We start from the raw sequence: 115,343 nt of genomic DNA, 5'->3' as shown, positions 1-115,343 counted from the left end.
CTGTGTGAGAAACGCCGTTACCGATGTGCATGGTGATGATATTGCAATCTTTCGCAGGTTTTCCAAGCAGAGACGCCGCACGTTTTGAAACGTAAAGGTGGCTTGTTCCGTGGAAACCGTATCTGCGCACACCGTATTTTTCATACCATTCATAGGGCACGGGATATGTGTATGCATAGTCCGGCATTGTCTGATGAAATGCCGTATCGAATATCGCAACGTGGGGAACGTTGGGCATAACCTTCTGCGCGGCGCGGATACCCGCAAGGTTGGGCGGGTTGTGCAGCGGCGCAAGATGCGCAACATCTTCTATTGTTTTAAGAACTTCTTCGTTGATAAGTACACTTCTGGCAAAAACCTCGCCTCCGTGGACAACCCTGTGTCCGACGGCAGATATCTGCTCCATGCTGTCAATGACGGCAGATGCGCCTCTTGAGAGTGTTTTGATAATAAGACCTATTGCCGCGGAGTGGTCGTGGCACTCATATTCCTCACGCAGCGTCTCCTTTCCCGGAACCTCGTGCACGATGAAAGAATCGCCGATACCTATTCTTTCAACCAGACCCTTTGCAATGACCTGCTTGTTGGTCCAGCTGTAAAGCTGGTATTTAACCGATGAACTGCCGCAGTTAAGAGCGAGAATATCCATCTAAATAAACCCCCTAGTCAGCCTGAACGGCGGTTATAGCCGCCACATTGACGATATCCATGTATTTGCATCCTCTGGAGAGGTCGTTAACCGGTTTCGCAAGTCCCTGAATGACAGGCCCTATCGCTTCTGCGCCTGCAATCCTTTCTACAAGTTTATACCCAATATTTCCCGCGTCAAGTGTGGGGAACACAAGAACATTCGCAGAGCCTGCAACTTCGCTTCCGGGGGCTTTCTTCGCTCCGACAGCCGCAAGAAGCGCAGCGTCCGCCTGAAGTTCTCCGTCTATTTTAAGAGAGGGTGCGAGAGTTTTCGCTATCTTCGTCGCCTCGATAACTTTTTCCGTTTCGGGGCTTTGTGCGCTTCCCTTTGTGGAAAAAGACAGCATAGCCACCTTAGGCTCAACCTCAAGGAAAGACCTGCAACTGTCCGCCGTGGCAACGGCTATCTCCGCAAGGGTCTGCGCATCCGGGTTCGGAATAACCGCACAGTCTGCAAAAAGAACCGCCCCGTCCTTTCCGAACTCGGTCTTTGGTGTCACCATAATAAAACAGCTTGATACGGTTTTCATTCCCTTTTTCGTACCGATAACGCGTATAGCAGCGCGGAGCACGTCGCCTGTGGTGTGGCAGGCTCCTGTAACGGCGCCGTGGGCAATGCCTTTCTGAACAAGCATGGAACCGAAATAGTTTACGTCTTTCATACTTGCCTGAGCCTCTTCGAGGGTCATCCCTTTGGCTTTTCTGCTTTCATAGTATGTATTTACAAAATCAACATAATATTCACTGGTTTCGGGGTCGATTATTTTGCAGCGCACTTCATAACCTTTTGACTGAAAAAGACCTTTAACAGCATCCTCTTTTCCGAGAACTATAACGTTTGCAAGACCGTTTTCCGCAATGGCGTTCGCCGCATCTATGGTACGTTCATCCCAGCCTTCTGGTAGGACGATGGTTTTGTTTCTCGCCTTCGCAATATCCCAGAATTTCTGCATCAGTGACATAAAGACCTCCGATAGACCAAAATGATACTACGTTTTACATTACATTATAAAAAACTTCAATGCAAAATTTTAAGCTGACTATACGGTCTCCAGATAGATTTTTTCCGATAGATTTTTGCCGATAATAATCTGGAATTATTAGTTAAATTCTGGAAATATTTACTGAAATAAGGTTATTGCCAAATATCTTACATATGCTTATCCGTATGTAAAAACATAATATATCCGCAAACGCGGAAAATATAAATACTGTTTGTCTTTTGCCTACTTGTTCTAAACGCATTCTCAGAACCGTTTTCGGTGCACAAAAAAAAAGCAACACACCGTTGCATATATTAAAATTTCGATTTACACTGAGAAATGGTTAAAAATTACTCACCCAATATTTTTGAACACGAAACCAGTATTAAAGCAGATATTTCCACCGTTTTTGAATGGCACGAAAGGGAGGGAGCGCTGTTCCGGCTTAGTCCGCCATGGGAGAATGTATCACTCATAAGGCGCGACGACGGCATTCAGGTCGGCGCAAAGTGCGACATCAGACTCAAAACCGGACCCGTTTCAATGGTATGGAAAGCAGAGCACATCGGTTACGAAAAAAATTCATTCTTTAAAGACAGACAGAACAATGGACCCTTTTCCAAATGGGAACATTCGCATTATTTCACTGAATCAGACGGCATAACAACAGTTAAAGACCACGTTGAATACAGACTGCCCCTGCATCCTTTCTCAACGGCTGTGGCAGGGAACTTTGTGCGGACAAAACTTGAAAAAATGTTTCGCTACAGAGAAGACGTATGCAGAAACGACATAGAATTTTACAAGGAGTACAGCCCCGCCCCTAAAACCGTTGTGGTGTCAGGCTCGTCCGGTGTTGTCGGCTCGGCGCTGATTCCCTTTCTTCAGACCCAGGGACACAGAGTCATACGCCTTCTGAGGGATAAGTCCAAACTCTGCATAGGCGACGTATGCTGGAACCCCAACGCTGGCATAATAGAGGATAAGTTCGAAAACGCCGATGCGGTTATCCATCTCACAGGAGAACCCATAGGCGAGGGCAAATGGACGGACGAAAAGAAGCGCGAGATAATCGACAGCCGCGTGCGCAGCACTGCTCTGCTTGCAAACACTCTGGCGAAAATGAAAAACCCGCCGAAAACTTTTATCTGCGCCTCAGCAATCGGTTATTACGGTGCACACGGAGACGAGATAATCACTGAAGACGAAAAGGCTGGCGGTCACGACTTTATAGCGAAAGTATGCAAAAAATGGGAAGAGGCTGCAAAACCTGCTCTGGACAAAGGCATCCGCGTCATTTTTCTGCGCATCGGCGTGGTGCTCACACCTGCTGGCGGCGCACTGCAAAGAATGTCCCTGCCTTTTTCCCTTGGTCTTGGTCCTGTCTTCGGAAGCGGAAAGCAATACCTGAGCTGGGTTGCCATGGACGACGTACTGTACAGTGTAGGACATCTTCTGGAACACAAGGAGATAAGCGGTGCCGTGAATCTTACCTCTCCGAAAGCAGTCACATCTGAAGAATTTTCCGATACACTTGCCGATTATATGCGAAAACCTAGATTTATTAATATTCCGCCCTATGTTATCATGAAGATGTACGGGCAGATGGGCAAAGAAGTTCTTTTGTCCGGAGCAAACGTTTACCCCGAAAAACTCATTAAGAGCGGATTCCGGTTCAGGTATCCGGATCTTATCCAGGCTTTCGGGCATCTTCTGGGAGGGTAGGCATCATGAGCGTCTCTTTGAAAATGCTGTTTCTTGTGACAATGACCGTGGCGCTGAGTTTCGGCTTTATGCACCATGTCGTGGGCGGCTATGACTTTGAGAGGCTCCATATCTTCCTTTTCAACCTCTGTTCCGGAGGCACGATAATCCTCTATTTTACAATGCAGAGGAACGAAATGCCTAAACGGCTTATATTGTTTTATGTTCTGGCGTTTGCGTTCGCGGTTTTTGCTTTTTTCAAGCTGTATGTGCCGTGCATTATAATAGCTCTGGCGCTCTGCTTCATAACCGAGTCCGTACGGATAAAAAAATTCGGCTTTTTTCCGTGGCAGTTTTTCACGACAAAGGACTCAGTGTCAGTAAAATTCCACAACGCAGCGCTGCTTTGCCTGTCCATAGGACTTCTGATTTCAGTCCTTGCGATACTCAACCATGAATATTATCACTGGCTGGACTTCGAAAAACTGTCGCTGAACACCTTTTTTCTTGGTTTTTCATTCCCCAGTTCGCTGATAACGCTCAGCGTGCTCTTCGCCGCCATGCGAAAATACGGAACTGCACGGATTATCTTTTTCAAAACAGCGCTGTTCTGGACAATCACCGTCGGCGTCATTATATTCTTCCTGTTCATCCTGTTCGAGGCGGTGTGGCTTGAGCTTTCGATTTCGCTCACCCTGTTCGTCGCAGTTTCCGCCGTGCTTCTCCTATATATAAAGACAGGATACATGGAGCAGCAGAAGGCGTTTCTGACATCGGGTATAGTTTTTCTGGTTATGACCGCCGTTTCCGGTGTCTTCTACATCCTTATATATGCAATGGGCGAGCCTTCCGAACAGATGCGGCAGCTCACAATACTTTATCACAGAACACTGTCCCTTTACGGATGGAACATAAGCGGTCTCGCGGTGATATGCCGCCATAATGACTTCCCCATAATGCTGCACTCCGGCAAAGTGATCGCGCTCCACTGGCTCATTGTTGCGCTTCTTGCACCCATAGGGTTCTATATTCCGTGGGTTGCTCTGGTGGCTGTAGGAGCTTACGCGGTGTTCCTGTATGCAATGTTCTTCTCAAAACCGACAGGAGTGAACCCGGCAGGCATATAAAATTCTTGCCAATTTGTCCTGACGGTAATATTATCCTGTCTTGTTTTATAAAGGAGAGAACAAGTGTCTATCGGAATCTTTGACTCAGGCGTGGGCGGACTCACGGTTTACAAAACTATCAGCGAATATTTCCCGAAACTGGATATGTACTACCTCGGCGATACGGCACGCGTGCCTTACGGCAACAAATCGCCTGAAACAGTTATCAGCTACAGTCTTGAGTGCGCAGGATTCCTCGTTAAGAACTTCAGGATAGACACCATCGTAATTGCATGTAACACGGCATCGTCATACGCAATTGACGCCATCAAAAAGCAGTTCGGAGTGAACGTTATCGGCGTTGTTGAACCGGGCGCAAAAAGCGCTGTTGCTGTGACTCATAACAACAGAATAGGCGTTATAGGCACCCGCGCAACCGTGCGCAGCGAATCGTATGTCAAAGCGCTGAAAGCCCTTAAACCCGATGTTCAGGTCTACCAGACAGCATGTCCTCTTTTCGTTCCGATTGTTGAGGAAATGCTCATCGAAACAGACGTGGCAAAGCAGGTTGTACAGATGTATCTGTCCGAGCTGGCAGGCTCCGGCATCGACACCCTCATCCTCGGCTGCACCCACTATCCCCTCCTTAAAGGGCGCATACTGGAAAAATTTCCCCATTTCAACATTGTCGATTCATCGCAGGCGGTTCTTGAGTGCATCAAAGAGCTGAAAATCCCAACAGAGCAGTCGGGAATACGCGAGATTTACCTCACAGACGAATCACCCGCTTTCGAAACACTGAAAAATGTGTTGGCGGGCGGACTACAGTCTAAAAAAGTAGCCCTTTAATCTATTGGCAGTTAACCTGATTTTATACAGGATAAATTTTTCTTGTCTCTTTTGGAAAAAAATTATTGACTAATTATCTTTTTCCTCTTATATACACTTTATCGAATATATGAATTTCCAAGGAGGCAAACATGGAAAACACTGTAGTATCAATTCCCAGAATAGGGGAACAGGCACCCGAATTCAAAGCTGTGACAACACAGGGCGAGATAAATTTTCCCGCAGACTATAACGGTAGCTGGGTCATACTTTTCAGCCACCCCGCGGATTTCACACCCGTATGCACATCCGAGTTCATGACATTTGCAAAGATGGAAAAGGACTTCGCCGCATACAACTGTAAGCTGGTGGGTCTCTCCGTTGACGGGCTTTACAGCCACATAGCATGGCTGCGCAACATCAAGGAGAAGATTGACTTCAAAGGCATGAAAGGCATGGAGGTCAAGTTCCCCCTTATCGAAGACATAACAATGGAAGTGGCAAAGAAATACGGCATGATTCAGGAGGGCGAAAGCAACACAAAAGCTGTCAGGGCGGTATTCGTAATCGACCCCAAAGGCGTGATACGCACCGTGCTTTACTATCCGCTGAGCACCGGACGCAACTTTGACGAGCTTCTGAGAATCGTTGTTGCTCTTCAGACAGCGGACGCTTTCACATGTGCCACACCTGCCGACTGGAGACCCGGCGACGAAGTTATCGTTCCGCCCGCAGGCTCATGCGGCGTTGCAAAAGACAGGGTCGAAGGCAAAGAGGAAAACGTTAAGTGCTACGACTGGTACTTCTGTACAAAACCTGTCAGCGCACAGGAAATAGATTCCAAACTTAAAAAGTAACGAAACATGGGGGCTGAAATGCCCCCTCCTGTTTTTCCTTTTTTACTCTAATTAACTTCTCATGACTTTTATTCTTTTATCCGATTATTATTCACATGGCATGAATGAGGTTAAAAAATGGGTAAAACGTCTGATGAGTTTTTTCAATCTAAAACAACTAGCAGTAGCATTAAAACTAAAATAGTCACTGATTATTATTCATCTTGGATTGAAAAAATGATGAATTCAGCTAAATCATCTCCAAATAAAAATTTTCATGAGACTCATTTTGGGTATATTGATTTGTATGCTGGTGCAGGTGCATATAAAGATGGCTCACATGGAACTGCAATGTCAATTATGTCAAAGATTGTACAATCTGAGCAGCAACGAAACTGCGTTGAAGCAATATTCAATGATAGTCATAAGGCATCAATTGAGTCATTGTCTGGTTGCGTTGGCAATATTTGTTCAAATCTTAATTTTAGGTATCCACCACAATTTACTAATCAAAAAGTTGACGTCACTCTAGTTAACAATATATTCAAAAGATGTAATTTTCCAACCTTGCTTTTTTTGGATCCTTTTGGTTATAAGGGGCTAAGTTTAGAATCTATAAGAACCGGAATAGAGGAGTTTGGTTCTGACTGTTTTATTTTTTTTAATTATGTCGGCGTAATTAGAGCATTGAGACTAAAAAATTCTGATTCAAATTTAGCTCCTCTTTTTGGAGACAGCTACATAAGCATCAAACAACAAGAACAATGTTTATCTCAACACCAAAAGCAAAATCTTATTGTAGAATCTTTTAAAAAGGAATTAACAAAACTTTTTCCAAAAACTTATGTATCACATTTTAGATTTTTAAGTAAAAAAGCAAATTGCACACAACACTACCTATTTCATATAACCAAAAGCGAAGTAGGTTATTTATTATTCAAAGATATTATAAGAAAAATCAATTCAGATTCAAATGGATTCCCTATATATGAATATAATCCGAGAGCGAACAATAACGCTGTCGATAATTATATTACCAATAGGAAAGAGGATTTGGCTTGTGATTTGCTAAGTGATTTCAAAGGGGAAAAAATTACCTTTAATAAGCTCTTTAAACAACACCATATAAAAACGAACTATTGCAGAACAAATTACTGCGATACAATTAAATATATGGTAAAAAACAAGCGAATAAATTTATCTGAAATAAAATCAGATGGCACTCCAAGAGGAAAAGCATTTTGTGAAGATGCTGTCGTGATTTTGTTTCCTTAGGAACAAAATGAGTAATATTTCAAGAATTGAATGGACTGAATCTTCATGGAACCCAATTACAGGATGCACAAAAATAAGCTCAGGGTGCAATAACTGCTACGCAGAAAAAATGGCAAATAGACTCAAAATGATGGGAAGCAAAAATTATATGAATGGCTTTAAACTCACCTGTCATAATCATGTACTAAATGCACCATTGCTCTGGAAAAAGCCACGAATGATTTTTGTGTGTTCCATGAGTGATTTATTCCACAATGATGTCCCCGATAATTTTATCATTAATATTTTTGATGTTATAAAAAACGCATATTGGCATACATTTCAAATACTAACTAAACGAAGCGAAAGATTCGCAATATTTACCAATAAATACGGCTTTCCATCAAACGCTTGGGCTGGTGTCACTGTTGAAAATTCTGAAGTGATGTTTAGAGCGGAACATTTAAGACAAATTCCTGCAAAAATTAGATTTATATCAGCAGAACCATTGATTAGTTCGATTAAAAATATAAATCTCAAAGATATAAATTGGGTTGTTGCCGGTGGAGAGTCTGGAGCTAATGCAAGACCGTTATTGATTGATTGGGCTAGAGAAATCCGTGACAAATGTGTGGATGAAAATGTTTCATTTTTTTTCAAACAATGGGGAGGAACAAACAAAAAAATTTCAGGTCGTACTCTTGATGGTAAAATATGGAATGAAATGCCAAAATATACAACAAATATAAAGTCATTTATAAAATAGGCTTACAGGTAGCTCTTAGCTATCCCACCCAGCCTGATTATCGATTTCTCAAACTTGCTGTCCCAAGGAAATCCGCAGTTTATCCGCATACAGTTATTGTATTTCTGCTGAGATGAGAAAATCCCGCCAGGCGAAAAAGATATCTTCTCTTTAAGCGCTCTGGGGTACATGTCCAGCGTGTCCACCTTGTCCGGCATCTCCACCCAAAGAACGAATCCGCCCTGCGGGCGTGTCACCCGCGTTCCTTCGGGGAAGTGGCGGAGAATCTGATATGTATATGTCTCAACCTGCGCCTTGAAACTGTTATTCATTTTGCGCAGGTGTCTGGGAAATTTGCCCGATGCGAGGAAGTGCGCAACGGTAAGCTGCGGCACAGTGTTCGTCGCCATGCTGGACGCTATCTTCTGGCGCAGTATCTCGTCGAAATATTTGCCCGGTTCGATCCAGCCCACGCGATAACCCGGCGCGAGACTCTTTGAAAAGGATGAAACGTGTATCACGTTGCCGTTTTTGTCGTATTTTTTCAGGTTGCTGAGCCGCCTGCCGGAAAAGTTGAAATCGCCGTTGATATCGTCCTCAATAACGGGGATATCCTTTTTGTTGCAAAGCTCCACAAGCTCTTTACGCGCGTCTTCGGGGTAGGTGTGCCCCATGGGATTGCCATAGTTAGGCTGAACCAGAACCGCTTTAACGTCGAATCTGTTCAGCGCTTCACGGAAATCCTTCATAAGTATGCCGTCCTGCGGGCTGGTCGGAAGCTCCAGAGCATAAACCTTAGCTGTTTCAAGCAGGTGCATGAATCCGAAATAGCTGGGCGATTCCATCAGAACAAGGTCTCCGGGACGCGTCACGGCGCGCATCGCCATGGTTATGCCTTCGGAAGCGCCGTTTGTAATGATTATATTGTCGCTGCTTATGGAATTGCCGTTCATATTCATGTAATAGGCGAGCTGCTGGCGGAAAAATTTATGTCCCTGAACGTCGCCGTATTCCACCCGCGTTTCGCTGTCGGTGGATAACAGTTTTTTCATTATACTGTTCAGTTCCCTGTGGGGTAACAGTTCAGTTGCAGGCATGGCGCATCCCAACGGAATTATCTCCGGATTGGTGACCGCGTACAATATCTCCTGTATCAGGTTGCTGTTTTTAACCTGCATGGGCTGGTCGCTGGGCTTGGTCACCCGCACCGTCTCGCGGGGGACAATGGTGCCGCCGGAAACGTAGAACCCCGACTGGGGGCGGGCTTCCAGCATACCTACGCTCTCAAGTTCCATGTATGCCTGCATCACTGTCGAAAGGCTTACACTCTGTTCCTCACTCATCTTCCGCAGCGACGGAACCTTGTCGCCGGGACGCAGAACCTCGTTCTCCATCATGGTTACGATAACGTCCATAACCTGTCTGTACCGGAATTCCTGCTTAACTTTTGCCATACAGTCCTCAACTGTTATGTAAACATTTCTTTTTTTCTGTATCTGTTATGGTAACTGTTATTGCTGTATTTTACAATCAGAAAGTGGGCAGCAGAAGAGGCTTTTGAAATTCAGAAGGCTGGCTTTCAAAAAGACCGATGGTAATTAACGATTTTTTAGAATATAAGAATCACCATAGGGCGAACACTTAATTCCGAAACATGAGGTGGCATCATGACAAGCAGACAGGAGCTAAGATTAAAACGGTTTCAGACCAAAGGTTTTGAAGACGCAAAATCAATCAGCATCTATTGCAGCGAGGGTTCATTATGGATAACTGCAGGAAACGCACTGGGCGACCGTGTGCTTTACGCAGGCAAGGAACTCCACATCATCGCATCCGACAAGGTTGTCGTTGAAGCTCTCGCAGACAGCGTGTCTTTTGTCACAGTCATGGCGGATATGCCACATCCCCATACAATGACGGCGGACAACAACTAGAATACGATTAAGTGGGGCGCACCGCGCCTTTACACATACATCCTCCTTATCTCTTCAAGCGTAGGAAAGGGGCGGCAGAAATGTCGCCCTTTTTCAATTATACACTCTCAAACGACTTCCATGTCGTTTGTTCGCAACGCTTCTCTCGACTCGACACCAAAGGCGTCTCGTCTCAAGCCGCGAAGCACATCCATGTGCTTTTGACATTTTCATGCTAAAATATGTCATGTACGACGAACTGAAAAGCCTGATTAAAAATTCGAAGACCTGCCTTTTTCTGACAGGGGCGGGGATGAGCGCCGACAGCGGTATCCCGACATTCAGAGACCGCGACGGCTACTGGAAGAATTTTCCGGTGTTCAAAGACAAGGGACTTCTCCCGCAGGAGCTTGCATCCCCCGCGTCCTTCCGCAAACAGCCGCAGCATAGCTGGGCGTTTTACGAATGGCGCAGGCGCAATGCCCGCAAAAATATTCCGCACTCCGGCTATCATGTCATAAACCTTATGGCGGCGGAGATTTTTGAAGACAGTTTCGTCCACACCACCAATACCGACGGGTACCATATCATCTCCGGTATGTCGGCGGACAGAGTGACCGAAATACACGGCAGCATGTGGCGGCTGCAATGTATAAACGGCTCCTCATGCCGGTACGGTGTGCGGAACAACACCGACGTTCCGCTGCTTGAAATGGACGAAAACACCATGTCCGCACTGACAATGCCCTGCTGCCCTTTATGCGGAGACATTCTTCGTCCCAACATACTGATGTTCGGCGACTGGGAATATATTGAAAACGATATACAACTTAACCATTTTGATGATTTTCTCAGCAGACACAAACGCATCGACCTCGTTTTCCTCATAGGTTCCAGCAGCCAGATACCTACAAACGATTACATAGCAAAACGGATGCAGCAGTACGGTTCAAAAATCATAACCGTCAATCCGGATCCTTCTTCTGCAATGGTGTGCACACCGGACCTTTTCATAAAAGAGCGCTCGCTCCCCGCTTTTCAAGCCATCGCAAAAATCCTTAACTTACTCTGACAAAACATACTAAAAAAGGCTTGACAGCAACAGACTCAACTCATATTCTATGCTTTAGCACTCCTTGCCAATGAGTGCTAACAAAACGGTGTGAGCAATGAATTTCCTGAACGACAGAGAAGAAGCCGTACTTAAAACAATCATTGAGGAGTTTGTGCAGAGCAATGAACCTGTCGGCTCAAGGCACATCTCAAAGACAGGTCCGCTGAAGCTCGGTCCCGCCTCCATACGCAACATAATGAGCGATCTGGAGGAAAAAGGGTACATTCTTCAGCCCCATACATCTGCGGGCAGAATACCTTCGGACGAGGGTTACAGATATTATATAGACAAGCTGGTCACTTTCAGCCTTTCCGACAAAGCTGTTATGGAACAGCTTAAAAACGATTGCAGCGCTGAAAACATAAACGGCATGTTCAAAAAGGTCAGCGACAACCTCAGCCGCCTGACCCGCTCCGTCGGGTTTGTAATCTCGCCCAAGCTCAACACCATGCTACTTAAACATATTGAATTTATAAGGCTCAACAGCACTACTGTGCTGGCTGTCATAGTCGCCAGAACGGGCATAGTGCACAATGTCATGATAGACATTGCGCCGAACGTAACCGACAGCGACCTGACCCAGATAAGCAACTACCTTAACACACACTTCATGGACAAAAGCCTTATGGAGGTCAAAACAGCCGTTCTGGACGAGATGCGCAAAGACAAAAACCGCATGGACTCCTTATACCGCAATATCATGAACGTTACAGAACGGGTATTCAATAAGGGTGATTTCGGTCAGGACATAATCGTAAGCGGCACGACAGGCATACTTGACCTGCCGGAATTCAGTGACGTATCCAGACTAAAAGGACTTTTCCAGACATTTGAAGAGAAAAAATTCATCTTCGACATACTTGATAAATGCCAGAACGCTACAGGGGTAAACATCTTCATCGGGTCCGAGATCGGGCGCTCAGAGGTGAGCGAACTGGGACTTGTTACCAAGACCTATTCCAGAGGCGGCAACGTTATCGGAATGCTGGGGATCATCGGACCCAAGAGGATGCGCTACACGGATGTTGTTTCCGTTGTGGACTGCTCCGCCGAACTCGTTTCGGGCATTATGGGCAAATTTTTAGAGAAATAAACAAGAGGAAATAGATAATGGAAGAGATGGAAAACAAAGAGCAGCAGGAAGAGACGCCGAAAGACGAACTGACCCTTCTGCGTGAGCAGAATGAAAGACTCGCCGAGTCTCTGGCGGCGGCGAAAGACAGCGAACTGCGTTCCCTTGCCGAAATGGACAACGTACGCAAAAGGCTCACAAAGGAGTTCGACGACAAACTGAAATACTCCAACCTGAACCTGATATCCGCCCTGTTCCCGGTTATGGACAACTTCGAGATGGCGCTCAGTCACATCTCCGGTGAAAATCCGGTGGAGGCTCTTAAAGAGGGCGTTCAGCTCACGCTGAAACAGATGAGTGAGACCCTTGAAAAATACGGACTGAAAGAGATAGAGCTTAACATCGGCGACGACTTCAATCCCCAGTTCCACGAGGCGCTGATGGTTGACTGCAATGAAGAATATGACGACAACAAAGTACTGATGGTACTTCAGAAAGGATACACCCTCCACGGAAGAGTGGTTCGCCCCTCAAAAGTGAAGGTCAACAAAAGGAATAAGTAATAAGATATACAATCTCAGGAGGACACAATGGCAACATCCAAAAAGGTTATCGGTATTGACCTTGGAACCACAAACTCATGCGTAAGCATTATGGAGGGCGGACAGCCTAAAGTTATCGCAAACTCCGAAGGCGCGCTTACCACCCCTTCAGTTGTGGCGTTCACAGATTCTGACAGACTGGTCGGTATGCTGGCGAAAAGACAGGCGATAACCAACCCCGAAAACACAATTTTCTCTATCAAACGTCTCATCGGACGCAAATCTGACGCGCCCGAAGTGGCAAAAGCAAAGAAAGTTCTTCCCTACAAAATTGTAGGCTCCGACAACAACGACGCATGGGTCGAAGTTAAAGGCAAAAAATACGCTCCTCAGGAAGTTTCGGCTATGATACTTCAGAAGCTGAAATCCACTGCTGAGGACTACCTCGGCGAAACAGTCACAGACGCTGTTATCACCGTTCCCGCATACTTCAACGACGCACAGCGTCAGGCTACGAAAGATGCGGGCAGAATCGCCGGTCTCAACGTGCTCCGTATCATCAACGAGCCCACAGCGGCTGCTCTTGCATACGGTCTGGACAAAAAACATGATGAAAAGATCGCCGTATACGACCTTGGCGGCGGTACTTTCGATATCTCCATCCTTGAGCTTGGCGACGGCGTTTTCGAAGTTAAATCAACCAACGGCGACACGTTCCTCGGCGGTGACGACTTCGATATGCGCGTAGTCGAGTGGCTGGTGGCTGAATTCCAGAAATCAAACGGTATCGACCTGCGCAACGACAAAATGGCTCTCCAGCGTCTGAAAGAGGCTGCTGAAAAAGCCAAACACGAACTTTCAACAGCTGGCGAAACAGAAATAAACCTTCCGTTCATCACTGCTGACGCTACAGGTCCCAAACACCTTGTGGTAAAACTTTCCAGAGCAAAATTCGAGTCTCTGGTTATGGATCTCGTGGTAAACTCCCTTGAGCCTTGCAAAAAAGCCCTGCAGGATGCAGGTCTCTCCGCAAGCCAGATTGACGAGGTTATCCTCGTCGGCGGTATGACCCGTATGCCCCTTGTTCAGCAGAAGGTTAAAGAATTTTTCGGCAAAGAACCCCACAAAGGTATCAACCCCGATGAAGTTGTTGCAGTGGGCGCGGCTATTCAGGGTGCGGTTCTTGCGGGCGACGTTAAAGACGTTCTTCTGCTCGACGTAACGCCTCTGTCACTGGGAATTGAGACTCTGGGCGGCGTTATGACCAAGATCATCCCCAGAAACACAACTATACCCGCACGTCAGAGCCAGACATTCACGACTGCTGCTGACAGCCAGACATCAGTTACCATCAGCGTGCTTCAGGGCGAACGTGAAATGGCAAACGACAACAAACACATCGGACGTTTCGACCTCGTGGGCATCCCCGCGGCACCCCGCGGCGTTCCGCAGATCGAAGTTACGTTCGACATAGATGCAAACGGTATCCTCCACGTTTCCGCGAAAGATCAGGGAACAGGCAAGGAACAGTCCATCCGCATCACTCCTTCAAGCGGTCTGTCCGATGAAGAGATAAACAAAATGGTCAAAGACGCAGAGCTTAACGCCGACGCAGACAAGAAGAAAAAAGAGCTTGTCGAAGCGAGAAATCAGGCTGATACCCTTGTATACTCAACTGAAAAATCACTGTCCGAACACGGTGACAAGGTTGATGCGCAGACAAAAGAAGCTATTGAAAAAGCTCTTGCCGACCTGAAAGAGAAATCAGCAGGTGAAGACCCAGCCGCAATCAACGCCGCAATCGAGGAGCTGACAAAGGCTGCTCATAAACTTGCGGAAGAAATTTATAAAGCGGCTCAGGCACAGCAGCAGGAACCTCAGTCTCCCGACGGCACAGAGGGAACACAGCAAAAGTCTGCCGACGACGTGGTTGACGCCGAGTTTGAAGAAGTTAAAGACGAAAAGAAATAATTATCAAAAAAGGGCTGGTAATATTTATCAGCCCTTTCTTTATTTCCCAACCTCATTTATAAAGGGATGGGCGGCGATTTATAATATAAATCTCCCCTAACCCCTCTTTGTTAAAGAGGGGAACAAGACTTGGAGCGGCATCTTGGCTAAAGATTACTACGAAACTCTGGGCGTCAACAAAAACGCCACAGAAACCGAACTGAAAAAAGCATATAGAAAACTCGCCATGCAGTATCACCCCGACAGAAATCAGGGGAACAAAGAGGCGGAAGAGAAATTCAGAGAAATCAACGAGGCATATTCCGTTCTGTCCGACGGCACGAAGCGTGCGCAGTATGATCAGTACGGAAGAGTCTTTGACGATAAAAACAACGGATTCGGCGGCGGCGGCGGTTTCGGCGGCGACACCATCTTCGAGGAGTTCTTCGGGGACGTCTTCGGCGATTTCTTTGGTACGGCGGGCAGCACAAGACGCAAACGCAGACCCCAGAAGGGCACAAACATACAGATGGGCATCGAGATAACTTTTGAAGAGGCGGCGTTCGGCTGCGAAAAGGAACTCAACGTACCCAAAACAGAGAACTGCTCCCGCTGCGACGGCACAGGCGCAGAACCCGGAGCTGTTGAAACATGCCCCACATGCCACGGCTCAGGCACCATACAGCGCAGACAGGGACTTTTTGCCATCAGCACACCCTGCGGCACATGCGGCGGTACCGGACAGATTATCAAGGAACTCTGCAAAGAGTGCCGCGGCGAAGGCACAAAGCGCGTCACAACTAAGCTCAACGTAAAGGTTCCCGCAGGAATAGAGGACGGCATGACAATGCGCCTCTCCGGAAAGGGAAACTCAGGCAGTAACGGAGGTCCCGCTGGCGACCTTTTCATAGAGGTTTCAGTTATCCCCCACAAACTGTTCAAACGCGAAGGCAGAGAAATATATATGGAACTGCCCATATCCTTCGTTGATGCTATACTCGGTAAATCTATAGAGATACCCACGCTGAACGGAAATGAAAAAATAACCATAAAGGCGGGTTCTCAGCCCGGCGATAAAATAGTTCTGAAAGGCAAGGGGCTTCCCGACGTTCAGGGTATCGGCATAGGCAACATGAACATCGAGCTTAAAGTGCTTCTGCCCACACAGCTTACGAAAGACCAGAAAGAGCTTCTGGAACAGTTTGACCTGACGGTTACCGAAGAGACATACCACTCCCAGAAGTCACTCTGGGACAGGATGAAAGAGTTTTTTAAAGGCTAACACCTATATCTGGGCGGCTTTCATGCCGCCTTTTTTAACGCCTTCATCGCCGGACATTTATTATCTACAAAACTGACCAGCAAAGCCGCGCAGATACCCAGCGCAACCTCCACAAACCTGTCGAAACCTATCCTCCATGCCACCTCGCTGTGGTGCATCAGAAGGATTATCGCAAAGGTCACACCGCCGAGCCTGTATGCGCTCATGGTGAGTTTCAGCCCGTAGCATATCATCCCCATGATGAATATCCCCAGCCCGAAATTCAGCGTATTCACATCGGGAAATACAAAATTAAAAGCTCCTGCGAATAATGCACCTATCACTGTGCCGATGAGTCTCTGTTTGGATGTGTCCCACGACTGCCCCAAAGTGGACTGCATCACAATTATTGCCGATATGGGCGCCCAGTAAAATTCCGACAGACTCAGCAGCTTTGCCGTAGAAAGGGATATCATGGCTGCCATTGCTGTCCAGAAGGAGTGCTTAACCCACATGTTGTTCAATAAACTTCTGATCATATCCCTCACCTTTTATGTAATATTTATGATAACCGATACGGAAAATTATTCAATAACCTATACTTTTTAAGTTTTATCTGGATTAATTCCCGTAAATTACCTATATATGAAGTTTGAACTCATAAGGAGAGCCGAATTATGTCCGAAAAGATGTGGTCAGGGCGCTTTACGCTGCCCACTGACAGGTTTGTGGAAGAATTTAACGCATCCATCCACTTTGACAAAAGATTTTATAAATATGACATCAAAGGAAGCCTTGCACATGCCCGTATGCTCGGAAAACAGGGGATAATCTCCGATACCGACGTTAAGGACATCGAACGGGGACTGGCACAGGTTCTGGAAGAAATCGAGACCGGAAAGTTTCTGTTCCGCACAGAGGATGAAGATATCCACATGGCTGTGGAAAAACGTCTTACGGAGATAATCGGTGATGCCGGAAAACGTCTGCACACAGGCAGAAGCCGCAACGATCAGGTTGCTGTGGACTTCCGCATGTACCTGAAAGCGGAAATAGCTGAAACCATGGCGCTTGTCGAGAACCTTCTTGAGACCATAATCGCCAAAGCTGAAAAGAACATTGACGTATACATGCCAGGTTTCACGCACCTGCAAACCGCCCAGCCAATCCTTTTTGCGCAATACATCATGGCATATTTCCAGATGCTCAGAAGGGACTACGGCAGGTTCGCCGACTGTCTTGAGCGCATGGACTTTTCCCCACTCGGTTCCGGTGCGCTTGCGGGAACAACTTTCCCCATAGACAGACACTTCACAGCGAACGAGCTTGGTTTCCAGGCACCCACAGAAAACACTCTGGATTCAGTCAGCGACAGGGATTTTGCAATTGAATTTCTCTCTGCCTGCGCAATCTGCCAGATGCATCTTTCAAGATTTTCCGAAGAACTGATAATCTACTCTACATCGGAGTTCGCCTTCATAGAGCTTTCCGACGACTTCTGCACAGGCTCCAGCATCATGCCGCAGAAAAAAAACCCCGACATGCCGGAGCTTATCCGCGGAAAAACCGGAAGGGTTTACGGCAGCCTTATAAGTATGCTCACAACCATGAAGGGACTGCCCCTCGCATACAATAAGGACATGCAGGAGGACAAGGAACCTGTATTCGACGCTGTGGACACCATAAAGGCGTCTCTTAAAATCTTCGCCCCCATGGTGGAAAAAATGAAACTCCTCACTCCTAAAATGGAACAGGCGGCAACAGCAGGCTATTCCACAGCCACCGACTACGCAGACTACCTTGTGCGAAAGGGTGTTCCGTTCAGACAGTCCCATCATATCGTCGGCTCAACCGTTGCGTATGCTATTGAAAAGGGCGTGGACATAAGCGAACTGACAATTGATGAATTCAAAAGATTTTCAGACGTGATAGAATCGGATATATACGCTTCAATAACACTTGAGGCATCAGTTAACGCAAGAAAAGCATATGGCGGCACTGCAAAATCCGCCGTTGAAACCCAGATTAACAACGGGAAAAACTTCTTAAATGAAATACGTTAACCTTATCATCGCACTTTTTATCCTGCTTGCAGGATGCGGTAAAAAAACAGACCCCATTCCGAAAAGCGTCCTTGCGGATATGGCTCCGCCGTCAGCAGTTTTTGTCTCAGTTGCAGACGAGGGCGTGCGCATTGAAAATCAGGAATCAGACCTGCTCTTCATAGAAAAGGGAACATCCGAAGGGGAGGAGTGCTCTGTGTTCTCGCCTCTTAAACTCATTGACCCTAAATCGGTCTTTATTGATGAAAATGTAAAAACCGGCGAAAAATATTTCTACAGGCTCCGTAAAAAGTCCATTAAATACGGTGTGCTCTCCGAACCGTATCTGGCAAAAGTGATATACGCAAAACCCATGAAGGTTGCTTCCGCCGAATATCACAAAGAGGGTGAAATTTATCGCGTCAACATTGAGACCGAAGATAAATTTACCCGTTTCGACGTCTATTCAGGCGGAAAAACCATTGCCCAGACAGGAGGAAAGACAATAACTTTTCCCGTCGTGGCAGTTGTTGACAACAAATTTTTCCTTATCCTCTCTGACTATGACGGAAACAGAGGTACACCCTATACCATTGAGTTACCTGTAAACAGGGTGCTCACTCCCCCGGCACCTGTGACGGCTGTGACAGTGCTTAACATCGGACCTGACGTGCGCATAGCATGGTCTGATTCGGAAAATGCCGGCACATATAACGTTAAAGCGTGCGAAAATGTTTCATGTGAAACGTTTACAACGCAGAACACATCAGTTATCTATCCCAGAAAGATAAAAAGCTGTCTGGACATAACAGTTACCGCCGTGAATGCAGACGGCGAGTCCAAACCGACAAAGATACGCTACTGCAAACCGGAAGAGGAATAATGTTTACCATAGGAATAATAGGACGCCCCAACGTGGGCAAATCCACACTTTTCAACAGACTGGCAGGAAAGAAAATCGCCATCGTTGACGACATGCCGGGTGTTACCCGCGACAGAATAGAATTTGTCACCGACTGGAACGGACACAGGTTCAACATTGTTGACACTGCAGGATTCGACCTCAAGGAAGAACTGCTGAAAAAAGAGATGCAGGCACAGTTCATGAACAACCTGCGCGAGGCTGACTACTTCATCCTTATGACCGACGGACAGGAGGGCGTGCACCCTCTGGATGAAATTGTGATCGACCTGCTCCGCCAGACGGGCAAGCCTTATCAGGTTGTCGTCAATAAAGTTGACAGCGATGCAAAGGAAACGCTTACTTATGATTTTTACCGTCTCGGCGTGGAAGATATCATAGGTATCAGCGCAACCCACGGGCGAAACGTTGACGAGTTGCTCGACAGGATAGTTGAGCAGATACCCGAAGACAGCGACAAAACCGACCCTTACGAAGGCAGGATTAAGCTCATCGTCACAGGACGACCCAACGTGGGCAAATCCAGCATGATAAACAAATGGCTTGGACAGGACAGGCTCATCGTTACCCCCATCCCCGGAACAACACGCGACGCTGTGGATACCTTCTTTGAGTACGAAGACCAGAAATACGTCCTCATAGACACTGCCGGTATCCGCAAAAAGAAGATAATGTTCAAGGACAAGATAGAGAAATACGGATATCACCGATGGGAAGACGCCGTTTCCCGCGCAGATATCGCCGTTTGTATCATAGACAGCAATGAAGGGCTTACCGACAGGGACGTAAAGGTCATAGCAGACAACTGGGAAGCGGGCAGACCCGTTATACTGGTTGCGAACAAGTGGGATCTTATTGAAAACAAAGACGAAAAGGCTAAGGACTTTCACAAGGATATAGACCATCATCTTCAGTTTCTCAACAAACCTTCGCTGATTTATACCTCTACGCTAACAGGAAAAAATATCTTCAAGGTATTCGAAGCCGCAAAAGAGCTTTATAAGGAATACAGCAAACGTATTTCCACTCATAAACTTCAGGAAGTTCTTGAAGAAGCGGTTCAGCGCCACCAGCCCCCCGTAACACGCAACAGAAGGGTGAAATTCTACTTCATCACTCAGGTTTCCACCTGTCCTCCTGAGTTTGTGGTCTTCGTAAACTACCCTGATGCTGTGCATTTTTCATATCAGCGCTTCATTGTTAACATCATCCGCGCTCACCACGGATTTGACGGAGTGCCCATCAAAATACACTTCCGCCAACGGGGCGAATCCAGAAATACACCCATTTCCGAATATTAAAGTTAACGTATCTTCATTTTGTTCTGGTAATCTCCGATAACTTGTATTAATAAGGAAAACCGCAAAATCCGAAAACAACGGGTTTTGCGGTTTACATTATCAGAAACCAGCTCTTTTTGCGTCGCAACTTAAAGAGTCGTCGGGTGGGAGACCACCTAATAAAAACCGAAGGTGTTATATGCGTTACGATCTGGCCAAAAGCGGAAACGGCCTGACCTATGAAATCCGCAATATTGTCAACGTTGCTAAACTGCTTGAGCAGCACGGCGTCGAGATCTGTTATGAAAACATCGGCGACCCAGTGGCAAAAGGCGAGATTATCCCCGACTGGATGAAAGAAACCATCGCGGATCTCGTTAAAAGCAACAACATGACCTTTGCCTACTGCCCCACAAAAGGCGACTATGACGTTCGCGAGTTTCTCGCGGAGCGCACAAACGCCAGAGGCGGCGTGCAGATTACAAAAGACGATATCATTTTTTTCAACGGACTTGGCGACGCAATAGCACGAGCGTATAGCTCAATCAGGGTTGATGCAAGGGTGATGCTGCCTGAGCCGACCTACTCAACACACCTTCTGGCGGAAGTTTTACACGCATCATTTCCGCCTAACACATACAGAATGAACCCCTATAACAACTGGGCACCGGATCTTAACGAGCTTGAGAAAAAAGTTGAGAGCCACAAGTCCATAGTTGGTATTCTGGTCATTAATCCGGACAACCCCACAGGCTACGTCCACACGGAAGACGACCTGCGGAGAATCGTGAATATGGCGAAAGAACACGACCTTATGCTCATTTTTGACGAAATTTACCTCAACATGGTTTACAACGGCAAAAAGACCATCGCTCTTTCAGACATAATCGGCGACGTTCCCGGTATAGCCATGAAGGGTATATCAAAAGAGTTCCCCTGGCCTGGCGCACGCTGCGGCTGGATGGAAGTTTACAACGCTGACAAGGACGAAGCCTTCTCCAGATTCGTAAACGCCATTCTGAACCAGAAAATGGCTGAAGTATGCTCAACAACGCTTCCGCAAATGTCAATTCCTCACATAATGAACCATGCCATGTACACGACTTACCTGAATGAAAGGCTCAAACACTATGAAAAACTGTCCAACATAGCATACAATATGCTAAAAGACTGTCCCTACATAGTTGTGAACCGTTCAAACGGCGCGTTCTACATGTCTGTGGTCTTCAATGAAGCGGTGCTGAACAAGAACCAGAAACTGCATATCCCAATAAAAGAGGTAAGGGATATCGTTGACAAGATGTGCGAGGACAAGATGAGCCACGACAAACGCTTCGTTTATTATCTGCTCGGGGCAACAGGTATCTGTGTGGTTCCGCTGACATCTTTCTTTACATCAATACCCGGTTTCCGTATGACACTGCTTGAAAAGAACGTTGAAAAGTTTGAGCAGACTGTTAAGACCATCAAAGAAAAGATAGTTGAATACGTGGAATCAGGAAGCTGCTAACAATTAAGGGAGCCTTTCGGCTCCCTTTTTTATTCTGATACGATGTTTCTTCCTTTTGCCTTCGCACGGAAGAGGGCATCGTCGGCAGATTTTAAAAACTCATCCGCATCCTCTCCGCTGAACTGAACCACGCCGAAACTGCACGTTACCTCTCCGACGTTTTCAAACTCATGTCCGGAGATACTGACTCTCAGCTTTTCCGCCAGCTTCAAAGCACCTTCCATCCCCACTTCCGGGGTCATGATCAGGAATTCCTCGCCTCCGTAACGCGCGAATATGTCAGTGGTCCTTATATTTGCCCCTACAAGCGACGAAAGCTCTTTAAGCAAGCCATCACCCGCCTGTTGTCCGAATTTGTCGTTTATATCGCCAAATCTGTCGATATCGAACATTATCAGCCCAAGTTTTATGCCGTACCGTCTGCTGCGTGTTATCTCCCTGTCCAGTTCCTCGCTGAATTTCTGCCTGTTAAAGATATCAGTGAGCGGGTCCTTCATTGCAAGGTTGTGGAAAAACCGTTTTTGTGACTCCATCATGGTAACGTCTATGAATGAGATAGCGAATCCGTCCTCCTCTTCGATTCTTGTCACCCTTGCGATATAAGTTTTGGCGTCACTTTTCAGCATATCCCTGCGCATCAGACTGACTACCGTCTCAAACCCTCCGAGACCTCGAACTTTTTTAAGCCATGAAGGGAAGGGGACAGGAGAATCGTTTCTTCTGTTCTCCACAACGTCCACATTTGTCATGCCGTTTGTGTGAACAACTGAACTGAAACCGAAAAACTCCAGCAGAGAAGCATTCATATATGTTACAGTTTCTCCATATCCCGCCATGTACATTTCTCTCGATGTGTCAAGAATCCTTGTAAGCAGATTTCTGCTTCGTGCCGCCGCCTGCTGTCTGTGTATTCTTTCCGCAGCCAGACCAATATGCTTCTTCATCTGGCGCAGGTTTACCGGTTTCATCAGATAACATTCAACGTTTGCATCCAGCGAGCCCAGCAGTATCTTTTCATCTTTGTGCCCGCTTATCATCAGCACTGGTGTGTCCGGACTTATCTCTTTGATACGTTTTGTCAGTTCTATTCCATCGGAAAAGGGCAGAACTGATTCTGTTATTACAAGGTCCGGGCGGAAAGCCTGAAAATATTCAAACGCTTCTTCGGCAGTGGGCAGAACTTTAAGACTTTTAAGAGAATTTTCAAACGTGAACCTTACTGCTTCTGCCGTCTCTGAATTATCCTCAACATAAAGCACTGACAGTTCTCGGATAAGATGCGATTTAACGTTCATTGGACAGACCTCGGAAGACCTTCTAAAATAAAATTATACCACTTATTACACAGATAGCAAATTCAATTACTGCTTTTTTGAGATAAGCTGTTCAATACGCTTTATGAGTTCTTTTACAAGGAGGGGTTTAAGAAGAACCACATGTTCGCTTTCGTCGAAATTATCGCGTTTGTGGGTCTCGCCCACATAACCTGTGGTAAATATCATCTTCACATCAGGGTTTATTGCGCTCATACGAGCATAAGCCTCTATACCGTCCATAACAGGCATGACTATATCGCTTATTACAAGATCTATGCTGTTGTGCTGTTTACTGTATATTTCAACAGCTTCTTTTCCGTTTGGCGCCTCAATGACCTTGTACCCGTAAGCGTCCAGTGCATTCATCAGGCTTTCGCGAACCATCTTTTCGTCCTCAATGAGCAGTATAACGGCACTCTTGGTTGATTTAACCTCAATCTCCTCTTTGAGTTCGTCCGGTTTTTTCTCAGTGACAGGCAGTTTGATTATAAACTCAGTCCCGATGCCCGGTTCGCTCTGGCACTCTATCATTCCGTGGTGTCTGTTTATAATATCGCTGACTATATAAAGCCCAAGACCGGTACCTTTTCCCTCTTCTTTTGTGGTGTAAAAGGGTTCGAAGATTTTTTTCAGCTTCTTTTCATCTATGCCGCTGCCGTTATCTTTAACGCTTATGACTGCATATTCCTTAAATCCGCCATCTTTGCTGCTTATCATAAGCCTGTCCGTTGTGATGGTGAGTATGCCGTCTTTTGCGACAGCATCCCTTGCGTTTGTTGCAAGGTTTATTATCACCTGTTCAAGCTGAACCGGATCACCTACGATGTTTATTTCTTCAGGGCTGAGCTCTTTCCTTATTTCCAGTTTGTTGCCTATAACCATCGACAGAAAACCGCTGACCGTATCCACAAGATCGTTGAGATTCAAAACTCTTTCAGACTGCATCTGCTTGCGGGAAAAGGTGAGCAGGTTCTGTGTGAGACTTTTCGCCCTGATGGTAAGCTCGACGATTTTATCAACGTACATATAAAAGCTGCTTTCAGGATCCATCTTGCGCTTCATTATGGATGCAAAGCCGCCTATTGCAGTGAGCATATTCGTAAAATCATGGGCTATGCCGCTTGTCAGTTCGCCCACAGTCTCCATCTTTTGTGCGTGCATTAGCTGGCTTTTGATTCGAAGGCGCTCTGTGATGTCCTCTTCAACGATAACGATATTCTGCAGATCTCCCTTTTCGTTGAGAACAGGGGAGACCGAGCCGAGAACTATGAACTCTTCTCCGTCTTTACTCAGCCGATTATATTCCCCGACCCAGCTCTGACCGCCGGAGCAGTTTTCCAGCGCTCTTCTGAAATCAGCCATTTTATCGTTCTTAACTATCGTATCAAGGATATCCCCGCCTATTGCTTCGCTTCTGGACTTCCCTGTGAAAGCGCAGTATGCCTTGTTTACATAGAATATCTTATAGTCTTCGTCCGTGATTATTACAGACGATGCGCTTGCATCTATAGCCTTATTAAGAATCATAGCCTGCTGTTTTGCTGATTCTTTTTCAGTTATATCATGGATTATGCCGAGAATAGCTGTTTTCCCGTCTGTTTTAACAGACTGAAATACCGCCTCAGCAGGGTATACGGTACCGTCTCCGCGTTTCATACGGGTATAAAAGGTTTTCCGCGTGCGAACCTTGTCCCATCCGCTCATGAAGCCGACAGGCATAACCTCGGTCATTATGTCGTTCATAGACATGCACTTCAGTTTTTCCTCTGAATATCTGAGGTTCTGCATCGCCTTGCGGTTTGCAAATTTTATTCGGAAATCAGATCCGTTAAGAACGTATATCTCGTCCTCCGCGGAATTGATTATATTCTGAAGTTCCTTTATCTCCTGCTTTGCTTTCTTACCCGCTGCAATTTCTCTGTAGCTTTTTACTTCACGTTTTATGACAGGGCAGAGCCTTATAAGGTTATCGGTTGTAACATAGTCCGCAGCTCCGCTGCTGATATATTTTGCAGCCTGTTCCTGTTTATCTTTGTTTGTTACAAGAATCAGCGGCAGATCGTGATCAATGGATTTTAATATGGAAAGAGCCTGTGAAATATACGTTTCGCCAAGCCCTGTATCGGCAAGTGATATAAGAGTTTTACCTGAAAGGAGTTTTTCTGAAAATGTGCTGAGGTCGCTTGTGACTTCAAATGTATGGTCGCAGCATACACTTCCAAGGTATGTCTGAATTTCCGTGCAAAGCTGTTTATCGGCAGAAAGAAAGATAATGCCTGTCGGGTTTTCCATCTTTTAACTTAACCGGTTCCGGCTCTTTCGAGCCGGGTTACTGAAACTGTTTGCTACTCTTCGTCTGTAAGCTCTCTGTATCCGAATTTTTTCGAGAGAACCTTAGCAGCTTCAAGCACCATAGGGGCAACACTGTCCCTTACGGAGTCCATAGGCATCCTTTCCGCGGGTGCGGAAACGCTGATGCCGGCAATTATATTGCCCATGAAGTCTTTGATAGGCGCACCTACGCAGCGCACGCCAAGTTCATATTCTTCATTATCTACAGCATACCCGTTTCTTTTTATCTCGTCCAGTTCGTCTTTCAACTGGTCAAAATTCTTTATAGTGTTCGGAGTTATCTTTTTAAATTCGCCGGAATAGAGTTTTTCGAGTTCCATCGGGTCATAAAAAGCAAGCTGAGCTTTCCCTGTTGCCGTCGCATATGCAGGTCCGACATTACCGATCCTCGGCAGAACCCTGACAGCCTGTTCTGTTTCAACTACGTTCAGATAAACCACGTTCCCTTCGCGCAGAACGCTTATATATGCAGATTCGTTCGTATCGTTTTTAAGCTGCTGAAGAACCTGGATAGATATCTCAATGAGGTTCAGCTTGTTTATATATGCCTGTGAAATCTGGAAAGTTTTAACTCCCAGACGAAAGTTGCCGGTATATCTGTTGTGTTCGACATATCCGAGCATTTCCAGAGTTGCGAGGAGCTTATTCACATTGCTTCTGGTGAGATTGAGCGTTGATACTATGTCTGTTATACTCAGCTCATTGTCACTGTCACCAAGAAGTTCCAGTATATCAATGGCATTGCTCACCGCCTGCACAGCATATTCAGATTTTTCCCTTTTCATCCCTGTCTCCGTATGCTTTCTGCATAACATTGTACTATTTTACGACTATTAGTTATCTTTGCAAATAAATACGCCTTCGTCAACACAATCTTTTAACGTATAAGGTAATGTTTATATCAGGAAATTATTAGTATAGTCGTAGCTCTCCATCATTATTCTGTTAAACTCGTCAAAACTGATCTGGAGCATACCGAAGCAGTCAACTATTTCGCATACGTCGTCGCTTTCATAGCACATAACTGTTTTAAGCAGAAGTCCAAGATCTCCTGTCTGTTTTGTAACCGCCTGTTTTATTTCTTCGTCAACATTAAATTCCTTTACAATTTCATCAATTTCTCTGTGGAAAATAACGTCCAGCAGCGACATAAGCCCGACAAGGTATGCGCTGTCAGCTTTTTTTCTGATATTAGGGCTTACCTGACAGAGTCTTTCCATAGTCTTCGCCCTTATCTGGGCTGTTATCAGAACCGGATTATGCTGACTGTCGTTGTTCGGCCCAGCGTAAAGAATAAGGTAAAGCCACTTAGAAAGGTTTGACCTGCCGAGCATAGCCATCGCATGTTTTATAGAGGTTACTGTCCCGCGTGTAAAAAATGCTGACGAATTCATAAATTTTAGCAGGTTAAGATAAAGATCAGGGTAGTTCTTTATCACTTTTTCTATCTCGCTTGCCTCCGCATCACTTCGCAGCATATTAATAAGCTGCACTGTTGCCGCCTTCGACGGATCGACTGCTTTCTGGGATATAACAACAGGTTTAGCGAAATAGTACCCTTGAAAGAGGTTAAAACCGATTCTCCTGCATTTTTCATACTCTTCGTGGGTCTCAACCTTCTCTGCCAGTGTTTTGCCTTTAAGTCCCTTCAGTCTGGTCATGTTGGCAGCCAGCTTCTCTTTGTCGGAAAGCATATAGTCTATCTTCAGATAGTCCGCCAGTGGGAAAAGCTCTTCAAAGGTATTCATGTATTGAGGCGTGAATTCGATATCGTCCAGCGCAAACCTGTAGCCTTTGCCGATGTAATATTTTATCTTTTCCATCAGCTTACGGCTCATTACCGTGCTTTCAAGCACCTCAATCACAAAACTTTCCTTGGGGAGCAGGTCTATTGCACCGTCAAGGATCATGCTCTCCTCGGCGTTTATGAACCCCTTCTTCCCGCCGAGCAGCTTTTCCAGTCCGAAATTCTGCATTGCATTTATGAGAACCCGCGCGGTTGCAGCCGCGTTGTCGGTTACAGAAGCACCTGTTTTCCCCTGACTTCTGTAAAGTATCTCATACGCAAAGATGTGCCCCTTCTCATCGAGAATAGGCTGTCTTCCTATATAAAAATCACTCATCTTGTCTCCTCTCATTGTGTATATGTGAAAATCTTTTTTCTTACCATCATTAAGTTAAATATATTGTTGTGAGTTTTCACTCTAATATTGTACTATATTACCACTTTTGGGAGGTATTTTATGACATCAGACGTCTTTTTTTCTTCAATTGATAGTAAAAAACATAAAAGCCCTTTACTTAAAATTGCAAAATTACTAAACAGATGCAATCCACAGTCTATTTTTACCAGTGGTGATCTTATTGCTGTTAAAACGCATTTCGGAGAATTAGGAAATACTGCGTTCATTCGTCCTGTTTTTTTGCGCCCTGTTCTGGAACTGCTGAATAAACTTGGCGCAAAACCTTTCCTTACAGATACCAACACTCTTTATGTCGGTATGCGCACTAATTCTGTTGACCACCTGCACAACGCGACCATGAACGGTTTTAATTATTCCACCCTTCAGGTACCCGTTATTATTGCCGACGGTCTGAGGGGTGACAACTCTGTTTCCGTTCCTGTTGAAGGAGAGCTTCTTTCCTGCGTAAAACTTGCCGCTGAAATAGCTTCTGCCGACGGGATGCTGGTTGTTTCTCACTTTAAAGGACATGAGGTCACAGGTTTTGGCGGAGCGATAAAAAACATTTCTATGGGGTGTTCCTGCAGACAGGGAAAACTTGACATGCACTCCGATTCAAGACCTTTTGTTAATCAGGATCATTGTACTGCCTGCGGGCGCTGTCTTCTTTTCTGCGCTTCAAAGGCTATAGATCTTAACCCTAAAGCGTCTATCACTGATAAATGCACAGGTTGCGCCATGTGCATCAGCGTTTGTCCTCACAATGCAATCCAGATTAACTGGAATGCTTCTTCATCATCAACTCAGAAAAAAATGGCAGAATACGCTGCAGGTGTTTTCAATGCACTGGACAGAAAGCTGATTTTTCTCAGTATTATACTTTCAGTTTCACCTGCCTGCGACTGCTATCCGGGTAATGACAGACCTGTGGTCTCTGATATAGGCTTTGCTGCGTCAACTGATCCGGTGGCTCTTGATAAAGCATGCCATGATCTTGTCATTAAGGCTTATGGTGGAAAAGATCCGTTTAAGGAGAGGTATCCTGATGTTAATTCTGCTGTTCAGCTTGCCCATGCCGAGAAGCTCGGCATAGGCACAGCCGACTACAGACTTATTGAAGTTGATTAATCTATTTTAGTGAGCTTGCCGCCCGCTGTTATGCGGTAAGCTCCACCCATTCTTTTTATTCCGTCGGAAGTCTCTTTTATATTTGAGATATAGCTTCCGCTGCCGCCTACTTTACGTTTTTCCATGAACTGAATAAAGTCGTGTCCGATATAATCGCTCATAACAGGGGCTTTATTAAAGTCCTTCGTAAAAATAGCTGCAAACTCTTCCGCTTCCGGCTTTTCTGTAAGAACAATATCACTCACAATATATGTGTTTCTTGAAAATTCACCGTATTCGCCAGTCAGATATTTTTTACTTACCGTGTCCACGGCGTTGACTATAATTGTTTTATCCGGTCTTGGAGAGTAATATTTCATAAAAGGAAGAATCTTAATTACCTGCTCCTGAGTCCCGCCGATAACATAGTTAAGCGGGTGCCCGCCGGCTTTCCCTTTAAACTCTTTCAGTTTTCCCTGATAGTCTTTTTCCTGAATGTTAAACAGAAAGAACTGCGCACGGTCTTTCAGCCTGTCGGCAATCTCTGACGCGGTGTCTCTGTATCCTTCACTGTATCCGAGCACTATTATTTTAGCACCCATATCAACCGCCATATCGGCAGCTTTCATCATATTTTCTTTTCTTGCGGAGGAGAAATCATAGGTTGTGTTTCCTGCGGTTATGGTTGCTGCTCCGGCATCAATTACATAATCATAAAAATTGCGATCGCCCTTAAAATCCAGTTCAATGTTCGTTTTCTGTCTGCTGATGGTGTAAAGCATGGCTTCTATTATCTCAGGATTCTGAAAGCTGTTCACAACATTAACGACTATTTTACCTCTTGTAAGAACAGGCTGTTTAGGCTGTTCCTTAACAGGTTCCGGTTTTATCTGAGGAGCTGGTTCGCCTGATTTCAGAGGTTCAGGTTCCTTTTCATCGGATACCCTCGGAGCCATTGCAGTTTCCGGAACAACAGCAGGAACTGCAAAAACTGACTGAGGCAGGGGAGATTCAACCTGAGGCATTTCAGTTTTCGGAGCTTCTTTCACCACTGGTTTCAGGTCGAATACCGTTTCAGGTTTTTTCCCGGGCTTGCGGTCCATACATTCTTTTACATTTTTATCGTCTATCGGCAGTTTTTCCTGTGTACAGTACAATCTGTATGCTTTTTCCGCTTTATCGTCCATATCCTGCTTTGCAAGGTATTCTTTCTCTTTTGCGGCAATGTCGCTTTCTTTACTTTTCTGAGCGGCGTCAAGCAGCCAGAGATGTGCGTTGATTTTCATAAATCGGTCAAAATAGCTGTCGTCCATGTTTTCCTGCAGCAGCTTATATCCTTTTTCAAGTTCACCCTGTCTGACATAATGGCGCCCAAGAATTACCCCTGCATTTTTTGCGGCACCTTTATCCTGACTGATAGAAAGCTCTTTCAGTTTCCACACGTCAGTTGCGTTAAGGTCTTTAATGGCATAGTATTCACGATTGAAAATGATAAGCTCATCCGCTGCAAATGCGCTAAGCGAGCCTGCTGTAATCATCAGTATGGTGAATAACAGTATACGTCCTCTGAATCGGCTCATCATATCTGACATTTTCCCACTCCAAGTGTTTTTTTATTATAATGTTTTTGGCAGAGTAAAGTTCGTTTTCGGCGTTTTCGCCTTTGTAAAGCACCCAAACGCTTTTTCTTTCTGCCAGTTTATCTGTGTATTTCAGTATCTCAGCGGTTTTTGCTACTCCTCTGGAGAGTATTGTCGCAAATTTCCTGTCTTTAATATTTTCGGCACGGGAAGTGATTACTTCTACGTTGTCAAGTCCGAGTTCTTTTGCCGCATCCTCAACAAACTTACATTTTTTCGCGATGCTGTCCACCAGTGTAAATTTTACTTGAGGAAACATTATCGCAAGGATTATCCCGGGAAATCCACCCCCGGTCCCAATGTCGCAAACAGGGGATTTCAGGAGACGCTTTCTCTCTGTAAAAATCAGAAAACTGTCGAGAACATGTTTTCTGTAAAAATCTTCTCTGTCCTTTATAGCTGTGACATTAAGTACCGCATTGACATGTATTTCATAGAATTGTTCAATTTTAGCAAGCTGTTCATGAGTGAACGGAAAATATTTTTCTATCATTTTTTACCCGTAATATAAACGTGCAGGAGTGAAACCGCGGCAGGTGTCATACCCTGTATGCGCCCTGCCTGACCCAGCGTTTCCGGGCGTATTGCTTTGAGCTTATCTTTATATTCCTTACGGAGTCCCTGAATGTTGTCTATATCGAGATCTTCCGGTATCCGTATCTTTTCTATTTTGTCAAATTTGTCTATCTCTTCGAGCTGCTTGTCGAGATAACCCTCATATTTTACAGCTATTTCAACCTGTTCTGCAACTCTCGCATTTTCAGTGCCGCCGTAAAGGATTTTAAGTTTTTCATAATCCATTTCCGGACGTCTCAGAAGTTCTTTGGCTGTAACCCCTGAACGTATCTGAAATCCGAACTGTTCAAGTATGCTGTTGGTCTCTTTATTCGGATTGACATTTATCCTGGTTATTCTTTCAAGTTCCTGCTCAAACTCTGCCTTCTCAGTATTAAATCTTTCATACCGCGTTTTGCTGATAAGTCCAAGCTCGTATCCTTTCCCTAACAGCCTGAACTCAGCGTTATCCTCACGCAGCCACAGACGGTATTCCGCTCTGGAACTGAACATCCTGTAGGGTTCGTCCACTCCTTTGTTCACAAGGTCATCACACATCACCCCAATATAGCTTTCGTTCCTCTGTAAAATCATGGGATCTTTTTTGTCTAGTGCCAGTACAGCGTTAATTCCTGCTACCAGCCCCTGCGCTGCTGCTTCTTCGTATCCGCTGGTACCATTGAGCTGACCTGCAAAATATAGACCGCTGATAAGTTTTGTCTCAAGAGTCGGTTTAAGCGCTGTAGGCTGCACAAAGTCATATTCTATGGCATATGCAGGGCGAACGAACTCAACCTTTTCAAGTCCTTCAACGCTCCTGTACATTGCAATCTGTACGTCTATTGGGAGCGAAGATGAAAATCCGTTTGCATACCATTCCTTAGAACGAAGACCTTCGGGTTCAAGAAAAATCTGATGCCTTGTCTTTTCAGGAAATTTTTTGACTTTGTCCTCAATAGACGGGCAATACCTTGGACCCACACCTTGAATCACACCGGCATACAGAGGAGAACGGTGCATATTCGCACGGATAATTTCATGCGTTTGCTCATTTGTATACGTTATATAGCAGGGTACCTGCGGAAGTTTTATCTCTTTGGTTTCAAAAGAAAAGGGCAGTGGTGGATTGTCGCCTCCCTGCGCTTCCAGTCTGGAAAAATCGATTGTTGAAAAATCCAGCCTTGCAGGAGTTCCGGTTTTCAGTCTTTTTGTTTCAAAGCCAAGTCTATGGAGAGAATATACAAGTTCAACTGAAGCAAACTCATTCATTCTTCCGGCTTCATAGTGCTTATCACCTATATGAATAAGTCCTTTAAGGAATGTTCCTGTAGTCAGAATCACTTTTTCTGACCTGTAAAGCATACCGGTGTCGCTTATTACACCGTTTACTTTGCCGTTTTCAGCAGATACTTCATGAACAAGACCCTGTTTAAGATCAAGCATTGGTTCCTGCATAATGACTTCAAGCATACGCTGACGGTAAAGTTCTTTATCCGCCTGTGCGCGGCTGCTGCGCACTGCAGGACCTTTTTTCATATTAAGTATACGGAATTGGATACCTGTCTCGTCTGTATTCTTTGCCATCTCTCCGCCGAGGGCATCAATATCCTTAACTATATTCCCTTTTGCCAAGCCGCCAATGGCAGGATTACAGCTCATCTGTGCCAGAGATTCCACTGAAATTGTAAACAGAAGAGTCTTTGCTCCCATTCTGGCAGAGCTAAGGGCTGCTTCGCACCCTGCGTGTCCTGCTCCGACAATAATCACGTCGTACTTTTTGTCATAAACTAACATTATCCACCACAAGAAGCCGATGTTTCACGTGAAACAATCAACTTATCCACATTATTTTCCAATACAAAAATTATTGAAGATATTGGAAAGAATATCCTCAGTGTATGAAAGCCCCGTTATCTCCGAAAGGAGACGAAGGGAACTGTTCAATTCATATTCAAATATATCAAAATCTATCTCTGACTCATCAGACAGCTTTTCCACAGTGCCTAGAATTTTAAGAAAATATCCCCGCTGTCGTGCAGTAACCATGACTGCTTTACCGTATCGGTCTGAATCAGAAATACTGACGAGTTCACCACACTTTTTCAAAAGCTCTGCCATTCCTGAGCCATCCTTAACGGAAACAAGACAGTCATATTCAACATCACTGAGAAGAAGAGGGCAGTCAGACTTATTGACAACCACAAGCCTTTTCATACTGCTGGTGCTTTCAAGAACACTTTTGTCCTCATCATCCAGTTGTGTAGAACCATCCAGAAGAACAATCACAAGGTCGGCATCTTTTATGACCTCACCGGTGCGCTCTATACCGGCTCTTTCAACGGCATCAAACGTAGTACGCAATCCTGCTGTATCAACAAGGCTTACAGGTACGCCGTTCAGCACGAAACTGGACTCTATATAGTCCCTTGTGGTGCCTGCAACGTCTGAAACAATCGCACGTTCCTCTTTGAGAAGGTAATTCATCAACGATGATTTCCCCGTATTGGGTTTTCCCGCGATTGCGATACGGTAACCGTCACGCATTATTCTGTGGCTGTCATATGAAGCCAGAATAGCAGACAGTTCAGCCTTTAAAAGCTCAAGATTCTCAAAAACTATCCGTGCGTGGGCATCTTCGATATCCTCTTCAGGGAAGTCGATATGTGCCTCAACTATGGTCAGCGCATTTATAAACAGGTCTTTTATGTACTCTATCTCTTTGCGCAGACTGCCTTTTAGCTGTTTATAGGAATAATCAATGCCTTGTAAGGTTTTTGAGGAGATAAGCTCCGCAACGGATTCCGCCTGAGTAAGATCCATTTTTCCGTTCAGAAAAGCCCTTTTTGTAAACTCTCCGGGTTCCGCTGTGACAAAGCCCAGCTTTTCAAAATCCTTAAAAGCGGATGAAACAATAATTGGGTTCCCGTGAAAGGATATTTCAATAATATCCTCTCCGGTGTAAGAGTTTGGAGCCTTGAAATAGACAGCGAGAACATCGTCCGTAACACTGCCGCCGTATTTCAGGTTATAAACATGACGGGGCTGGATGCTTTTCACATCCGCCCCGTTTAAAAGTTTAAAGACCTCAACGGCTCTGTCCCCCGAAATCCGCACGACTATGATTGCCGAAGATATCAGCGGGCTTATCGCCGCATAAATGGTATCCATATTATTAAAGTGTAGCCTCAAATGCTTTCATAGTATTAGCAAGCAGCATTGCGATGGTCATAGGTCCCACGCCGCCGGGCACGGGAGTGATGTAGCTTGCTTTTTTCGCCACCTCTTCATATGCAACGTCGCCCACAAGTTTGTCGTTTACCCTGTTAATGCCTACGTCGATAACCACTGCGCCATCTTTAACAAAATCTGCCGTGACAAATTCAGGTTTGCCTATCGCCGCAACGATGATATCGGCCTGACGGCAGATACCTGCTATATCTTTCGTTTTGGAGTGGCACACTGTAACGGTGCAGTTAGCCTTGATAAGCAGTGATGTCATAGGTTTGCCCACGATGTTGCTTCTGCCTATCACGACGGCGTTCTTACCGCTAGTCTCTATCCCGTATTCTTCGAAGAACTTCATACATCCGTAAGGAGTACAGGGAAACAGTGTCTCCTCGCCTATGTTCATCAGCCCCACGTTAAAGGGGTGGAAGCCGTCTACATCCTTTTCGGGTTTGATGGCGTAGAGTATTTTTTTCTCGTCTATCTGCTTTGGCAGAGGGAGCTGAACGAGAATACCGTTGATGGTATCGTCGTTGTTATACTCGTTTACAACTGCCAGAAGCTCCTCAGTCGTGGTTTCAGCGGGCATTCTGTTGACTATGGATTTATACCCTGCCTCTTCACACGCTTTGTTTTTCATCCTTACATAGACCTGACTTGCAGGGTCTTCACCAACGAGAACTACGGCAAGACCGGGAACTCTGCCCGTTTTTGCCTTATAGCCGTCAACCTTCTGTTTCAGCTCCGCTCTCACCTTCGCTGCCAGTATCTTCCCGTCCATCACTGTTGCCATTGTCCTGTCCCTCCTTAACAACCGCAAAAGATATGATCTCGTTATCCTCTTCTATATCCATAAGTTTAACACCCATTGTGTCGCGCCCCATAGTGGATATATCAGAGACGTCTATTCTGATTGTTTTGCCCGATTTCGTTATCAGCATGACCTCGTCGCCGGGGCGAACCTGTTTTGCACCGCATACGAAGCCTGTTTTCGAGCTTACTCTGCAAAGTTTAACACCCTTGCCGCCCCTTGTCTGCACTCTGTACTCGGAACGGTCGGTAAGTTTTCCGTATCCGCCCGCCGTTACAGAGAGAATATAGGGATCGCCTGTGAGAACTTCCATAGAAACCACGAAGTCTCTTATTTCAAGTGTAATACCACGGACGCCGGTTGCGCTTCTTCCCATGGGGCGTACATCTTTGGATGAGAACTGGATGTTTTTACCGTCCCTAGTTGTGAAGATAACATGATCTTCGTCTGTTGTAAGATCTGCCGCGATGATCTCGTCGCCTTCGCGCATTTTGATCGCCACAATACCGCTTCTGCCGCTTGAGAACTCTTCAAGGCTGGTCTTTTTCGCAACGCCCTCTTTGGTGGCGAAGAACAGAAACTTATTCTCTATGTCTGTGGGCATAGGCAGAACGCTTGCAATCTTTTCGTCTGCTTCAAGTGTCAGAAGGTTAGAGATATGTCTTCCCTTCGCCTCTTTAAGAGCTTCGGGGAGGTTGTATACCTTGAGATAATGCACCTTGCCTGTGTTAGTGAAGAACATAAGACGGGTGTGGTTGCTTGTGACGATGATGCGTTCGATGAAGTCTTCATCTTTGCTTCCGGCACCTGTTTTACCCTTTCCGCCGCGTTTCTGCGATGTAAATGCGCTGAGCAGAGTGGATTTGATATAACCCTGATGAGTCATAGTCACAACCTTCTCTGTATTAGGGATGAGGTCTTCGTCTTCGAAATCCTGTACGTCGGCAGTGATTTCTGTGCGTCTTTCATCACCGTATTTCGCTTTTACTTCTTCAAGTTCAGTTTTGATAACAGACATCATAACGTGTCTGTTGCCGAGTATGCTTCTGTAATATTCTATATCTTTCAGAGTGTTGTGATACTCTTCCTGAAGTTTTTCAATTTCGAGTCCGGTCAGTTTCTGCAGTCTCATCTCAAGAATGGACTGTGCCTGAATCTCGCTGAAGCCGAATTTTTCGCACAGGTTGCGTTTAGCTTCAGGCGTATCTTTTGAAGACTTGATGGTCTTGATAACTTCGTCAATGTTTTCAACCGCTTTTATCAGACCTTCCAAGATATGCAGTCTGTCTTCAGCTTTTCTGAGCAGGAATTTTGTTCTTCGGGTAACCACAGTGACTCTGTGAGCAATAAACTCCTGAAGGATGCGCATAAGAGAGAGTGTGTGAGGTTTGCCGTCAACCAGAGCAACCATGTTAAAACCGAAAGAGGTCTGCATCTGAGTGAACTTATAAAGTCTGTTAAGAACCACGTCGGCGTTTTCGCCTTTGCGCAGTTCAATAACAACCCTTATGCCGTCCTTATCAGATTCATCGCGAAGATCCGTGATTCCGGTTATCTTTTTATCATGAACAAGTTCAGCAATTTTTTCAATCATTGACGCCTTGTTCACCTGATAGGGTATCTCACGGACTATAATAACGGGTTTGCCTGATTTGGTCTCTTCAATAACAACTCTTGAGCGAATAGTGATAGAACCGCGTCCTGTTCTGTAGGCATTAAGGATATCCTTTTTGCCCATGATAAGACCGTATGTGGGGAAGTCAGGACCTTTAACTATGCCGAGGATATCTTCCTCAGTATAATTTTCGTTGTCTATCATGAAGTTGAGTGCAGTAATAACCTCTGTAATATTATGCGGAGGAATATTTGTCGCCATACCGACAGCGATACCGCTTGTGCCGTTTATAAGCAGAGTTGGTACGCGTGTGGGAAGCACGGCAGGTTCATCAAGTGAACCGTCGTAGTTCGGTGTGAAATCGACTGTATCTTTATCGAGGTCGGAAAGAAGTTCGTCTGCAATCTTAGAAAGTCGAACCTCTGTATATCTCATAGCAGCGGCGCTGTCGCCGTCTACTGAACCGAAGTTACCCTGACCGTCAACCAGCGGATAACGAAGCGAGAAGTTCTGTGCCATACGGACGAGTGTATCGTATACGGCACTGTCACCGTGTGGGTGGTACTTACCGATAACGTCACCGACAATACGTGCTGACTTTTTATAAGGTTTATTATATTCAACACCCATTTCGCTCATTGAGTAAAGCACACGGCGGTGGACGGGTTTAAGACCGTCGCGCACGTCGGGGAGTGCTCTGCCCACGATAACGCTCATGGCGTAATCAAGGTAGCTGTTCTTTACGGATTCCTCTACGGTTATTCCGACAATTCGTTTTTTATCTTCCATTAATACACCTAGACATCCAGATTTCTAACGTTAAGAGCGTTGTTTTCAATAAATTCGCGGCGCGGCGCAACAACGTCACCCATAAGCAGAGTGAAAAGTTCGCTCGCAACTTCCGCATCCTCGATGCGCACCTGATAAAGGGTACGTCTTTCAGGATCTACAGTGGTTTCCCAGAGCTGTTCGGGGTTCATCTCACCAAGACCCTTATATCGCTGAATATTAAGTCCCTTCTTGCCGCGTGCCTCAATGAATCCTACGAACTCGGTAAGAGTCTCGAAATTCATTATCTCTTCGCCAACTTTAATTTTATAAGGTGCGTCACCTATCTCTTTCAGGAAATTACCAAGCCTGCGCAGCTCTCTGAACTCCGGAGTGGAGAGCAGATCAGTGTTTATCGCAAGTGTGTTGGAATTGCTTTCAAGAGTTATGTTGTACCTGCCGAACTCAGGGTTAAATCCGATATCAGTTTTAACGTAAGATTTCAGGCATCCGCCGTTTTCAAGAGCTGCGAACATATCTCTCACGAAGGTCTCTTCCTCAAGTCTAGTAAAATCAAGTCCTTCATAGGTTGCAAGAGCCTTTACAAGTCTTCTGCCGAAACCTTTTTTCTCATATTTTGTTACCATACGGTTCACTTTTATAAGGTTTATCAGAAGCTCTTTATATCTGTTGCGGTTTACACCGTGGATCTCAACGTCTTCCAGACCAAGGTCGAGCAGATAGTCCTCCATCTCGTCTTCATTCTGTATGTATCTCTCAGACTTACCCTTTTTAACTTTATAAAGAGGAGGTGCAGCAAGATAAAGATATCCGCGCTCAATTATCATACGCATATGACGGAAGAAGAATGTCATAAGCAGTGTGGAAATGTGCGCACCGTCGACGTCGGCATCGGTCATGATTATGATCTTGTGATAACGGAGCTTTTCGATATTGAAATCCTTATCACCGATGCTGGTTCCCAGCGCAGTGATGAGAGTTCTTATCTCAGCACTTGAAAGCAGTTTATCAAATCTCGCCTTTTCAACGTTAAGTATCTTACCTTTCAGTGGCAGAATAGCCTGAGTACGTCTGTCGCGGCACTGTTTCGCAGAACCTCCAGCAGAATCACCCTCGACAATGAATAGTTCAGAGTTTGCAGGATCCTTCTCCTGACAGTCGGCAAGTTTTCCGGGTAGAGTGGATACTTCAAGAACGTTCTTACGTCTGGTAAGTTCCTTCGCCTTGCGTGCTGCCTCTCTCGCTCTGTACGCCTGTAAAGCCTTATCGAGTATTTTTTTAACGATGGTTGGATTTTCTTCAAAGAAATCCTGAAGGAACCTGCTCATTACAGATTCAACAGCGTTTCTTGCGGAGCTTGATCCTAATTTTGTCTTGGTCTGACCTTCGAAAACAGGTTCATTAAGCCTTACGGAAATAATTGCAGACATACCCTCGCGGACATCATCGCCTGTGAGAGTCAGCTTCTCTTTTATAAGGTTATACTTGTTGACAAAGTTGTTGAAAACTTTTGTATAAGCTGCCTTAAAGCCTGCCTCATGGGTGCCTCCCTCCTCTGTGTGGATATTGTTGACATATGAGTAGAGGGTCTCGACATAGCTGTCGTTGTAAAGTATCGCAAACTCAACCTGAATCCTGTCATCTGTCATTTCAGAATAGTATATCGGTTCGTCGAGGATAAGAGATTTTGTCTTATTCAGGAATTTGATATAGCTGACTATACCGCCTTCCGCATGATACTCATCTGCATGATCGAAACGCTCGTCGCTTACCTTTATGCGCAGTCCGCTGTTAAGGAAAGCAAGCTCTCTGAGCCTTCTGGAAAGGGTTTCATAAGAAAAATCAAGAGTTTCGAAAATCTGAGCGTCCGGCTTAAATGTAATCTTTGTGCCATTCTTCTGAGTGTCGCCTATACGCTTAAACTCCGTAACAGGCTTGCCTCGTTCATATTTCTGGTAGTACACGCCGCCTTCTCTGCGGACGGTGACCTCAAGAAATTCACTGAGTGCGTTAACAACGGAAACACCGACGCCGTGGAGACCGCCGGATGCAAAATAAGAACCGCTGTCAAACTTACCGCCTGCGTGCAGAACGGTCATAACTACCTCAACAGTGGGTTTGCCGGCAGTGGGGTGCATACCGACAGGGATACCCCTTCCGTCATCTTCAACTGTAACAGAGCCGTCTATGTGGATAATTACGTTGATGTTGTTGCAGTATCCGGCGGAAGCCTCGTCGATTGAGTTGTCAACAACCTCGTAAACAAGGTGGTGCAGACCCCTGGAGCCGACTGACCCGATGTACATTCCGGGGCGTTGGCGAACCGCCTCAAGCCCTTCGAGCACCCGGATACTGTCTTCGCTGTAATTATTGGGAGTGTTCGTCATTTTTCACCTGTATCCTTATTGAATGTAAGTCAGAAAAGTAGTGATTTTTTACCCCGGTAACAAAAATCTGAGAGCTGGACGAAAACATCTCAAACACTTTCCTGATGCGGTTTTCGTCAAGTCCCGCTTCGAAGTCGTCCAGAAAGGTTATTATACCATTTCTGCCATTTTCTTCAAGCACTTTAAGCCCTGCAGCAAGGGTTAGAAGAACAAAGGTTTTCTTTTGACCGAATGATGAAAACCTGTCATATATTCTGCCTTCGGAAAGACAGTACAGTTTATCGCGGGATGCGCCGTAGACAACCCTTCTGTCCTCCAACTCCTTAGAAAGTATTTCAGTACGGAAACTGTTGGTTCTTATATCGAGCATAAAACCGTCGTTATCTTTAAGAAGGGAATAAAAGCCTCTGAGATGATTATTTATCTTCTCAACGGCTCCTTGCCTTGCCTGAGTGATCTTTTTTGAAACTGAGACTATTTTTTCGTTCAGAGCATCGATATATACTCTGTCAAGATGCTCCTTTTTTAGCTCAACGTATTTCATAGAATTTAGATGCTTTAATTCAGTGAGCCTGTCAAAGTGAGAAATATCAAGCTGAAAGGCTGTTCTGTCTATGAATCTGCGCCTGTCCTCCTGATCGTCTGATACAATCTGTCTGTATTCAGGTGAATAACAGATAACTGGGTGTTGCAAGAGGTATGCAGTTTTATTTGATATCTTTCCATTTTCATCGCGAAGGTCTGCTTTTGTATCGTATCGGTATCTGAAAGTTTTTTCATATCCGTCGTCTTCGCATTTTGCTGATATCTCACAGAAGGGCATATGAAAGCTGATTGCGCGGTTTACCGGCTGGGGTCTGAAACTTTTTAAGTTGAATAAAACATAAAGGGCTTCAAGAACAGAAGTTTTGCCGCTGCCGTTGTCGCCCTGAATGTAGTTATATTTTTTAAAGTCATAAACTGAATCACTGTGGTTTCTGAAATTAACGAGTCTGACCCGTCGTGTATACATCAGAACCTGTTGATGGAAATAGGAACCACAAGATATTTATATTCTCCTGTATCAGGAAGCAGGACTGCAGGGTTTCTATCCGCAATCATTTTCAGGATAAAATAATCTGTATCGATGTTATTTATCATTTCGACCATATGCTTTGAGTTGAAAATTATATCAATGGGATTTCCTTTGTATTCATAGTCTTCAACCGTTTCGTTGCCTGCGCCGTATTCAGTTTCAAGGCTGTAAAGAGTGAGGCTGTCTTCTTTGAAAGACAGAACCACACCGTGAGTTATTTCGCTGGTGATGGCTGAAACACGTTTAATAACATCGAGAAATTCGGAACGTTTGAGTCTTGCCTCTAAAGGAAATTCATTGGAGAACAGTTTTGTAATACTCTTAATGTATTTTTCTATCAGCTTGGAATAAATCTGTATCGTTCCTATTTTGAAGATAATCTGCTTTCTGTCTGTGTCAATTTCGACATATTCATCGTGTTCAAGTATTTTAATAAGTTCTATAACAGTTTTTCTGGGTATATTGATGATGAATTCATTAGCGTATTCATCGTCAAAAGTGATGCTGCTGGTTGCTATTCTCTGGAAGTCCGCTGCAGATACTTCCAGCTTGTTTCCGTAAACTGCAAGATGAGCACCTGTATATTCAATTTTTGAAGCGTCTGTAGAGATGCAGAAGCTGGTTTTCTTTATAAGGTCCAGAAGAAGAGCGCTTTTGATTTTGAGGCTGTACTCAGGAGTTATTTCAGCCATTGTCGGGAAAATTTCATGGCTTATAGTTGAGAGCTTGAAATTTGATCTTCCGGCACTGATATTGATTTTTGAGCCGTCGAAAAAGAAATCTATAACAGAACCGTCTGGAATCTCTTTTACGATATCAAGAAGTTTTTTGCCGGATACAGTAGCTATGCCGGTGGTTTCGACGCTTACGTCAAGTTTTCCGGAGAAACCGACCTGCATATCTGTTGCGCGCAGTGTAACTCCGTCCGCTTCTGCTTCTATATATATGTTTTGCAGAATAGTATTGAGGTTTTTGGGGCTTGTAAAGTTGTTAGCATATTGGATGAAAGGATATATTTCATCTTTAACCGCCTTAAAACGCATACTCATTCCTCTTATTCTTATATTTTTTTATTTAGTCGTAGTAATAATAAGCTATTTGGAAATTGTTGACAAGCGATTTACGCCAAATTTGTCAAGGATTTTTGCTTGTACAGAAATGTTGAAAACATGACAGTGACTTTCAACCGGATAAACATTAAAAGAAAAGGCGTAATTTTCATAAATAAACAATGTGGATTAAATTAAAACTTGTAAACACGGATAAACAATTTATAATCTGCTAAGATACAATCAAAGGGGAGAGTTTCCATGGATAATTCCGCTTCGGGAGCGTCATTCCATGCGCAGATAGAATTTGTGTTTATGCACAATGCAAGAACGCGCAAGATACCGCTCATGTTTATAATGAAGAACAAGGAAAGATTCAGAGGCAGAGTGATGGATTTCGATCCATACCATATCCTTCTGGACGATGCTGAAATTAAGATTCTGCTTTCGAAAAACGACATTGCAACAGTTGCCGCTGCAAAGACGGTTGTTGATATCGACTTTATATCTAAAATCTATTACAGCGCGCATCAGGGCAGACACCCAAAACACACGCGTCCGCCTATGCAGGATATCTTTCTGAACGAAGTTCGTAAATCCCGCTCTCCGATAGTCAGCTTTCTGATTAACGGAGTTAAAATACGCGGAAGCCTTATCGGTTTCGATAACTACACTCTGCTGACATCATTTGAAGGTCGCCAGCAGCTCGTATATAAAAACACGATTTCTACCATATACCCCATATATCAGACAGGGGAAATTATTAAATATGACGGCGAGAGATAATGGAAAATCTGAAAATTCTTGTTGTTGATGACGAAGAACACACCAGACTCGGTTATGCCGAGATACTTAAAATGGGCGGTTATGAGGTTGATATGGCTGTGGACGGTCTGGACGGACTGTTTAAGGCTGAGAAAGGCGGCTATGATCTAATTGTGACTGACTTGCGTATGCCCAAGCTCAACGGGCTTGAGTTTATGGAAAAGATGCAGGAAAGGGGGATCGTTGCGAAAGTGATAGTGATAACGGCTTTCGGTTCGTATAAATCCTTCAAGGACTCCGAAAATCTTGGAGCCTGCATATATCTGAACAAACCTGTTCGCGCCGCTGACCTCGATGCGGCTATCAGTGAGCTTTTCAGGAAATAATCTTCTGCTCGCACTCTTTCTGCATATCAATAAACGCGGCATCCTCGTCAAGGTTAATAACTTCGTGGGTGCCGAATCTTTTTGAGAAATATACCTGTATATCTTTCTCCTGAAAGAATTGTACAGCATATATTGACGGATCACCTGAGAACGTTTTTATACGTTTTTCATACTTCTTCGGAACCGCGGACAACGACTGCAGGTCGTCTGCAAGTGTGGCGCTGTCTGTCAGTGTATAAAAAACTATGTTGTCTATGGTGCTGAAGCGTTTTTCCGCATAGCCTATCACAGATCTTATAAAAAGGCGGAATCGGTTTAGACTGTTAAGTGCGTTCTGGTCAATATAAAGGTCGCATCCCTGCTTGCGGTATATGTTGAAACGCTTGAGTCCGTCATGTTTGCCGAGCTTAACAGTAATCTCAAGGGGCATCAGATCCATAACATCCGAACGTTCCCTAAGTTGGAGACGTTTGTCTGCGAGACCGGTTTTCATGAATATTACCGCAGTGTGGAAAAAAACTGTAAAAGATATTGAATCCGGCTGATGAAAATTATCTTTAATAGTTGTTTCAAGAAGATCGTCGCTTAGACCTATCACAGGGTTTTTGCCGTTAAACTCGCTCATTGAGAGCAGCCCGTCGTACCCTGTGTTAGTGGATTCCAATTCAAAAAGGTTGCCTTCGTCCATGAAATAAGCCTTCTCCATGGAATCAAGCGGGATAAGCAGGCGCTTACCGGGTGTTTGGTTTACAAACCGCATGAAACGCACCATATCCCTGTGGTTCTGTATTGGCTGGAGTACCTCTATGAGAAAAGTCCCAATATGGATTGACGTGTATATGACAAGATTGAAGAGCTCTTTGCCTTCAAAATAACAATCGTCCAGCATTATGATTACGCGCTCAACATCTTTTATGTTTATGTTGTTGTAAATGAAATCTGAAACAAGCTGTTTTTCAAGGAGTGTTTCAAGCCGCTCATTTGACTTTATCATCCCTTTTGAAGCTATATTTCCAATTCCGGCACTGTAATGATAATACTGTATGCCGTCAGGAAGCTGGATAAGCAGCAGTCCGTCGTTGGAATACGAATCATCCTGAACAAGATTTCCGTTTATATGGGAAATTATCTTTATAGTATCCTCCTGCCTGGAGGACTGTTCAGGAGCTTCTTCGGCAACGGGAGCTGCAACTTTTTCGGGTTGTGGTGTGAAAGCAAATGTTTCATGTGAAACACGTTCTTCAGGAACATATTCGTCGAGCGGTTCATCAATTAAATCGTCAACTATAAGCTCCGGCTCATAGTTTTCAGGAACTTTTACAGGCTCCGTGGCAGAGGTTTCGCTCTGGCTCACAAAAAGATCTGAATTGAGGAAAGGCTTGAATTCGTTCTCCTCAACCTCACCTGATTTTTTAACAATTTTCATGCTGATTATGCCGGGATTAACGTTTTCGCGTTTAGTGGGTTCCTGAGTGTCTACAGTTATGGCTGATTTGATTGAGTATTGACATGCGAGACGGATGCCGGCGTCCAGACTTGTTTCAGCAAGAACAAGACGTTCTTTTTTTGTAGGTTTATTGACATCGGGACCGGTTATCTTTACTTTGCATTTTCCGCACTGGCTGCTGCCGTCACAGAGCATCCTTTCGATAAGGTCGTGTTCGCGCAGAACCTTATAAAGATTTGAGCCGTGCTTTACCTCAAGAACTATGTTTTTATTGGCTATTGTCACTTTATACTTGCTGGTAAAAAACATATAAACCCCCGGATGTATAAACTAAATCGGAAGAAAAGCAGAGTCCTGAACACTCAAACTCTAATTTTATCAGAAATATGCTGATAAATCCTGAGATCAAACTCAGTAATTATAGCGGTCAGATGGTCGAAAATATCTGCCTGCACGTCCTCATAGAAACTCCAGTCAGTATCACATACGAAAGCGTAAATTTCAATGGGGAGTCCGTCGGGCGAGGGCGCCATCTGGCGCACGATAAGGGTCATTTCCTTGTGGATATTCCTATTGGTTTCCAGATAGCGCTTAACATAGGCTCTGAAAGTACCGATATTGGTAAGCCTTCGTCTGTTAATATCAGTTCCCGTGGGATCTATGTCATCCTGCAGTTTATTTGCCAGATAGTCCTTAATAATTTCGAAAGAACTGAGACGTTCTATATCATCAGATTTCAGGAACCTGATGCTGGACTGGTCTATAACGATTGTGCGTTTTATTCGCCGTCCGCCGGATTCCTGCATTCCGCGCCAGTTTTTAAATGAGTTATCTATAAGTTTGCTTGTCGGGACCGTTACGATGGTTTTATCAAAGTTTTCCACTTTTATGGTGTAAAGAGCAATATCTGTTACAACACCATCAACGCCGAAAGCAGGCATTTCTATCCAGTCGCCTTTGTGCACGGAATCGTTGAACATTATCTGAACACCTGCAATGAAAGACATTATCGTATCTTTGAAAATTAACATAAGAACGGCGGTCATTGCACCAAGACCGCTCAGTATACCCAGAGGAGATTTACCGAGGATCATGCAGACAGTGATGATTATGCCAAGGAAACCCACAACCACCTGAATCATCTGAACGTATCCTTTGATGGGTCTGCGGGCTGAAATATCAAACGTATTATATATTTTTATAAGTACAGAGAGCAGCCTGACTATGAAAATAGTTATGTTTGCAGCAATATACGCTGAAAAAATCTGAGTAACGTGTTTGGGGAGGCTGATTATGTCGGAAGAGTAGATAATTACCAGTGCAGGTGCTATAAAAGCGAGCTGTGAGAAAACGTTGGATTCAAGAAGAATGTCATCATAATTATTTTCGGTTTTCTCAAATAGTTTATGCAGATAGCGAACCATCACCTTTTTGATAATAAAATAGCTTAGAAAGGCTATTGCGCCCACGGCGAAATATTCTGATGATTCAACAAAGAAATCCATGAGACTTTTAATATACGGATTCATTAAATAATCACCTCAAAATTACCCATATCCGCAGTAAACTCTTTGGAAGGGTTCATTACATGCAGATCCTGTTTACTGAATTTGAACCACCGTACCGTGCCGTTATCAACATGGATATCGTCCATGTATTCCGAAATATCTTTTTCAGTTTTAACTGATACGGTGAAATTTTTCTGAACCTGTTTGATGACGATAAGTGTTTCCCCAAGTTCTGTAAAGTTTGTGGAAACGTAGACAGTGTTTGAGCCGTCGGCGCCGCGTTTCAGCTTAAAAAGAGTATCCCCGACATTTTCGTCCTTTGTTTTAAGAAACGACATAACCCCGTCTGCAATCACAAGGTTGGTGAGCTGCATCTTTGTTATACCGTCTTTGGCCTGACTGTCCCCGGTGAGCAGTGCACGGAATTTCTCGTCTCCTGCGATATCCTGATCGTTCAGCAGCTTGTTTTCAAAGGTGAGTCCGCTGTTTTTCAGAGCATCTTTCAGTGTCTGAGGAGTCATTTCCTCCATGCCGGTCCGTGTAAACTTACCGAACGCCTGCATAAACTTTTCAATATCAAAGCCTGAAACCTGCTGTTTAACGTACTGCGGATTAAGATTTTCCACCGGCAGTTTTGAGAAAGTCAGAAGGATGGAATCAGTCTGAATCTTCGCTTCTGCTATGAGTGTTTTGAAAAGCTGAGGGTCGAGCTTAACTTCGAAAAGAGTATCCTTTATGCTTACAAGGGTTTTTCCGTTATCAGTCATTTTAACAATATGAATTTCAACAGGCTCTCCGTCTGACGCAGGGAGCGAGTTCAGCGGAATTTTAAGAGCTGTTGCAGTGTTGTTGTCTAAAACTGCAACTGCCGGTCGTATATTTGTCTGTGTGGGAGAGTTCTGAACCTGTTTCTGGGAGTCTGTTTGCGGAAGAACAATTTCTGTCTTTTGAGAGAGGACGCGCACGTCTTTGACAACAGCGGTACCTATCTGCTGTCTGACCTCCTGGGTCTGCTGAGAGTTTTGGGGCGGTGCCTGCGGTACTGTCTTTGGCAGAGTCAGGTCTGTGAGTTCCGGTTTAACGGCAGACTGCTGATTCTGTGTTTGCTGAGAGATTGGCTGCTGCTTTGTGAAAGTATCCTGAGGCTGTGCCGCTGAGGGCTGTGTAAAAACTGTCGCAGCCTTTTCCGGCAGAGGCGGAAAAAATCTTAACTGTGCAGTGCCGTTAGGCGCTTTTGTGACAACCGCCTGAAAGTTTTTGGATGAAGGTTCGAAATCCAGCTCGGCAGACACAATCTTTCCCTTCACAGACAGAAGAAATCCGCCCGCGCGAAGTCGTTTCAGCACCTCAACGTTCGTTTCCTCACCCTCTTTAAGGGTGACCTCCTGTCCCTGTGTGTCCTGCTGCTGCAGTGGGACAGTCTGTTTAACTATTTCCATATCAGGCTATATCCAGTTTTCTGACTATCTGTACCTCTGTTGTGGATATTCCGAGTCTTGATGCGATCTCAGTATCCGGCAGACCGGAGCGGATCAGCTCTGCGATCTTGTCCCGCATTGTCAGCGGCTCCTGAGAGTAAATAGATTCCGCTGCGGCAGAGGGTTTCTGCTGCATGGCGTAATACTGTTTCAGTACCGGTTTTTCTTCCGGAACCTTTATTGTTTCAAGCCGCTTTAATTTATCTTCGGCAAGAGTTGAGATATCTTCAAGAAGTTCTTCTTTTTTTGCGATGGCGTCTTCAAGTTTGTCGGCTATTCTCTCTGATTCTATAACAAGCTCTCGCAGTTCCTCCATAAAAGGATAGAGATCTTTAGGGCTTACGTCGGCAAGGCTCTTCTGTATGTTGTGTATCTTTGTGAAAGCTATGAGCAGCATTATAAACAGGACACATATAAGAAAAAATGCCAGACTTATCAATGTAGCTTCAGACATTAGCTCTTATCCTTTTAAGTTTTTCACGCTCTTTTTCGAAAACAAAATGTACGATTGAATCTCTGGACGTTTCGTCAAGATGAGCAAAATCGGAGATGACAATAACACCTGCCGGAGCGTTTATCACCTCTTTGGCTCTGCAAAGAGCTGCGAAGATGAAGTTGCTTGTATATTTTGGCGTTGATTGTATGAAAAAACAGTCTCCGGGTACAGCTTTGTCCGTTGTGAAAATAAGTCCGGCGCCGCTCATGGCAAGCAGTCTGCATTCATAAAGCCCGTCAATACTGCTGTCGAGTTTATGCGCGAGCAGTTCGTCCAGCTTGCCGTCAATCTGCAAAAGCAGCTTAAAGATATACTGATTGGTAACGGATTCCTCCGAAAGCAGATTTTTAACCTGAGCAGTGAGGCTGTTACGGAAACGCCTGTTTATGTTGTCCGTCTTCTGTTTATAGTCCGCAAGTTCGCTTTCGTGAACGTGGCGGAATTCCACTGTCTCATAGGTATCTATGATGTGAAACTGTTCGGATTCATCCCTTTTAACATCAGATATGGGAGAAAGAGCAAGGCTTCCGTCAGAAAATTCTTTAACGGCGCACACTGCATAATGGAGCAAGTCTTTGTCGTACCACTCCAGACGGAGATAGAGAGCGTTTAGGGCGTCCTCTTCGGCAAGTCCTGCGGGGCGCACTACAAAAGATGCCGGATTTTCACTCCGGCATTGGATAACCTGAACTTTCTCAGAACTTATAACAATCAATTTACATAGTTGCATTCTTACGCTTCCAGATCAATAATATGTCCCGTATCTTTAACAAGGCGCCGCGCAATCTGCTTTTGGCGTTCATGATTTTTGCGCTGCTCCTGTTCCTGTTTTCTTCTTTCCTCGTCACCGATGGTTTTGCCTTCCGCTTTGTCGGTTTGGTTAACGGACTCGGCTTTGTGCTTAAATTCATTCTGCTGTTCATGGGTCACAACCATAGCCTTGTTGTCAGCGTTGCGCTGCTGCACATCCTGAATCTTTTCAGCTATGACTGTGTGTTGGATCTCAATGGGACCTATCCCATGATTTTACCCTCAGATCTTTTTGTAAATTATACCGCCGCCGAAGTTCTCCATTCTGAATGATTCGGAAATCTTGTTCAGTGTTTCCGAGTGACCCAGATATAATGTTCCGGGCATTCCGAGAGATTTATGAAACAGCTCTATAACCTTTTGCTTCGCAGGGATATCGAAATATATCAGTACGTTTCTGCAAAAGATTATGTCCAGTCTTCCTACCTTGACGCTCATCATGGGGTTAAGCAGGTTGCCCTGAAAAAACTTAACCTTGTTCATAATATTCGGATCCAGCTTGAAGGCGAAACCGTCTTTTGAAAAGTATTTATCCTGTATCATAGGCGGAACGCCTCTGAAGGATATCGTTCTGTAAAGACCCTGCTGGGCAATGTTCAGCACTTCCGTGTTGATATCAGTCGCCAGAATTTCTATGTTTGCCTTTGCAAAAAGACCCGCCTCGTTCAGAAGGATGGCAAGAGAATAGGGTTCCTCGCCGGAGGAGCAGGCGGCAGACCAGATGCGCACGCTTCTTTTGCCGGAGTTTAAAAGTTCCGGAATTATTGTTTTTATCATGTGGTCCATCTGCGCTCTTTCCCGCAGGAAATATGTTTCGTTGATGGTCACCTGATTGAGCAGAACCTCCATCTCCTCACGTTTCTTGGCATCGTATTTAAGGTAATAGATGTAGTCCTTAAAACTGGTGAAGTTGAGTTCCTGTAGCCTCTTGGACAGTCTGTTTTCAAGAAGATACTTCTTGCTGTCCGCAAACGAGATTGCGGCATTCTTATAGATGATGTCTTTCAGTTCCACAAACTCGTCGTCTTTGATTTTTATGGTTGCAGCAGTTATCATATTTCTTCCAGTACAGCCTGTATCTTGTCTTTAACATACTTGCTGTCGTCAACAGCCAGCCTTGATGTGAGCATAGCCCTGAATCCTTCCGGACGGAGCTGTTCAAGAATTTCCAGAGCTTTGTAGCGCACAATCCAGCTTGAGTCGTTTGCGAAAAGGTTGAGTGCTGCTTCCTTTGCGTTCTCCCTGTTGTCGTGGAGAAGTGAGGAGAGCACTTCCTTGCGGATATCCTCGTTTCCGTTGTCCAGAATACTCATATAGAAATCGCTGAAATCACCGGGAATCTTACCCAGCGCCTCGACAATGGCGAGCTTTACGTTTTCCTCAACCTTGTCGTAGCTGTTCATGAGCCTGTCGGCTTCGGAAGCGGAACATATATCTCCGCACGCTTTAACAGCAAAATAGCCGACCCATGCGTCTGTATCGGTGATTCGCGAAATTATATCTTCAAGTTTGTCCTTGGCTCTTATTTTTGCAAGTCCGCCGGCAGAAGCCTCGCGTATTTTTATGGATTTGCTGTCCAGCCCCTTTATGAGGATGTCGGATACTCCGCTTTTGTTGAAGGATGAAACGGCGCGGATGAGCACTGCCTTAACATCGTCATCCTGTTCATTGTCCAGGGCTTCTTTAAGCAGCCCGAAACAGTTGTCGTCGTTTATCAGCGTCATAGCCTGAATAGCGGCTATGCGGATGACCTTGCTGTGGCTGGAGAGCAGCCTGCCGAGTCTCTCGGCGTCAGATTCGTCGCTGAGCAGCGAAATTGAAGCCGCAGCAGCCTCAGCAACCTCTTCGTTTCCGGTTTCAAGTACCTGATAAATCTTCTGTTTGCTTCCTGAATCCCCAAACCAGCCGAGAACAAGAACCGAAGCCTTGACGATAAGCGGGATATCGCTGTCCAACTCCTGTTTGATGCGTTCCTCTGCGCTGTAGTCGTGAGCCTTTCCCATTGTAAGGATAGCGTAAAATTTGAGTTCGGGTTCGGGCATTTCCAGTATTTCAAGGAGCTTTGCGCGGAATTCATCGGAATACGAACCGGCTATAAAGTCCGAAACTCTGTCTGCATAATCAGGCTGAAAGAATTTTTCCATCAGCTCATCGGGTGTGTATGAGGAGAAGTCCTCTTCTATGGTGAAATAAGACGTAAGGTTCGCCATTTCCATGACCTGATAAACGTTATCGCAAACGTTTGAAATGATGAACTCTGCACCGATTTTGACAGAGTTCTTTTTCATGGCTATGAGCGCCGCGAGTGCCTTACTCTGGATGTAGTAGCAGTTTTTCAGATCAAGACTGATACGCCTGAGATCTTTAAGGTTCACGATTTCGCGCGCGGCATCTTCAAGGTCTTTGAAAGGGGCATCCTGTTCCACCATTATCTTGAGGAAATCACCGTATCGGGTGAATTTATAAGACATATATTACCCCAGTGCTTGAGCTTGCGTATCGTATATCTTGAAAACTTTGTCCAGACCTGTGAAGGTGAACATTTCGCGGATATCAGCTGACATTTCGCAGAGTTTCAGCTCTTTTTTAAGTTTGTTAACGCTTTTCAGCAGGTCGATTATCTCTCTGAGACCGGAGCTGTTCATATATACAACGCCTTTGAAAGAGATTACTACTGATGAAGCGGAGTTATAGAGGTCCAGTATGCCTTTTTTCAGCTCGCTTCCCGTCTGTGCGTTCACTTCGCCTTTAACAAAAACAACTTTTTTTCCGCCGTTATCCTGTACATCAAACATCTAAGATCCTCCTAAAGTTTTTTAAAAGCCAGTATCGTGATATCATCTTCAAAGGGGTGACCCTGTGTAAATGCTCTGACATCCTCCATGATGTTGTCGATCATCTCGCTTACAGGGAGCGCCGAAAACATCATGATTTTTGAAATAAGCTGGTCATAGCCGTACTGTTCGCGGTTTCTGTTCATAGCTTCGTTCAGACCGTCTGTGTACATGAAAACTATGTCTCCGCTGTCCAGCGTCAGTGTGCCCTCTTCATATTCTACCATATCAAACGCTCCGAGGAACATTCCGTGGGCAGAAACTTTTTTAACCAGCATTTCAGACTTGTCATACAGCAGCAAAGGGTTGTGTCCCGCGCTTGCAAAATTGCAAACGCCTTTAGCAGAATCAAGAACAAGATAGAACATTGTGACAAAATCGTTGGTATGGATGTTGTCGCAGAGGATCTCGTTCACCATGGCAACAGCCTCCGACGAGGAGATGATGTCATATGTGTAGGAACGCATTATGGCGCGTGTTATCGCCATGATAACGGATGCGGGGATGCCGTGACCGGAAACGTCCGCCACGCCCAGACCCCAGTAGCCGTTGCTCATCTCGATACAGTCGTAATAATCGCCGCCTGCATGTTCCGCAGGGGTATAAAAAGCGCCGAAATCATATCCGGGTATTTCGGGCAGCTTTTCCGGAAGCAGACTCGCCTGAATCTGCCCCACCTGCATAAGCTCTTCATCTATTATCTTATGGGCTGTTTTAAGTTTATCGTTCATCCGCAGCAGGTCTTCGTTCAGAAGCGCCATCTGCCGCTGTTTCTCCTGCAGAACGCTCTGCTGGGTCTTTATCTCTTCAATAAGTTTCAGTTCTTTTGTTGTGTCCCTTAATGATTCGACAATGTATTTGTCGAAGTGGTTCATGGTTACGGTCAGTTTCTTACCGCCTGCCTCACGGAATGACCGGACGTTTTTCGGATCCAGCAGGGGGCAGTCTTTGCATTGTTCTGTATAGCCGTAAACTTCGTAGCACTTTATGGTGGACATGCTTACATGGAAAAGTCCGCATATTTCCTGAAGCGCCGTGTTGGACATGTTGATGGAGAGGTCTGGATTAACAACCATAACGCCGTCGTTCAGAGAGTTTATGGTTTTAAGAATGAAGCGGTGCTCCTTCTCTGTTTCCTTTCTTTTAAGGTTAAGGATAACGTTGGACGCCTTCAGCTCTTTTGAATGGCGTGTCAGCTTGTCTATCAGCTTTTTTGTGCTGGTGATATCCGTCAGTATCTCCGCATAGGTGCCGTTGGGCAGAGTGATGAACTTTGCCGAAAGGAGTTTGCGGAATCCTCTGTGTGTTATGGTATCGTGTTCGATATCAATCGGAATCCTGTTTTCACGCAGCTTTTGGAGCTGGCAGTCTTTGCAGGGTTCCATTTTGTTGAAAAGAACCATATGGCATTTCTTGCCGTTCATCTTCTCCGGCGGCTTGCCTGTGAGGTTTTTCACCTGCGGGCTGCAATACTGTATCTGATATTTGTCGTTTACGACAAACACCACTTCGCTGATGTAGTTTAATATCTCTTTGATGTATTCCATTTTGCCCTACGGTGCGTTCTTTTCGAGCTAAGTAATTTAAAATTATGTAATTTTAAATTATAATCTTTAAAAAATCAAACTATTTGCATTTATATAAACATACCTTTCGGGTATATTTTACTTTTTTAACATCATAATGCCGAAAAACGCCGCCATGAAAACTATAATACCTATGGAGGTGTAAAGCAGTCTGTAGCTGAGGCTTTCCGCCTTGCTCATCTGTTCGTTGTAAAACTCCTCCAGTTTCGCGTCGATCTCTTTAAGGACGCCAAGCTCCCTTTCTATCCTCTCGCGGGAGTTGTTAAGTTCATCTTCGGATTCCATCTCTATGAGCGCACCGATATAGATTATCAGGCTCTCCTGTACGTTATAAATGGTCTGAGCGAGGTATTCAAATCTGTCTGTGAACTTATAGAAGAGTGTTTTGCGAAGCTCCGGAAGCAGCTTTGCCTGAACACGTTTAAATCTGTCCTTCAGCTCCGGACTCATGTTATTAATATCGTCGATGCGATCTATATCGTTAAGAATCTGTCGTGACATCACCACGTAATGGTCGCACATATCGGAAAGGGTACTGGTGTTCACGAATACCTTTTTGCCTTTCGGCGGGTTTTGTTTCAGATAGTTGCGTATCTGGAAAAAACCTGAAGCTATTTTTACGGTTTTCCGTCTCTTAACAGCTTTTGTGGGCACACGCTTCATATCAAGCGCTTCAAGGGTCTCTATAATGTCAGCGGGTGTGAAGATGTAGTGGTTTTTTCCGTCAAGTATATCCCTTGTGTCGTCGTCGAGGTTTGAATTTGTGAAGAAAAAGAGTTTTGTAAGTCCCTCTTCGTTCATGGTTCTAAGAACGTCTGAGGATACGAATCTGTCAATTTCCTCACCGTTTCTGGCTATCTCAATCCAGACCATTGCTGATTCTTCGCTTTTAGACGACCGCCAGAGCTCTATTCTGCGTTTACTCTCCTCGTCCTTGATACTTCTGTGGACTGTGAAGGTAAAATCATGCATGACTTCTGTAACATATTCATAAAACTTGTTAAGTTTTATGTTAAAGAAGTCCTGATAGGTTATTTTCTGTTCGCCGTTATCTTCGCTCATATATCACTGCGCGCCTGTTTAACGGCTGTCCTTGTGGTCTGTTGGGTGCGACGGGATATGCCGGACCCATTCCCATCATTTTTATTGTTGATCCTGGCAGTCCGTTTTGGAGTATTTTTGCTTTAACAAAGGCGGCTCTTTTATTGGAAAGCTCTATGTTGTCTTTGTATTCTACGTTGGGTATAACTCTCACATCGTCTGTGTGACCGATGATGACATATTTTTTATTTTTGTTCAGAGATCTGATGGTATTGATGTTGTCCTGTGTCAGTTTAGTATTGAACTTGCCAAGGTCGAAATAGATTATGCCGACCTCTTTCAGGTCTTTGTCCCTGATCCCGTTGGAGTCGCATTCTTTACCGTTCTTTTCAAAAACAGCCACAACATAGGTGTCTTTTTTGATGTTTTTAAGTGAATAGCTGTCGGAAACATCCACCTGTTCACCGTTTACCACCAGTTTGACAAGGGTCTGGCAGGGACCGGGTTTAAGTTTGAAATCCACGTCGGAACCGTCTTTGACAGACAGTTTGCCTATGGGCTGAATGTCGCCTTCGCCCAGTTTCGTAACATTTACTTCGTGGTCGGAAGGCGCCGTCTGTGCGGCATCCGTTCCTCTTGATGTATTTATGTTGGGGTTATAGGGTGCCCCCGGAGCGGATTCTTCAATGGAGAGTATCTGCCATCCGTTGAGAGCTACGTTCTCTCTGGCTTCCTCTTCAGATTCCGCCCATACACGCATTTGTGTCGTCATGTTCGAATCCGGGCGGGAAATAATAACGCGGTAAAATTTGCGTTCGTTTGCGAAACTATCTCCACCAGATAAAACGACGGAAATCAGAATTAGGCTTAGAATGCTTCGGAGAAAGGTCACGGTAATTGTTTTCATCAAGTTTAAATTGTTTTGCTGCTGCTTCAAAATCGTCACCTTTTACGACGTCAACGACGGTCAGTTCGTAAATAATATCTTTTCCGCCGTAATAGTGCAAAAATGCGGTGGGTTGGAGTTTCGAGGCGGTCTGGAAACGCCGTGTTTCCGTGACCACCTCGTAAATATAAATTTTAGCCGTTGCTGTACGGCAAAATATTAATACTAAACTAAGAGTTAGAAGAGTTCGCCATAAGCTCATCGATCTTATCCATCAGCATCTGCATGTTCAGAGGCTTCAGGAGGAAAGCGTCGATGCCTGCCGCCGAAATCTTTTTGCGCTCGGAAATCTCCGACCTGCCTGATGCTGCGATAATGGGCTTGTCGTAGCCTTTTTCTCTGAGGCTGCGGGCTACCTCGTAACCGTCCATATCGGGCATCATGATGTCCGTAATGACGATATCGGGGTCAACCTTGTCTATGACTTTTATGGCGTCCTTACCGCTTGTAACCTCTTTGGTCTCCATCCAGCCGGTGGATGTGAGCAGCCTGCTGATTATCTTGCGGTCGGTGGCGGAATCGTCGATTATCATAACTGTTATCTTGTTGTTGCTCTTTCTGCCGGAGTCGGCTTTCTTCTTTTGTCTGAACCTTCTGGGCATTTTGGAGGCTATCTCCATTACGCCTGCAACGTCTATGATGAGCCTTACGCGGCCGTCACCCATGATTGTGGCACCTGCGATGCCTTCATTTCCACTGAGGTATTCGCCGAGAGATTTGATAACAATCTCTTCCTGTCCGACAAGTTTGTTTACTATGAAACCGAGACGCTTTTCAGCTATACCGACGACGACGACGTATATATCCTCGTCATAGGATTCCTGAAACTCGTAAATCTCGTTCAGACGGATAAGGCTGAGTACGGAATCGCGGAGTTTAAGAACTTCGCGTCCTTCAAAGCTGTGTATCTGTTTTTCGTTTATACGCACAGTCTCTATAACGGAAACAAGCGGGATTGCGAGTACTTCGCCGGACACTTCCACAAGGAGTGCCTGAATGATGGCGAGTGTAAGGGGCAGCTTCATCTTGAAGCGTGTACCGTGTCCGATCTCTGATTCTATATTTATGATACCGTTCAGTTTTTCAATGTTTGTCTTAACAACGTCCATGCCGACGCCGCGTCCTGAAACGTCGGTTATCTGAGCCGCAGTTGAGAAGCCGGGGCGGAAGATAAGACCGTATGCGGTCTCGTTATCCATGTTTTTTGCCTCTTCCTGAGAAATGACGTTCTTTTCAACAGCTTTCTTTTTAAGCATGTCGGGGTCGAGACCCTTACCGTCGTCTTTAATCTCAACGACGATGTGGTTGCCTTCGTGATAAGCGGAGAGGTTAACGATACCTTTGTCGGGTTTGCCTTTTTTGCGTCTTTCCGCTGGAATTTCGACACCGTGGTCAACAGCGTTTCTTATCATGTGCATAAGCGGGTCGCCGATCTCTTCCACAACGGATTTATCAAGTTCGGTTTCTTCACCTGTTATGACAAGGTCTATATCTTTCTGCATGTCGCGGCAGAGGTCGCGAACCATGCGGGGGAATTTGTTGAAAACTTTGCCGATGGGAACCATTCTTGTTTTCATCACCGCAAGCTGAAGCTCTGTGGAGATGAGACCTATCTGTGATGTGGTCTCCATAAGCTGTTCGACCAGATATTCACCTTCGAATTTCTTTTCAAGCTCGCCGGAAATCTGACCGATACGGTTACGGCTGAGAACAAGCTCTCCAACAAGGTTCATGAGCGAGTCGAGGCGGGATACGTCCACGCGTATGGTCTGCTCAACGGCAACAGCGGCTTTTTTCACCTGCTCGACGCTCTCTTTTTTTGCGTTGGACGAAGCGGATGCGCCGCCGCCGCCCATTCCGAGTCTGCCTTCGTTGGCAAGTTTGAGTTTCGCAACTATTTCGTCTGTCACTGCGGTATTGGTGCCGTTTTTGATATCCGAAAGAATTGTCTTTGTAACGTCAACGAATTCAAGCAGAACGTCCATTATTTCGGGTGTTACCTGCATTTCGTTCTTTCTCAGCTTGTTGAGAATCTCTTCGGCATGGTGGGTAACGCTGCTCATTTTGTCGAAGCCGAGGAATGAGGAGGCGCCCTTCATGGTATGCGCTGCCCTGAATATTTTATTCAGAAGATCAAAGTCGTTTTTTCTGTTTTCAAGCTCGATAAGATCCTGATCGAGACTTTCGATTATTTCGTCGGTTTCAAGAATAAAGTCCTGTACAAGGTCCTGCATTTCGTTGTTCATTGCGTCCTCCGGACCTTACTGACCGAACTCTTTAAGGAGTTCGTCAACAAGATTCTGGTCTTTTAAAAGGTCTTTTTTGTCTTTTATCTTGTCAAGCATCTGAACGTCTATCCTGTTCTCTTTGATTCCGAACATAAGAACAAGGTGAGCCAGTCTTTCCTGAAGATCATAGATTATTTTAACAAGTTTATCTATTTTTTGCTTGGTGATATCCTGAAATTCCAGAGATGCTATGATATCAAAACAGGTGTCCTGTCCGCCGAGGGCTTTGTCGCGGAGTCTGTCGATGATTCCGCCTGCCTGCCCGTATTGTCCGGCAGCGACCTGATTTTTTATTGTTTGTATGTTTTCCCTGATGTCGTCTGTGATGAAATTTATCTTGTCAACGCATGTGAGAACGTTTTCAGAGGCGGTTTTTGAGTCTGCGATGATTGCTTTCAGAGTGTCTTCGAAACCGGGAAGGTCTTCATAGCTGTCTTCCACTGTATCGTACACGGCTTTCAGCTTGTTTATGGCTTCGCTGAAATACTGTGCGATATGATAAAGCTCGTTTTCAGCGTTAACGTCAACGCCTGCAACGTCATAATTTCCTTCGTTGATGTTTCTGGCTATGTCCAGAAGTTCGTTTATGTCTTTATAATCAGACATATCACAGTCCCAGAAGTTTGTTAACCTTCTCCTGAAGCGTATCCGGTGTAAACGGTTTAACAACATAGTTGTTAACTCCGCTGCGCAGCGCAGTAAGGATATCTTCTTTGGCGGCCTCAGTGGTCACCATAAGGATGGGGGTCTCTTTGTATTCGTCCTTAGCTCTGAGTGTTTTAACGAATGTGAGACCGTCCATTTCAGGCATGTTCCAGTCGGTGATTATCAAATCAACTTCATTTTTTGCCAGAACATCAAGACCTTCCACACCGTTACCTGCTTCCAGAACGTTTGTGAAACCAAGTTTGGTGAGGGTATTCTTGATGATTCTTCGCATCGTTGAAGAATCGTCAACTGTTATAATCACATGGTCATAAGCCATTATCGGGTCCTCCACCTGTTTATATACAATATATTATTTCCAAAACAGTTGTGACTGTCAATCTTTTAATTTTTTAATCCTTTCGGCACGGCTGACAATTTCCTTTATACGGAAACCGAAATAGCCGTCCACAATAACAACCTCGCCTCTGGCGATGACCTTATTGTTAATCACGAGTTCAACCGGTTCGTCTGCGGATTCGTCCAGTTCAATGATATTTCCCGATCCCATTGTGAGAATATCCTTTAAAAACATATTTGTCGAACCCATTTTTACACTTACAGGAACGTCAATATCAAGAAGCAGATCAAGGTTGCCCGGAGTGTGTCCGTGTCCGCCCCCGCCGATGTCGGGTATATGCATCCCCGCTTCATCGTCGGGAAACTTGAAAGCGGCTCCGAAATCCGGTTCCTCGCTGAGCGCAGCACCGGCAGAACTGCCGCCGCCGAACTCGTTCAAAAGCGTTATATCGGTATAAAAGCGGAAAGTGGTCTTAACTGAACCTATGCCCAGGGAAGCGTCCACTATCATATATTCATCCGCCTGAAAAAGCGCAGGCGCATCATTAATCATTACATCGTCTATTCTGAAGGAAACCTTAATTCCGGTCTTATCTTTAACAGGTTCTCCACATGCCGCCATAAGCTGAGATGCGTACTCTTTTATTGCATCCTTGTCGTCCGGTTCAAGCTGTTCCTTGCCGGGTTCATCCATCATCATCATGAGATTTGTCATGTATGTTATGTCAGCAGTGTTGAACATAAGACCTGCTTCCGCTCCGGAGTTTTCTTCCGTAATAAGGATAAGGGTCTGTTCCTCATAGCCGGAAGTAAGCTCATCGGGTCCTGCGGAGCTGACCTGTGCAAAGGAGAGGCTTACGTCTTTATCAATGGACATGCTGGAGATGGTGCTTTTGAACACATCCTGAAGGACATTTGTCAGGGGTGTATGTCTGCTGTCACTCAGCGGTGTTTTCATCGTTGTTCTCCGTTAAAAATTCGGTAATTTTCACAGCTTTCTTAACTCCGAGCGTGCCCACGGTGCCGAGGAATTTCTTTTTGTTGTTGAGGAATATCTCGGAAGGTCTGTCGCTTTTCACCTTGAACATGACAAGATCGCCCTTTGAAAGCTCAAGTATCTCCTCAATGCTGAGTTTGCTGTGCCCCATATAAACGTTTGTGAACACTTCAGTTTCGTTGAGGATGCTTAAAATCTCCTGTTCGTTGTCGCCGACGGCTCCCTTTTTGGCGCCGATGAGCCAGTCTGTTGAACTTATCTTGCCAAGAACCGGTTCAAGGACTATAGCCGGGATACAAAGGTTCATCATGCCAAGAACCTCGCCGAACTTTACCTCGAAAACAACAAGAATCACGACCTCGTTCTGGGAAACTATCTGTATGATATGGGGGCTGTTTTCCGACAGCTCCTTTTTCATGCGTATGTTTGGTATTATCTGGCGCCACACTTCCTCAAGGTCTTTGAGAATAAGGCTCAGAATACCGTCCATGATATGCTGCTCAAGGGTGGTGAGCTCCCGCGTGTTGAAAAGGGGCTTGCCCATACCTCCGAGGAGTTTGTCAACTATGGGGAAAACCAGTGAGGGGTTTATCTCAAGGACTGTGTTCCCCTCCATGGGTATCATGCTTATGATGTTAAAACTTGTGGGGTCGGGCAGTGACATGAGGAACTCGCCGTATGTCATCTGGTCAACGGACGTAAGGGTAATGTCCGTGATGGTTCTCAGATAATTCGACAGTGTGGACGAGAAGTTTCTCGCAAACTTGTCGTGGAGGTTGCGTATGGAGCGAAGCTGTTCCTTGCTGACACGGTCGGGTCTGCGAAAATCGTAGACGGAAATCTTCTTGGGGACGAAATCCAATTGTTCGACAGTATCATCCGACATCTCGTCATCTGTCGAGACAGTGGACAGCAGGGCATCAATCTCCTCCTGACTAAGAATATCCGCCATTTATCACCCGTTATTTGCAGTATGCAACGATTCGCTGGTATATCTCGTCCAGAGGAACGACTTCGTCGTGTATGTTCGCCTCAACAACAGCTCTGGGCATACCGTACACAACGCAGGACGCTTCATTCTGGGCAATCACGTTTCCGCCTTTCAGCTTGAGAAGCTGGAGACCTTTCATCCCGTCGGAGCCCATGCCCGTCATGATAACGCCGAGGGCATCTCGTCCGATGCTTTCAGCCACGGAGGCGGCTGTAACGTCAACGCTGGGGATGTGCAGCGAGTTCGAAGGTTCGGGGCTGAGTTCCGTATAATAGTGGGGACCCACTTTTTTCAGTTTCATGTGTATGCCGCCCTTTGCGATGTAGACGGTGTTGGGCTCAAGCTGTTCTTTGCCCTGCGCTTCGACAACGTGCACCTTGCTGAGAGAATCGAGTCTCTGTGCGAGGGATTTTGTGAAATTCGGAGGCATATGCTGAACCACCAGCACCGGAACGCCGAGGTCTGCGGGCAGCATGGGTATAACTTTCTGGAGTGACTGGGGACCGCCTGTGGAGGTGCCTATTATCACCAGTTTCTTTTTCGATGTTATCTTGGGAGCAGCTTTGGTTATCATGGGAGCCGCGGGAGCCGTCATGCCGGACGGAGCCATCGGCTTTCTCATGGTTCTTGCGAAGAAAGCCTTGCGTCTTCCGAAGTTTTTCACTTTTTCGCGCAGGTCGTCCTCAATTTTGAGCACGCCGAAACTGGCGAAGGATTTATCTTTCGGGATGAAATCCACGGCGCCGAGATCCAGTGCCTTGAGCGTAGCCTCAGCTCCCTCTGTGGTGAGCGAGCTGACCATGATGACGGGCAGCGGGTTTTCCGCCATTATTTTTTCCAGAGCCGTCAGTCCGTCCATTCTGGGCATCTCTATGTCCAGTGTGACAACGTCCGGTTTCAGTGTCTTTACCTTGTCAATAGCTTCAATGCCGTTGCTGGCTGTGCCAATGACCTGGATATCCGGATCTTTGGCAAGCATACCTTCAATTGCCTTACGCATGAAGGCGGAATCATCAACAACAAGCACGGTTATCTTATTCATAAAACTCCCTCAGTCTCTTCTGGAGCTTCGCCGCGGCAGCGGAGTGTATCTGTGAAACTCTGGATTCGGTTATGCCCAGAACCTCGGCGATCTCCTTCATAGTAAGCTCTTCGTAATAATAGAGCGAAACGACGTATTTCTCTTTTTCTCCCAGCGCGTCTATTTCCTCTGCGAGTTTTTCCACAAGCATGTTCCTCACGGTTTCATCTTCGGGGGTGAGCCCGTTGAACTTGATGAAATCCACAAGAGTGGTTTCTCCGTCGGGACCTATGGTCTCGTCAAGGCTGAGCACCTTATCGTTTTCCATAAGCTCCTGAAGCCTGTGCACCTCTGTTTCGGTGAAATCGCTGTTGCTGACAATCTCTTCGACACTGGGCTTAACTCCCTCCTTGCGGTAGTGTGTTTCCATGTGTCTTTCAAGCTGTTTCAGCCTTGTGCGGACGTTGCGCGGGAGAAAGTCCAGGTTGCGCAGAGTGTCCAGTATGGCGCCTTTGATACGTCTTTCGCCGTATGTATAGAAATTTACGTTTCTGTCTTTGTCAAACCTTTCCAGAGACTCTATAAGTCCCAGACAGGCGGAGGAGTAGAGGTCGTCCACATCCACGCTGTCGGGCAGAGTGGTGCTGATGCGCAGAACCCATGACTTGATCTTCGGCATGAACTCCGTAATGATCTGGTCTTTCTCTTCCCTGCTGAATTTGTTGCCGGATGCAGACTCGTATGGCGTCACATTATTTTCCTGAAGTTAATTAAAATACGGTCTATCATAAAAAACAGACTTTTCGCGATCATATAAATCGCAAAGAACATTATAATGTCCCTGATCATATAAGTCAATTTTACATCAAAAATTATGAATTTCACCACAAATGAGATCATGAACACCGTTGAAGACAACAGGAGCGCCATTTCCCTGTAAGAAAGATTCATACCGTCCTCCTGCGAAACTGGTTCACTTGAAGACTCCCCTCAGCTTTTCATAAAGATTCTGTTTTTTCTGCTCATTCTCAAGCTGCCCCGTTATCTTTTTTGCGATGGGCAGAAGGTCTTTAACATATGGCGACGTCGGAGCGAGTATACAGACGGGTTTTTGGCTTTTAACGGATTTTATCAGCGTTTTGTCCTCGCGCAGATAGCCCAGAAGCGAAAGCTCAACGTTAAGGAATTTCTGAGCAACGTTTTTCATGCTTTCAAAAATACCCTTAACACCCGCAACGTCGTCCACCCTGTTGAGCACAAAGTGAATCTCCTGAATGCCGTACTGGAAATGCACGACCTTCATAAAAGCGTATGCGTCGGTTATCGCGGTAGGTTCCGGCACTGTGAGCACAATAACCATATCCGCGACGGAAGTGAACCGTATCACGTTTTCCGAGATTCCCGCGCCCGTGTCGAACAGTATGAAATCATACTGTCCGTCCAGCAGAACGAAGATGTCCAGCAGCTTTTCATGCTCCTGTTCAGACAGATTTGAAAGCTCAACGAAGCCGCTTGAGGCTGGGATGACATCAACGCCGTAAACGTTGCGTTTTATGATGTCATTAAGGGTTGCCTCCCCCGTCAGATATTTTCTGATAGAGGCGGAAACGCTGATGTTGAGCAGAATGTCAACGTTGGCAAGTCCTAGGTCTGCGTCGAAGACGAGGACTTTTTTGCCTAGCTGTGCCAGCAGACATGCGAGGTTAACGGCAAAATTTGTCTTGCCGACACCGCCTTTACCGCTGGAAATAGAAAGGTAAGTCGCCTTTCTGTTCTGCTCCCATGCTTTCTTTCGCAGGCTGTGTGCCTGATCCGTCATTTATCGCTCCATAGGGACGGTATCTCTCTGAGCACCTGAGTAGCAATTTTTCTGCCATCAGGTAACTCCATATCGTCCGGTACATTTTGTCCTTTTGATAAAAGCATAACAGGTGTTTTTTTCTTTATCGGCAGATTTATCAGCGGACCGAAAAATTTTGTTTCGTCCAGCTTTGTGAAGATCATGTATTCCGGCATGAGCTTAGAATATCTGTCATATGTATCGGCAAGCTCCGCATGGTTGCAGCTCATTGAGAGCACCAGAGCCACTTTTATGAGGGGGCTGACTTCAAGAAATTTTCTCAGGTCGCCTATCTGTTCGTTGTCGAACTGGCTTCGCCCCATGGAGTCTATGAACACGTACTCATAATCTTTGAGTTCGTAAATCGTTTTTTCAAGCTCCGCAGGGGAAGATGCAACGCGCAGTGGTATGCTGACAATCTCGGCATAATTTTTAAGCTGTTCCACCGCACCTATGCGGAAATTGTCGATGGTTATCAGTGCAACGGATTTTTTGAGCTGAAGACTCAGGTTCGCCGCTATTTTCGCTATCGTTGTGGTCTTGCCAACTCCTGTTGGACCAACAAGCGCCAGCACCTTCTGTTTTATCATGGAGAAGTAGTCCTTTTCCATGGGTATCAGGTCGCCGAGAAGCTGCACGGAAAGGTTTTTCACCTGATTCCGGGTCAGTCCCGTCGCCGCACGTTTCTCTATTTTTTTCAGAAACTTGTATGCGATGTCATCATCAACGCCGTTTTTGAGGAGGATATTGTAAAACTCAAGCACAGGCTGGGACAGATCCACCACAAAGCTGTCCTTCATGCCGGACTTTATTTCCATCATCTGACGCTTGATTTCCGCTATATCGCTGACAAGCCCTTCAAACTTGTTGAGTCCGAGGGTGTTTATTATTTCCGTTATCTTGTCCGATTCTGATTTCTCCGGCACGGACGGCTTGAACTGCTGGGGCTTATAAGTATTTGCGTATGGGTTTGCAGCGGCGGGGGCGGTTGTTTTAACGCCTGTTTTTTTTGCGTTTATTACCCGCTCGTCGTCTTCAATTCCGACAGTCACCTCTATGATAGGGCGCGAAAATAGACCGAAGCTGTTGTTCTTAACCACCTTGCGGGTGGAGAGAATCATAGCTTCCGGACCAAGCTCCTCCTTTATGAGCTTCATGGCCTCCTTCATATCGAAGACTTCGTACTTCTTGATTCTCATATATTAATCTCCAGCATACCGAGGCTTTCAATCCTTACGCTGTCGCTTATCTCATTATGGGACATAATATTGATGTTGTGAACGAATTTTTCAACAAATCTCCGCATTGGCAGCCTGATAGGCGGCGAAACAATAAGCACAGGCGGCAGGCTCTTTGCGATGCACTGGTCGCTCTTTTGTATTATAGCAGAGAGAATCTTCTGTGCAACGGAAGGGTCTATGACTATTTCCTGTCCGTCGTCCCCTTTCTGTATGTTTGTCGCTATGAACTGTTCCACCTTTGATGGGAGGGTGAAAACATAAAGTTTTCCGTCCGCGGCGAGGAAACTTTCGGTTATCTGGCGTTTTAATACGGCGCGCACCCGTTCCGTCAGGAAATCGGGGTGTTTGTTCTGCATACCGTAGGTTGCCAGTATCTCCAGAATCGTCTGTAGGTTTCTTATGGAGACGCGCTCTTTCAGCAGAGCCTGCAGAACCCGGTTTACAGTGCCGAGGTCGAGTATCGCCGGAATAACGTCGTCCACCAGCTTGGGATATTTCTCCTTGAGCTTGTCCAGAAGCTCCTGAGTCTCCTGTCTGCCCAGAAGTTCGTGGGCGTTGGATTTGATTATCTCCGTGAGGTGCGTCGCAATTACGGTTGACGGGTCAACTATGGTGCAGCCTTCAATCTCCGCCATTTCTTTGACAGCCTCGTCAACCCATTTGGCCTCAAGTCCGTATGCCGGTTCCTTTGTGGGTATTCCGTCGAAATTGGCGACTGTGCCTTCGGGGTTCATTATAAGGAACTTATCAGGAAATATTGAGCCTGTATTTATCCTTACGCCTTTCAGCATAACGGCATATCCGTTTGCGTCAAGCTGTAAATTGTCGCGTATGCGCACAGGAGGCACTATGAAGCCCATTTCAAGTGCGAGCTGACGACGGATAGCCTTTATGCGGTTGAGCAGTGTTCCGCCCTGGTTGGCATCAACGAGAGGGATGAGTGCAAAACCTATCTCCAGTTCGAGTATGTCCATCTCCAGCAGGCTTTTCACCTCGTCCTCTTCCGGAACGGGTGCTTTCGCTTTTTCCGTTTCCGCCTTTTCCAGTTCTTTTTCCTTCTCTTTCCCTGAGGTTTTGGTCAGCCTTGAAAGATATATGAACAGAGCACCCAGAAGGATGAACGAAAGTTTAGGCATACCTGGGATTATGGCGAAGAACAGAAGTATGCCGCCTGTTATGCCCATAACCTTGGTGCTGTTGAAAAGCTGACCGACAAGCTGACTTGAAAGGTCGCCTCCGGAACCTGCACGGGAAACAATAAGACCCGCCGCGGTGGATATAATCAGTGAGGGTATCTGCGAGACAAGACCGTCGCCGATGGTCAGGATGGTGTATCTCTGCGCTGCTTCAAGAACCTCCATTCCGCCCTGAACAACGCCTATCACCAGACCGCCCAGAATGTTGATAACTGTGATGATGAGACCCGCTACGGCGTCTCCGCGAACGAACTTACTGGCACCATCCATAGAACCGTAGTAGTCCGCCTCCCTCTGTATGTCGATACGCTTCTGTCTTGCCTCATCCTCGTTTATCATCCCGGCGTTAAGGTCGGCATCGATTGACATCTGCTTGCCGGGCATTGCATCCAGTGTGAATCTGGCTGCAACTTCCGCGATACGGGTTGAACCTTTGGTGATAACCATAAAGTTGATGATAATGAGGATAAGGAACACTATAATACCGACGGCATAGTTACCGCCGACAACAAACTGTCCGAAAGCACGTATAACTTCACCCGCAGCATCCTCTCCCTCGTAGCCGTGGAGAAGGATAACTCTGGTGGTCGCAACGTTCAGAGAGAGTCTGAACAGTGTGACGATCAGAAGCACTGTGGGAAATGTGGAAAATTTCAGCGGCTGGTCGGAGTGTATCGCCACCATAAGTATGATGATAGAGAACGCAACGCTGGCGGTGAGCAACAGGTCGAGCAGAATAGCAGGTACCGGCAGTACCATCACGGCGATAATAGCCATGAAAAAGACTGAGAATGAAATCTCCTTCTGCTTTAGTATGTTCAAGTATTCTTTGGCGTCAGCCATCTATCACCTTTTTTGCCGTTTATATGCGTCGCTCTACGTCGTCATATTCCGTTCGCTCGCAACACATACAGAGTACGTATGCTTTTGCTCGTCTCACGAAATTTTCCTTGTATAGCTTGCATCTAAACAGCAAATTTATAAGATAAGGTCGTCTGCTATTTCTTCTTAAATTTATCCACAAGTGCAAGAATTTCCGCCACGGCTTTGTACAGATTTTCAGGTATTTCATCCCCTATGTCAACCGTTTTGAAGAGAGAGCGGGCGATGGGCGGATCCTCGTGCACGAGGATGCCGTTTTCCTTTGCAACTTCTCGTATTCTGAGCGCCATAAGTCTTTGACCTTTTGCAAGGCATACCGGTGCTCTGTCCTGTCCGATGTTGTAACGCAGGGCAACGGCATAGTGGGTGGGGTTTGTTACGACAACGTCAGCCTTCGGCACATCCTCCATCATCCTCTGACGCGCCAGTTCTCTCTGTGCCTTGCGTATACGCCCTTTTATCTGCGGATCTCCCTCCATCTGCTTGTGCTCATCCTTGACCTCCTGCTTGGTCATTTTCAGATCCTGCTTGTGCTGATAACGCACGTAGGCATAATCTATAAGCGCCATAACCAGAGCCAGAAGGCTTATTTTCCATACAAGCTCATACATGAGCGAACCGAAATATTCGATAATATCCTGAATATCCGCATCGGCAAGGGTGACTATCGTTTCAATTTTGCCCTTAACTATGAAATATGCAAACCAGCCTACCACGAAAATCTTAAAAACAGATTTGATAAGCTCAACGAGACTTCTTTTTGAAAAGAATCGTCCGAAACCGGTGAAAGGGTTTATCCTGTCCAGTTTAAGTTCCAGAGCCTTGGGCGTGAACACGAAGCCCACCTGCATTATGTTGGCTGCAACGGATATGAACAGCAGCAGTCCCATAAAGGGTGCGACAATGAGTCCCGCCTCTTTGGTGCAGAAAACCAGAAGCCCCATAAGACTGTCTACGGAAATGTTGTGGTCCTCAATAGTAAGCAGTTCACGCATGAGTCTGCCGAATCCCCGCATGAAATACGGTGCATAAAAGTGCAGAAACACGGCGCTGGAAAGGAGTATGAGAGCGGTGGAAAGCTCGCGGCTCTTGGGTATGTTTCCTTCTTTGGCGGCGTCTGAAAGCCGCTTCCCCGTTGGGTCTTCGGTTTTGCTTTCGTCGGCCATATCAGAAATACCTTATGAGGTTTGCAACCTCTTCAAAATATCTGTGCAGGAGCTTTTCAAAGACTATGTAAAAATAGCTCATCCCTATGGCGAGAACCGTCATGCCGACGGAAATCTGTATGGGAAATCCTACAATCATGAGGTTTAGCTGCGGTACCATACGTCCCATGATCCCCAGCACAAGCTGGAGTATAAGAAGCGTTATGAAGACAGGCGCGGTTATTTTAAGCGCCGTTATGAAAATGGTGGAGAACATCTTCGTTATATAAAGAAAAGAGTCCGGATTGATGGCGTGTATGCCGACCGGTATCGTGTCAAAGGATGCCCGTATCGCCTGAATAAGCAGAAGGTGCCCGCCTACTGCTATGAAGATAAGTATCATAGCAATGTTCATGAATTGGGAAATGATGGATATTGAGATGTTCGCCTGCGGGTCGAAAACGTTGACCACACCAAAGCCCATCTGCGTACCTATTATCTGTCCGCCGAGCTGTACCCCTATGAACAGCATCTGGGAGAGCATCCCTATGCACGCGCCGAGGATAACTTCTCTGCCTATCATAAGGATGAGCATGGGTCCCGAAGGGTCGGGCATGTCCAGCTTTTTTACGGAAGTATATATTATCATGGCAAAAACCAGTGAGAAAAGCATACGGATATGCGGTTTGATGACGTTGCTGCCGAAAACCGGAGCGGTGAACATTATCGCCGCCGTGCGTATCATAACCATAAGAAACGTGACAAAAAGGGATGTGTCGTATAAAAAGTCGAACATGACACATTCTATTGCCAGTCACAGAGAATTACAACGGATTTCAGGAAAAAACACTTTCATTTGTGCCGCCGTTATGTAAAATTATAGATGGGAAAGATTTTATCGAGGTTTTTAATTGTCCAGAATAAGTTTTGAAGACGGATGCAGGATGCTTGCCGATGCCGATTTTTTCGAGCTGGCGACCCTTGCGGACGAAACAAGAAAACGGATGCACCCCGAAGGCGTAGTTGCGTATGTTATAGACCGCAACATAAACTATACGAACATCTGCACCTGCAAATGTTCGTTCTGTGCCTTTTATAAAGATATAAAGGACGAGGGCGGATATGTCATAAGCCATGAACTGCTCAGATCCAAAATAGACGAGACAAAGGCGCTGGGCGGTACACAGATACTTTTACAGGGCGGTCTGCATCCCGAACTGGGCATAGGTTTCTATGAGGATATGATGCGCTTCATAAAGGAACAGGGGGTCTGGATACACGGACTTTCTGCACCGGAGATAAGCCACATCGCAAAACTTGAAGGAATTTCCGTTGAGGACACCATAAAAAGACTGGTCGCCGCCGGGCTGGATTCCATTCCCGGAGCGGGTGCGGAGCTGCTGGTGGATTCAGAAAGGCAGCTGGTAAGCCCTAATAAGATATCTTCCGATAAATGGCTTGGGGTGATGGAAACGGCGCACGGACTCGGTTTGAAGACCACGGCAACAATGATGTTCAAAAAAACGGATAAAGTTGAGCATATCATCGAACATTTTGATAAGATAAGGAGTGTACAGGACAGAACGGGGGGCTTTACGGCTTTTATCCCGTGGCCTTATCAGCCTGCGAACACTGAACTGGGGGGCGAGAACGTCTCCGCTGTGGAATATCTGAGGCTGCTTGCGATGGCGCGTATCTATCTGGACAACGTGCCGAACATTCAGGTATCGTGGGTCACTCAGGGTCCCAAAATCGGACAGACTGCGCTTCGTTTCGGCGGAAACGACTTTGGCAGCCTTATGATAGAGGAGAATGTGGTGGCTGCGTGCGGCGTGGGTTTCCGCATGAGCATCGAAGAGATAAACAACAATATCCGCAAAGCGGGATTCATCCCCGCCCAGCGGGATATGCAATATAACATTCTGAGGTATTTCGACTGAAAAGAGAGTTTCTGGAGGTTCTCGTTGAGATCTCCGAAAAAATGAACAGCATGTTCGAACTGCACAACCTCCTTCCAGCTATCATAAACATAGCGAAGGAATATCTGGGGGTAAAGCGTATCTCCCTGATGCTCATAGAAGATGAGTATCTGAAGATGTACGCCCACGCAGGATTTGAGGTGGATCACTCGTCGGTACACATCCGGCTCGGCGACGGAATAGCCGGAAAGGTTGCCAAGACCGGAATAGAGGTGATGTCAAACAAAACAGATACCGAAAACGACGTTCTCGGTTATCAGACATCTTCTTTTATGTCCGTTCCGCTGAAAAAGGGTGACAAAATCCTCGGCGTGCTCAATCTTACAGATAAAGAGGACGATTTTTTCACCGAAGACGATGTGAAAATTGCACGTTATATCGCCTCTCAGTGTGCACTGGGGGTTGACAGATTTAACATGTACAGCGACATGCGAAAAAGTGAAAATCTCAGGGTGATAGGAACGCTTAATTCCGCCATTGCCCACGATATAAAGAATCTGCTGAATATTGTTCAGTCTTATCTGGAACTTATGGCTCTGGAAAAAGATATCAAACCGGAGATGCAGGAATATATTGATGCAATCCACTCCGAGGTTAAGCGGATTCACGGGCTTACAATGGATATTCTGGATTTCTCCAGACAGAGGGTTTCGATATCAATAGAAACCTTCCGCATATCCGAGCTGTTTGATGAAATCAGAAAACATGCTAATATAATGACCAGAGATACTGACATTCATGTAGATGTCAAGGTTTTGGACGATATTATAATGAAGGTGGACAGGGGCAAGATTTTCAGGGTGATTTTCAATCTTGTCTCGAACGCCATAGATGCTCTGCCCGGTACGGGTACTGTGAGACTCACCGCCGGAAAAGATGGAGACATTTGTGTCATCAAAGTGAGAGATACCGGAAAAGGGATATGTAGCGAAAATATAAAAAAGCTGTTTCTGCCCTTTTTCACCTCCGGCAAAACCAAAGGAACCGGACTGGGGCTTGCCATTGTTAAGATGATAGTTGAAGCTCACTGCGGTACAATCGATGTGGATTCGGAAGAAGGGGTGTACACCGAATTTACCGTGAGGATACCATTTAATTATGAATCTTTTAAAGAATTACACAGGCAGGGATGAAAAAGAACTCGTAAGGCTCATGTCTGAAAGATACGGTCTTGAGGGTGCTGATTTTATTACTTCGCGGGATGAGCACGGAAGGATAATCGTAAAGGTTGTCAGTGATAAGGTTGTGTCTCCTGCCCTGGATGTCAGGGTCACGCCGGATGGTTTGCGCGCATATCTTGACGTTTATCCCGGAATAAACACCGAAAGCAAGGTGACAACCGACGACATCATGGTGCTGTTCCAGCACGAAAAAATTACAGTAAATATCAACCGCGAGGCGATAAACAATGTGGTCAGACTCGCCGGAGAGGGCGGCATATCCGAAAAGGTTCTCATTGCCGAGGGTGTTGAGCCCATTTCAGGCAAGAATTCGCAGGTTGTTTTGAATTTTGAACCCATAAAAAACACCCCAAGGATACTTAAAAACGGCAGGGTGGACTATAAAAATGTTGATAACATAAGGGTTGTTAACGAAGGCGACCTGCTTTTGACCAAAAAGCCGGCCACTGCCGGGGTCAGAGGTCTGACTGTTCGTAACGAGGAGATTCCCGCAGAGGCGGGCGTTGACACGGAAATTTACGCCGGTGAAGGCGTGCGTGTGGAAAACAACAAAACCGAATTTTACTCTATGACCGACGGATGCGTGACTTTCACACGCAACACGCTGGAAGTCAGCCCCGTATACACCGTCAGAGGGGATGTTGACTACGGCACAGGAAATATAGTATTTAACGGCAGCGTATATATAAAGAATGACGTGCTGGCAAATTTCTCCGTTAAGGCGGAGAAAGATATCTATGTCGAAGGGGTCGTTCAGGATGCGGAGCTTATAAGCGGCAGCAATATCATTGTTAAGCTGGGTATCCGCGGAGAGGGCAGAAGCGTTATAAAAGCGAAGGGAGATGTTTTCTTCGGATATGCCGAAAACGCCCACATTGAGGCGCGCGGAAATATCGAGGTGCTGAAATACGCATACAACTGCCGTCTGCGGTCAGGTGGAAGGATAGAGGCTGTCAAAGACCCCGGCATAGTGGCGGGAGGCGAAGTTACGGCTTTCGAAGAAATCCGCATACTTCAGGCGGGAACAGTTGGCAATTCAAAATTTACCATGAGCGTCGGCACAAAGTTTTATTTTGAAAGAGAACTGGAAGAACTTAAAACAAATAAAGATAAATATGTTGAAAACAAAGCGAAAATAGATGAGTTTCTCGGAGGGGTTAACCTTAAAAAGAAAGAGGTGCTTGAAAATCCTAAAGTACGGCAGCTCATCGCGCTTAGAAAGCAGTTGGACGGAAAGATAGCGCTGGCGGATGCCGCCATGAAAAAGCTGATAAGGGAAGCTCATCACCCCAGACCTAAACTGAAGGTGCTTGGTGAACTTTACGGCGGACTTGACGTTCAGGTATACAGAGAACGTGTATCAATCAGGGAGAACCAGAGGAACATGGTCTACTACTTCGATGATAAATATCAGAAGATAACGGCGATTTCACTGGAAGACAAAGACTGGAATGATGAATGACCATATAATTATCAAAGGTGCAAGGCAGCATAATCTAAAGAATATCAATCTGAATATTCCGAAAAACAGGCTGGTGGTTATAACGGGTGTTTCCGGTTCCGGAAAATCCACTCTCGCCTTTGACACTCTATACGCAGAGGGTCAGAGACGCTATGTGGAATCTCTTTCCGCATACGCCCGCCAGTTTCTGGAACTTATGGAAAAACCGGATGTGGATTCAATTGATTTCCTGTCGCCCGCAATCAGTATCGAACAGAAATCCATCAGCCGCAACCCGCGCTCAACTGTCGGCACCATAACGGAAATTTACGACTACATGCGTCTGCTCTGGGCAAGGGCGGGCAAGGTGCACTGCTATAGCTGCGGACGTGAGGTTGCAAGCTATTCCGTACAGCAGATAGTGGACAGGATAATGGCTCTCGGCGAGGACGCGAAGGCGGAGCTTATGGCACCCGTTGTCCGTGGGAAAAAGGGCGAATACAAAAAACTCTTCGAAAAACTGCTGAAAGACGGTTATGTCCGCGCATACGTTGACGGTGAGATGAAAAGGCTGGAAGAGCCTATCGAACTGGACAGGAACGTTAAGCACAGCATCTCCGTTGTCATAGACAGGCTCAAAATAAAAGAGGGCATAAAGCGCAGGCTCACGGACTCTGTGGAGACGGCGCTCCGTCTTGGCGAAGGGCTCTGCGAAGTTGCCGAAGAAGACGGCGTGACCCTTTATTCACAGAATTTCACCTGTCCCGACTGCGACATAAGCATCGAAGAAGTGGAACCGAGAAGTTTCTCGTTCAACAACCCTTTCGGTGCCTGCCCCGAATGTGAGGGACTGGGGGAAATGCAGGTTTTCGATACCGACGCCATAGTTCCCGACCCGAAACTCAGTGTCCGCGAAGGCGCTCTGAAACCATGGGAACAGTTCGATAACTTCCATTATTACAATACGCTTGTGGCGCTTTCCGAACAGTTCGGGATAGATATGAACAAGCCTTTCGGCACACTCGACAGGAAACATCAGGATATCCTTCTGAACGGTATGGAGGAGCCTGTCAAACTGTACACCTTTAAGGGTGATAAAAAAATTCCCTATGAAAAACGTTTTACAGGGGTATTCGGCTATCTTAAAGAGAAGCTGTATACCGGAACCATGGCAGACAAGGAATTCGCCAAGCAGTTCATGTCGGCACAGGAGTGTCCTTCCTGTCACGGCAGCAGGCTTAAAAAAACAAGCCTTGCGGTTCGAATCGGCGGGTTGAACATTGCCGAAGTCTCCGCAATGAACGTTAAAGAGGCTCTGGATTTCTTCTCCGTTCTTGAGTTTGACGGCTTTATAAAAGAAGTTGCGGATAAGATAATCACGGAGATAAAACGCAGACTGGCGTTTCTTAACGATGTCGGTCTGAACTATATAACCATTGAGCGAAAGTCAGCCACCCTTTCCGGCGGAGAGGCGCAGCGTATCAGGCTCGCAACCCAGATAGGTTCGGGGCTTACGGGGGTGCTTTACGTCCTTGACGAACCGAGCATCGGTCTGCACCAGCGAGATAACGATATGCTTATAGAAACCCTGAAAAACCTGCGCGACATAGGCAACTCGGTTATCGTCGTCGAGCATGACGAAGACACTATAAACGCCAGCGATTTCGTTATAGATATGGGACCCGGTGCCGGAAGAAAGGGCGGCGAGGTGGTTTTTATCGGTCATCCCGAACTGCTGAGGCACAGCGAGACATCGCTGACTGGCATGTATATGTCCGGACGCAGAGTCATAGAGGTTCCGGCTGTGCGCAAAAAGTCCGACGGAAGATATATAGAGCTTAAAAACGCCACAGAACACAACCTCCGGGACGTCAGCGTTAAGATCCCGCTGGGACTTATGGTCTGTGTTACGGGTGTTTCCGGTTCAGGCAAATCAACGCTGATAATGGATACTCTTCAGGCGGCACTGAAAAAAAGCCTGCTCGGAACGAACATGAAGACCGGAGCTTTCGGCAGCATCACAGGCACTGAGCATCTTGATAAGGTTATAGATATAGACCAGTCTCCCATAGGCAGAACACCGAGATCGAACCCGTCCACGTATACAAGTCTTTTTTCCGATATCCGCGAGCTGTTTGCCATGACTCCGGACGCGAAACTGCGCGGATATAAAATAGGGCGTTTCAGCTTCAACGTTAAATCGGGACGCTGCGAAACCTGTCAGGGCGAGGGATACATCAAAATAGAGATGCACTTTCTGCCGGATATGTACGTAAAATGCGATTCCTGCCACGGAGCTAGATACAACCGCGATACGCTGGATATAAAGTATAAAGGCAAGAGTATTGCCGACGTTCTGGACATGACCGTCAATCAGGCATTTGAGTTTTTCGAAAATATTCCGAAGTTATGTAATAAACTTTCGGTTTTAAAAGACGTCGGTCTGGGCTATATTAAACTCGGACAGCCCGCGACCACCCTTTCAGGGGGCGAGGCGCAGCGGGTTAAGCTCTCTAAGGAGCTTATGAAAAAACCGACCGGTAAAACTGTCTATATTTTCGACGAACCCACCACAGGGCTTCATTTCGACGATATAAACAAACTTATCGGTATTTTCAGAAGGCTTACGGAGAGCGGCAACACTGTTATAATTATTGAGCATAACCTCGACGTCATAAAATGTGCCGACCATATAATCGACCTCGGTCCCGAAGGCGGGGTAGGCGGGGGCGAGATCATCTTCGAGGGGACACCGGAAGACTGTGTCAAATGTAAACAGTCCTACACGGGCAAATATCTGAAGGGAAAACTGTTGTAAATGAAAAAACTGTTAATTGCGCTTCTGCTTGCTGTGACATGCCTCTCCCTTTTTGCGGGCGACATCGATGAATATAACTCTGCGAAAAGAGATTTTGACTATATTGAGCACTCCGACAAAGTTACAAGGCGTTCCTATCTCATTGTAGCCGATAAGTTTTATAAGCTGTACGCATCTGCGCCAAAGGCGGAACTGGGTGATGATTCGCTGAATTACGCAGCCCAGACCTATTACCGCAGCTATACAAGATTCGGTTCAAGGGACGACCTGCTCAAGGCTCTGCGATATTTCAGGATACTTTCAGGCAACTACGACACCCCGCTGGCATCAAAAGCGTATCTTCAATCAGCAAAAATTTACGAACAGCAGAAAGATTATCCTTCGTCACAATATATGCTGCGCAAACTGGTTGCGAAATTCCCTAAATCCGAAGATGCGGCAGAGGCGAGATCGAAGCTGGGCGAGATAGACAGCCTGTTCGCATCCAGAACTCCTTCCGACAAACCCAAGAGACCGGAGCTTAAACCCAAAGCACCTGTAAGAACGGAAACTGTTGCCTATCAGCCTAAAGCAGAAGAGGACACGGCGGATAAGGCGCAGGCATCAAACAGGCAGACCAGCTTCGGAGACCCAAATTCATCTGTTAAATCCATCGACGGCAGAATTGCCATAAAACGTATAAGATATTTCACAACGCCCGATTATACCCGCGTCGTTATGGATCTTTCGGGAAAGATAGACTACGACCAGCACTGGCTGAAAGCTGACCCGTCCATACAGAAACCTCCGCGGCTTTTCATAGACCTTAATAACGTTGTGGTATCTCCGGAGATACCGCAGGACATAGAGATAAAAGACGGTCTTCTGCGCTCGCTCCGCTGGGCATACAACAGACCAGGCGTTGCAAGGGTTGTTCTGGACAGCGACAACGTTCAGGACTTCACAGTTTTTGCCATGCCTGATCCTGACAGACTTGTTATCGATGTGAGCAACGCAGTCGGCAGCCCGAAACATCAGCAGGAACCCAAAGCCCCTGTTAAAACGGAGGTGGCTTCATCGTCCCCTGTTCCTTCAATCAAGGGAACAGGCAGTTCCGCGACACTTGCCAGCGTTTTCGGGCTTAAAATCAGAAGTATCGTTATCGACCCCGGACACGGAGGGAAAGACCCCGGCGCCAGTTATTACGGGGTTAAAGAGAAAGATGTCGTCCTTGACATAGGAAAAGAGCTTTATGCTCTTATCAAAGAGTCTTATCCGAATATTGACGTATACATGACGAGAAACACCGACGTTTTCATCCCCCTTGAAGAGAGAACGGCTTTCGCCAACAGGAAAAAGGCGGATCTCTTCGTTTCAGTCCACATCAACGCTGCACCGAACAAAACCGCGAGAGGCGTTGAAACCTACGTTCTGAACGTAACAAACGACAAGAGGGCGCTTGCTGTTGCCGCTCTGGAAAACCAGACGACACAGAAGTCCATGTCGGATCTTCAGGGTATCCTGAAAGATCTGATGATGAACTCCAAACTGGAGGAATCGCTCCAGCTTGCGTCTTTCGTTCAGAAAAATCTTCATACCGGTCTTTATACCGACAGCCGATATAACCTCGGCGTCAAGCAGGCTCCGTTCTATGTTCTTGTGGGTGCGATGATGCCCTCGATACTGGTTGAATGCGGTTTCGTTTCGAACCAGGATGAGGCTGACAATCTTACCAAAGACAGCTACAGAAAAGAGATTGCAAAAGGTATATATCAGGGTATAACCTCTTACATTAAACAATTTAACGGTAATTAAAGATTACTTTTTTAATCGGAGACGTTATGAATCTTATGGTGCTTATCCTTGCGGCGGGCAAAGGGACGCGCATGAAGTCCGATACGCCGAAGGTACTATTCAAAGCAGCCGGAAAGCCCATGGTAGACTATGTTGTTGATGCTGCTTCCGGGCTTGGAGCGGAGCGTATCAACGTTGTCATCGGCAACGGGGCGGAACTTGTTCAGAAACACCTTGCCGGAAAGGCTGAATTTTCAGTTCAGACAGCACAGCGGGGAACCGGCGACGCGGTGATGGCGGCGGCGGACAGCATAAGCGGTTTTAACGGAAAGGTACTCATCCTCTGCGGTGATATGCCCCTTGTTAAACCGGAAACACTGAAAAACTTCATTGAAGCGGCGGAAAAACATCCTATATCGTTCATGTCCGTTAAGGTGAAAAATCCTTTCGGATACGGAAGGGTTATCCGCGGAATCGACGGTTCTGTAATAAAGATTGTTGAGGAAAAGGACGCGACGGAAGACGAAAAACGCGAGGACGAAATAAATACCGGCATCTATCTCTGCGACAGCAAAGAGCTTATGGCGAGGCTTGAGGGGATGGACTGCAACAACGCTCAGGGAGAATACTACCTGACGGATATTGTTAAAAAGGGTTCATACGCGCACCTTTGCAAGGACGAGACCGAGTTTCTGGGGGTGAACAACCGCGTTCAGCTTGCGGAAGCATCCCGCGTTCTCTGGGACAGGCTGGCGGAAAAGCATATGATGAACGGCGTTTCCCTGCTCGACCCCAAAACCTTCTACTGTGACGGTACGGTGGAGATAGACAACGACGTCGTTATCTATCCCAACGTTTTCCTTGAGGGGGACACAAAAATAGGCAGGGGCAGCGTGATATATTCCGGAACACGCATTAAGGACAGTGTTATCGCCGAAAACTGTGAGATCAAAGAGAACTGCCTCATAACTGAAAGCCACGTCGGCGCGGAAAGCCATATCGGACCCATGGCGCATCTCCGCCCCGGAAGCGTGCTTGAAGGTGATAATAAGGTGGGTAACTTTGTAGAGCTTAAAAAAGCTAAGATGGGTATCGGTTCCAAGTCGAGCCATCTTACGTATCTCGGTGACGCAGAGATAGGAAAAGACGTTAATATCGGCTGCGGAACCATCACATGCAACTATGACGGATACAGTAAATATAAAACTATAATTGAGGACGGGGTTTTCGTGGGGAGCGACGTTCAGCTCGTGGCTCCTGTTAAGGTGGGCAAGGGCGCGCTCATAGCCGCAGGCTCCACTATCACAAAAGACGTTCCCGCCGACGCGCTGGGCATCACCCGCGCGAAACAGCAGAACATGGAGGGCTGGGTCTCTGCATGGAAAAAGAAAAAAGGGGTTGAATGATATGTGCGGAATTGTCGGATATATAGGCGAACAGACAGCATCACATATACTTGTCGAAGGTCTCACAAAGCTGGAATACAGAGGATACGACTCCGCAGGGCTTGCCCTGATGGAAGCAGAAGGCATTGAGATCGAGCGCAGTGTCGGCAAGCTGATAAACCTGAAAAATCAGATAGCTGAAAAACGTTTTACGGCTAAACTCGGCATAGGTCACACCCGCTGGGCTACACACGGCAAACCCTCTTTTGAGAACGCCCATCCCCACAGGTCAAACGAGCTTACTGTTGTCCACAACGGTATCATTGAAAACTATCTGGAACTAAAAAAGTTTCTGTTGGATAAAGGATATTCATTCGCATCCGAAACCGATACGGAGGTGGTTGCCCACCTGATTCATGACAACTATGAAGGCAATTTGCTGAAAAGTGTTCAGAAAACACTGAAACAGGTGCACGGCTCTTACGGTCTCGCTATAATCAGCGAGAAGGAACCTGACAAAATAATCATCGCAAGGAAGGACAGCCCACTTGTAATAGGCGTTGGCGACGGTGAGATGTTCGCCGCAAGCGATATCCCTGCCGTGCTGTCACATACCCGCCGCTTCATATTCATGGAGGACGGAGATGTTGCCTGTCTGAAAAAGGACGGATACCGGATTTACGACAGTAACGACAACCCTGTAACAAGAGAGATAAAGGTTATTGACTGGAACCCTGTGATGGCAGAGAAGGCCGGATACAGCCACTTTATGCAGAAAGAGATACACGAACAGCCCAGAGCCATCATAGACACCATACGGGGTAAGTTCAGCCTTGAAAGCGGAACCATCGGAAACGAACTGCTTGAGGGGATACAGGACAGGATAAACAGCTTCAACCGAATAGTGATAGTTGCGTGCGGAACAAGCTGGCACGCAGGTCTTATCGGCAAGTTCTATATAGAGAAGTTCGCGAAGATACCAGTCGAGGTGGATATAGCTTCAGAGTTCCGCTACAGGGATCTCGTGATTGACGACAAGACACTCTTCGTCGCCATAACCCAGTCCGGAGAAACAGCGGATACACTTTCCGCCATGCGCATAGCAAAGAAAATGGGGGCTGCTGTGGCGGCGGTTTGCAACGTGGTGGGTTCAACCGTTTCCCGCGAGGCGGACAGCACTGTTTACACCCATGCGGGACCGGAAATAGGCGTAGCATCGACAAAAGCGTTCACAACTCAGGTGGCGAGCCTCTTTCTGTTCGCGCTCCAGCTTGCACAGACCAAAAAGACGCTTACGCCGGAGCAGATAAGACATTATCTTCAGGAGCTTGTGAGAGTTCCCGAAACCATAGAAAAGGTGCTGAAACAGGAAGACTATATTCTGTCTCTTGCCAAAAAGTTTAAGGATGCCAAAGATTTTCTCTATCTGGGCAGAAACGTTAACTATCCCATAGCCCTTGAGGGTGCTCTGAAACTCAAAGAGATATCCTATATCCACGCGGAAGGTTATCCGGCGGGCGAGATGAAACACGGTCCCATAGCACTGATAGACGAAAATCTTCCTGTGTTTATGATATGCCCTCAGTCAGCAGTTTACGAAAAGATAGCGTCTAACGTTCAGGAGGTTAAATCCAGAGATGGAATCGTTATCGCCGTTGTGACAGAGGGCGATACGGGACTTGATAAGCTGGCTGACCACAAGATAGAGATACCCGCTATTGCGGATGAACTCTCCGTTTTCCCAGCGGTTGTCGTTACACAGATATTCTCGTATTATGTGGCGAGTCTTCTGGGACTTGACGTTGACCAGCCGCGGAACCTCGCGAAATCGGTTACAGTAGAATAGTTTACGGGGCGGCTCTGTGCCGCCTTCTTTTTAATAATAAAAGGAGACAGTGTTGATAACGGAACTGACCTTTCTTGTGTTTCTTATACTTCTGAACGCATTTTTTGCGGCATCGGAAATAGCGCTCATTTCTCTGAACGACAACAAACTGAGGATTCAGGCTGAGAGCGGGGACAAAAAAGCGATATTGATACAGTCGCTTCTGAAAGAACCGGGCAGGTTCCTTGCAACCATACAGATAGGCATCACCCTGGCGGGGTTTCTTGCCAGTGCCTATGCTTCGGAAACTTTTGCTGACAGGTCGGCGCGTTACTTTGCAAGCACGTTTCCGGCTATACCCGAACAATGGCTGAAAACCATTTCAATGGTATTTATTACACTTATTCTTTCCTATTTCACACTTGTTCTTGGCGAACTGGTGCCTAAGCGCCTTGCCATGAAAAAGGCGGAATATATAGCCAGGCTGACTGCGAAACCTCTGCATGTACTTTATGTCAGCACGGCTCCTTTTGTAAAACTACTCTCTCTTTCGACGAATTTTTTTGTACGTCTTGCGGGGGTTAACCCAGAAGAGGAGGACGAAAACGTCACTGAAGAGGAGATTAGAATGATGGTGGACGTCGGCGAGGAGCGCGGAACCATCCACGAAAGCGAAAAACAGATGATCAACAACATCTTCGATTTCAACAACAAGAACGTGGCAGATATCATGACGCACCGCATAAAAATATGCGCACTGCCATTGGACGCCGGATTCGAAGAGACCATAAAGGTTCTGAAAACCGAGCAGTACTCACGTATCCCCATATATAAAGAGAACATAGACAACATTGTCGGTATTTTGCAGTCTAAGGACGTACTCAGCTTCCTTGCGGATAACCCGACAGGTGCAGGATTCACGCTGTCAGAGATGATGCGTGAGCCTATGTTTGTGCCGGAGACGAAACGGCTGGATCTTCTTTTCACCGATATGCAGGCAAACAAACGTCAGATGGCAGTCGCAATAGACGAATACGGAGGCACAGCTGGTATTGTTACGGTGGAAGATCTTCTCGAAGAGATAGTGGGTAGCATAGTTGACGAATATGATGAGGAAGAGCTTGAGATAACCGAGAGCGGGGGAAACATATTCGTTGTGGACGGCACTCTTAATCTGTTCCGTCTGCGTGACTTCTTTCTGGCTGAATTTCCTGTGGACGAGTTTGACACAGTGGGCGGCTTTGTCACAGGGCTTCTGGACAGGATACCCGTTACGGGTGACACCGCGGAGTGGAACAATTTTGTATTCACAGCGGAAGAGGTGCAGGATAAACGTATTACAAAGGTACGCGTGCAGGTTAAGACAGAGGACGAAGAGGACATCGTTTAAAATAGTATTCCGGTTCGCGGGGTCTCTTTGCGCAGGACGCTGGTCTCTATGTTGAAGTTTTTACGGCAGTATTTCGCATAGTTTTCAAGGAGCTCGTAGTCGTTGTTCTCCTCGCTGACATGTGCGAGAAAGACCTTACCGAGCCCTGTATCGCAAATGGTGCTGAGAAGTTTCACCGCATCCTTGTTTGACAGATGCCCCTTTTGTGACGCTATCCTTTTTTTCAGATATGCGGGATATTTGCCCGCTTCCAGCAGTTTCGGTTCATAATTCGATTCCAGAACCAGCACGTCTGTGCAGCACAGAAATTTTTCCACTTCTTTCGATACAATTCCAAGGTCTGTTGCGAAGGTGACAACCTTTTCTCCGAGGTTTATGCGATAGCCGAAAGGCTCGTTGCTGTCGTGGTTTATGTCGAATGGAATAACCGAAACCCCGTCTATGTCATATTCGCAGCCGCCGTCGAGAACGTAAATGTGGGATGTGGTTCCGACCGTGCCGTAAAGTGCGGACGCCGTGCCTTCGCTTGCGAATATTTTAGGTGAAAATCTGTTTATGAAAGGCTTCAGACCGCTCACATGGTCGTGGTGCTCGTGGGTTATGAAGAGCTGTATCTCTTTACCCTGAAAACGGGTTATGTCGATTGCTGATAGGATGCTCTTCATGGTGACGCCGCAGTCTACGAATACAACTCTGTCGTCAAGTTCAAGGAAATAGCAGTTGCCGGAACTGCCGGAAGATACGCAGTTAAAAGTCATACCGCTGCCGCTCTGTTGAATCTGCGGTAGAACTGTATAAAATAGAGGGATATTGCCCCATAGGCGTATACGGGTTCGCCTGAGTTGAGAAAACCGAACCAGAGAAAAAAGATGAGCAGATGAATCATTGTTCTTGTCCACTGAACAGACTCTCTGAACTGCCGGAAAAAGAACATTATGATGAGAGTAACGCATATGGCGGCAATACCTATGTCGCCCTCTGTGCCGGACGCGCCGTAAACCATCAGAACAGCCATCATGCCTATGCCGGTTATAATCAGAAAAGCAGTTGAAAAAGAGGTTTCAGAGGTGAAGAGATGCGCTTTAACAGCGCTTTTTGCGTATATTTTCGATGCGACGGATGCGGCTGTCACAAGAAGCATAAGGGTTAGATCGGCATCCTGCATCAACGCCGCGCCGACAGGTACCCAGAAAGGGATTGCGGCGAATGCAACGCAAACTGTGAGCGTCAGATTTGAATAGAACGACAGGAAACCTGCAAGCGTCATTCCTTGTCCGCCTTTTCCTTCATGGCTGCAAGTACATTCAGCGCCATGAGGGGGGTGATGCTGTTAAGGTCGAGTTTTCTAAGCTCATCCACAACAGGGTGGTCGTCGAACACCAGCATAGTCTGCACAACTCCGCCCGTATCCTTCCCGCTCCTGGGGGTATTCACTATACCATGAGGAGAAAGCTCATTCTTTTCAAGGTTTTTTAATATTTCGTAAGACCGCTTGACCACTTTTTTGGGCAGTCCCGCAAGCTCCGCAACGTGTATTCCGTAGCTCTTGTCTGCGGTGCCCTCTATAACCTTGCGCATGAAGATAAGCTCGCCCTTGTGCTCAAGTACCTGAGTTGCAAGGTTCTTAACGCCTGCATTGGTCATGGCTATGTCTGTCATTTCGTGGTAATGGGTTGCAAAGAGAGTTTTTGCTTTTACTTTGTCGGCGATGTATTCGGCTATTGACCACGCTATTGAAACGCCGTCGAAGGTAGATGTACCCCTGCCTATCTCGTCAAGGATAAGCAGTGACTTTTCAGTGGCATTATTGAGAATGTTGGAAGTTTCCACCATCTCCACCATGAAAGTCGATTCTCCACCGGCGAGGTTGTCGCTTGCGCCCACACGGGTGAATATCCTGTCCACAAGTCCTATCTCCGCTGAGGCTGCCGGAACGAAGGAACCTGTATGCGCCATCATCGTAATGAGCGCGCACATTCGCAGATAGGTTGATTTACCCGCCATGTTGGGACCTGTGATGATGGAAAGTCGGCTGTCCGCCGTGTTCATCTCTACATCGTTGGGAACGTAGCCGTTTCTGATGTTCCGCTCGACAACTGGGTGTCTGCCGTCTTTTATGATTATGGCGTCGCTGTCAGTGACGTGCGGTTTGACGTAGTTGTTTTTCACAGCGGCTTTTGCAAACGACAGGAGTACGTCCAGTTCCGCCGCAACGGATGCCGAATTTCTGATGCGCTGTGCGTTTTCCGCTATTTTCAGTCTGATTTCAGTGAAAATCTCATATTCCAGTGCAAAAAGTCTGGAATCGGCATTGAGAATCTTGTCTTCCAGCTCTTTAAGCTCTGGGATTATGTATCTTTCACCGTTTACTATTGTCTGCTTACGGACGTAGTGGTATGGCACCTTGTCCAGAGCACCCTTTGAAACTTCGATGTAATATCCGAAAACTTTGTTGTATTTCACCCTGAGGGTGCTGATACCTGTGGCGCTTTTTTCCCGCGCCTCAATTTTCATGAGGATGTTTTTGCTGTTGTCCTTTATGTCGCGCAGCTCGTCCACTTCGGCGTTATATCCGGCGCGGATTAATCCTCCATCCATAAGAGTCATGGGCGGATTGTCGTCTATGGCGCCGTCGATAAGTCCTGTAAGGTCGTCCAGAGCGTCAAATCCCGCAGCCATTTCGGCTATGAGCGGATTGTCGCAGCTTTCCAGCATGTATTTTATGATGGGGAAGGTCTTGGTTGAGTTTTTAAGCCATACGAGATCTTTCGCATTGCATCTGTTGGCACCTATTCTGGTGGCGATACGTTCAACGTCGTAAACTTCGGAGAGCTGGTTTCTAAGCCCGTCCGCAGTGTCCTGTCTGTTGATGAAAAATTCAGTTATCTCCTGCCGTCTGCGGATATTTTCCACATTGCGCAGCGGGTTCAGCAGCCATTTTTTCAGAAGCCGCGACCCCATAGTGGTCTGTGTATGGTTCAGAACGGAGAAAAGGGTGTTCTCCTCGCCGCCGTCCCTGCTGTTTTTCACCAGTTCAAGAGTGGAGGAAGCCACGCTGTCCAGATAAACCCTTTCGTCGTCAGTTACCAGGCGGGGTTTGAGAAGTTTAACGTCAAGCATTACACGCTGCAGGTGCCGGATAGCCATGTATACGGGACAGGCGAACAAATTATCGTCTATTCCAAGAGATTTCAGTGCCGCAACGCTGTAATATTCAGCCACTTCGCGCTGGGCGAGGCTTTCAGAAAAAGTGCCGAAAAAGCTGAAATCTGCTTCGTCGGTGACTTTGAAATTGCGCACGGTCTCTTTGGGGCTGTATCTGGCTATTATGTCCTTTACGGTTTCTTCGGTAGCGGGTTCGAGGTATATCTCGCCGGTGGATGAGTCCGCGAATGCCAGGCGGTAGTTTTTGTCGGATTTGTATATACAGGCAAAGAAGTTATTGTCAGATGCAGGGAGAGCCGCTTCATCAACAACGGTACCCGGGGTCATAACCTTCGTTACGCCGCGTTTCACAATACCTTTCGCCTGCGCAGGATCTTCGAGCTGGTCGCATATGGCGACGTTAAGTCCTGCTTTCAGGAGTTTCACAAGGTATGCCTGATAGCTGTGGTGGGGTACGCCGCACATGGGCATACCGTTCTCTTTGTCCTTTTCCCGCGAGGTGAGGGCAATTCCGAGGATTTTTGATGCGGTGACGGCGTCTTCGCCGAACATCTCATAAAAATCCCCCATGCGGAAGAACAGAAGGGAACCCTGATGCTTCTCTTTCATTTCATAAAACTGCTGCATCATGGGAGTGATCTTTTCCGGTTTGCTCACAGAAAGACCCCGCTTACATAGGTTTTAAGGTTTCAAACGAGTGACATGCCTTGCAAGTGTCGGAGTAGTCCTTCGCTGTGGAGCCGCACGCGGTGCATTTATAAAAATCCGCGTGTTCCAGCACCAGAGCCAGCATAGCGTTATGCTCAATGGAGAGCGACGCGCGGGCTATAATGTTGGTGGGACCGAAGTTTTTCACATATCTGTCGATGAACGCCTCCGCCTTGTCCTTGTTGCCTGTGGAAAGATATCGGGAGATTACATACGTATAGTTGAACGGATTGTCGGAACCCGCGTTTATGCGTTTAAGACAGTGGCGGACAAGCCATTCGAACTTGCCTTCGTCAAAGAAGATGGTCTGAAACTTCATCATGTCGTGATGGGTTGCTGTCAGCCCGTCCTGAATGAAGCTCTCTATCTCTTCAACGGCCTTTGCGCCTCTGCCCTCCAGCAGATGCTGGTCGATGAGCGCCATGCGGAGAACCCTTGATTTGGGTATGTATTTAAGTGCCTGAGCAAAACACTTGGTGTAGCCTTCCTGTTTGTCTGTGACGACACAGCGGTAGTAACAGTATCCTATTTCGTTGTCCAGGTTCATGCCTGTCATGCGGGCAAGGGATTTATATGTGTTCGCGGCTTCGTCAAACTGTCCTGTTTCGCGGAGCGCCTTCGCTTTAAGCATGATACCGTCGGGGTCGGAGGTCATTTCAAGCTGTTTTGCTGCCTGTTTAAAGTTGCCTGCGGCAAACATTATCTTGCCAAGTTCAACGTTAAGAGTACGCTTTGTGTGGCTGTCAACGTCGTCGCTTCTGAGTATGGTCTCAATAACATACGCAGCCTTGTCGTATTGTCCGAGCTTTTTGAAGACAAGTCCGGCTGTGTAGTACGCCTCGATGCGTTCTTTGTTATCCATAGCCGCGTTTTTAAGGAAAGACGCTGCTTTTTCATAGTTGCCCTCTGTGAGAGCGGAAAGTCCTTTTAAAAAATCGGTGCTGTATTTCATGCAGTCCTCTGATTAGTCCATTTTGTCCATAAAGGGGATGTTGCGCAGGCGTTCAAGCTCGTCATCCTGCTTTTTAACCTGCTTTTTCAGACTGCTTATCTGGTGCGACATTTTAAATCTGTCGAGATAATACATCAGCGTGGCAAGCACGATGCCGAAGAGCATAGAGCCGAGAATGACTATGAACAGCGGCATTTTAAGCGTCGGCTGACCGAAGAAATATTTAACCTCAACGTTGTCAACGTTCATAATTGCAAAAACGATTATAACCAGTGTAACGGCTATTTTAATAAGTCCTGCTATGGCTCTCATGCTTTTGTCTCCTCGTCGAATACTTTTTTCAGTTTGTCGTAGGTATCGAAGATATGTTCGCCGATGACCCTTGTTTCGCCAAGAACGGGCATAAAGTTCGTATCGCCGACCCATCTCGGAAGCACGTGCAGGTGGATGTGCTGGCTTATGCCTGCTCCTGCGGCTCTGCCGAGGTTGAATCCCGTGTTAAATCCTTCGGGGTTGAACACTTTCTTGAACACTTTTATGGTCAGCCTGGTAAGCTGCATCAGCTCAAGCATCTCTTCATCTGTGAGTTCGGTGAAATCCGACGTGTGTTTGTAGGGTATCACCATGCAATGACCGTTATTGTATGGGTACAGGTTCATTATAATGAACGCTGTCTTTCCCCGGTAAAGGATAAGATTATCCCGGTCGTTCTGTTGTTTCGGCTTTGAGCAGAAGATACATCCTTCGTCCTTTCCGCCCAGTTTGCTGATATATGACATGCGCCACGGCGCCCAGAGCTTTTTGATACCTGTCTGCATAATATCTCCGTGCCATGGGTTTGAATAAAACCCTATCTGTATCTTATATCAGGTTGAGGTCTGTTTATCAATACCGAGGATAGGTGGAAATTACATCTCCGGTTCTCTGTTTGTGGGGAGAACAACCGAAAATACGGTTCCTCTTCCCTGTTCCGATTCAAAATTTACCTTTCCTTTGTATCTGTCGGTCAGTTCCTTGACAATGTAAAGCCCTATGCCTGTACCGTTCTGCTTTGTGGTATAAAATTCGTTGAAGATCATGTCTTTCATTCCGGCAGGAATCCCCGCTCCGTTGTCTCTGACAGAGATAACCGTTTCGTTGTTTCTGCGGTACGCCGTAAGTGTTATGACGGGGCTGTCGTTGTTTTCCACAGCTTCCGACGCGTTGCGGAGAATGTTCAGGAATATCTGCTCAAGATGCACGGGGTTTGCGTATATGTATCCGAGATTTTTTGCCACGTCTGTGCGGAAGGGTATCTCCGTCCATTTGAAAAGAGTTCTGTCGGCATAGTGGCAAAGGTCGTCAACAAACTTGTTCATATTTATTATGCTGTTGTGACGTTCATCATCGATACGGGAGAAATTCAGTGTGTTGTCTATTATATCTTTTATACGCTCCGCATCGGAGGCTATGCGGTTTGTCAGTTCCTGCTGTTCCCTGCAGCGCATGGAAAGTATGTCAGATGTAAGCATTATGGAGTTAAGAGGGTTCTTTATCTCGTGGCTGACAGCGGCGGCAAGAGTTCCGATGGTCATGAGCCTGTCGTTGTGGAGCATACTTTTATGGATGCCGGAAACCGTGCGGAACGATTTGCGCAGGGAGTATACCATATAATTGAACAGGCGTGACATCCTCCCGAACTCGTCTTCGGAATCAGCGTCGAGCCGCACCTCAAGGTTGTTGTTGGCGACCTCCTGCATTGCATGTTCAATCCTCTTTACAGGGCTGATTACCATCAGGTTTATAAGCACTGTCAGCACGACGAAAAGCACGATGTTTGAGATGATCAGAATCGCCTTGATGTTCGTTGCGTCACGCTCAAGTATCTCCGTGAGATAGGTCAGGTTGATGTTAATGTTAAGGTGGCCCAGTATCTCCCCTTCCTCCTGAAGATGGCAGAGATGGCACTCCGGCGCGTTAGGTATCGGGGTATAATAGGACATCACCCGCGTTCCGTTTATAACCGTTTCTTTGAAGCCTTCATTTGTGTGATTTTTAACTATTGTGTCTATATACGATTTGTCATATTTGTGCACCAGTTCCGGCAGCGACTCGGTGAGCTTCCATTTGTTGTTGAAAATATGTACGCCCATTATGTTGTTGTCTTTTTCAAGGTGCTGCACAAGGCGGTTTATGGACTGCCTGTCTCCGTTCAGCATAAAGTTGTACATGGAGTTATAAATAAGCGAAGGAATACTTTCGATATAGTTTTTTGTTATCTGAAAGGTCTGCTGCTTAACGTTTTCACTCATTTTGTGGGCAACAACGTAGCTGAAGCTCATCATAATCAGAAATATGATTGATGTTATCTTTATCTGCAGGCTCAAAAAACGTCTGAAAGCAGGTTTTATGTTCATACGGACATTTTGACAAAATAGGCTGATTAAGGCAAATATATTTTTCGACCTCCTATTAATGGGAGTCACATTTTATTAATTATTGTCTTATAATTTATACCACACAAAAAAGGTGCCTTTTATGAATACCGATATGACCAAATCAACTTTAAACATCGTATGTGAAATGAAACTTGCGCTCAAAAAGGATATGGCTGCCGCCATTGCGTCCGGTCTTATGCTTTTTGCGGCGTTTATGTATTTCCAGCCGGTGAGCAGGCTTTATCAGATGACAGAAAATGAGAGCTATGTCGTTGACATCGCCACCGGTTTTCTGTTTTCTTTTTTTGCCGTTGTTTCTTACTTCACGGTTAAAAGGCTTATGGAGATGCGCCGTTTTTTCAAAGACGCAATGGATATGTCCCGAATGGATTTTCTTACCGAAGTGTACAACAGACGCGCTCTTATTGAACTGCTAGAGATGGAGTTCAACAAGAATATGCGTTTTCCAGACGGGATATTCTGTCTGCTGCTTTTCGATATAGACAACTTTAAAGGCATTAACGATGGATATGGTCATACGACAGGGGACACTGTGCTTCGCGAAACCGCTAAAACAGTGACTGCCACAATCCGTAAGACTGATGTATGCGGACGTTTCGGCGGAGACGAGTTCGGTGTTATCCTGCCTTATACCGATTTGAAACGCGGTGTTCTGGTCGCGGAAAAAATACGCGAGAACGTAGCCCGCATGATGTTCGGTCCGGTGCGCAGCAGGTTCAGCGTTACTCTCAGCATAGGTGCTGTTATGATGCCTGCGGATGCCGGTATTGACAGCGTTGAAAAACTGGTGGAGCAGGCGGATAAATATCTGTATCTCGCCAAGCAGAAGGGAAGAAACAGGGTGGCAAGCCCTTTGGACTAAAAAGGGAGCCTTGCAGCTCCCTATTTGTATTTGCTTATCAGTCTTTCAAGCATGGCGATAAAGTTCCTCACCATGGATTCCATCTCCGGAAGATAATGTTCCGCCTCGTGCTTTTTGCCGGATTTTATCAGATCCATTATCCTGTGCGCCATGGAGTGCACATCCTTATGCGGTCCTTCCATTGCCGTGTAATCATGGTCTCCTCTGAAAATCTCCATTCCCTTGCCATAGTAAAACTGACCGAAGGTGCAGGTCGTATGCGTAGGCAGGTTTATGTTGCACTGGTTTTTGGAGTAGCAGTCGAAAAGCCCTTTCATAAGGTTGATATGGGCAATCTTCGCCGCCGCGAAATAGTATGCCCTGCTGGTGAGAGAATAGCTGGAGTATTTGTCGGATATACTCTTTATGCTGTTAAGAAGCATGTCGGTATCGTTAACAAGAGCAAGCACGACCTCTTTTGTCATGTCGGAGTTGTGGGCAACAGTGGTGACGTTCTGCATTATCTGTGCTGTTGCTGCCGACTGCTGGCTCACAGCCGCCGAGATACCGGATACAAGGCTGTCCAGCTCTTCTATGGCGCTCAGGATAGTCTGGAAATTGCTGTAAGCGTTCTCTGTGGCATCCTTTTGTCCGTCCAGCGCTGAAACGACCTCCGCAGCACCCATGGACACCTCTTTAATGCTGCCTGTCATGGCGCTGACCATAACCTCTATCTCTTTTGTGGAGGACTGTGTTTTCTCCGCCAGTTTGCGCACTTCGTCCGCAACAACGGCAAATCCGCGTCCCGCTTCGCCCGCTCTTGCTGCTTCTATGGCGGCATTGAGAGCAAGCAGGTTTGTTTGTTCCGATATATCGTTGATAACGGAGATAACTCCCCCTATCTGTGATGCTTTTTCCGTCAGTGTGGTAATCTCTCTTTCCAGTTTGGCTATTATGACCGCCATGTTCTCTGACGATTCCTTTGCCAGATTTATAGAATGACCGCCCTCTTTGGCAAGCTCAACAGTCGCTTTCGCCTTGTCGGCAGATTCTTCGGCGGATGCTGATATCTCCCCTATGGTGGCACCCATTTCCTCGCCTGCGGCGGCAACCTGAGTTGCCATCTCTGCGTTCTGCTCAACAGAATCACGAACCTTAACAATCGCTGTTGAAACAGGCATGATATGTTCCCCGGCGTCGCCCACCAGAAGAAGAGTATCTGCATAGTCTTTATTCAGAGAATCAAGATATTTGTTAAAATTGCGAACCATTGTCGGGAGCATACCGCGTATGTCGTCCCCGCCGTTGTCCTCAAGACGCTTAGTAAGATCCTTTGTTCCTTTCGAAAGCTCATCAAGAACAACGCGCATAACACGAAGAGGCGTTACTATCTCTTTGAAGACTTTGTATATTATCACAAAGAAGATTGCGCAGGTCACAGCTGATATTATCATATAAAGCCTGAAAGCAACGTCGTGAGAACCTTCAGCCTCCGATATGCGCCATGTCATAAAAAAACAGAAAAGCATGGAAATAATATAGATTGCCCCCAGAATCATAAATTTTTCTTTGAGTGTCAGCTTGTTCATTTTTTGCCTCTATGCGGATAGCTATATTTATCTATTTTTACAAAACAGGGAATGATAAGCAATAAAAATGTTAAGTTATTGTAAATGATTTTACTCACCAAATTTGGTAGGAGAATGAAAAAAACCAGCCTTTCGACTGGGTTTTGAGACTGGCGATGTATTTTACGGCTTTTTATCTTTTCTCAAGTAAAAGTCTGAATCCAAGAATTATCATTATGAAACCGGAAACAAGTTCCAGATTTTCACGAACTTTCGGCTTTATTATAAAGCCGCTGGCGGATACTGTGGTATACGAGATTATACCTAACCATATGAATGAGATGCTGGCATGTATGAATGCCAGAAAGAGCGATTGAAATATTACTGAGCCGTCTTTACTTACAAATTGAGGCAAAAATGCCATGTAAAATATTACAATTTTGGGATTAAGCGCATTTGAGAGAAATCCCTCTTTGATTGAACGGGTAGAGACGAACGCAGATGCTTTTGCATCTATGTTTTCTTTTTTGTTTTTTGACTGCATGTATGTTCTGATATTTGAGATGCCCAGCCACAGAAGATAAACAGCGCCAAGTGTTTTGAGCAGGGTAAATGCTGCTGATGAATAGAGAAGAATAGCCGACATCCCCACAGCAGAGAGGAGCGCATGGAGGAACAGACCGGCGCTGATTCCAATGTCCGACACCAGACCGTCTTTAAGTCCGCCTCTCAGAGTATTTCTGAGAGTAATCATAGTATCGGCACCCGGCACCATGGTTAAGATTGTGATGGTAATAAGATATGTACTCATTTTTTAAACAATATTTATTTTATGACCTTTAATCAATAAAAAAAGAGGCTGAAACCCTTTTGAGCTTCAGCCTCTGATTGATTAGTTAATCTAAGCAAGTCGGGATGATGATTACATCATGCCGCCCATGCCTCCCATTCCGCCCATGTCAGGCATTCCGCCTGCTGCTTTGGGTTCGGGAATTTCAGTGATAAGTGCTTCTGTTGTAATCATAAGGCTTGCAACGGAAGCTGCGTTCTGAAGTGCGGAACGTGTAACCTTTGTGGGGTCAATAACGCCGGCTTCGAACATATCCATATATTTTTCTGTTGCGGCGTTAAAGCCGTAAGTGTTGGATTTGGATTTAGAGATTTCGTTAACGATGATTGCGGGGTCGAAACCTGCGTTCGCAACGATCTGGCTCAGGGGTGATGTCAGAGCTTTTTTGATAAGCTCAACGCCAACCTGCTGATCGTCAGACAGTTTCATGCCGTTAAGGGCTTTAAGAGCGCGGACAAGTGCCACGCCGCCTCCGGGTACGATACCCTCTTCAACGGCTGCTTTTGTTGCGGAAAGTGCATCTTCAACTCTTGCTTTCTTCTCTTTCATCTCAGTTTCAGTTGCCGCACCGACTTTGATAACAGCAACTCCGCCGGAAAGTTTCGCGAGTCTTTCCTGCAGTTTTTCTTTGTCGTAGTCGCTTGTTGTGTCGTCGGCCTGTTTTTTGATCATGTTGACGCGAGCCTGAATGTCTTCCGCTTTTCCTGCGCCTTCAACGATTGTAGTGTTCTCTTTGTCTACGACGACTTTTTTGGCGCGTCCGAGGTCGGAAAGTGCAACCTGATTGATGTTCATGCCTGTTTCTTCGGAAACAACCTTGCCGCCTGTCAGGATTGCGATGTCTTTCAGCATCTCTTTTCTTCTGTCGCCGAAGCCGGGCGCTTTAACAGCACAGCAGTTAAGTGTGCCTCTCAGTCTGTTGACAACGAGAGTTGCCAGCGCTTCGCCTTCAACGTCCTCTGCAATGATGAGGAAGGGTGCGTTCTGTTTTGCAAGCTGCTCAAGAACGGGAAGGATGTCTTTCATGCTGGAAACTTTGCTTTCAAGGATAAGCAGATAGGGGTTTTCAAGAACAGCTTCCATGTTGTCTGCATCTGTTACGAAATAGGGTGACAGATAGCCTCTGTCAAACTGCATACCCTCGACAATTTCAAGCACTGTGTCAGTGGATTTATTCTCTTCAATGGTTATAACGCCGTCTTTGCCAACTTTGTCCATGGCATCGGCGATGATGTTACCGATTTCGAAATCGTTGTTAGCGGAGATAGCGCCGACCTGTGCGATCTCTTTTTTGTCCTGAATGGGTTTGGAGATTTCAGCGAGTTTTTCGATTACAGCCGCTACAGCTTTGTCGATACCTCTTTTGATTTCCATAGGTTTTGCGCCTGCTACCACGTTTTTGATGCCTTCGCGGTAGATAGCCTGTGCAAGAACTGTTGCAGTGGTAGTACCGTCGCCCGCTACGTCGTTGGTTTTGGAAGCAACTTCCTTAACCATTTGTGCGCCGAGGTTTTCCAGCGGGTCTTTCAGTTCGATTTCTTTTGCAACTGTAACGCCGTCTTTAGTTATAAGGGGTGAACCGAATTTTTTCTCGATAACAACGTTGCGTCCTTTGGGTCCGAGTGTAACTTTAACAGCGTTGGCAAGCTGGTCAACGCCTTTCAGAATTGCATGTCTTGCGTCTTCGCTGAAGATAATTTGTTTAGCCATCTTTTTAGCTCCTTAACTTAATGGATGAATTACTTGGCAATGACGCCGAGAATATCGTCTTCTCTCATAATGAGAAATTCCTGACCGTCAAATTTGATCTCTGTACCTGCATACTTTGCAAACAGAACTCTGTCGCCGACTTTAACGGTCATTTCCATTTTGTTGCCGTTGTCATATGTGCGTCCGGGACCTACGGCGATAACTTCGCCTTCCATTGGTTTTTCCTTTGCACTGTCGGGGATGATGATGCCCGAAGCTGTTTTTTCTTCAGATTCGAAGCGTTTGACAATAATCCTGTCCTGAAGAGGTTTGATTGATGCCATTTGTTTTCCTCCATTACCTTATATTAGTTTTATAAGAAGTCTTTGTAGTTTTGTTAGCACTCAATAAGGCAGAGTGCTAACAGGAAAATATATATAATCGCCACGGTTAAAAATCAAGAGAAAAATGAATATCTGAATGATGTTTTGAAAGGAATTTCTTGCGTTGGTGTTATATTCTGACGGCTCTTTTACCTTGAAAGAGATGCATTTTTTCACCGGAGTTTTGAGTAAAGTCGTTCATGTCAAATTCAAGGAACGCAAAATCATTTGTAATAAGTTCGGTGTGCGATGCCATGTATGACTCATTCATAAGGTCAAAAAAAGAGTTACCGTAAGTTCCGTATGCAGAGGTAGTGAAAGTTTTGCCTATTCTGTTCCAAAACGCGTCTTTTGCACTTGTATCTTGTGAGGCATCATAAACACCAGAATATGGTTTCATTGCTTTTGTCATTATTAAAGATTCATTTAACTGTCCAACACTTCCTTCATCCCAATATTTTACAAGCTGTTGCAATGCAGCCGGATTTGCATCTTTCAGCAACTTGTTTCCGTCAGGGGTGTTAGATTCGTCAACGTAGGTTACTTTGTAAAGATGACCGTCCATATATAGCTGATCCTTGCCTCGCAGACTGTTTGTGCCGTTTGCCTGCGGATTTTCTGCGGAACTGCCTTTGAGCTTGTAGTTCCAGAAGTCTTCCACATTATCGAAAGTTTTGTTGAAAACAGGTCTCGCATCTCCTGTTTCGATATATTTTATCTTGAACATGGAGATGAAATCTTCCACATCGTCAGTATCAACCTGATCTATCATGTTTTTATCCGGAAGCTGGAGTAGTTCGGCGAGCTTATCAAGTGATTGTGTTTTTGCTTCTTCCATCTTTTTTTCAAGTGATGCGATGTATTCTTCGTCGGTCATTTCAGCTTTAAGTGTATCTGATAATTGTTTTTCTATCTCTTGTGGCTGATCCGGTTCCTGTTCTTTCTGGTTTATTATCTCTTCAAGACGGTTTGCAATTGACTGATTGCCTGATTGTTCCGTCTGCTGTGTCATGATTACAACGGTCTTGCCGTCCTCTGTTTGAGGAGGTACTACACTTTCCGCTTTGTATGCAGTGTTGGAATATATGTATGAAGATGCATAATTACTGCCGGAAATTTCCATAAAAAAACCTCATTTGTTAATATAAACAGTATCGGATAAAAGTTCACGAAGATGAGATCACAGTAATTGTGTATATGCTAATTTAGTTGTATTTTTCTTTATCAATTATTGGAGGTTTTGTATGAAAAAAAATTATTTTGTTTTTGACTGTCTGTCTTATGGCTAGTTTTTCGGCACACTCTGCGAGCCGTTGGCAAGGGGATTTAACTTCTTATTGTTCTGGTATAACATCGGCAAACAATACAAAAATTCACCGCTTAATTTCACCATTTTCAGATGGAAAGACTTATTTATCAGAGGATAATTTTGTGATTGATAAAAATGGCTATGCTGTTTTTTATACCCTTGTAGTAGGAGCGCCAGATACGCCATCCATTACATTTACTGCGAACAACTATAATCTGCTTACATGGAAAACACCTGGGGTCATGTATTGTGGCAACCTCAGGGCAGGAAGGATTCATCAATGGATGATTCCTAAAGGCAAATACACAAGTGGGAATAACTATGTCAAAATCAAATATAACGGGTACACTTACAACTATAATTTTAAATTGAACTACTAAGGACGACAAAATGAAAAAAATAGTAGTGACTTACTTTTTTTTAATTTTTTTAATTTTGGGATGCGGTGATTCTTCGGTGCCAACATCTGATGGAACTTCCAGTATAAAATCCAAAAACATTATTTTTGATGATGGAACAGTCGGTACAGTAGAATATGTAGATGAAAATGAAGATTTGACTGGAATGGAGCCTCTGATTAAATCAGAAGAGCTTGCCGATGAAGAAATAGATTTTGATAATGCTGTTTCCGACGGCGCTACGATTTCAAAAGAAATAGTTTTCGAGGATGGTACGATCGGCACTGTTGAGTATGTTGATGAAAATGACTCCATGTTTCCGAATGACGAGTCTGCAAAAGATCATGACAATTCTGTCAATGTTTCAGAAATTCCATTCGGGCTGGAATCCTAAACTTAATAAAGGGGAGCAAAATTGCCTCCCTTTCTATTTTCCCTTAACTTTGTTAAAGCTAATCAAACTTTCCTATTTACATTTGACATATGCGGGAGTATTGTACAGAATCATAGACCAAAATTCCCCCCTCCTTTAGAAAAGGAGGGTCGGGGTGGATTTGATTTATAATGTAAATCCCCCTTAATCCCTCTTTTGCCAAAGAGGGAGATAAGAGATTAAGGAGTGTATATATGGGAAAGAACCTTTTTCAAAAGGTTTGGGATGCTCATACAGTTCGTGTGCTTCCCAACGGACAGACCCAGCTTTTCATAGGCATGCACCTCATCCATGAGGTAACAAGCCCTCAGGCTTTTGCCATGCTGAGAGAGCTGAACATCAAAGTTGCATTTCCTCAAAGGACATTCGCAACTGTTGACCACATCATCCCGACAGAGGGCGATGCGCGCAAAAGACCGCTGGCAGACCCCATGGCTGAAGAGATGTTTCAGGCTATCGAGCGCAACACAAAAGAGAACGGCATAACCTTCTTTAACCCCGAAACAGAGCGTCAGGGCGTTGTGCACATCGTCGGTCCTGAACAGGGCGTTACCCAGCCCGGAACCACCATAGCCTGCGGAGACAGCCACACGGCGACACACGGTGCATTCGGCGCTATCGCGTTCGGCATCGGAACCTCACAGGTTCGCGACGTTCTGGCTACGCAGACAATGTCCATAGCACCCTTTAAAGTGCGCAAGGTGGAGATTACAGGCAAACTCAACGAGGGCGTTTATGCAAAAGACGTTATCCTCTATATAATAAGCAAGCTCGGCGTTAACGGCGGTATCGGCTACGCATACGAGTTCTGCGGCGATGTTATCAAAAACATGAGCATGGAAGGCAGAATGACTGTCTGCAACATGGCTATCGAAGGCGGCGCACGAGTGGGTTACATCAACCCCGACGAAACCACCTACGCATACCTGAAAGGCAAACCCTACGCGCCCAAAGACTGGGACAAGGCGGTTGCATACTGGAACAGTATGAAGTCAGATGCCGACGCGGTATACGATGACGTTGTTACCTTCAAAGGCGAAGACATCGAACCAATGGTGACATGGGGCATCACACCCGAACAGGCGATAGGCATTTCACAGAGCATTCCCGCTGTTACCAACGAGGTTATGGCTGAGGCGCTTGAGTATACAGGCTTTGCCGCAGGCGATAAGATGGACGGAAAGAAAGTCGACGTTGTATTCATCGGAAGCTGTACAAACGGCAGAATCGAAGATTTCCGCGAGGCTGCGAAATATGCCAAAGGTCGCAAGGTTGCGGCAGGCGTTCGCGCGCTGGCGGTACCCGGTTCCTATAATGTCAAGAAACAGGCGGAGGCTGAAGGTCTGGACAAGATTTTCATCGAGGCAGGTTTCGAATGGCGCGAGCCGGGCTGTTCAATGTGTCTTGCAATGAACCCCGACAAACTTGTGGGCAGACAGATAAGCGCTTCCACATCCAACAGAAACTTTAAGGGCAGACAGGGTTCCTCCACAGGCAGAACACTCCTCGTCTCTCCCGTAATGGCTGTTGCGGCTGCTGTCACAGGCACCATAACAGACGCAAGAAAAGTATTCGGAATCGGATGTTGATCATGAGTCTCGGACCTATCAAACAAGTAGTCGGAAGAGCAGTCCCCGTTCCGGGCGACGATATAGACACAGACCGCATCATACCAGCAAGATTCCTGAAATGCGTGGTGTTTGACGAGCTGGGCGGTCAGCTTTTTTATGACGTGCGTTTCGACAGCGAAGGCAAATCCATCGGACATCCCATCGACAAACCCCAGTTTGTCGGCGCATCCATAATAATATCAGGTGACAACTTCGGCTGCGGTTCATCCCGTGAACACGCACCGCAGGCTATCAAACGTGCGGGCTTCAACGCTGTTATCGCGGGAAGCTATGCGGAGATATTCTTCGGCAACTGCACAACCCTCGGCATCGTATGCGTAGTGGCAGGCAAGGCTGTACGCGACGAGCTTATGAAAGAGGTTGAGGCTAACCCCGCCGCAGAGATGGTTATAGACGTTGATGGCTGCAAAGTGAAGTTCAACGGCAAAGAATACGCCGTTGAAATCAAGCCCAATGCCAGAAAAGCCTTCATAGAGGGCAGCTACGATTCTCTGGCGGAACTTCTCAACGGTCTGCCTCAGGTGAAAGAGCTTGAAAAGACTCTGAAATATTCGTTCGTATAATATGTGAGATTGCTTCGTCACTGCGTTCCTCGCAAAGACGTTCATTCGTCTCTGCGAGCCGCAGGCGAAGCAGTCTGTGTTTTCATTTTTTCTATCCGCGTATTGATAAAACCTATCCTCTAAATCGTTGGCGACATGGTGTCGCAGTCTTTTTCACAACTTTCTTTCCGTTAGGTATAAACTTCTTGAAATTATCTGAATCTATTGTAGGATGCTAGGACTAAAATAATCATCTTTAGGTGTTACTATGCCCGACTTTCTGCTTGAAATAGGTAGCGAAGAGATACCTGCGGGGTTCATTCAGGGAACCAGCGAATACCTTGTCAAAGAATTTACAAAAAAACTTACAGAGGAAGGGGTTCCGTTCACATCTGTGGAGTCCGACGGAACACCCAGAAGAAGCTATATACACATCACGGGACTGAGCGAAAAACAGCCCGACCGTGAAGAGGTCATTATGGGTCCTCCATCTTCCGTAGCTTTTGACGGAGAGGGCAAGCTCACAAAAGCCGGCGAAGGCTTTGCGAAGTCAAAAGGACTCGATTTTGCCACCCTGAAAAAAGAGACCACGGAAAAGGGTGAATACCTCAGCGGTGTTAAAAAGACTAAAGGCGTTGACACAACAGAGCTTTTTGAAACTCTTGTGCCTGCCGTAATAAAGGGTATCCCCTTCAAAAAATCAATGAAATGGGGCGACGGTACCTTCCGCTATGCAAGACCTGTTCACTGGTTCCTTGCCATTTTCGGCGGAAAGGTCATCAACTTTGAAATAGACGGCACAAAAAGCGGCAACACCACCATGGGACACCGCATACATTTCAATACGGAGTTTCCCGTTAAGGATTTCGCGGACTACCTGTCAGTGCTTGAAAAAGCCCGTGTAATCGTTTCCACTCAGGCGCGCAAAGATCTTGTTAAAAAACAGGTCGCGGATATTGAAAAGGAGACGGGATACAGGGTTGACCTTGATGAAGGTCTGCTGGACACCGTTGCGGGACTCGTGGAATACCCCGTTTCGCTCATGGGCGAGTTCGAGGAAAAATATCTGTCTCTGCCCGCCGAAGTTCTCATCACCTCTATGAAAAATCACCAGAAATATTTCTATGTAACGGATAAATCAGGCAAACTTGTAAACAGGTTTATCGGCGTTTCAAACACTGAACCCAAAGACCCGTCTGTTGTTAAGGCGGGCTATGCAAGGGTTCTGCGCGCAAGACTTGCCGACGCGGCTTTCTTCTGGGAGAACGACAAGGCTTATCCCCTTGAGAAGCACGTTGAAGAGCTCAAAAAGGTTACATATCAGGAAAAACTCGGCACTTCATATGCGAAGATGGAGCGTTTCCGCAGGCTGGCAGTCTATTTCGCGGAGCAGTTTGCTCCCGCAGCAAAGGCGGATACGGACCGCGCAGCATTCCTCTGCAAGGCTGACCTGCTCAGTTCAATGGTATATGAGTTCCCCGAACTGCAAGGTATTATGGGTAAGACCTATGCGAAACTTCAGGGCGAAAATGATACTGTGGCGGCTGCCATAGACGAACATTATATGCCCAGATTCGCAGGGGACGACCTGCCTGTCACAGAGGCGGGTGCTTTTGTTTCAATGGCGGACAAACTGGACACAATCGTGGGCTGTTTCGCAGTTGAGCTTATCCCAACGGGAAATCAGGATCCCTACGCGCTCCGCAGAAATGCCATCGGCATACTGAACATCATCCGCCAGAAAGGACTTCGCACCGATATTGCTGTTATGGTGGAAAAAAGTGCGGAAATTCTTACGGATTTTATAAAATTCGATAAACAGAAAACTGTGGATGCCGTTAACGACTTCATAATTCAGCGTTTCCGTCAGATGCTCACTTCCGAGGGGCTGACAGCGGACTGTGTTGACTGTGCAGCAGGCATTTCGGGTGATATAATCAAAATAGAGAAAGCGGCAAAGGCTCTTGCGCAATACAGAGAGACAGCGGAGTTTGCAAGCATTGCCGCAGGATACAAACGCATCAATAATATCCTCAAAAAGAGCGAACATACCGGAACAGAGTATGATCCGGCACTTTTTGAGTCAGATTTCGAGAGGGAACTGGCAGGGCTGATAGACACCAAGTCCGCCGGTATTAATAGAGAGGTGTGTGAAGAGAACTTCACTGAGGCGATGACCCAGCTTCTGACTTTCAGCGGTCCTGTTGACCGCTTTTTCGAAAACGTTATGGTAATGGCGAAGGACGAGAAAGTGAAAGAGAACAGATTAAGTTTGCTGAACCGTTTGATAGGTCTGTTCAATCTGCTGGGCGATCTGACAAAAATCATATAACAGGGGGTTTATCGCAATGAGCACCAAATGGGTTTACTTTTTCGGTAAAGGTCGCACGGAAGGAGACGGCAAGAACAAAAACCTTCTCGGCGGAAAGGGGGCGGGGCTGGCAGAAATGACCAGCATAGGCATACCTGTTCCTCCCGGTTTTACCATCACTACAGAAGCGTGTGTGCAGTTTTACAAAGACAGCAAAAGCTATCCCGCAGGACTCTGGGATCAGGTTCTTTCTGCTCTTGCGGAGCTTGAAACTGCTATGGGCAAAAAATTCGGGGATATAAACAATCCTCTCCTTGTTTCCGTGCGTTCCGGCGCAAGAGTGTCCATGCCCGGCATGATGGACACGGTTCTTAACCTCGGTCTGACAGACGAATCTGTGAAGGGACTTGAGAAGTCCTCCGGCAATGCCAGATTTGCCTACGACAGCTACAGAAGATTTATCCAGATGTTCTCCGACGTTGTTCTCGGCATAGGACACCACCAGTTTGAACATATTCTCAAGGATATGAAGAACACCAGAGGTGTTAAAGAGGATACGGAACTCAGCGCAGAAGATCTCAAAGAACTTGTTAAAAAGTATAAGGCTCTTGTTGTTGAGGAGATCGGAAAGGAATTTCCACAGGATCCCAAAGAGCAGCTCAGATATGCTATCGATGCGGTTTTTGACTCATGGAACAATCAGAGAGCGAAAACCTACAGAAAAATAAACAAAATGTCCGACGACTGGGGAACTGCAGTAAACGTGCAGTCCATGGTTTTCGGAAACATGGGCGACGATTGCGGAACAGGTGTTGCGTTCACCCGTAACCCCTCCACAGGCGACAAAGAGTTCTTCGGCGAATACCTTGTGAACGCACAGGGCGAGGACGTTGTTGCGGGTATCAGAACCCCGGAACCCATAGCGAAACTGAAAACAGCTATGCCGGAAGTCTTTGCACAGCTTGAAGAAGTTTATAAAAAACTGGAAAACCACTACAAAGACGTTCAGGATATTGAGTTCACCATTGAAAAGGGAACTCTTTACATGCTCCAGACAAGAACAGGCAAAAGAACCGCAAGAGCGGCTGTTAAGATCGCTTTCGACATGGTTGCGGAAGGACTTATCGACAAAAAAACGGCTGTACTCCGTGTTGCTCCGGAGCAGGTTGACCAGCTTCTGCACCCCATGATAGATACCAGCGTTAAATACGACGTTATCGCAAAAGGTCTTCCCGCTTCTCCCGGCGCGGCTGTTGGAAAGGTCGTTTTCACTGCGGAAGAGGCTGAAAGCTGGGCGGCACAGGGCGAAAAAGTTATCCTTGTGCGTGCTGAAACGTCACCCGAAGATATCGGCGGTATGCACGCCGCACAGGGTATCCTTACTGCCACAGGCGGTATGACAAGCCACGCGGCTGTTGTTGCCAGAGGCATGGGAAAATGCTGTGTCGCAGGCTGCGGCGCGGTACGCATCAACGATGTACAGAAATTCTTCACCGCCGGCGGCGCCACCGTTAAAGAGGGTGACATCATAACCATAAACGGTTCCACAGGCGAGGTTATACTCGGCGCGGCGAAACTTATAGAACCCGAACTTTCAGGCGAGTTCGCAGAGATACTGACATGGGCAGACTCATTCAGAACCCTCGGCGTGCGCGCAAACGCTGATACCCCCCATGATTCAAGAGTGGCAAGGGATTTCGGAGCGGAGGGGATCGGTCTTTGCCGTACGGAACACATGTTCTTTGACGGCGACCGTATCGATGCCGTGCGCGAGATGATACTTGCTGACAACGAAGAGGGACGCAGAAAGGCACTTGCGAAGGTTAAACCCTATCAGAAAGAGGACTTCCTCGGACTGTTCACCGCAATGGAAGGGCTGCCTGTAACAATCCGTCTGCTGGATCCGCCTCTTCACGAGTTCATCCCCCACACAGATGAGGAGATTGAGCGCGTTTCCAAGGCCTCCGGTATTTCCGCAGACCACCTTAAAGCTAAGGCGACTGAGCTTTTCGAGTTCAACCCGATGCTTGGTCACAGAGGATGCCGTCTGGGTCTCACCTTCCCCGAAATTTATGAAATGCAGGTCTATGCCATCTTCGAGGCGGCATGTGAGCTTGTTAAACAGGGCAAGGTTGTTAAACCGGAAGTTATGATTCCTCTCGTGGGTTCATACAAAGAGCTTGAGATACTGAAAGATATGACAAACGAAGTTGCCGCGGAGGTAATAGCAAAATACGGCGTTAAGCTGGATTACCTCGTCGGTACGATGATAGAGCTTCCCAGAGCGGCGCTCACAGCGAACGAGATAGCAGAACACGCACAGTTCTTCTCGTTCGGAACAAACGACCTCACCCAGACAACTCTGGGGGTAAGCCGTGATGACGCGGGCAAATTCCTGCCCATCTACGTTGAGAAAGGGATATATAAAGAAGACCCCTTTGTCTCCATTGATGTCAGCGGCGTCGGTCAGCTTGTTGAAATGGGCGTAAGCAAAGGACGCAGTATCAGGGCAGATCTTAAAACAGGCATCTGCGGCGAACACGGCGGCGACCCTGAGTCGATAGCATTCTGTCAGAAAGCGGGACTCAACTACGTAAGCTGTTCCCCCTTCCGCGTTCCCGTGGCAAGGCTTGCGGCAGCTCATGCAGCACTGAAACAATAACAAATCGCAAGGGGAGCGTCTGAAAAGACGTTCCCCTGTTTTATTTTCAACTATCGGAGCAGCCAATGGGGCGTTCAGCGACTCAAGACCTTCTTGGTTTACTCGAATCCGTCCTGCAAACCGAGATTAAAGGTCTTCTGGTGAGAGACACGGAAGGAACCATTCTTCACACTGGAAACACCTCTTCCGAAATGACGGAATACAGCCTTGTTTCCGGCGGCTGTGCTGCGTCCGTTTTCACGAACAAGCAGATATTCCCGTCTGAAGCTCAGACGGAAATGCTTAAAAAGATAATAAACATATACAGTTTTGCACCTTTCGGGGCAGCTCTTTCAAGGGTTGTCGCCGGGGCGAAAATACTTGAAACGATAACGAACAGAAAAAATCTGGACGAAGTTCTGCACCAGCTTATTTCGTCTGTTATAATAAACGGACAGTTCGGAAGAGCCGGAATAATGTTTCTTAACGAGGCCTTACTTGAACTGCGCGGCGGAATATTCTGCAACAGTGACATGAAAATAGACGTTACTCTGTTCCGCAACCTGAAAGTGGGCTTTGAAACTAAAAACAGGCTCTCAGACATTATGTTTTTCGACAAGACCGATACCATTGACCTTAATTCATCCGATGAATACGATCCGCTGAAAAGATACTTCTGCGATGAAGTTCTGGTTTCGTCGCTGGGCATTGGCGGTAAGCCGATCGGTGTTCTTATGGTTTGCAAGCCGACATATTCCAGAGCGGACAAAGATGCGCTCAGGCTTTTCGGTAACATCTGCTCACTGTCAATTGAGTATTTCAGAGCTGTGAAACAGCTTGAACTGGTAAGGTCGGAGCTGGACGAAGCGAAGCGCATATCTTCCAACAACGACAACCTGCTTCAGATAGGCAGCCTTTCCGCCACAGTTGCTCATGAGCTTAAAAACCCTCTGATAGCCATCGGAGGATTTGCGAAGCGTGTTGAGCAGGCGGGCGGTCTCTCAGAAGACCAGCACCACTGGATAAGCATCGTGCAGTCTGAAGTGAACAGGCTGGAAAAGATAGTCGGGGACATCCTTTCATATACAAAGCGGGTTGAGCTTGAATATGAAAAGATTAATCTGGTGCAGTTTACGGAAGAGGTGATTCAGTTTCTGAAAAACTGCCTCTCGTTTGAACAGATAAATATCGTTGTAAATATCGGAAACGGGATGTATGTTGATGCAGACAGGGGACTTTTGCAGCAGGTGCTTATGAACCTCGTTACAAACGCCGTTCAGGAGATGAAAAAAGGCGGAGACCTTATTATCACAGCGTCCGAGAGTAAAAATTACGTTACCGTCAGCGTCGCCGACACAGGGCACGGGGTTGCGGCGGAGCTTAGGGAAAAGATATTTGAGCCGTTTTTCACCAATAAAAAGGAAGGAACCGGTTTAGGACTGGCATTGTGTAAAAAGATTATGCGGGCGCACGACGGAGACATTTATGTTTCCGATGCTCAGAGAGGAGCTGTTTTTACGCTTCTTCTGCCTAAGAGGGAACAGGAATGAAAAAAATACTTATTATCGACGACGAAGAACACATCCGGGAGCATTATCAGAATCTGCTTTCAGAAAAGGGATTCAGTGTTGACACAGCGGAAGACGGAACAAGCGGGCTGGAAAAATTCCGTGCGGGAGAATATGACCTTGTGCTTCTCGACGTTAACATGCCGGACAGGTCTGGGCTTGAGGTTTTAAAGGATATCAAAGCGGTCAAGGACGGACAGGTCGTTTTTCTGCTCACCGCATATGAAGAATATAAAAGAAACTTCGCGTCTTTGTATGCCGAGGAATACTTTACAAAAGATAAAAAGATAGAGATACTTCTACGCCGGATCAAGGAACATCTGGAGGAGTGACGGGTGCCTGCGCCTGAGCTTTCTGTTCTTTTATTCTTCCGTTGATGCGGTACAGCTCCGCCAGCAGCGCGGCAACGACTTTGTACAGTTCGACAGGTATATCGTCAAACAGATCCAGTGTGGATAATGCTTCCACAAGGTCTTTATCCTCTTTGATATATACTCCGTGTTCTTTCGCCTTCGCAATGATATTGTCCGCCACAAGTCCTTTGCCCTTCGCAATTAGTCTGGGCACCTTATCTGTTTTGTCGTCATACTTTATGGCGGCGGCTTTTTTCCGTATGTAAGCCAATTGACCCCCGAAGAGGCTTATATCATTTCAAACGATTTCCTGTACGCCTCTGTAAGTTTATTATTCGTCACTTCGTCCGTATGCATAAATGAAAATGCACCGCCTGAGTGCATTGTGAACACATTATTTATAAGCATGGCGGCTTTGAAAAGGTTTTCGCGGTCCTTGTCGCTGTTTGCCATTACGATCTGAGGAGTAATCACGTCAAATCTTTCGTCGGTAAAATGTACGCAGAAGAAAGAGCCGAAGCCTGTGACATATGACGGATAGCTGAGTTTAGCCGTCATGGAGACCAGTTTCGCGCGGAAAGCATCTCCTGCGGCATTAAGTTTTTCATAATCCTGCTTTTGCAGTTCCTTCAGAGTTTCTATACCTACGCACATAGCCACCGGATTTGCGGAATAGGTTCCTCCGCCGACGAACAGTTTCTGTACGGTTATGGTGTCCATAACATCTTTGCGTCCGCCGTAAATACCTATGTGTATGCCGCCTGCCGCCGCTTTGCCGAATGTGAAAAGGTCAGGTTTAACACCGAGAATATTCCATATGCTGCCGTAGCGGAATCTGAAACCTGTGATAACTTCATCAAAGATGAGAAGAGTTCCTGTCAGGTCGCAGAAGTCGCGCAGAAGTTTCAGATATGCGGGACTTGCAGTTATACCGCCGCCGGAACCCATCATGGGCTCTATGATTATTGCGGCTATCTCGTCATTGTATGAGCGGAGTATTTCCGCTGTCTTTTCAACGTTGTTGTAAGGCACAGTGACGGTTTTCTGCCCTTCGGGTGCGTTTTTATCCTTTACGAACGGAGGAACGACGCCGGTTGATAATACGGAGTTACCGCCGTGCCATCCGCCCTCTGCTTTAACGATGATGTGTCTGCCGGTGAAGGCACGTGCAACACGGGTGACGTACATGGTGGCTTCGGTGCCTGATGTGCACAGTCGCATTGATTCAAGTTCGGGAACCGCCTGCTGAACCATCTCTGCATATTCAATCTGATATCTGTTGAGTGTCCCGTGGTGAACGCCTGCGGTCAAGGCGCGTTCGATTCCCTTTCTCTGGGCTTCGGTGCCGTGTCCGAGGATGTTTGCATAGTGCCCCATCCAGAGGTCGATTATAATGTTTCCGTCAACGTCGTGCATGTGTATGCCTTCGCAGCGGTCCGTAACCACCGGGAAGGGAGGATAGTTTCTTATGTCGTGGCAGACGCCGTTAGGGAAAAGAGTACGGCTCTTTTCATACAACTCTTTTGATTTGGGGAATTTCTGTGCATATTTTTCAAATATTCTGCCCATATCAGCCCTCTGTGAGCATTTTTCTCAGATCTATTGCGTTTGCGGCGGCACTGCCCATTGCGGAGTTGCAGAAGGATACGAACACCGAGCTTGAAACGGACGCTACTATGTCTATATCTTTTTTGAATTTATCAAGCTGTTTCAGATTATATCGGTAGTTCAGGTCGCGGTTCTGAGGTCCTTCCCATTCTGGACTTTTTCCGTACAGGCGGAAGTATGACATATTGTTGTAAGCCTTAACGGAATAGGGTGCCAGCCCTGCACTTGACGGGAAATCAGCGTTAACGACGCCAATGCCGTTTTCTTTAAATTCTTCCTGATATTTCTGTCTTGCCCAACCGCGGTTTGCGAGCTCAACAAAGAATGGTCTGTCTGAGAAGGTGTCGCGCAGACGCAGTATATGCTCAAAGTTTGCCCTTGATGGTGTGAAACCGTTATAAAAATCAGCAAAGTACGCCTTCACTCTATTATATATAGGAGAGAGACCGTTTTTAAATTCGCTTGCGTCTTCCTTTACGGGGGGTTCTTTCAGAAAGCGTTTGCCCAGACGCACTGATATTGCGAGTTCATCGGAGCCGTTTTCCGCTATGTTGGCGGTAATCTCCTCAGTGGGGTCGTTATAGAAAGTGAATGTCAGCTCAAGGAAATCAATTCCCTTATCACGGCTGTAAAACTTCAGCATCTCTTCATTGGGGAACTGGTTCGGATAGAAAGTGCCAAGCCAGTCGTCAAATTTGTACCCCGCAGTGCCGATGTAAACAGGAGTATCGTTGTATGTAATCATCTTAACCTCGTGTAGAATTGTAATATGATGTTTTTGATTTCAAATCAAGGAGTAATGTATAAACGGGTTAAATTAGCTATTGACTTAATGAAGGTCTTTTGATAAGTTTCGTGATTCGTAAGACCGATACGCACCCATAGCTCAACAGGATAGAGCAACGGACTTCTAATCCGTAGGTTTGAGGTTCGAGTCCTCATGGGTGCGCTTGTCTTGTGGTGGCTGTAGCTCAGTCGGTAGAGTACAGGATTGTGATTCCTGTTGTCGCGGGTTCGATCCCCGTCAGCCACCTTTTTTATATACTGGTCTGGGCGAGTGTGGCGGAATTGGTAGACGCGCTAGACTTAGGATCTAGTGTCCTAGGCGTGGGGGTTCGAGTCCCTTCACTCGCATATCATACCTTCCGCGGGTGTAGCTCAACTGGTGGAGCACGACCTTCCCAAGGTTGAGGTTGCCGGTTCGAGCCCGGTCACCCGCTTAAAAATCCAAATTAGTCAATTATATTCTTTGATATATTCCAAGGAGAAAACAATGAAAGTTACTGTTGCGGACAAAGAAAAGTCACAGAAAGAACTCAGTGTGGAGATTCCTGCACAGGTCTTTAAAGATACCTTTGAAAACGAATTTAATAAAGTTGCAAAAACCGTCAAAGTTGCCGGCTTCCGTGAAGGGAAAGCCCCCAAAGACGTTGTTATGAAAGAAAAAGGGCACGCTATCCGCGTTTATGCCCTTGAACACGTTATAAATGAAGGCGTAAAAAACGCTATCGAAGAAAACGGCATCAGAGCAATGGGTCAGCCCGAAGTTAAAGACGTTAAGTTTGAGGACGACGATTCACCCATCACTTTCAAAGTATATGTTGACGTTTTTCCCGTGTTTGATGTTGTCAGCTACACAGGTTTCGAGTTTACAAAAGAAATCAACAGCGTTGAAAAAGAGGACATTGACACTGTTGTTGAAAACCTTCTGAAACGTCAGGCTCAGTTCGAAACCGTTGAAGGCGGAGAAGTTGTTAACGGCAACATGGCTGTTATAGATTTTGAAGGCAAGCTCAACGGCGAGGTTATCCCCTCCGCCTGTGCAAAAGCATATTCACTTGAAATAGGTTCAAACACCTTCATCCCCGGTTTTGAAGAGCAGATAGTCGGCATGAAAGTCGGCGATGTTAAAGACATCACAGTCACTTTCCCCTCCGAATACCATGAAAAATCCCTCGCAGGTCAGCCTGTGGTTTTCACAATCACACTGCATGAAATAAAAGCGAAAAAAGCTCCCGTACTCGACGACGCTTTCGCAAAGAGCATCGGCGAAAAATATGAAACAGCGGAAGCACTTCTGAAAGCTATCGAGGAAGACCTCAACGCCGAAGCGGCAGACCTTTCAAAAGACGCTCTTTACAACACAATGCTTGATAAAATAATTTCAGAGAACCCTTTCGAGATTCCGGCTGTCATGGTTGTAGAACAGGCGGAAAAACTTGCTGAGCAGACGCTTCGCCAGTACAGCATGTACGGCATGAACCCTGAGCAGTTCGGACTTAATAAGAAGAAACTTGCCGAACAGCACATGGAAACTGCTGAAAAACAGATTAAAAGCGCTCTTGTTATCAACAAAATTTCCGAAAAGAACAATATCAACCCCACAGATGAGGATGTTGATAAGGCAATCGCGGAATACGCGGAAAAATTTGAGAGATCTGTTGATGATTTCAAAAAAGAGCTTGAGCAGTACGGCGGCATAGCTTCTTTCAGAAACACTGTTTTCACCAACATGGTCTACGATTATCTTACAGCTAATAACAAAATCGCCGAAAAAGTTATCAGCAAGGCGGAGAGAGACGCTAAAATAGCTGAGGCGTCAAAGGCTGCCAAGGAAGCGTAATATGAGCTATTATATCCCTTATGTCATTGAGCAGACAGGAAGAGGAGAAAGGTCTTACGACATTTACTCCCGTCTGCTGAAAGACAGGATAATATTTCTGGGCTCACAGGTGGAGAGCGGTGTCGCAAACTCCATCATTGCCCAGATGCTGTTTCTTGAAGCGGAAGATCCAGATAAAGACATCTTCCTTTACATCAACAGCCCCGGCGGGGTCGTTACTGACGGACTCGCCATACTTGATACAATGAGCTACATCAAACCCGACGTATCCACAATCTGCATCGGACAGGCATCCAGCATGGGCGCCGTTCTCCTTGCGGCAGGTGCAAAGGGTAAAAGATTTGCTCTTCCCCATGCACGCATCATGATACACCAGGTTCTCGGCGGTGCGCAGGGGCAGGCGACAGACATCGAAATTCACGCGAAAGAAATTCTCCGCGTGAAAGAGGTCTTAAACGGAATTCTTGCTTCTGCATCAGGTAAAACCGTTGAGCAGATTACAAAAGATTCCGACAGAGACAACTTTATGTCGGCTGCGGAGGCTAAAGAGTACGGTCTTATAGACGATGTATTCACCAGGAGGGGTTGAAATATTTACACTTATGCATATGTTTGTGTAGATAAACAATCCTGCGCGCACAACTGCGCCCGAAAATGACTAAAGCTGTTACGGCTGACCGCAAGGCACAGGATGTGCCTCTTTTAGTGTATTTTATACGGTTTACAGTATAAAACAGGCTAAAAGTAAGCGTGCATAGGCTTTGCCTGTGCTAAGCGTTGACCGAAAACGGCAGGACGCCTGTTTTCGGTATACCCATAAAGAGGTGTGTTCATGGCGAAATCAAAAAAAGAAACACTCTCCTGTTCATTCTGCGGAAAAACTCAGGACGAAGTAAAAAAACTGATTGCAGGTCCCAACGTATTCATCTGCAACGAATGCATAGAACTTTGCAACGAAATCCTTAAAGAAGACCTTGAAGACGGCATCAAAGAGGATACCGCTCTTAAACTTCTCACTCCTGCGGAGATTAAAGAGAAGCTGGACGAGTATGTTATCGGTCAGCAGGAAGCTAAGAAAGTGCTGAGCGTTGCCGTTCACAACCACTACAAAAGAGTTCTCCACGGCAAAAAGAGCGAAGTTGAGCTTGAAAAGAGCAACATACTCCTTCTGGGACCCACCGGAACGGGCAAGACCCTTCTGGCAAGGACTCTGGCAAGAGTGCTTAACGTACCCTTCGCCATTGCAGACGCAACCACTCTTACGGAAGCCGGATACGTCGGTGAGGATGTTGAGAACGTCGTTCTCAAGCTCCTTCAAAACGCCGATTACGACGTTAACAGAGCACAGAACGGCATCATATTCATCGACGAGATAGACAAGATAGCCAAGAAGACCGACAGCCCCAGCATCACAAGAGATGTCAGCGGCGAAGGTGTTCAGCAGGCACTTCTTAAAATAATCGAAGGCACCATCGCCAACGTACCGCCGCAGGGCGGACGCAAGCATCCCCAACAGGACTATATTCAGGTTGATACCTCAAATATCCTGTTCATAGTGGGGGGCGCTTTCGAATTTCTCGACAGTGTCATCAAAAAGCGTATCGGCGAAAAATCCCTCGGATTTACAACAAAATCCGTCGGAACAAAGGACTATACAAGGTTCGAACTGCTCAAGCAGCTTCGCCCCGACGATCTTGTCAAATTCGGTCTCATCCCCGAATTTGTGGGCAGACTTCCCATTGCAGCAGCCCTTGAAGATCTGGACGAAGAGGCTCTTGTGCGAATACTGCAGGAACCCAGGAACGCACTCATTAAGCAGTACATTCAGATGTTCTCTTTTGACGACGTTAAACTGACCTTCACAAACTCCGCTCTGAAAGCAGTTGCCAAAAAAGCGCTGAACAGAAAGACGGGAGCCAGAGGTCTGCGTTCCATACTCGAAGAGGCTATGATGGACATTATGTACACCGTGCCCTCCGACAGCGAAATCGTCGAGTGCATCATAAACGAGGATGTTATCAACGAGAATGCAAAACCCATCCTGATGTATGAAAACAAAAAAGAGACAGCTTAACATATCCTGCAAGTAACCCTTGCCCTTTTTGTAAAAATCAACTTATTATACATAAAAGCAACGCTCCCTCAGGGGAGCTTTGCTTTATTTGTGCCGAAATTTACAACGATTTGAGATCGCTTCGTCACGTTGTTCCCCGCGAAGACTAAAGGAATCTGTCTCTGCGAGGAAGCTGTAAGCTGACGCGGCAGTCTGATTTAAATTTACAGGTGATAAATGGAGAGAATAGAGCAATATCCGCTTATACCCCTCAGGGATATGGTGGTTTTCCCCTATATGATAACTCCGGTGTTCGTCGGACGCGATAAGTCTGTGAATGCCGTCGAACTTGCTGAAAAGACCCGAGGTCACGTCTTTTTCGTTCTGCAGAAGGACGAGGAGGTGAATGATCCGTCTTTTGAAGACCTCTATACCACAGGCGTGTCCGCAAAAATATTACAGGTGCTAAAGCTGCCCGACGGTACCGTTAAGCTCCTTATGGAGGGTGTGCAGCGCGGACGGATACTGTCCATGGCGGACGAGGGCGACTGCCTTTTTGCAAACGTCAGCATAATACCCGACGGCGAAATTGACAGCACGGAAGAGCCTGTACTTTTTAAGATGCTGGCGGAGAGCTTCCGCAGCTATGCCGAATTTTCTAAAAAGATAAACGATAATATACTTAATACCGTTACGGAGATCGACGATATAAACAGACTGGCGTATTCTGTTGCTTCTTATATGCCTGTTAAGAACACAGAACAGCAGACAGTTCTTGAGATAGACAATGCACAGGAGCGTGTTGAAAAAGTTATTGAGCTTGTGCAGACGTACATTGAGCTTGTCAAGATGGACAACCGCATCAGGCAGAAGGTGAAAAACCAGATGTCCAAAGCCCAGAAAGAGTACTATCTGGGCGAGCAGGTTAAGGCTATCAACGAGGAGCTGGGGAAGGATGATGACTTCAAAGCGGATATTGACGAGCTTGAAGAGAAGATAAACACTGCAAAACTCAGCGAAATAGTTAAAGAGAAGACGAAGAAAGAGTTTAAGAAGCTGAAACTCATGTCCCCCATGAGTGCCGAGGCAACCGTTGTAAGGAACTATCTGGACTGGATACTCTCTATGCCCTGGGGAAACTACACCGAGGACAAGCTGGAGTTGAAAAATGCGGAAGAGATACTTAACCGCGACCACTTCGGGCTTGAGAAGCCCAAAGAACGTATCCTTGAATACCTCGCAGTCAAAAAAATAGCGCCGGATATCAAGGGCGCGATACTCTGCTTCACAGGACCTCCGGGAGTGGGCAAGACTTCTCTGGCGCGCTCCATAGCCGAAGCTATGGGCAGGGAGTTCGTTCGCATGTCACTTGGCGGTGTGCGTGATGAGGCTGAGATACGCGGACACAGAAAAACATACATCGGCTCGCTGCCGGGCAAGATAATACAGAGCATCAAAAAGGCAAAGAGCATGAACCCCGTGTTCCTGCTGGACGAGATTGACAAGCTGGGTGCGGATTTCAGGGGCGACCCTTCATCCGCTCTGCTCGAAGTGCTCGACCCTGAACAGAACACAACGTTCGTTGACCACTACCTTGAGGTGGAGTTCGACCTTTCAAAGGTACTGTTCATCACCACCGCCAACAGCCTTGACGGTATCCCCAGACCACTTCTGGACAGGATGGAGGTAATCCCCGTCACAGGTTACACCGAAAAGGAAAAATTCGGCATTGCGGCTAAATTCCTGATACCGAAACAGCTTAAAGAGCATAATCTTGACAGCGAACGGGTCAGAATTGCCGACAGCGCCGTATACGGCATTATCCGCGGATATACGAAAGAGGCGGGTGTCAGAAACCTTGAGCGTGAGATAGCCTCCATAATCCGTAAGGCGGCGAAGAAGATAGTTGAAAATCCCGACCTTAAAACCGTTAAGGTAAACGATAAAAATCTTGATAAATTCCTTGGCAAGATGAAATTCCGTTTCGAAGCGATACCGGCCCCGATAGAAATCGGTGTTGCAACAGGACTGGCATGGACTCCGTACGGCGGAGATATTTTGCAGATAGAGGTTGCGATATACAGAGGCAGCGGGAAACTGCAGCTTACGGGCAAGCTGGGCGACGTTATGAAGGAATCCGCACAGACGGCGTTTACCGTCGCGAAAAGCTGTGCCACGCGGCTTCAGATACCCGCTAAACGTTTTTCCGACTTTGACCTGCACATTCACGTCCCCGAAGGCGCAGTGCCAAAGGACGGACCCAGCGCAGGTATTACCATGACAACGGCTATCCTGTCCGCGCTGTCTGAACGTCAGGTGCGCTGCGACATCGCGATGACAGGAGAGATAACCCTGCGCGGACGCGTGCTCGCCATCGGCGGAGTAAAGGAAAAGGTGCTTGCCGCACACAGAGCGGGCTTAAAAGAAGTTATTTTACCGAAAGCCAACGATAAGGACTTGACAGATATACCGTCGGATGTTAGAAGTATGCTTCGTGTTCATCTGGTGGAGCATATCGATCAGGTGCTCGATATAGTGCTAATTTAAATTTATAGAAAAGGATGTGATTACAGTGGCAATTAACGCTATTGTAAAGGTTGACGGCGATAACGTCGACTACGCTCTTAAACTTCTGAAAAAGAAGATAGAGCGCGAGGGTCTCATTAGGGAGATTAAAACTCATACCTATTATGAGAAACCCACAGAGGTTCGCAGAAAAAAACTGCTCAAAGCTAAACGCAAACAGCAGAAACTTCAGCGTAAACTCAACGACAAGTACAAATACTATTAAGAATGTATGGTTGCTTGTACAAAGCGGCTGTCTTAATGAAGAGAGCGGTAGAGCGAGGTCTTTACCGCTCTTTTACTTTCTGCTGCAATATAATGTGACATTTTGCTCGTCTAACCTTGCCACCCTTGCATAACTCGCATCTGACCACAAAAATTTAATGCCCATAGTCTGCGCATTTCTGGGCGTTGCTAGCTTATATATTCAGGCCAGCGGGTCATGCGGCTTTTCATATCGAACGTTTCGCTGTCAACTGTGAACGTGCCGTCGCCGTTGTGGTGGATCTTTCTGAAATGCTCCTGAGAACACCATGCCTTAACAACCCTGAGAATGATCAGGTTGTATCTGCCCAGTAGTGAATCATCCTCTATCACACATTCAAGATTTACAGGAGACTCCTTTATAAGCGGTGCTTTCACCCTTGCAGCTTTCACTGCCGTCAGACCGAATTTCGCAAATTTATCCGTATCCGCGCCGGTGCAGTTGCCTATATCCACAGTCTTTTCCAGCATATTGTCTGATGGTATTGAAACCACACATTCCCGTTCCGACAGCAGAATGTCAAAGCTGAAATCCCATGTACCCATACTGACAGCTATAAGCGGTGTGCTGTCGTCTATGACCATGGTATAGCTGAGGGTCATTACGTTGTTCTTCTGTCCGTTGAAAGTTGAAAGGAGAATTACGGGACCAGGTTCGATGAATCTGTAGGCTTTTGATAAAGGAAATTCTTTCATAAAGCGCCTCAAAAAGAAAAGGGGAGTTTTTCAGCTCCCCTATTATATACCTTTTAAGGCTGTTTCGCTTAGTCTTCGTTTGCATCCGGCTCGTTCGCGCCGTGGCATTTTTTATATTTCTTTCCGCTGCCGCAGGGGCAGAGGTCGTTGCGCCCGACTTTGGGAAACTCTCTTTTAATGGGTGTGCGTTTATCTTCCTGCTG

General features: G+C 46.2%; 100 protein-coding genes and 4 tRNA genes (2 of these 104 running past the window's edge). 45 read left to right on the top strand and 59 right to left on the bottom strand.

The annotated features are described in order from the left end of the window. Together Q7P67_RS01315 and pta are read right to left on the bottom strand one after the other, a co-directional pair. Positions 1-649, bottom strand: the 5' portion of a protein-coding gene (locus Q7P67_RS01315; RefSeq protein ID WP_303849924.1) for an acetate kinase. Its footprint begins 602 nt before the window's first position; the window shows 649 of its 1,251 coding nt (coding positions 1-649); it begins with the start codon at positions 647-649; the stop codon falls past the left edge of the window. A 13-nt stretch (positions 650-662) separates the two neighbouring features. After that, positions 663-1,652: a phosphate acetyltransferase gene (pta, locus tag Q7P67_RS01310; protein WP_303849922.1), complete on the bottom strand. Its 990-nt coding sequence runs from the start codon at positions 1,650-1,652 to the stop codon at positions 663-665. Positions 1,653-2,012: 360 nt separating this feature from the next. On the opposite strand from pta, the gene Q7P67_RS01305 reads away from it, so the two are divergent. The 6 genes from Q7P67_RS01305 (at position 2,013) to Q7P67_RS01280 (ending at position 8,167) form a co-directional block, all read left to right on the top strand. After that, positions 2,013-3,398 (top strand): TIGR01777 family oxidoreductase, encoded by a 1,386-nt coding sequence (locus tag Q7P67_RS01305; protein ID WP_303849920.1) that lies wholly within the window; start codon positions 2,013-2,015, stop codon positions 3,396-3,398. A 5-nt stretch (positions 3,399-3,403) separates the two neighbouring features. Next, on the top strand, positions 3,404-4,504 hold the full coding sequence (locus Q7P67_RS01300; protein WP_303849918.1) for a hypothetical protein: 1,101 nt from the start codon (positions 3,404-3,406) through the stop codon (positions 4,502-4,504). Between the two features lie 63 nt (positions 4,505-4,567). After that, positions 4,568-5,332, top strand: a complete 765-nt coding sequence (murI, locus tag Q7P67_RS01295; RefSeq protein WP_303849916.1) for a glutamate racemase — start codon at positions 4,568-4,570, stop codon at positions 5,330-5,332. A gap of 131 nt (positions 5,333-5,463) precedes the next feature. Beyond that, complete coding sequence (locus Q7P67_RS01290) at positions 5,464-6,168, top strand: peroxiredoxin (protein WP_303849914.1); 705 nt, start codon at positions 5,464-5,466, stop codon at positions 6,166-6,168. 117 nt (positions 6,169-6,285) lie between these two features. Next, entirely contained in the window at positions 6,286-7,422 is a 1,137-nt protein-coding gene (gene tcmP / locus Q7P67_RS01285; RefSeq protein WP_303849912.1) for a three-Cys-motif partner protein TcmP, read from the top strand. 7 nt (positions 7,423-7,429) lie between these two features. Further along, positions 7,430-8,167 (top strand): DUF5131 family protein, encoded by a 738-nt coding sequence (locus tag Q7P67_RS01280; protein ID WP_303849910.1) that lies wholly within the window; start codon positions 7,430-7,432, stop codon positions 8,165-8,167. A gap of 2 nt (positions 8,168-8,169) precedes the next feature. On the opposite strand, the gene Q7P67_RS01275 is transcribed toward Q7P67_RS01280, so the two are convergent. After that, a complete protein-coding gene (locus Q7P67_RS01275; protein ID WP_303849908.1) occupies positions 8,170-9,600 on the bottom strand; it encodes a PLP-dependent aminotransferase family protein in 1,431 nt (476 codons plus the stop codon). Between the two features lie 213 nt (positions 9,601-9,813). On the opposite strand from Q7P67_RS01275, the gene Q7P67_RS01270 reads away from it, so the two are divergent. The 6 genes from Q7P67_RS01270 (at position 9,814) to dnaJ (ending at position 16,019) form a co-directional block, all read left to right on the top strand. Continuing rightward, complete coding sequence (locus Q7P67_RS01270) at positions 9,814-10,080, top strand: DUF2917 domain-containing protein (protein WP_303849907.1); 267 nt, start codon at positions 9,814-9,816, stop codon at positions 10,078-10,080. 226 nt (positions 10,081-10,306) lie between these two features. Then, a complete protein-coding gene (locus Q7P67_RS01265) occupies positions 10,307-11,131 on the top strand; it encodes a Sir2 family NAD-dependent protein deacetylase (protein WP_303849905.1) in 825 nt (274 codons plus the stop codon). Positions 11,132-11,228: 97 nt separating this feature from the next. Further along, the gene (gene hrcA, locus Q7P67_RS01260) at positions 11,229-12,266 is read left to right on the top strand and encodes a heat-inducible transcriptional repressor HrcA (RefSeq protein ID WP_303849903.1); all 1,038 of its coding nucleotides are present in this window, start codon (positions 11,229-11,231) and stop codon (positions 12,264-12,266) included. A gap of 17 nt (positions 12,267-12,283) precedes the next feature. After that, positions 12,284-12,808, top strand: a complete 525-nt coding sequence (gene grpE, locus Q7P67_RS01255) for a nucleotide exchange factor GrpE (RefSeq protein ID WP_303849901.1) — start codon at positions 12,284-12,286, stop codon at positions 12,806-12,808. 27 nt (positions 12,809-12,835) lie between these two features. Continuing rightward, entirely contained in the window at positions 12,836-14,758 is a 1,923-nt protein-coding gene (gene dnaK, locus Q7P67_RS01250; RefSeq protein WP_303849899.1) for a molecular chaperone DnaK, read from the top strand. A gap of 142 nt (positions 14,759-14,900) precedes the next feature. Then, entirely contained in the window at positions 14,901-16,019 is a 1,119-nt protein-coding gene (dnaJ, locus tag Q7P67_RS01245; protein WP_303849897.1) for a molecular chaperone DnaJ, read from the top strand. A gap of 20 nt (positions 16,020-16,039) precedes the next feature. Here dnaJ and Q7P67_RS01240 read toward each other — a convergent pair whose 3' ends face one another. After that, positions 16,040-16,537 carry an aromatic acid exporter family protein gene (locus Q7P67_RS01240; RefSeq protein WP_303849895.1) on the bottom strand — a complete coding sequence of 166 codons (498 nt, stop codon included), beginning with the start codon at positions 16,535-16,537 and terminating at the stop codon, positions 16,040-16,042. 135 nt (positions 16,538-16,672) lie between these two features. Here Q7P67_RS01240 and argH point away from each other — a divergent pair, with 135 nt between their 5' ends. The 4 genes from argH to Q7P67_RS01220 all read left to right on the top strand — a co-directional run bounded on the left by argH (position 16,673) and on the right by Q7P67_RS01220 (position 21,752). Then, entirely contained in the window at positions 16,673-18,061 is a 1,389-nt protein-coding gene (gene argH / locus Q7P67_RS01235) for an argininosuccinate lyase (RefSeq protein ID WP_369695984.1), read from the top strand. After that, complete coding sequence (locus Q7P67_RS01230) at positions 18,048-18,923, top strand: hypothetical protein (RefSeq protein WP_303849891.1); 876 nt, start codon at positions 18,048-18,050, stop codon at positions 18,921-18,923. Before argH ends, Q7P67_RS01230 begins: the two co-directional genes overlap by 14 nt. Then, positions 18,923-20,263: a ribosome biogenesis GTPase Der gene (gene der / locus Q7P67_RS01225; protein WP_303849889.1), complete on the top strand. Its 1,341-nt coding sequence runs from the start codon at positions 18,923-18,925 to the stop codon at positions 20,261-20,263. Before Q7P67_RS01230 ends, der begins: the two co-directional genes overlap by 1 nt. A 178-nt stretch (positions 20,264-20,441) precedes the next feature. Then, entirely contained in the window at positions 20,442-21,752 is a 1,311-nt protein-coding gene (locus Q7P67_RS01220; RefSeq protein WP_303849888.1) for a pyridoxal phosphate-dependent aminotransferase, read from the top strand. 29 nt (positions 21,753-21,781) lie between these two features. Here the strand turns inward: Q7P67_RS01220 and Q7P67_RS01215 are convergent, their stop codons facing one another. The 4 genes from Q7P67_RS01215 to Q7P67_RS01200 form a co-directional block, all read right to left on the bottom strand. After that, on the bottom strand, positions 21,782-23,047 hold the full coding sequence (locus tag Q7P67_RS01215; protein ID WP_303849886.1) for a diguanylate cyclase: 1,266 nt from the start codon (positions 23,045-23,047) through the stop codon (positions 21,782-21,784). A gap of 66 nt (positions 23,048-23,113) precedes the next feature. After that, complete coding sequence (locus Q7P67_RS01210) at positions 23,114-25,360, bottom strand: PAS domain S-box protein (protein ID WP_303849883.1); 2,247 nt, start codon at positions 25,358-25,360, stop codon at positions 23,114-23,116. 53 nt (positions 25,361-25,413) lie between these two features. Beyond that, positions 25,414-26,205: an IclR family transcriptional regulator gene (locus Q7P67_RS01205; RefSeq protein ID WP_303849881.1), complete on the bottom strand. Its 792-nt coding sequence runs from the start codon at positions 26,203-26,205 to the stop codon at positions 25,414-25,416. Positions 26,206-26,316: 111 nt separating this feature from the next. Beyond that, positions 26,317-27,543, bottom strand: coding sequence for an EAL and HDOD domain-containing protein (locus Q7P67_RS01200; protein ID WP_303849879.1), 1,227 nt, complete (start codon positions 27,541-27,543; stop codon positions 26,317-26,319). Positions 27,544-27,663: 120 nt separating this feature from the next. Here Q7P67_RS01200 and Q7P67_RS01195 point away from each other — a divergent pair, with 120 nt between their 5' ends. Continuing rightward, complete coding sequence (locus Q7P67_RS01195; protein WP_303849877.1) at positions 27,664-28,731, top strand: DUF362 domain-containing protein; 1,068 nt, start codon at positions 27,664-27,666, stop codon at positions 28,729-28,731. Here Q7P67_RS01195 and Q7P67_RS01190 read toward each other — a convergent pair. From Q7P67_RS01190 to dnaN, 9 genes are read right to left on the bottom strand one after another with little or no spacing between them, the layout of a single operon-like run. Then, on the bottom strand, positions 28,728-30,302 hold the full coding sequence (locus tag Q7P67_RS01190) for a hypothetical protein (RefSeq protein ID WP_303849874.1): 1,575 nt from the start codon (positions 30,300-30,302) through the stop codon (positions 28,728-28,730). The genes Q7P67_RS01195 and Q7P67_RS01190 overlap by 4 nt on opposite strands. Then, positions 30,226-30,843 carry a 16S rRNA (guanine(527)-N(7))-methyltransferase RsmG gene (gene rsmG / locus Q7P67_RS01185; protein WP_303849872.1) on the bottom strand — a complete coding sequence of 206 codons (618 nt, stop codon included), beginning with the start codon at positions 30,841-30,843 and terminating at the stop codon, positions 30,226-30,228. Before rsmG ends, Q7P67_RS01190 begins: the two co-directional genes overlap by 77 nt. After that, on the bottom strand, positions 30,840-32,699 hold the full coding sequence (mnmG, locus tag Q7P67_RS01180) for a tRNA uridine-5-carboxymethylaminomethyl(34) synthesis enzyme MnmG (protein WP_303849870.1): 1,860 nt from the start codon (positions 32,697-32,699) through the stop codon (positions 30,840-30,842). The genes rsmG and mnmG overlap by 4 nt, the downstream gene beginning before the upstream one ends. Positions 32,700-32,750: 51 nt before the next feature. Further along, entirely contained in the window at positions 32,751-34,073 is a 1,323-nt protein-coding gene (gene mnmE, locus Q7P67_RS01175) for a tRNA uridine-5-carboxymethylaminomethyl(34) synthesis GTPase MnmE (protein ID WP_303849868.1), read from the bottom strand. 4 nt (positions 34,074-34,077) lie between these two features. Further along, positions 34,078-34,923 carry a bifunctional methylenetetrahydrofolate dehydrogenase/methenyltetrahydrofolate cyclohydrolase FolD gene (folD, locus tag Q7P67_RS01170; protein WP_303849866.1) on the bottom strand — a complete coding sequence of 282 codons (846 nt, stop codon included), beginning with the start codon at positions 34,921-34,923 and terminating at the stop codon, positions 34,078-34,080. Beyond that, positions 34,856-37,345, bottom strand: a complete 2,490-nt coding sequence (gene gyrA, locus Q7P67_RS01165) for a DNA gyrase subunit A (protein ID WP_303849864.1) — start codon at positions 37,343-37,345, stop codon at positions 34,856-34,858. The genes folD and gyrA overlap by 68 nt, the downstream gene beginning before the upstream one ends. Before the next feature lie 8 nt (positions 37,346-37,353). After that, the gene (gyrB, locus tag Q7P67_RS01160; RefSeq protein ID WP_303849862.1) at positions 37,354-39,732 is read right to left on the bottom strand and encodes a DNA topoisomerase (ATP-hydrolyzing) subunit B; all 2,379 of its coding nucleotides are present in this window, start codon (positions 39,730-39,732) and stop codon (positions 37,354-37,356) included. Then, positions 39,713-40,744 carry a DNA replication/repair protein RecF gene (locus Q7P67_RS01155; protein ID WP_303849860.1) on the bottom strand — a complete coding sequence of 344 codons (1,032 nt, stop codon included), beginning with the start codon at positions 40,742-40,744 and terminating at the stop codon, positions 39,713-39,715. The genes gyrB and Q7P67_RS01155 overlap by 20 nt, the downstream gene beginning before the upstream one ends. Further along, the gene (gene dnaN / locus Q7P67_RS01150) at positions 40,744-41,850 is read right to left on the bottom strand and encodes a DNA polymerase III subunit beta (RefSeq protein WP_303849858.1); all 1,107 of its coding nucleotides are present in this window, start codon (positions 41,848-41,850) and stop codon (positions 40,744-40,746) included. Before dnaN ends, Q7P67_RS01155 begins: the two co-directional genes overlap by 1 nt. 267 nt (positions 41,851-42,117) lie before the next feature. Between dnaN and hfq the strand changes: the two genes are divergently transcribed. Continuing rightward, on the top strand, positions 42,118-42,642 hold the full coding sequence (gene hfq, locus Q7P67_RS13430; RefSeq protein ID WP_295224127.1) for an RNA chaperone Hfq: 525 nt from the start codon (positions 42,118-42,120) through the stop codon (positions 42,640-42,642). Then, positions 42,642-43,007 carry a response regulator gene (locus Q7P67_RS01135; RefSeq protein WP_303849857.1) on the top strand — a complete coding sequence of 122 codons (366 nt, stop codon included), beginning with the start codon at positions 42,642-42,644 and terminating at the stop codon, positions 43,005-43,007. Before hfq ends, Q7P67_RS01135 begins: the two co-directional genes overlap by 1 nt. Here the strand turns inward: Q7P67_RS01135 and Q7P67_RS01130 are convergent. From Q7P67_RS01130 to fliR, 25 genes are all read right to left on the bottom strand, one after another. Beyond that, on the bottom strand, positions 42,997-44,763 hold the full coding sequence (locus Q7P67_RS01130; protein WP_303849855.1) for a 2Fe-2S iron-sulfur cluster-binding protein: 1,767 nt from the start codon (positions 44,761-44,763) through the stop codon (positions 42,997-42,999). The two genes, Q7P67_RS01135 and Q7P67_RS01130, sit on opposite strands and share 11 nt — an antisense overlap. A 53-nt stretch (positions 44,764-44,816) precedes the next feature. Continuing rightward, the gene (locus tag Q7P67_RS01125) at positions 44,817-45,983 is read right to left on the bottom strand and encodes a mechanosensitive ion channel family protein (protein ID WP_303849853.1); all 1,167 of its coding nucleotides are present in this window, start codon (positions 45,981-45,983) and stop codon (positions 44,817-44,819) included. Continuing rightward, complete coding sequence (locus Q7P67_RS01120; protein ID WP_303849851.1) at positions 45,983-47,401, bottom strand: hypothetical protein; 1,419 nt, start codon at positions 47,399-47,401, stop codon at positions 45,983-45,985. Before Q7P67_RS01120 ends, Q7P67_RS01125 begins: the two co-directional genes overlap by 1 nt. A 1-nt stretch (position 47,402) precedes the next feature. Then, positions 47,403-47,894: a hypothetical protein gene (locus Q7P67_RS01115; protein ID WP_303849849.1), complete on the bottom strand. Its 492-nt coding sequence runs from the start codon at positions 47,892-47,894 to the stop codon at positions 47,403-47,405. Then, the gene (locus Q7P67_RS01110; protein ID WP_303849848.1) at positions 47,887-48,651 is read right to left on the bottom strand and encodes a hypothetical protein; all 765 of its coding nucleotides are present in this window, start codon (positions 48,649-48,651) and stop codon (positions 47,887-47,889) included. The genes Q7P67_RS01115 and Q7P67_RS01110 overlap by 8 nt, the downstream gene beginning before the upstream one ends. Before the next feature lie 17 nt (positions 48,652-48,668). Beyond that, entirely contained in the window at positions 48,669-48,902 is a 234-nt protein-coding gene (locus tag Q7P67_RS01105; RefSeq protein WP_303849846.1) for a hypothetical protein, read from the bottom strand. 66 nt (positions 48,903-48,968) lie between these two features. Next, positions 48,969-49,802, bottom strand: a complete 834-nt coding sequence (locus tag Q7P67_RS01100; RefSeq protein ID WP_303849844.1) for a protein-glutamate O-methyltransferase CheR — start codon at positions 49,800-49,802, stop codon at positions 48,969-48,971. Further along, positions 49,799-51,217 (bottom strand): HEAT repeat domain-containing protein, encoded by a 1,419-nt coding sequence (locus Q7P67_RS01095; RefSeq protein ID WP_303849842.1) that lies wholly within the window; start codon positions 51,215-51,217, stop codon positions 49,799-49,801. Before Q7P67_RS01095 ends, Q7P67_RS01100 begins: the two co-directional genes overlap by 4 nt. Positions 51,218-51,220: 3 nt before the next feature. Further along, positions 51,221-51,541, bottom strand: coding sequence for an STAS domain-containing protein (locus Q7P67_RS01090; protein ID WP_303849840.1), 321 nt, complete (start codon positions 51,539-51,541; stop codon positions 51,221-51,223). An 11-nt stretch (positions 51,542-51,552) separates the two neighbouring features. Beyond that, positions 51,553-53,127, bottom strand: a complete 1,575-nt coding sequence (locus Q7P67_RS01085; RefSeq protein ID WP_303849838.1) for a SpoIIE family protein phosphatase — start codon at positions 53,125-53,127, stop codon at positions 51,553-51,555. Between the two features lie 117 nt (positions 53,128-53,244). Beyond that, entirely contained in the window at positions 53,245-54,228 is a 984-nt protein-coding gene (locus tag Q7P67_RS01080; RefSeq protein ID WP_303849836.1) for a hypothetical protein, read from the bottom strand. Beyond that, entirely contained in the window at positions 54,215-54,979 is a 765-nt protein-coding gene (locus Q7P67_RS01075; RefSeq protein WP_303849834.1) for an OmpA family protein, read from the bottom strand. The genes Q7P67_RS01080 and Q7P67_RS01075 overlap by 14 nt, the downstream gene beginning before the upstream one ends. Before the next feature lie 55 nt (positions 54,980-55,034). Beyond that, entirely contained in the window at positions 55,035-55,271 is a 237-nt protein-coding gene (locus tag Q7P67_RS01070) for a hypothetical protein (RefSeq protein WP_303849832.1), read from the bottom strand. A 52-nt stretch (positions 55,272-55,323) separates the two neighbouring features. Next, positions 55,324-57,399, bottom strand: coding sequence for a hybrid sensor histidine kinase/response regulator (locus tag Q7P67_RS01065; protein ID WP_303849830.1), 2,076 nt, complete (start codon positions 57,397-57,399; stop codon positions 55,324-55,326). Positions 57,400-57,414: 15 nt separating this feature from the next. Continuing rightward, positions 57,415-58,047, bottom strand: a complete 633-nt coding sequence (locus Q7P67_RS01060; protein WP_303849828.1) for a protein phosphatase CheZ — start codon at positions 58,045-58,047, stop codon at positions 57,415-57,417. A 1-nt stretch (position 58,048) separates the two neighbouring features. Then, entirely contained in the window at positions 58,049-58,426 is a 378-nt protein-coding gene (locus Q7P67_RS01055) for a response regulator (RefSeq protein ID WP_132871265.1), read from the bottom strand. 57 nt (positions 58,427-58,483) lie between these two features. Next, positions 58,484-59,404 (bottom strand): flagellar motor switch protein FliN, encoded by a 921-nt coding sequence (gene fliN / locus Q7P67_RS01050; RefSeq protein WP_303849826.1) that lies wholly within the window; start codon positions 59,402-59,404, stop codon positions 58,484-58,486. Further along, on the bottom strand, positions 59,385-60,395 hold the full coding sequence (fliM, locus tag Q7P67_RS01045; protein ID WP_303849824.1) for a flagellar motor switch protein FliM: 1,011 nt from the start codon (positions 60,393-60,395) through the stop codon (positions 59,385-59,387). Before fliM ends, fliN begins: the two co-directional genes overlap by 20 nt. 10 nt (positions 60,396-60,405) lie before the next feature. Further along, positions 60,406-61,476: a chemotaxis response regulator protein-glutamate methylesterase gene (locus Q7P67_RS01040; RefSeq protein ID WP_303849822.1), complete on the bottom strand. Its 1,071-nt coding sequence runs from the start codon at positions 61,474-61,476 to the stop codon at positions 60,406-60,408. Then, positions 61,469-62,206, bottom strand: coding sequence for a sigma-70 family RNA polymerase sigma factor (locus Q7P67_RS01035; RefSeq protein ID WP_303849821.1), 738 nt, complete (start codon positions 62,204-62,206; stop codon positions 61,469-61,471). The genes Q7P67_RS01040 and Q7P67_RS01035 overlap by 8 nt, the downstream gene beginning before the upstream one ends. Before the next feature lie 222 nt (positions 62,207-62,428). After that, on the bottom strand, positions 62,429-63,274 hold the full coding sequence (locus Q7P67_RS01030) for a MinD/ParA family protein (protein WP_303849819.1): 846 nt from the start codon (positions 63,272-63,274) through the stop codon (positions 62,429-62,431). Continuing rightward, the gene (gene flhF / locus Q7P67_RS01025; RefSeq protein ID WP_303849817.1) at positions 63,271-64,494 is read right to left on the bottom strand and encodes a flagellar biosynthesis protein FlhF; all 1,224 of its coding nucleotides are present in this window, start codon (positions 64,492-64,494) and stop codon (positions 63,271-63,273) included. Before flhF ends, Q7P67_RS01030 begins: the two co-directional genes overlap by 4 nt. Beyond that, entirely contained in the window at positions 64,491-66,575 is a 2,085-nt protein-coding gene (gene flhA / locus Q7P67_RS01020) for a flagellar biosynthesis protein FlhA (RefSeq protein ID WP_303849815.1), read from the bottom strand. Before flhA ends, flhF begins: the two co-directional genes overlap by 4 nt. 155 nt (positions 66,576-66,730) lie before the next feature. Continuing rightward, a complete protein-coding gene (gene flhB / locus Q7P67_RS01015; RefSeq protein ID WP_303849813.1) occupies positions 66,731-67,780 on the bottom strand; it encodes a flagellar biosynthesis protein FlhB in 1,050 nt (349 codons plus the stop codon). A 1-nt stretch (position 67,781) separates the two neighbouring features. Further along, positions 67,782-68,555: a flagellar biosynthetic protein FliR gene (fliR, locus tag Q7P67_RS01010; protein WP_303849812.1), complete on the bottom strand. Its 774-nt coding sequence runs from the start codon at positions 68,553-68,555 to the stop codon at positions 67,782-67,784. A gap of 115 nt (positions 68,556-68,670) precedes the next feature. Here fliR and mqnC point away from each other — a divergent pair, with 115 nt between their 5' ends. From mqnC to Q7P67_RS00970, 8 genes are read left to right on the top strand one after another with little or no spacing between them, the layout of a single operon-like run. After that, positions 68,671-69,699, top strand: a complete 1,029-nt coding sequence (gene mqnC / locus Q7P67_RS01005; protein ID WP_303849810.1) for a cyclic dehypoxanthinyl futalosine synthase — start codon at positions 68,671-68,673, stop codon at positions 69,697-69,699. Positions 69,700-69,740: 41 nt separating this feature from the next. Further along, entirely contained in the window at positions 69,741-70,871 is a 1,131-nt protein-coding gene (locus tag Q7P67_RS01000; RefSeq protein ID WP_303849808.1) for a GAF domain-containing sensor histidine kinase, read from the top strand. Continuing rightward, positions 70,837-72,381, top strand: coding sequence for a DUF342 domain-containing protein (locus Q7P67_RS00995; protein ID WP_303849806.1), 1,545 nt, complete (start codon positions 70,837-70,839; stop codon positions 72,379-72,381). The genes Q7P67_RS01000 and Q7P67_RS00995 overlap by 35 nt, the downstream gene beginning before the upstream one ends. After that, a complete protein-coding gene (gene uvrA, locus Q7P67_RS00990; protein ID WP_369695983.1) occupies positions 72,374-75,178 on the top strand; it encodes an excinuclease ABC subunit UvrA in 2,805 nt (934 codons plus the stop codon). The genes Q7P67_RS00995 and uvrA overlap by 8 nt, the downstream gene beginning before the upstream one ends. Continuing rightward, positions 75,179-76,972 carry an N-acetylmuramoyl-L-alanine amidase gene (locus tag Q7P67_RS00985; RefSeq protein WP_303849802.1) on the top strand — a complete coding sequence of 598 codons (1,794 nt, stop codon included), beginning with the start codon at positions 75,179-75,181 and terminating at the stop codon, positions 76,970-76,972. A 26-nt stretch (positions 76,973-76,998) separates the two neighbouring features. Continuing rightward, entirely contained in the window at positions 76,999-78,357 is a 1,359-nt protein-coding gene (gene glmU / locus Q7P67_RS00980; protein ID WP_303849799.1) for a bifunctional UDP-N-acetylglucosamine diphosphorylase/glucosamine-1-phosphate N-acetyltransferase GlmU, read from the top strand. Between the two features lies 1 nt (position 78,358). Next, positions 78,359-80,182: a glutamine--fructose-6-phosphate transaminase (isomerizing) gene (gene glmS / locus Q7P67_RS00975; protein ID WP_303849797.1), complete on the top strand. Its 1,824-nt coding sequence runs from the start codon at positions 78,359-78,361 to the stop codon at positions 80,180-80,182. A gap of 52 nt (positions 80,183-80,234) precedes the next feature. Further along, positions 80,235-81,551 (top strand): hemolysin family protein, encoded by a 1,317-nt coding sequence (locus Q7P67_RS00970; RefSeq protein WP_303849795.1) that lies wholly within the window; start codon positions 80,235-80,237, stop codon positions 81,549-81,551. Here Q7P67_RS00970 and Q7P67_RS00965 read toward each other — a convergent pair. The 7 genes from Q7P67_RS00965 to Q7P67_RS00935 all read right to left on the bottom strand — a co-directional run bounded on the left by Q7P67_RS00965 (position 81,548) and on the right by Q7P67_RS00935 (position 88,772). Beyond that, on the bottom strand, positions 81,548-82,309 hold the full coding sequence (locus Q7P67_RS00965; protein WP_303849793.1) for an MBL fold metallo-hydrolase: 762 nt from the start codon (positions 82,307-82,309) through the stop codon (positions 81,548-81,550). The genes Q7P67_RS00970 and Q7P67_RS00965 overlap by 4 nt on opposite strands. After that, entirely contained in the window at positions 82,306-82,818 is a 513-nt protein-coding gene (locus Q7P67_RS00960) for a hypothetical protein (protein WP_303849791.1), read from the bottom strand. The genes Q7P67_RS00965 and Q7P67_RS00960 overlap by 4 nt, the downstream gene beginning before the upstream one ends. Next, positions 82,815-85,373 carry a DNA mismatch repair protein MutS gene (gene mutS / locus Q7P67_RS00955; protein WP_303849789.1) on the bottom strand — a complete coding sequence of 853 codons (2,559 nt, stop codon included), beginning with the start codon at positions 85,371-85,373 and terminating at the stop codon, positions 82,815-82,817. The genes Q7P67_RS00960 and mutS overlap by 4 nt, the downstream gene beginning before the upstream one ends. A 13-nt stretch (positions 85,374-85,386) precedes the next feature. Then, the gene (locus Q7P67_RS00950; RefSeq protein ID WP_303849787.1) at positions 85,387-86,376 is read right to left on the bottom strand and encodes a lipopolysaccharide assembly protein LapB; all 990 of its coding nucleotides are present in this window, start codon (positions 86,374-86,376) and stop codon (positions 85,387-85,389) included. A 12-nt stretch (positions 86,377-86,388) separates the two neighbouring features. Continuing rightward, positions 86,389-86,688 (bottom strand): lipopolysaccharide assembly LapA domain-containing protein, encoded by a 300-nt coding sequence (locus Q7P67_RS00945; protein WP_303849785.1) that lies wholly within the window; start codon positions 86,686-86,688, stop codon positions 86,389-86,391. Further along, positions 86,685-87,194: an HIT domain-containing protein gene (locus Q7P67_RS00940; protein ID WP_303849783.1), complete on the bottom strand. Its 510-nt coding sequence runs from the start codon at positions 87,192-87,194 to the stop codon at positions 86,685-86,687. The genes Q7P67_RS00945 and Q7P67_RS00940 overlap by 4 nt, the downstream gene beginning before the upstream one ends. 90 nt (positions 87,195-87,284) lie before the next feature. Then, the gene (locus Q7P67_RS00935; protein WP_303849781.1) at positions 87,285-88,772 is read right to left on the bottom strand and encodes a HAMP domain-containing sensor histidine kinase; all 1,488 of its coding nucleotides are present in this window, start codon (positions 88,770-88,772) and stop codon (positions 87,285-87,287) included. Positions 88,773-88,893: 121 nt separating this feature from the next. Here Q7P67_RS00935 and Q7P67_RS00930 point away from each other — a divergent pair, with 121 nt between their 5' ends. Further along, positions 88,894-89,676, top strand: coding sequence for a GGDEF domain-containing protein (locus Q7P67_RS00930; RefSeq protein WP_303849779.1), 783 nt, complete (start codon positions 88,894-88,896; stop codon positions 89,674-89,676). Between the two features lie 20 nt (positions 89,677-89,696). On the opposite strand, the gene Q7P67_RS00925 is transcribed toward Q7P67_RS00930, so the two are convergent. The 5 genes from Q7P67_RS00925 to Q7P67_RS00905 all read right to left on the bottom strand — a co-directional run bounded on the left by Q7P67_RS00925 (position 89,697) and on the right by Q7P67_RS00905 (position 95,268). Beyond that, entirely contained in the window at positions 89,697-91,244 is a 1,548-nt protein-coding gene (locus Q7P67_RS00925; RefSeq protein WP_303849777.1) for a methyl-accepting chemotaxis protein, read from the bottom strand. 172 nt (positions 91,245-91,416) lie between these two features. Continuing rightward, the gene (locus Q7P67_RS00920; RefSeq protein ID WP_303849775.1) at positions 91,417-92,034 is read right to left on the bottom strand and encodes a LysE family translocator; all 618 of its coding nucleotides are present in this window, start codon (positions 92,032-92,034) and stop codon (positions 91,417-91,419) included. A 111-nt stretch (positions 92,035-92,145) separates the two neighbouring features. Then, positions 92,146-93,783: a chaperonin GroEL gene (gene groL / locus Q7P67_RS00915; RefSeq protein ID WP_303849773.1), complete on the bottom strand. Its 1,638-nt coding sequence runs from the start codon at positions 93,781-93,783 to the stop codon at positions 92,146-92,148. A gap of 29 nt (positions 93,784-93,812) precedes the next feature. Then, a complete protein-coding gene (groES, locus tag Q7P67_RS00910; RefSeq protein ID WP_303849772.1) occupies positions 93,813-94,106 on the bottom strand; it encodes a co-chaperone GroES in 294 nt (97 codons plus the stop codon). Positions 94,107-94,275: 169 nt separating this feature from the next. Next, complete coding sequence (locus Q7P67_RS00905; protein WP_303849770.1) at positions 94,276-95,268, bottom strand: hypothetical protein; 993 nt, start codon at positions 95,266-95,268, stop codon at positions 94,276-94,278. A gap of 158 nt (positions 95,269-95,426) precedes the next feature. On the opposite strand from Q7P67_RS00905, the gene Q7P67_RS00900 reads away from it, so the two are divergent. The 8 genes from Q7P67_RS00900 (at position 95,427) to Q7P67_RS00865 (ending at position 105,310) form a co-directional block, all read left to right on the top strand. Next, positions 95,427-95,834 carry a hypothetical protein gene (locus tag Q7P67_RS00900; RefSeq protein ID WP_303849768.1) on the top strand — a complete coding sequence of 136 codons (408 nt, stop codon included), beginning with the start codon at positions 95,427-95,429 and terminating at the stop codon, positions 95,832-95,834. Positions 95,835-95,844: 10 nt separating this feature from the next. Further along, on the top strand, positions 95,845-96,246 hold the full coding sequence (locus Q7P67_RS00895) for a hypothetical protein (protein ID WP_295224235.1): 402 nt from the start codon (positions 95,845-95,847) through the stop codon (positions 96,244-96,246). 233 nt (positions 96,247-96,479) lie between these two features. Further along, entirely contained in the window at positions 96,480-97,874 is a 1,395-nt protein-coding gene (gene leuC, locus Q7P67_RS00890; protein WP_303849764.1) for a 3-isopropylmalate dehydratase large subunit, read from the top strand. A 2-nt stretch (positions 97,875-97,876) separates the two neighbouring features. Beyond that, positions 97,877-98,479 (top strand): 3-isopropylmalate dehydratase small subunit, encoded by a 603-nt coding sequence (leuD, locus tag Q7P67_RS00885; RefSeq protein WP_303849762.1) that lies wholly within the window; start codon positions 97,877-97,879, stop codon positions 98,477-98,479. 247 nt (positions 98,480-98,726) lie between these two features. Continuing rightward, positions 98,727-100,790: a glycine--tRNA ligase subunit beta gene (gene glyS, locus Q7P67_RS00880; RefSeq protein WP_303849760.1), complete on the top strand. Its 2,064-nt coding sequence runs from the start codon at positions 98,727-98,729 to the stop codon at positions 100,788-100,790. A 16-nt stretch (positions 100,791-100,806) separates the two neighbouring features. Beyond that, entirely contained in the window at positions 100,807-103,431 is a 2,625-nt protein-coding gene (ppdK, locus tag Q7P67_RS00875; RefSeq protein WP_303849758.1) for a pyruvate, phosphate dikinase, read from the top strand. 65 nt (positions 103,432-103,496) lie between these two features. After that, the gene (locus Q7P67_RS00870) at positions 103,497-104,960 is read left to right on the top strand and encodes a PAS domain-containing sensor histidine kinase (protein ID WP_303849757.1); all 1,464 of its coding nucleotides are present in this window, start codon (positions 103,497-103,499) and stop codon (positions 104,958-104,960) included. Further along, positions 104,957-105,310 carry a response regulator gene (locus Q7P67_RS00865; protein ID WP_303849755.1) on the top strand — a complete coding sequence of 118 codons (354 nt, stop codon included), beginning with the start codon at positions 104,957-104,959 and terminating at the stop codon, positions 105,308-105,310. The genes Q7P67_RS00870 and Q7P67_RS00865 overlap by 4 nt, the downstream gene beginning before the upstream one ends. On the opposite strand, the gene Q7P67_RS00860 is transcribed toward Q7P67_RS00865, so the two are convergent. The 3 genes from Q7P67_RS00860 to Q7P67_RS00850 are packed head-to-tail and all read right to left on the bottom strand — an operon-like array spanning position 105,288 to position 107,684. After that, entirely contained in the window at positions 105,288-105,602 is a 315-nt protein-coding gene (locus tag Q7P67_RS00860; RefSeq protein ID WP_303849753.1) for an EscU/YscU/HrcU family type III secretion system export apparatus switch protein, read from the bottom strand. The genes Q7P67_RS00865 and Q7P67_RS00860 overlap by 23 nt on opposite strands. Before the next feature lie 17 nt (positions 105,603-105,619). Next, positions 105,620-106,900 carry an aspartate aminotransferase family protein gene (locus Q7P67_RS00855; protein WP_303849751.1) on the bottom strand — a complete coding sequence of 427 codons (1,281 nt, stop codon included), beginning with the start codon at positions 106,898-106,900 and terminating at the stop codon, positions 105,620-105,622. Between the two features lies 1 nt (position 106,901). Further along, entirely contained in the window at positions 106,902-107,684 is a 783-nt protein-coding gene (locus tag Q7P67_RS00850) for a DUF72 domain-containing protein (protein WP_303849750.1), read from the bottom strand. Between the two features lie 130 nt (positions 107,685-107,814). On the opposite strand from Q7P67_RS00850, the gene Q7P67_RS00845 reads away from it, so the two are divergent. From Q7P67_RS00845 to rpsU, 9 genes are all read left to right on the top strand, one after another. Next, positions 107,815-107,888, top strand: a tRNA-Arg gene (locus Q7P67_RS00845). Positions 107,889-107,899: 11 nt separating this feature from the next. Continuing rightward, a tRNA-His gene (locus Q7P67_RS00840) sits at positions 107,900-107,972 on the top strand. Between the two features lie 20 nt (positions 107,973-107,992). Continuing rightward, a tRNA-Leu gene (locus Q7P67_RS00835) sits at positions 107,993-108,073 on the top strand. A 13-nt stretch (positions 108,074-108,086) separates the two neighbouring features. Further along, a tRNA-Gly gene (locus Q7P67_RS00830) sits at positions 108,087-108,159 on the top strand. A 53-nt stretch (positions 108,160-108,212) separates the two neighbouring features. Further along, positions 108,213-109,562, top strand: coding sequence for a trigger factor (tig, locus tag Q7P67_RS00825; protein WP_303849748.1), 1,350 nt, complete (start codon positions 108,213-108,215; stop codon positions 109,560-109,562). A gap of 1 nt (position 109,563) precedes the next feature. Then, a complete protein-coding gene (gene clpP / locus Q7P67_RS00820) occupies positions 109,564-110,151 on the top strand; it encodes an ATP-dependent Clp endopeptidase proteolytic subunit ClpP (RefSeq protein ID WP_303849746.1) in 588 nt (195 codons plus the stop codon). A gap of 243 nt (positions 110,152-110,394) precedes the next feature. Next, the gene (gene clpX / locus Q7P67_RS00815; protein WP_303849744.1) at positions 110,395-111,636 is read left to right on the top strand and encodes an ATP-dependent Clp protease ATP-binding subunit ClpX; all 1,242 of its coding nucleotides are present in this window, start codon (positions 110,395-110,397) and stop codon (positions 111,634-111,636) included. Between the two features lie 216 nt (positions 111,637-111,852). Further along, positions 111,853-114,162 (top strand): endopeptidase La, encoded by a 2,310-nt coding sequence (gene lon, locus Q7P67_RS00810; RefSeq protein ID WP_303849742.1) that lies wholly within the window; start codon positions 111,853-111,855, stop codon positions 114,160-114,162. Positions 114,163-114,187: 25 nt separating this feature from the next. Beyond that, on the top strand, positions 114,188-114,406 hold the full coding sequence (gene rpsU / locus Q7P67_RS00805) for a 30S ribosomal protein S21 (protein WP_132871188.1): 219 nt from the start codon (positions 114,188-114,190) through the stop codon (positions 114,404-114,406). Positions 114,407-114,594: 188 nt separating this feature from the next. On the opposite strand, the gene Q7P67_RS00800 is transcribed toward rpsU, so the two are convergent. Continuing rightward, the gene (locus Q7P67_RS00800) at positions 114,595-115,140 is read right to left on the bottom strand and encodes a flavin reductase family protein (RefSeq protein WP_303849738.1); all 546 of its coding nucleotides are present in this window, start codon (positions 115,138-115,140) and stop codon (positions 114,595-114,597) included. Positions 115,141-115,208: 68 nt separating this feature from the next. Further along, positions 115,209-115,343: the 3' portion of a preprotein translocase subunit SecA gene (secA, locus tag Q7P67_RS00795; RefSeq protein WP_303849735.1), read on the bottom strand. It continues 2,466 nt past the right edge of the window; the window shows 135 of its 2,601 coding nt (coding positions 2,467-2,601); its start codon lies beyond the right edge, outside the window; it ends in the stop codon at positions 115,209-115,211.

Source organism: Seleniivibrio woodruffii, from assembly GCF_029267515.1.
GTDB lineage: Bacteria > Chrysiogenota > Deferribacteres > Deferribacterales > Geovibrionaceae > Seleniivibrio > Seleniivibrio woodruffii_A.
This window is presented reverse-complemented; position numbering and strand designations above follow the sequence as displayed.

Coding starts and splice junctions, on each gene's coding strand:
- Q7P67_RS01085 (WP_303849838.1), bottom strand. CDS start 53,127: ATGGAATACATCAAAGAGATATTAAACTACATCAGCGAAGTGGTGTTT.
- Q7P67_RS01305 (WP_303849920.1), top strand. CDS start 2,013: ATGGTTAAAAATTACTCACCCAATATTTTTGAACACGAAACCAGTATT.
- Q7P67_RS01095 (WP_303849842.1), bottom strand. CDS start 51,217: ATGTCTTATAAATTCACCCGATACGGTGATTTCCTCAAGATAATGGTG.
- mnmE (WP_303849868.1), bottom strand. CDS start 34,073: ATGGATACCATTTATGCGGCGATAAGCCCGCTGATATCTTCGGCAATC.
- Q7P67_RS01190 (WP_303849874.1), bottom strand. CDS start 30,302: ATGTCAGATATGATGAGCCGATTCAGAGGACGTATACTGTTATTCACC.
- Q7P67_RS01220 (WP_303849888.1), top strand. CDS start 20,442: ATGCGTTACGATCTGGCCAAAAGCGGAAACGGCCTGACCTATGAAATC.
- Q7P67_RS01040 (WP_303849822.1), bottom strand. CDS start 61,476: ATGAATAAGATAACCGTGCTTGTTGTTGATGATTCCGCCTTCATGCGT.
- der (WP_303849889.1), top strand. CDS start 18,923: ATGTTTACCATAGGAATAATAGGACGCCCCAACGTGGGCAAATCCACA.
- Q7P67_RS01125 (WP_303849853.1), bottom strand. CDS start 45,983: ATGAATCCGTATATTAAAAGTCTCATGGATTTCTTTGTTGAATCATCA.
- Q7P67_RS00945 (WP_303849785.1), bottom strand. CDS start 86,688: ATGAGAGCCATAGCAGGACTTATTAAAATAGCCGTTACACTGGTTATA.
- Q7P67_RS01270 (WP_303849907.1), top strand. CDS start 9,814: ATGACAAGCAGACAGGAGCTAAGATTAAAACGGTTTCAGACCAAAGGT.
- Q7P67_RS01115 (WP_303849849.1), bottom strand. CDS start 47,894: ATGTCTGAAGCTACATTGATAAGTCTGGCATTTTTTCTTATATGTGTC.
- mnmG (WP_303849870.1), bottom strand. CDS start 32,699: ATGTTAGTTTATGACAAAAAGTACGACGTGATTATTGTCGGAGCAGGA.
- leuC (WP_303849764.1), top strand. CDS start 96,480: ATGGGAAAGAACCTTTTTCAAAAGGTTTGGGATGCTCATACAGTTCGT.
- Q7P67_RS01275 (WP_303849908.1), bottom strand. CDS start 9,600: ATGGCAAAAGTTAAGCAGGAATTCCGGTACAGACAGGTTATGGACGTT.
- clpP (WP_303849746.1), top strand. CDS start 109,564: ATGAGCTATTATATCCCTTATGTCATTGAGCAGACAGGAAGAGGAGAA.
- Q7P67_RS01030 (WP_303849819.1), bottom strand. CDS start 63,274: ATGACGGATCAGGCACACAGCCTGCGAAAGAAAGCATGGGAGCAGAAC.
- uvrA (WP_369695983.1), top strand. CDS start 72,374: ATGAATGACCATATAATTATCAAAGGTGCAAGGCAGCATAATCTAAAG.
- glyS (WP_303849760.1), top strand. CDS start 98,727: ATGCCCGACTTTCTGCTTGAAATAGGTAGCGAAGAGATACCTGCGGGG.
- gyrB (WP_303849862.1), bottom strand. CDS start 39,732: ATGACGAACACTCCCAATAATTACAGCGAAGACAGTATCCGGGTGCTC.
- Q7P67_RS00985 (WP_303849802.1), top strand. CDS start 75,179: ATGAAAAAACTGTTAATTGCGCTTCTGCTTGCTGTGACATGCCTCTCC.
- tcmP (WP_303849912.1), top strand. CDS start 6,286: ATGGGTAAAACGTCTGATGAGTTTTTTCAATCTAAAACAACTAGCAGT.
- glmU (WP_303849799.1), top strand. CDS start 76,999: ATGAATCTTATGGTGCTTATCCTTGCGGCGGGCAAAGGGACGCGCATG.
- Q7P67_RS01100 (WP_303849844.1), bottom strand. CDS start 49,802: ATGATAACTGCTGCAACCATAAAAATCAAAGACGACGAGTTTGTGGAA.
- hrcA (WP_303849903.1), top strand. CDS start 11,229: ATGAATTTCCTGAACGACAGAGAAGAAGCCGTACTTAAAACAATCATT.
- Q7P67_RS00965 (WP_303849793.1), bottom strand. CDS start 82,309: ATGACTTTTAACTGCGTATCTTCCGGCAGTTCCGGCAACTGCTATTTC.
- folD (WP_303849866.1), bottom strand. CDS start 34,923: ATGGCAACAGTGATGGACGGGAAGATACTGGCAGCGAAGGTGAGAGCG.
- gyrA (WP_303849864.1), bottom strand. CDS start 37,345: ATGGAAGATAAAAAACGAATTGTCGGAATAACCGTAGAGGAATCCGTA.
- Q7P67_RS00960 (WP_303849791.1), bottom strand. CDS start 82,818: ATGACGCTTGCAGGTTTCCTGTCGTTCTATTCAAATCTGACGCTCACA.
- Q7P67_RS00870 (WP_303849757.1), top strand. CDS start 103,497: ATGGGGCGTTCAGCGACTCAAGACCTTCTTGGTTTACTCGAATCCGTC.
- Q7P67_RS01080 (WP_303849836.1), bottom strand. CDS start 54,228: ATGAGCGAAGATAACGGCGAACAGAAAATAACCTATCAGGACTTCTTT.
- Q7P67_RS00920 (WP_303849775.1), bottom strand. CDS start 92,034: ATGAGTACATATCTTATTACCATCACAATCTTAACCATGGTGCCGGGT.
- Q7P67_RS01120 (WP_303849851.1), bottom strand. CDS start 47,401: ATGGAAATAGTTAAACAGACTGTCCCACTGCAGCAGCAGGACACACAG.
- Q7P67_RS00950 (WP_303849787.1), bottom strand. CDS start 86,376: ATGAAATACAGCACCGATTTTTTAAAAGGACTTTCCGCTCTCACAGAG.
- Q7P67_RS01075 (WP_303849834.1), bottom strand. CDS start 54,979: ATGACGACACAAATGCGTGTATGGGCGGAATCTGAAGAGGAAGCCAGA.
- Q7P67_RS01055 (WP_132871265.1), bottom strand. CDS start 58,426: ATGGCTTATGACCATGTGATTATAACAGTTGACGATTCTTCAACGATG.
- Q7P67_RS00800 (WP_303849738.1), bottom strand. CDS start 115,140: ATGAAAGAATTTCCTTTATCAAAAGCCTACAGATTCATCGAACCTGGT.
- Q7P67_RS01210 (WP_303849883.1), bottom strand. CDS start 25,360: ATGGAAAACCCGACAGGCATTATCTTTCTTTCTGCCGATAAACAGCTT.
- ppdK (WP_303849758.1), top strand. CDS start 100,807: ATGAGCACCAAATGGGTTTACTTTTTCGGTAAAGGTCGCACGGAAGGA.
- glmS (WP_303849797.1), top strand. CDS start 78,359: ATGTGCGGAATTGTCGGATATATAGGCGAACAGACAGCATCACATATA.
- hfq (WP_295224127.1), top strand. CDS start 42,118: ATGGATAATTCCGCTTCGGGAGCGTCATTCCATGCGCAGATAGAATTT.
- Q7P67_RS00865 (WP_303849755.1), top strand. CDS start 104,957: ATGAAAAAAATACTTATTATCGACGACGAAGAACACATCCGGGAGCAT.
- Q7P67_RS01280 (WP_303849910.1), top strand. CDS start 7,430: ATGAGTAATATTTCAAGAATTGAATGGACTGAATCTTCATGGAACCCA.
- fliR (WP_303849812.1), bottom strand. CDS start 68,555: ATGTTCGACTTTTTATACGACACATCCCTTTTTGTCACGTTTCTTATG.
- Q7P67_RS01215 (WP_303849886.1), bottom strand. CDS start 23,047: ATGAACGTTAAATCGCATCTTATCCGAGAACTGTCAGTGCTTTATGTT.
- groES (WP_303849772.1), bottom strand. CDS start 94,106: ATGGCATCAATCAAACCTCTTCAGGACAGGATTATTGTCAAACGCTTC.
- Q7P67_RS00995 (WP_303849806.1), top strand. CDS start 70,837: ATGAATCTTTTAAAGAATTACACAGGCAGGGATGAAAAAGAACTCGTA.
- Q7P67_RS01195 (WP_303849877.1), top strand. CDS start 27,664: ATGACATCAGACGTCTTTTTTTCTTCAATTGATAGTAAAAAACATAAA.
- Q7P67_RS00900 (WP_303849768.1), top strand. CDS start 95,427: ATGGCTAGTTTTTCGGCACACTCTGCGAGCCGTTGGCAAGGGGATTTA.
- flhA (WP_303849815.1), bottom strand. CDS start 66,575: ATGGCTGACGCCAAAGAATACTTGAACATACTAAAGCAGAAGGAGATT.
- Q7P67_RS00905 (WP_303849770.1), bottom strand. CDS start 95,268: ATGGAAATTTCCGGCAGTAATTATGCATCTTCATACATATATTCCAAC.
- groL (WP_303849773.1), bottom strand. CDS start 93,783: ATGGCTAAACAAATTATCTTCAGCGAAGACGCAAGACATGCAATTCTG.
- rsmG (WP_303849872.1), bottom strand. CDS start 30,843: ATGATAGAAAAATATTTTCCGTTCACTCATGAACAGCTTGCTAAAATT.
- Q7P67_RS00940 (WP_303849783.1), bottom strand. CDS start 87,194: ATGCAGACAGGTATCAAAAAGCTCTGGGCGCCGTGGCGCATGTCATAT.
- Q7P67_RS00930 (WP_303849779.1), top strand. CDS start 88,894: ATGAATACCGATATGACCAAATCAACTTTAAACATCGTATGTGAAATG.
- tig (WP_303849748.1), top strand. CDS start 108,213: ATGAAAGTTACTGTTGCGGACAAAGAAAAGTCACAGAAAGAACTCAGT.
- Q7P67_RS00935 (WP_303849781.1), bottom strand. CDS start 88,772: ATGAACATAAAACCTGCTTTCAGACGTTTTTTGAGCCTGCAGATAAAG.
- fliN (WP_303849826.1), bottom strand. CDS start 59,404: ATGAAAACACCGCTGAGTGACAGCAGACATACACCCCTGACAAATGTC.
- Q7P67_RS01205 (WP_303849881.1), bottom strand. CDS start 26,205: ATGAAAAGGGAAAAATCTGAATATGCTGTGCAGGCGGTGAGCAATGCC.
- Q7P67_RS00850 (WP_303849750.1), bottom strand. CDS start 107,684: ATGATTACATACAACGATACTCCTGTTTACATCGGCACTGCGGGGTAC.
- Q7P67_RS01000 (WP_303849808.1), top strand. CDS start 69,741: ATGAACAGCATGTTCGAACTGCACAACCTCCTTCCAGCTATCATAAAC.
- Q7P67_RS01200 (WP_303849879.1), bottom strand. CDS start 27,543: ATGAGTGATTTTTATATAGGAAGACAGCCTATTCTCGATGAGAAGGGG.
- Q7P67_RS01130 (WP_303849855.1), bottom strand. CDS start 44,763: ATGTTTTTTACCAGCAAGTATAAAGTGACAATAGCCAATAAAAACATA.
- grpE (WP_303849901.1), top strand. CDS start 12,284: ATGGAAGAGATGGAAAACAAAGAGCAGCAGGAAGAGACGCCGAAAGAC.
- Q7P67_RS01135 (WP_303849857.1), top strand. CDS start 42,642: ATGGAAAATCTGAAAATTCTTGTTGTTGATGACGAAGAACACACCAGA.
- Q7P67_RS00895 (WP_295224235.1), top strand. CDS start 95,845: ATGAAAAAAATAGTAGTGACTTACTTTTTTTTAATTTTTTTAATTTTG.
- fliM (WP_303849824.1), bottom strand. CDS start 60,395: ATGGCGGATATTCTTAGTCAGGAGGAGATTGATGCCCTGCTGTCCACT.
- leuD (WP_303849762.1), top strand. CDS start 97,877: ATGAGTCTCGGACCTATCAAACAAGTAGTCGGAAGAGCAGTCCCCGTT.
- Q7P67_RS01290 (WP_303849914.1), top strand. CDS start 5,464: ATGGAAAACACTGTAGTATCAATTCCCAGAATAGGGGAACAGGCACCC.
- lon (WP_303849742.1), top strand. CDS start 111,853: ATGGAGAGAATAGAGCAATATCCGCTTATACCCCTCAGGGATATGGTG.
- flhB (WP_303849813.1), bottom strand. CDS start 67,780: ATGGCCGACGAAAGCAAAACCGAAGACCCAACGGGGAAGCGGCTTTCA.
- Q7P67_RS01230 (WP_303849891.1), top strand. CDS start 18,048: ATGAAATACGTTAACCTTATCATCGCACTTTTTATCCTGCTTGCAGGA.
- dnaK (WP_303849899.1), top strand. CDS start 12,836: ATGGCAACATCCAAAAAGGTTATCGGTATTGACCTTGGAACCACAAAC.
- clpX (WP_303849744.1), top strand. CDS start 110,395: ATGGCGAAATCAAAAAAAGAAACACTCTCCTGTTCATTCTGCGGAAAA.
- Q7P67_RS01060 (WP_303849828.1), bottom strand. CDS start 58,047: ATGTCTGATTATAAAGACATAAACGAACTTCTGGACATAGCCAGAAAC.
- Q7P67_RS01300 (WP_303849918.1), top strand. CDS start 3,404: ATGAGCGTCTCTTTGAAAATGCTGTTTCTTGTGACAATGACCGTGGCG.
- Q7P67_RS01265 (WP_303849905.1), top strand. CDS start 10,307: ATGTACGACGAACTGAAAAGCCTGATTAAAAATTCGAAGACCTGCCTT.
- dnaN (WP_303849858.1), bottom strand. CDS start 41,850: ATGCGTTTTAAGGCGGTTAAAGATGAAATATATCCTTTCATCCAATAT.
- Q7P67_RS00925 (WP_303849777.1), bottom strand. CDS start 91,244: ATGAACAAGCTGACACTCAAAGAAAAATTTATGATTCTGGGGGCAATC.
- Q7P67_RS01155 (WP_303849860.1), bottom strand. CDS start 40,744: ATGTATACACGACGGGTCAGACTCGTTAATTTCAGAAACCACAGTGAT.
- Q7P67_RS00855 (WP_303849751.1), bottom strand. CDS start 106,900: ATGGGCAGAATATTTGAAAAATATGCACAGAAATTCCCCAAATCAAAA.
- Q7P67_RS01240 (WP_303849895.1), bottom strand. CDS start 16,537: ATGATCAGAAGTTTATTGAACAACATGTGGGTTAAGCACTCCTTCTGG.
- flhF (WP_303849817.1), bottom strand. CDS start 64,494: ATGAGAATCAAGAAGTACGAAGTCTTCGATATGAAGGAGGCCATGAAG.
- Q7P67_RS01090 (WP_303849840.1), bottom strand. CDS start 51,541: ATGTTTGATGTACAGGATAACGGCGGAAAAAAAGTTGTTTTTGTTAAA.
- Q7P67_RS01065 (WP_303849830.1), bottom strand. CDS start 57,399: ATGAACAACGAAATGCAGGACCTTGTACAGGACTTTATTCTTGAAACC.
- pta (WP_303849922.1), bottom strand. CDS start 1,652: ATGTCACTGATGCAGAAATTCTGGGATATTGCGAAGGCGAGAAACAAA.